101 protein-coding genes and 1 pseudogene (2 of these 102 cut by a window edge) are annotated in these 115,343 nt (G+C 41.1%); 47 read left to right on the top strand and 55 right to left on the bottom strand.

All coding sequences use genetic code 11. The features are described 5' to 3' along the window. From truD to PULV_RS17445, 6 genes are all read right to left on the bottom strand, one after another. A protein-coding gene (truD, locus tag PULV_RS17470) for a tRNA pseudouridine(13) synthase TruD (RefSeq protein ID WP_193332364.1) crosses the window boundary here: on the bottom strand, positions 1–1,015 show its 5' portion. It extends 17 nt beyond the left edge of the window; 1,015 of the gene's 1,032 nt are visible here — the first part of the coding sequence; its start codon is at positions 1,013–1,015; its stop codon lies beyond the left edge, outside the window. After that, positions 1,012–1,491, bottom strand: a complete 480-nt coding sequence (gene ispF, locus PULV_RS17465) for a 2-C-methyl-D-erythritol 2,4-cyclodiphosphate synthase (RefSeq protein WP_086744402.1) — start codon at positions 1,489–1,491, stop codon at positions 1,012–1,014. Before ispF ends, truD begins: the two co-directional genes overlap by 4 nt. Further along, positions 1,488–2,186 carry a 2-C-methyl-D-erythritol 4-phosphate cytidylyltransferase gene (gene ispD, locus PULV_RS17460; RefSeq protein ID WP_193332363.1) on the bottom strand — a complete coding sequence of 233 codons (699 nt, stop codon included), beginning with the start codon at positions 2,184–2,186 and terminating at the stop codon, positions 1,488–1,490. Before ispD ends, ispF begins: the two co-directional genes overlap by 4 nt. Further along, a complete protein-coding gene (ftsB, locus tag PULV_RS17455; protein ID WP_086744400.1) occupies positions 2,183–2,467 on the bottom strand; it encodes a cell division protein FtsB in 285 nt (94 codons plus the stop codon). Before ftsB ends, ispD begins: the two co-directional genes overlap by 4 nt. A 12-nt stretch (positions 2,468–2,479) precedes the next feature. After that, positions 2,480–3,106, bottom strand: coding sequence for a hypothetical protein (locus PULV_RS17450; RefSeq protein ID WP_193332362.1), 627 nt, complete (start codon positions 3,104–3,106; stop codon positions 2,480–2,482). An 85-nt stretch (positions 3,107–3,191) separates the two neighbouring features. Continuing rightward, positions 3,192–3,671 carry a DUF2947 domain-containing protein gene (locus tag PULV_RS17445; RefSeq protein ID WP_086744398.1) on the bottom strand — a complete coding sequence of 160 codons (480 nt, stop codon included), beginning with the start codon at positions 3,669–3,671 and terminating at the stop codon, positions 3,192–3,194. Between the two features lie 126 nt (positions 3,672–3,797). Here PULV_RS17445 and PULV_RS17440 point away from each other — a divergent pair, with 126 nt between their 5' ends. The 5 genes from PULV_RS17440 (at position 3,798) to PULV_RS17420 (ending at position 8,219) form a co-directional block, all read left to right on the top strand. After that, complete coding sequence (locus PULV_RS17440) at positions 3,798–4,025, top strand: DUF1653 domain-containing protein (protein ID WP_193332361.1); 228 nt, start codon at positions 3,798–3,800, stop codon at positions 4,023–4,025. An 88-nt stretch (positions 4,026–4,113) separates the two neighbouring features. Next, on the top strand, positions 4,114–4,575 hold the full coding sequence (locus PULV_RS17435; protein ID WP_193332360.1) for a hypothetical protein: 462 nt from the start codon (positions 4,114–4,116) through the stop codon (positions 4,573–4,575). A gap of 74 nt (positions 4,576–4,649) precedes the next feature. After that, positions 4,650–5,489: an AAA family ATPase gene (locus PULV_RS17430; protein ID WP_086744395.1), complete on the top strand. Its 840-nt coding sequence runs from the start codon at positions 4,650–4,652 to the stop codon at positions 5,487–5,489. An 8-nt stretch (positions 5,490–5,497) separates the two neighbouring features. Further along, positions 5,498–6,682, top strand: a complete 1,185-nt coding sequence (locus tag PULV_RS17425; RefSeq protein ID WP_193332359.1) for a vWA domain-containing protein — start codon at positions 5,498–5,500, stop codon at positions 6,680–6,682. Between the two features lie 97 nt (positions 6,683–6,779). Next, the gene (locus tag PULV_RS17420) at positions 6,780–8,219 is read left to right on the top strand and encodes an FAD-dependent oxidoreductase (RefSeq protein WP_086744393.1); all 1,440 of its coding nucleotides are present in this window, start codon (positions 6,780–6,782) and stop codon (positions 8,217–8,219) included. A gap of 27 nt (positions 8,220–8,246) precedes the next feature. On the opposite strand, the gene PULV_RS17415 is transcribed toward PULV_RS17420, so the two are convergent. The 3 genes from PULV_RS17415 to PULV_RS17405 form a co-directional block, all read right to left on the bottom strand. Then, positions 8,247–8,918: a phosphoglycolate phosphatase gene (locus PULV_RS17415; protein WP_193332358.1), complete on the bottom strand. Its 672-nt coding sequence runs from the start codon at positions 8,916–8,918 to the stop codon at positions 8,247–8,249. 91 nt (positions 8,919–9,009) lie between these two features. Beyond that, a complete protein-coding gene (locus PULV_RS17410) occupies positions 9,010–9,870 on the bottom strand; it encodes a TIGR02285 family protein (protein WP_086744391.1) in 861 nt (286 codons plus the stop codon). A 226-nt stretch (positions 9,871–10,096) separates the two neighbouring features. Further along, a complete protein-coding gene (locus PULV_RS17405; RefSeq protein WP_086744390.1) occupies positions 10,097–10,603 on the bottom strand; it encodes a DUF3087 domain-containing protein in 507 nt (168 codons plus the stop codon). A gap of 113 nt (positions 10,604–10,716) precedes the next feature. Here PULV_RS17405 and PULV_RS17400 point away from each other — a divergent pair, with 113 nt between their 5' ends. Continuing rightward, a complete protein-coding gene (locus PULV_RS17400; RefSeq protein WP_086744389.1) occupies positions 10,717–12,354 on the top strand; it encodes a methyl-accepting chemotaxis protein in 1,638 nt (545 codons plus the stop codon). 562 nt (positions 12,355–12,916) lie between these two features. Here the strand turns inward: PULV_RS17400 and PULV_RS17395 are convergent. After that, on the bottom strand, positions 12,917–13,885 hold the full coding sequence (locus PULV_RS17395; RefSeq protein WP_086744388.1) for a zinc transporter ZntB: 969 nt from the start codon (positions 13,883–13,885) through the stop codon (positions 12,917–12,919). A gap of 116 nt (positions 13,886–14,001) precedes the next feature. Here PULV_RS17395 and PULV_RS17390 point away from each other — a divergent pair, with 116 nt between their 5' ends. Both PULV_RS17390 and rimK read left to right on the top strand, forming a co-directional pair. Then, positions 14,002–14,445 (top strand): ATP-dependent zinc protease family protein, encoded by a 444-nt coding sequence (locus tag PULV_RS17390; protein WP_193332357.1) that lies wholly within the window; start codon positions 14,002–14,004, stop codon positions 14,443–14,445. Beyond that, entirely contained in the window at positions 14,442–15,347 is a 906-nt protein-coding gene (rimK, locus tag PULV_RS17385; RefSeq protein ID WP_193332356.1) for a 30S ribosomal protein S6--L-glutamate ligase, read from the top strand. The genes PULV_RS17390 and rimK overlap by 4 nt, the downstream gene beginning before the upstream one ends. A 44-nt stretch (positions 15,348–15,391) precedes the next feature. On the opposite strand, the gene PULV_RS17380 is transcribed toward rimK, so the two are convergent. Next, complete coding sequence (locus PULV_RS17380) at positions 15,392–17,332, bottom strand: TonB-dependent receptor plug domain-containing protein (RefSeq protein WP_193332355.1); 1,941 nt, start codon at positions 17,330–17,332, stop codon at positions 15,392–15,394. 127 nt (positions 17,333–17,459) lie between these two features. Continuing rightward, on the bottom strand, positions 17,460–18,044 hold the full coding sequence (locus PULV_RS17375; RefSeq protein ID WP_086744384.1) for a mechanosensitive ion channel domain-containing protein: 585 nt from the start codon (positions 18,042–18,044) through the stop codon (positions 17,460–17,462). A gap of 148 nt (positions 18,045–18,192) precedes the next feature. On the opposite strand from PULV_RS17375, the gene PULV_RS17370 reads away from it, so the two are divergent. Then, entirely contained in the window at positions 18,193–19,842 is a 1,650-nt protein-coding gene (locus PULV_RS17370) for an FMN-binding glutamate synthase family protein (RefSeq protein WP_193332354.1), read from the top strand. A 37-nt stretch (positions 19,843–19,879) separates the two neighbouring features. Then, positions 19,880–21,037: a GGDEF domain-containing protein gene (locus PULV_RS17365; protein ID WP_193332353.1), complete on the top strand. Its 1,158-nt coding sequence runs from the start codon at positions 19,880–19,882 to the stop codon at positions 21,035–21,037. 5 nt (positions 21,038–21,042) lie between these two features. On the opposite strand, the gene PULV_RS17360 is transcribed toward PULV_RS17365, so the two are convergent. The 8 genes from PULV_RS17360 to proB form a co-directional block, all read right to left on the bottom strand. Further along, positions 21,043–22,287, bottom strand: coding sequence for a DEAD/DEAH box helicase (locus tag PULV_RS17360; RefSeq protein ID WP_193332352.1), 1,245 nt, complete (start codon positions 22,285–22,287; stop codon positions 21,043–21,045). A gap of 117 nt (positions 22,288–22,404) precedes the next feature. After that, a complete protein-coding gene (locus PULV_RS17355; RefSeq protein WP_193332351.1) occupies positions 22,405–23,103 on the bottom strand; it encodes a DUF3581 family protein in 699 nt (232 codons plus the stop codon). Positions 23,104–23,414: 311 nt separating this feature from the next. Continuing rightward, positions 23,415–24,902 (bottom strand): glutamate--tRNA ligase, encoded by a 1,488-nt coding sequence (gene gltX, locus PULV_RS17350; protein ID WP_193332350.1) that lies wholly within the window; start codon positions 24,900–24,902, stop codon positions 23,415–23,417. A 152-nt stretch (positions 24,903–25,054) separates the two neighbouring features. After that, entirely contained in the window at positions 25,055–27,040 is a 1,986-nt protein-coding gene (locus PULV_RS17345; RefSeq protein ID WP_193332349.1) for a methyl-accepting chemotaxis protein, read from the bottom strand. A 180-nt stretch (positions 27,041–27,220) separates the two neighbouring features. Next, a complete protein-coding gene (locus PULV_RS17340) occupies positions 27,221–27,580 on the bottom strand; it encodes a glutaredoxin family protein (protein WP_193332348.1) in 360 nt (119 codons plus the stop codon). Positions 27,581–27,634: 54 nt separating this feature from the next. Then, a complete protein-coding gene (locus PULV_RS17335; protein ID WP_193332347.1) occupies positions 27,635–28,627 on the bottom strand; it encodes a GGDEF domain-containing protein in 993 nt (330 codons plus the stop codon). Positions 28,628–28,715: 88 nt separating this feature from the next. Continuing rightward, positions 28,716–29,957: a glutamate-5-semialdehyde dehydrogenase gene (locus PULV_RS17330; protein WP_193332346.1), complete on the bottom strand. Its 1,242-nt coding sequence runs from the start codon at positions 29,955–29,957 to the stop codon at positions 28,716–28,718. 18 nt (positions 29,958–29,975) lie between these two features. Continuing rightward, positions 29,976–31,088: a glutamate 5-kinase gene (gene proB / locus PULV_RS17325; RefSeq protein WP_193332345.1), complete on the bottom strand. Its 1,113-nt coding sequence runs from the start codon at positions 31,086–31,088 to the stop codon at positions 29,976–29,978. A 146-nt stretch (positions 31,089–31,234) separates the two neighbouring features. Here proB and PULV_RS17320 point away from each other — a divergent pair, with 146 nt between their 5' ends. Continuing rightward, positions 31,235–32,158 carry a DMT family transporter gene (locus tag PULV_RS17320; RefSeq protein ID WP_086744373.1) on the top strand — a complete coding sequence of 308 codons (924 nt, stop codon included), beginning with the start codon at positions 31,235–31,237 and terminating at the stop codon, positions 32,156–32,158. Here the strand turns inward: PULV_RS17320 and PULV_RS17315 are convergent. The 3 genes from PULV_RS17315 to pdsO form a co-directional block, all read right to left on the bottom strand. Then, complete coding sequence (locus tag PULV_RS17315; protein WP_086744372.1) at positions 32,155–32,706, bottom strand: class GN sortase; 552 nt, start codon at positions 32,704–32,706, stop codon at positions 32,155–32,157. The two genes, PULV_RS17320 and PULV_RS17315, sit on opposite strands and share 4 nt — an antisense overlap. A 14-nt stretch (positions 32,707–32,720) precedes the next feature. Next, positions 32,721–34,754 carry a marine proteobacterial sortase target protein gene (locus PULV_RS17310; RefSeq protein WP_193332344.1) on the bottom strand — a complete coding sequence of 678 codons (2,034 nt, stop codon included), beginning with the start codon at positions 34,752–34,754 and terminating at the stop codon, positions 32,721–32,723. 179 nt (positions 34,755–34,933) lie between these two features. Continuing rightward, entirely contained in the window at positions 34,934–35,701 is a 768-nt protein-coding gene (gene pdsO, locus PULV_RS17305) for a sortase-associated OmpA-like protein PdsO (protein WP_086744370.1), read from the bottom strand. A gap of 210 nt (positions 35,702–35,911) precedes the next feature. Between pdsO and pdsR the strand changes: the two genes are divergently transcribed. Together pdsR and pdsS are read left to right on the top strand one after the other, a co-directional pair. Further along, on the top strand, positions 35,912–36,601 hold the full coding sequence (gene pdsR, locus PULV_RS17300; protein ID WP_086744501.1) for a proteobacterial dedicated sortase system response regulator: 690 nt from the start codon (positions 35,912–35,914) through the stop codon (positions 36,599–36,601). Beyond that, positions 36,601–38,730, top strand: coding sequence for a proteobacterial dedicated sortase system histidine kinase (gene pdsS / locus PULV_RS17295; RefSeq protein WP_193332343.1), 2,130 nt, complete (start codon positions 36,601–36,603; stop codon positions 38,728–38,730). The genes pdsR and pdsS overlap by 1 nt, the downstream gene beginning before the upstream one ends. A gap of 37 nt (positions 38,731–38,767) precedes the next feature. Here pdsS and PULV_RS17290 read toward each other — a convergent pair whose 3' ends face one another. Then, positions 38,768–40,015: a response regulator gene (locus tag PULV_RS17290; protein ID WP_086744368.1), complete on the bottom strand. Its 1,248-nt coding sequence runs from the start codon at positions 40,013–40,015 to the stop codon at positions 38,768–38,770. A gap of 1 nt (position 40,016) precedes the next feature. Further along, on the bottom strand, positions 40,017–42,476 hold the full coding sequence (locus PULV_RS17285; protein WP_193332342.1) for an ATP-binding protein: 2,460 nt from the start codon (positions 42,474–42,476) through the stop codon (positions 40,017–40,019). Between the two features lie 324 nt (positions 42,477–42,800). Between PULV_RS17285 and PULV_RS17280 the strand changes: the two genes are divergently transcribed. Together PULV_RS17280 and ubiM are read left to right on the top strand one after the other, a co-directional pair. Continuing rightward, positions 42,801–44,450, top strand: coding sequence for an amidohydrolase (locus PULV_RS17280; RefSeq protein ID WP_086744366.1), 1,650 nt, complete (start codon positions 42,801–42,803; stop codon positions 44,448–44,450). Positions 44,451–44,536: 86 nt separating this feature from the next. Then, the gene (ubiM, locus tag PULV_RS17275) at positions 44,537–45,706 is read left to right on the top strand and encodes a 5-demethoxyubiquinol-8 5-hydroxylase UbiM (protein ID WP_193332341.1); all 1,170 of its coding nucleotides are present in this window, start codon (positions 44,537–44,539) and stop codon (positions 45,704–45,706) included. Here ubiM and PULV_RS17270 read toward each other — a convergent pair. Next, entirely contained in the window at positions 45,703–45,933 is a 231-nt protein-coding gene (locus PULV_RS17270) for a YgjV family protein (protein WP_086744364.1), read from the bottom strand. The genes ubiM and PULV_RS17270 overlap by 4 nt on opposite strands. A gap of 268 nt (positions 45,934–46,201) precedes the next feature. On the opposite strand from PULV_RS17270, the gene PULV_RS17265 reads away from it, so the two are divergent. Beyond that, positions 46,202–46,858, top strand: coding sequence for a Crp/Fnr family transcriptional regulator (locus PULV_RS17265; RefSeq protein ID WP_086744363.1), 657 nt, complete (start codon positions 46,202–46,204; stop codon positions 46,856–46,858). Between the two features lie 82 nt (positions 46,859–46,940). Here PULV_RS17265 and PULV_RS17260 read toward each other — a convergent pair whose 3' ends face one another. Next, positions 46,941–47,504 carry a phosphoribosyltransferase gene (locus PULV_RS17260; protein ID WP_086744362.1) on the bottom strand — a complete coding sequence of 188 codons (564 nt, stop codon included), beginning with the start codon at positions 47,502–47,504 and terminating at the stop codon, positions 46,941–46,943. Positions 47,505–47,739: 235 nt separating this feature from the next. Further along, a complete protein-coding gene (pepB, locus tag PULV_RS17255) occupies positions 47,740–49,035 on the bottom strand; it encodes an aminopeptidase PepB (RefSeq protein WP_086744361.1) in 1,296 nt (431 codons plus the stop codon). A gap of 91 nt (positions 49,036–49,126) precedes the next feature. On the opposite strand from pepB, the gene sfsA reads away from it, so the two are divergent. From sfsA to PULV_RS17215, 8 genes are all read left to right on the top strand, one after another. After that, positions 49,127–49,837 carry a DNA/RNA nuclease SfsA gene (sfsA, locus tag PULV_RS17250; RefSeq protein ID WP_086744360.1) on the top strand — a complete coding sequence of 237 codons (711 nt, stop codon included), beginning with the start codon at positions 49,127–49,129 and terminating at the stop codon, positions 49,835–49,837. Positions 49,838–49,969: 132 nt separating this feature from the next. After that, positions 49,970–50,413: an RNA polymerase-binding protein DksA gene (gene dksA, locus PULV_RS17245; RefSeq protein ID WP_086744359.1), complete on the top strand. Its 444-nt coding sequence runs from the start codon at positions 49,970–49,972 to the stop codon at positions 50,411–50,413. Positions 50,414–50,424: 11 nt separating this feature from the next. Continuing rightward, positions 50,425–51,327 carry a tRNA glutamyl-Q(34) synthetase GluQRS gene (gene gluQRS / locus PULV_RS17240; protein WP_086744358.1) on the top strand — a complete coding sequence of 301 codons (903 nt, stop codon included), beginning with the start codon at positions 50,425–50,427 and terminating at the stop codon, positions 51,325–51,327. A 195-nt stretch (positions 51,328–51,522) separates the two neighbouring features. Next, positions 51,523–52,896, top strand: a complete 1,374-nt coding sequence (gene pcnB / locus PULV_RS17235; RefSeq protein ID WP_086744357.1) for a polynucleotide adenylyltransferase PcnB — start codon at positions 51,523–51,525, stop codon at positions 52,894–52,896. A 2-nt stretch (positions 52,897–52,898) separates the two neighbouring features. Beyond that, entirely contained in the window at positions 52,899–53,384 is a 486-nt protein-coding gene (gene folK, locus PULV_RS17230; protein ID WP_086744356.1) for a 2-amino-4-hydroxy-6-hydroxymethyldihydropteridine diphosphokinase, read from the top strand. A 37-nt stretch (positions 53,385–53,421) separates the two neighbouring features. Then, positions 53,422–54,216: a 3-methyl-2-oxobutanoate hydroxymethyltransferase gene (gene panB, locus PULV_RS17225; RefSeq protein ID WP_086744355.1), complete on the top strand. Its 795-nt coding sequence runs from the start codon at positions 53,422–53,424 to the stop codon at positions 54,214–54,216. Further along, positions 54,216–55,067, top strand: coding sequence for a pantoate--beta-alanine ligase (gene panC, locus PULV_RS17220; protein ID WP_086744354.1), 852 nt, complete (start codon positions 54,216–54,218; stop codon positions 55,065–55,067). The genes panB and panC overlap by 1 nt, the downstream gene beginning before the upstream one ends. Before the next feature lie 15 nt (positions 55,068–55,082). Then, entirely contained in the window at positions 55,083–55,325 is a 243-nt protein-coding gene (locus PULV_RS17215; RefSeq protein ID WP_086744353.1) for a hypothetical protein, read from the top strand. 141 nt (positions 55,326–55,466) lie between these two features. Here PULV_RS17215 and PULV_RS17210 read toward each other — a convergent pair whose 3' ends face one another. From PULV_RS17210 to PULV_RS17195, 4 genes are all read right to left on the bottom strand, one after another. Continuing rightward, the gene (locus PULV_RS17210; protein WP_086744352.1) at positions 55,467–56,435 is read right to left on the bottom strand and encodes a PstS family phosphate ABC transporter substrate-binding protein; all 969 of its coding nucleotides are present in this window, start codon (positions 56,433–56,435) and stop codon (positions 55,467–55,469) included. 112 nt (positions 56,436–56,547) lie between these two features. Continuing rightward, complete coding sequence (gene phoR / locus PULV_RS17205; RefSeq protein WP_193332340.1) at positions 56,548–57,864, bottom strand: phosphate regulon sensor histidine kinase PhoR; 1,317 nt, start codon at positions 57,862–57,864, stop codon at positions 56,548–56,550. A gap of 94 nt (positions 57,865–57,958) precedes the next feature. Further along, positions 57,959–58,648, bottom strand: a complete 690-nt coding sequence (phoB, locus tag PULV_RS17200) for a phosphate regulon transcriptional regulator PhoB (RefSeq protein WP_086744350.1) — start codon at positions 58,646–58,648, stop codon at positions 57,959–57,961. A gap of 252 nt (positions 58,649–58,900) precedes the next feature. Continuing rightward, the gene (locus PULV_RS17195; RefSeq protein WP_086744349.1) at positions 58,901–59,851 is read right to left on the bottom strand and encodes a porin; all 951 of its coding nucleotides are present in this window, start codon (positions 59,849–59,851) and stop codon (positions 58,901–58,903) included. Positions 59,852–60,075: 224 nt separating this feature from the next. On the opposite strand from PULV_RS17195, the gene PULV_RS17190 reads away from it, so the two are divergent. Continuing rightward, positions 60,076–61,680 carry a response regulator gene (locus PULV_RS17190; RefSeq protein ID WP_193332339.1) on the top strand — a complete coding sequence of 535 codons (1,605 nt, stop codon included), beginning with the start codon at positions 60,076–60,078 and terminating at the stop codon, positions 61,678–61,680. Between the two features lie 338 nt (positions 61,681–62,018). On the opposite strand, the gene PULV_RS17185 is transcribed toward PULV_RS17190, so the two are convergent. The 5 genes from PULV_RS17185 to tkt all read right to left on the bottom strand — a co-directional run bounded on the left by PULV_RS17185 (position 62,019) and on the right by tkt (position 69,727). Continuing rightward, positions 62,019–63,809, bottom strand: coding sequence for a choice-of-anchor I family protein (locus tag PULV_RS17185; protein ID WP_193332338.1), 1,791 nt, complete (start codon positions 63,807–63,809; stop codon positions 62,019–62,021). A gap of 134 nt (positions 63,810–63,943) precedes the next feature. Beyond that, a complete protein-coding gene (fba, locus tag PULV_RS17180; RefSeq protein WP_193332337.1) occupies positions 63,944–65,008 on the bottom strand; it encodes a class II fructose-bisphosphate aldolase in 1,065 nt (354 codons plus the stop codon). Between the two features lie 183 nt (positions 65,009–65,191). Continuing rightward, positions 65,192–66,367, bottom strand: coding sequence for a phosphoglycerate kinase (locus PULV_RS17175; protein ID WP_193332336.1), 1,176 nt, complete (start codon positions 66,365–66,367; stop codon positions 65,192–65,194). A gap of 69 nt (positions 66,368–66,436) precedes the next feature. Next, positions 66,437–67,450 (bottom strand): erythrose-4-phosphate dehydrogenase, encoded by a 1,014-nt coding sequence (gene epd / locus PULV_RS17170; RefSeq protein WP_086744344.1) that lies wholly within the window; start codon positions 67,448–67,450, stop codon positions 66,437–66,439. Positions 67,451–67,735: 285 nt separating this feature from the next. Beyond that, positions 67,736–69,727 (bottom strand): transketolase, encoded by a 1,992-nt coding sequence (gene tkt / locus PULV_RS17165; protein WP_193332335.1) that lies wholly within the window; start codon positions 69,725–69,727, stop codon positions 67,736–67,738. Between the two features lie 281 nt (positions 69,728–70,008). Here tkt and metK point away from each other — a divergent pair, with 281 nt between their 5' ends. Beyond that, positions 70,009–71,160 (top strand): methionine adenosyltransferase, encoded by a 1,152-nt coding sequence (gene metK, locus PULV_RS17160; RefSeq protein ID WP_086744343.1) that lies wholly within the window; start codon positions 70,009–70,011, stop codon positions 71,158–71,160. Positions 71,161–71,211: 51 nt separating this feature from the next. Here metK and PULV_RS17155 read toward each other — a convergent pair whose 3' ends face one another. Both PULV_RS17155 and PULV_RS17150 read right to left on the bottom strand, forming a co-directional pair. Beyond that, complete coding sequence (locus PULV_RS17155) at positions 71,212–71,835, bottom strand: START domain-containing protein (protein WP_086744342.1); 624 nt, start codon at positions 71,833–71,835, stop codon at positions 71,212–71,214. 5 nt (positions 71,836–71,840) lie between these two features. Next, a complete protein-coding gene (locus PULV_RS17150; RefSeq protein ID WP_086744341.1) occupies positions 71,841–73,361 on the bottom strand; it encodes a CYTH and CHAD domain-containing protein in 1,521 nt (506 codons plus the stop codon). A gap of 184 nt (positions 73,362–73,545) precedes the next feature. Between PULV_RS17150 and PULV_RS17145 the strand changes: the two genes are divergently transcribed. After that, the gene (locus PULV_RS17145) at positions 73,546–74,145 is read left to right on the top strand and encodes a TIGR04211 family SH3 domain-containing protein (protein ID WP_086744340.1); all 600 of its coding nucleotides are present in this window, start codon (positions 73,546–73,548) and stop codon (positions 74,143–74,145) included. A gap of 65 nt (positions 74,146–74,210) precedes the next feature. Here PULV_RS17145 and PULV_RS17140 read toward each other — a convergent pair whose 3' ends face one another. Then, positions 74,211–74,687, bottom strand: coding sequence for a winged helix-turn-helix transcriptional regulator (locus PULV_RS17140; protein ID WP_086744339.1), 477 nt, complete (start codon positions 74,685–74,687; stop codon positions 74,211–74,213). Between the two features lie 143 nt (positions 74,688–74,830). On the opposite strand from PULV_RS17140, the gene putA reads away from it, so the two are divergent. From putA to PULV_RS17125, 3 genes are all read left to right on the top strand, one after another. Continuing rightward, positions 74,831–78,637 carry a bifunctional proline dehydrogenase/L-glutamate gamma-semialdehyde dehydrogenase PutA gene (gene putA / locus PULV_RS17135; protein WP_193332334.1) on the top strand — a complete coding sequence of 1,269 codons (3,807 nt, stop codon included), beginning with the start codon at positions 74,831–74,833 and terminating at the stop codon, positions 78,635–78,637. A 144-nt stretch (positions 78,638–78,781) separates the two neighbouring features. Next, positions 78,782–79,987, top strand: a complete 1,206-nt coding sequence (locus tag PULV_RS17130) for an HD-GYP domain-containing protein (RefSeq protein ID WP_193332441.1) — start codon at positions 78,782–78,784, stop codon at positions 79,985–79,987. A gap of 12 nt (positions 79,988–79,999) precedes the next feature. Continuing rightward, positions 80,000–81,169, top strand: a complete 1,170-nt coding sequence (locus tag PULV_RS17125) for an HD-GYP domain-containing protein (protein ID WP_086744337.1) — start codon at positions 80,000–80,002, stop codon at positions 81,167–81,169. A gap of 26 nt (positions 81,170–81,195) precedes the next feature. On the opposite strand, the gene PULV_RS17120 is transcribed toward PULV_RS17125, so the two are convergent. Together PULV_RS17120 and PULV_RS17115 are read right to left on the bottom strand one after the other, a co-directional pair. Then, positions 81,196–81,978 carry a general secretion pathway protein GspB gene (locus tag PULV_RS17120; protein WP_193332333.1) on the bottom strand — a complete coding sequence of 261 codons (783 nt, stop codon included), beginning with the start codon at positions 81,976–81,978 and terminating at the stop codon, positions 81,196–81,198. Positions 81,979–81,990: 12 nt separating this feature from the next. After that, the gene (locus PULV_RS17115) at positions 81,991–82,899 is read right to left on the bottom strand and encodes an ExeA family protein (protein WP_086744335.1); all 909 of its coding nucleotides are present in this window, start codon (positions 82,897–82,899) and stop codon (positions 81,991–81,993) included. Positions 82,900–83,010: 111 nt separating this feature from the next. Between PULV_RS17115 and PULV_RS17110 the strand changes: the two genes are divergently transcribed. From PULV_RS17110 to yacG, 4 genes and pseudogenes are all read left to right on the top strand, one after another. Further along, positions 83,011–84,111: a tRNA nucleotidyltransferase gene (locus tag PULV_RS17110; protein WP_193332332.1), complete on the top strand. Its 1,101-nt coding sequence runs from the start codon at positions 83,011–83,013 to the stop codon at positions 84,109–84,111. A gap of 524 nt (positions 84,112–84,635) precedes the next feature. Beyond that, a pseudogene (locus tag PULV_RS17105) lies at positions 84,636–85,253 on the top strand (IS110 family RNA-guided transposase); the annotation flags it as partial. A gap of 319 nt (positions 85,254–85,572) precedes the next feature. Next, positions 85,573–87,255, top strand: coding sequence for a type IV-A pilus assembly ATPase PilB (pilB, locus tag PULV_RS17100; RefSeq protein WP_193332330.1), 1,683 nt, complete (start codon positions 85,573–85,575; stop codon positions 87,253–87,255). A gap of 88 nt (positions 87,256–87,343) precedes the next feature. After that, positions 87,344–87,574: a DNA gyrase inhibitor YacG gene (gene yacG / locus PULV_RS17095; RefSeq protein ID WP_086744332.1), complete on the top strand. Its 231-nt coding sequence runs from the start codon at positions 87,344–87,346 to the stop codon at positions 87,572–87,574. Positions 87,575–87,650: 76 nt separating this feature from the next. Here the strand turns inward: yacG and PULV_RS17090 are convergent, their stop codons facing one another. Continuing rightward, positions 87,651–88,088, bottom strand: coding sequence for a Spy/CpxP family protein refolding chaperone (locus PULV_RS17090; protein ID WP_086744331.1), 438 nt, complete (start codon positions 88,086–88,088; stop codon positions 87,651–87,653). A 144-nt stretch (positions 88,089–88,232) separates the two neighbouring features. Between PULV_RS17090 and PULV_RS17085 the strand changes: the two genes are divergently transcribed. From PULV_RS17085 to PULV_RS17075, 3 genes are read left to right on the top strand one after another with little or no spacing between them, the layout of a single operon-like run. Further along, positions 88,233–88,916 (top strand): response regulator, encoded by a 684-nt coding sequence (locus tag PULV_RS17085; RefSeq protein WP_086744330.1) that lies wholly within the window; start codon positions 88,233–88,235, stop codon positions 88,914–88,916. Position 88,917: 1 nt separating this feature from the next. Continuing rightward, positions 88,918–90,303 carry an ATP-binding protein gene (locus PULV_RS17080; RefSeq protein WP_086744329.1) on the top strand — a complete coding sequence of 462 codons (1,386 nt, stop codon included), beginning with the start codon at positions 88,918–88,920 and terminating at the stop codon, positions 90,301–90,303. Positions 90,304–90,310: 7 nt separating this feature from the next. Next, complete coding sequence (locus PULV_RS17075; RefSeq protein WP_193332329.1) at positions 90,311–91,270, top strand: alpha/beta fold hydrolase; 960 nt, start codon at positions 90,311–90,313, stop codon at positions 91,268–91,270. Here PULV_RS17075 and PULV_RS17070 read toward each other — a convergent pair. Then, positions 91,228–92,124, bottom strand: coding sequence for a cation diffusion facilitator family transporter (locus PULV_RS17070; RefSeq protein WP_086744327.1), 897 nt, complete (start codon positions 92,122–92,124; stop codon positions 91,228–91,230). The genes PULV_RS17075 and PULV_RS17070 overlap by 43 nt on opposite strands. 105 nt (positions 92,125–92,229) lie before the next feature. Between PULV_RS17070 and trmL the strand changes: the two genes are divergently transcribed. Both trmL and PULV_RS17060 read left to right on the top strand, forming a co-directional pair. Beyond that, positions 92,230–92,694, top strand: coding sequence for a tRNA (uridine(34)/cytosine(34)/5-carboxymethylaminomethyluridine(34)-2'-O)-methyltransferase TrmL (gene trmL, locus PULV_RS17065; RefSeq protein WP_086744326.1), 465 nt, complete (start codon positions 92,230–92,232; stop codon positions 92,692–92,694). 126 nt (positions 92,695–92,820) lie between these two features. Further along, positions 92,821–96,627, top strand: a complete 3,807-nt coding sequence (locus PULV_RS17060; protein WP_193332328.1) for an EAL domain-containing protein — start codon at positions 92,821–92,823, stop codon at positions 96,625–96,627. On the opposite strand, the gene gpsA is transcribed toward PULV_RS17060, so the two are convergent. From gpsA to PULV_RS17040, 4 genes are read right to left on the bottom strand one after another with little or no spacing between them, the layout of a single operon-like run. Then, positions 96,624–97,634 (bottom strand): NAD(P)H-dependent glycerol-3-phosphate dehydrogenase, encoded by a 1,011-nt coding sequence (gene gpsA / locus PULV_RS17055; protein ID WP_086744324.1) that lies wholly within the window; start codon positions 97,632–97,634, stop codon positions 96,624–96,626. The two genes, PULV_RS17060 and gpsA, sit on opposite strands and share 4 nt — an antisense overlap. Positions 97,635–97,639: 5 nt before the next feature. Beyond that, a complete protein-coding gene (gene secB / locus PULV_RS17050; RefSeq protein ID WP_086744323.1) occupies positions 97,640–98,125 on the bottom strand; it encodes a protein-export chaperone SecB in 486 nt (161 codons plus the stop codon). 24 nt (positions 98,126–98,149) lie between these two features. Next, positions 98,150–98,407, bottom strand: a complete 258-nt coding sequence (gene grxC / locus PULV_RS17045; RefSeq protein ID WP_086744322.1) for a glutaredoxin 3 — start codon at positions 98,405–98,407, stop codon at positions 98,150–98,152. 3 nt (positions 98,408–98,410) lie between these two features. Then, positions 98,411–98,842: a rhodanese-like domain-containing protein gene (locus PULV_RS17040; protein WP_193332327.1), complete on the bottom strand. Its 432-nt coding sequence runs from the start codon at positions 98,840–98,842 to the stop codon at positions 98,411–98,413. Between the two features lie 327 nt (positions 98,843–99,169). Here PULV_RS17040 and gpmM point away from each other — a divergent pair, with 327 nt between their 5' ends. From gpmM to PULV_RS17020, 4 genes are all read left to right on the top strand, one after another. Beyond that, entirely contained in the window at positions 99,170–100,714 is a 1,545-nt protein-coding gene (gene gpmM, locus PULV_RS17035; RefSeq protein WP_193332326.1) for a 2,3-bisphosphoglycerate-independent phosphoglycerate mutase, read from the top strand. Positions 100,715–100,719: 5 nt separating this feature from the next. After that, positions 100,720–101,856 carry a murein hydrolase activator EnvC family protein gene (locus PULV_RS17030; RefSeq protein ID WP_193332325.1) on the top strand — a complete coding sequence of 379 codons (1,137 nt, stop codon included), beginning with the start codon at positions 100,720–100,722 and terminating at the stop codon, positions 101,854–101,856. A gap of 43 nt (positions 101,857–101,899) precedes the next feature. After that, the gene (locus PULV_RS17025) at positions 101,900–103,108 is read left to right on the top strand and encodes a S41 family peptidase (protein WP_193332324.1); all 1,209 of its coding nucleotides are present in this window, start codon (positions 101,900–101,902) and stop codon (positions 103,106–103,108) included. Positions 103,109–103,258: 150 nt separating this feature from the next. After that, the gene (locus PULV_RS17020; RefSeq protein ID WP_227009433.1) at positions 103,259–103,990 is read left to right on the top strand and encodes a divergent polysaccharide deacetylase family protein; all 732 of its coding nucleotides are present in this window, start codon (positions 103,259–103,261) and stop codon (positions 103,988–103,990) included. Between the two features lie 89 nt (positions 103,991–104,079). Here the strand turns inward: PULV_RS17020 and rpoH are convergent, their stop codons facing one another. The 4 genes from rpoH to ftsY all read right to left on the bottom strand — a co-directional run bounded on the left by rpoH (position 104,080) and on the right by ftsY (position 109,021). Continuing rightward, positions 104,080–104,946 (bottom strand): RNA polymerase sigma factor RpoH, encoded by an 867-nt coding sequence (gene rpoH, locus PULV_RS17015; protein ID WP_086744316.1) that lies wholly within the window; start codon positions 104,944–104,946, stop codon positions 104,080–104,082. A 433-nt stretch (positions 104,947–105,379) separates the two neighbouring features. Next, complete coding sequence (gene ftsX / locus PULV_RS17010) at positions 105,380–106,366, bottom strand: permease-like cell division protein FtsX (protein WP_193332323.1); 987 nt, start codon at positions 106,364–106,366, stop codon at positions 105,380–105,382. After that, entirely contained in the window at positions 106,363–107,040 is a 678-nt protein-coding gene (gene ftsE, locus PULV_RS17005) for a cell division ATP-binding protein FtsE (protein ID WP_086744314.1), read from the bottom strand. Before ftsE ends, ftsX begins: the two co-directional genes overlap by 4 nt. Before the next feature lie 49 nt (positions 107,041–107,089). Then, positions 107,090–109,021: a signal recognition particle-docking protein FtsY gene (gene ftsY, locus PULV_RS17000; protein ID WP_193332322.1), complete on the bottom strand. Its 1,932-nt coding sequence runs from the start codon at positions 109,019–109,021 to the stop codon at positions 107,090–107,092. Between the two features lie 152 nt (positions 109,022–109,173). Between ftsY and rsmD the strand changes: the two genes are divergently transcribed. Beyond that, positions 109,174–109,773, top strand: coding sequence for a 16S rRNA (guanine(966)-N(2))-methyltransferase RsmD (rsmD, locus tag PULV_RS16995; RefSeq protein ID WP_193332321.1), 600 nt, complete (start codon positions 109,174–109,176; stop codon positions 109,771–109,773). Here the strand turns inward: rsmD and PULV_RS16990 are convergent, their stop codons facing one another. Genes PULV_RS16990 through PULV_RS16980 form a run of 3 tightly spaced genes read right to left on the bottom strand, consistent with a single transcriptional unit; the run spans position 109,774 to position 112,279 of the window. Continuing rightward, positions 109,774–110,367: a YjaG family protein gene (locus PULV_RS16990; RefSeq protein WP_086744312.1), complete on the bottom strand. Its 594-nt coding sequence runs from the start codon at positions 110,365–110,367 to the stop codon at positions 109,774–109,776. It lies immediately after the preceding gene. Beyond that, positions 110,354–110,683 (bottom strand): DUF7577 domain-containing protein, encoded by a 330-nt coding sequence (locus PULV_RS16985; protein ID WP_086744311.1) that lies wholly within the window; start codon positions 110,681–110,683, stop codon positions 110,354–110,356. Before PULV_RS16985 ends, PULV_RS16990 begins: the two co-directional genes overlap by 14 nt. Next, positions 110,684–112,279 carry a coiled-coil domain-containing protein gene (locus PULV_RS16980; protein WP_193332320.1) on the bottom strand — a complete coding sequence of 532 codons (1,596 nt, stop codon included), beginning with the start codon at positions 112,277–112,279 and terminating at the stop codon, positions 110,684–110,686. A 227-nt stretch (positions 112,280–112,506) separates the two neighbouring features. Between PULV_RS16980 and PULV_RS16975 the strand changes: the two genes are divergently transcribed. From PULV_RS16975 to PULV_RS16965, 3 genes are all read left to right on the top strand, one after another. After that, positions 112,507–112,908: a DUF2721 domain-containing protein gene (locus PULV_RS16975; RefSeq protein WP_086744309.1), complete on the top strand. Its 402-nt coding sequence runs from the start codon at positions 112,507–112,509 to the stop codon at positions 112,906–112,908. A 68-nt stretch (positions 112,909–112,976) separates the two neighbouring features. Further along, on the top strand, positions 112,977–114,503 hold the full coding sequence (locus PULV_RS16970; RefSeq protein WP_086744308.1) for a DUF3369 domain-containing protein: 1,527 nt from the start codon (positions 112,977–112,979) through the stop codon (positions 114,501–114,503). A gap of 214 nt (positions 114,504–114,717) precedes the next feature. After that, a protein-coding gene (locus PULV_RS16965; protein WP_193332319.1) for a LysR family transcriptional regulator crosses the window boundary here: on the top strand, positions 114,718–115,343 show its 5' portion. Its footprint extends 289 nt past the window's final position; only the first 626 of its 915 coding nucleotides appear in the window; the start codon lies at positions 114,718–114,720; the stop codon falls past the right edge of the window.

Here is a 115,343-nt window from a genome sequence, read left to right as displayed (position 1 = left end):
GTTCTTTATTCGTGGGTGAAACATCTTGATATAACACCAGTTCTCGCAATAAAGCGGTGGCAAAACACCCTTTAGCTAAGCTAAATTCAATCACTAACGTCTGTTTATCTTCTTCTTTGATTGATAAATTTTGCGGAATTAAGCGAATTAAACGACGTTCTGTTTTTAAACCAAGCGCTACCAGCCCATCTCGCCAACTTTGGTAATCACTAAGCCATAGTAACTCTTGTGTGGTCAATGCAGCGTCACCTTTACCAATCATAGGGGCTGATAGGGCAATATCTCCCGCCGCTAAACGATCAAGGTTCGCACTATTGATAGGCTCTTTAAAAAAAGCATTACTGCCATCGAGTAAAAATACTTCTTCATGCATGGTTTTAGCTAAACCGTGCTCTTTTACTCTTAAGCTGACAAATTGATTAAAAACATACGAACGCGCTGCTGAAATAACTAAACCACGTAACTTTTTATCTCGGATACGCTCACCAGCGAACATACGTTTCGCCATTTCTAGATTATGCCCATCTCGGCCAAACCGTTGCTCACCAAAATAATTCGGCACCCCACTACGAAGCGCATTGATACGGCAAAAAACATCTAAAGGCTGACTTACATTGCGCAGTCTAATCGTAAACTTATTGGCTTTATGGCAGCCAGTTCGTAATTTTCGCCCATGACGAACCTGTTGAACGATAAAGATGGTGTCACTATTAAGTTCACTAAAGTCGATATGTTTTTTTATCGGCACCGGAACACTAAACCACTGCGTGCAAACACCATGGCGATCTTTCAGACCGGCATAACTCACATCTCGGGGGTTAACGCCTGCATGATTCGCGATAAGTTTGGCGATAAATTGCGTATTTTCGCCTTTTTTAACAACTTGTAAGCAAACATGCTCGCCTTCACCTGAGAGCTCAAAACCAAGCACCTCATCAACCATAAAATCTTCTGGTTGCGCTTTAAAATCAGCGGTTGATAAGGGTTTGCCATAAAGGTAATTCAACTCACTCATGTAAGTTTGCTCATTATGACCACAGCATGAGACGAAATACCTTCTTTTCGCCCTTCAAAGCCTAGCTTTTCTGTTGTCGTTGCTTTTACATTAACTTGACTGATATCAGCTTGAAGATCTTGCGCTAAAATGGCGCGCATTTTTTCGATATGAGGTAACATTTTGGGGGCTTGCGCAACAATCGTAATATCTGCATTGCCCAATTGATAACCGCGTTCTGAGGCTAACGACACCACATGGCGTAACAAAATTCGGCTGTCGATATTTTCAAATTCTGCCGCTGTATCAGGAAAATGCTTACCAATATCACCCAAAGCCAACGATCCCAAAATGGCATCACATAATGCGTGGATCGCAACATCCCCATCAGAATGGGCTAAAAAACCTTGTGGATACTCTATCTTTACGCCACCTATCGTCAGTGGGCCCTGCCCACCAAATTTATGTACATCAAAACCATGACCAATGCGGATCATTTTTTCTCCAAATCTTTTGAATTGGTTAAATAAAACTCGGCTAGCGTTAAATCTTCAGGGGTGGTAATTTTTATATTATCTGACCGACCAGCAACAAGCATGACAGCATGACCACTGAACTCCATAGCTGAAGCCTCATCAGTAATCACTGCGCCTTGTTTTGCGCCCAAAAGAAGCGCTTGATAAAGTTCATCAGGTTTAAACATTTGCGGAGTTAATGCTTGCCATAAATCATCACGGGGAACCGTTTCTTTAATGCTCGTGCCACCGCGCTTAATGGTATCTTTTACTTTGCTCGCCAATATACCCCCCTGATTATGAGAGATACATTGAGTGATCAAATGCTCAATATCATCAACTTGAACCAATGGGCGAGCCGCATCATGAACCAAGATCCAATCAAACGCTTGCTCTTTGAGATAAGTTAATGCATTAAAGACTGAGTCAGCGCGCTCTTTGCCGCCAAGCACTTGAGAAAACCGTGTCGGTTCAAGTTGAATATTACTAAACCAGATATCATCAGGACTGATTGCGACACAGATATGGTCAATCCCTTTTACACTCGCTAAGCGTGTTAAGGTGTGTTCTAAAATAGTTTTATGATTAATCGTTAAATACTGCTTTGGAATCGCCGATTGCATACGACTGCCAATTCCCGCCGCAGGCACAATAGCGGCTATTTTTATTGGTTTCATTGTTTTCGTTTACCTGGTAATACACGGTAAAAAGTTTCGCCTGGTTTAATTAATCCAAGCTCATTACGTGCTCGCTCTTCAATGCCATCCAGACCTATTTTTAAATCATCAACATCGGCTTTTAATAACTTATTACGCTTCAATAAATCTTCATTTACTTGTTGATGCTCGTTCACTGCGAGTTTCAAACGGGTATAGTCTTTCACACCATTATGGCCAAACCATAACTTGTATTGAATAAATACCAATAGGCATATTAGAGCCAGTTGAAAAAGACGCATTCTCTCTCCATTTTATCGTCTATTGGTGATAAGAGGCTGGGCAAAGTTTTGCCAGTTTATATTGGCCGCCAATAACATTTCTCGTAACGATAATCGCCTTGGTGAGGTACGTTTACCTTGCAACCAACCATGGCCACAGCATGCTGAAGTCATCATCGCTTTCGTCGGTTTACAAAGCGCTCTTTGTGCCGAATCAAGGCTTGGTCCTGAAAATAAAAACCAGCCATGCTCATTACAATGAACTGTCTTGCCACTTACCTCGTCGATACAGTCAAGTTTGATAATTTCCAGTTCATCTAAATGCAATTTAATTGGCACTATTAAACCCACCTTTGCATGTTGAGTGAAGTAAATATCTGTTTTAGTATCAGCGTTTGGTATCTTGGCCGCTTGTTTTGCAATCCAGCTCCCATTTTGACTATCGAGTTGTAATGGGTTGTTACCAGAAATAATATGCCCGGCAGCACGCTCAATGTAATAAGGTAAACTCGCCAGAATCCGACATAAGCGAGTATTATTTTCTTCTTTGCTTAATCTTAAAATCTCACGCGCATAAAACGCATTACACAATTCAGCATGCAAACGATGTTTTTCTGCATCTTGCCATAAGTCAGGCTGCTGATTGGACTGATTAAACAAAGCATTTCCTCTTAAATTTCATCGCTGTGTTTTTATACCATAGCAGAATTAAGAGGGAAAACTTTTGTCTAATAAATCACCTTGCTTACTGTGGCGGCTTTTGACCTAGCTTAACTTGTCCTGTGGCCATAAATTGAGCAACTTGCTGACGTTTTTTGCCAAGCAAAATCACCCCATCACTCATAAATAAGAAGTTCTGCCAACAACGCTTAAAGACATCCCAACGTGTTTCAATCACATTGCCTCGTGATAGGCAAAAATACACAACAGTATTGTTATCCCAATCTAAGTGTGCGAGCAGCTCAGCCGGTAAATGTATTTCTTCATTTTCCCACGCTTTTTCCCAATCAACACTTTGTGACCAGCTCCCCTTTTGGCCAGGCCAGTCTTTGTCTGTAAAAAAATCAGGATGGTCGTTCTCATTACTGATAAACGTACACCACACATTTGCGGCACGCGCTTCTGTCATAGGTTTGATCAATGCCAAATCTTCAGGCGTAATCGGTAAATCTTTATGTCGAAATACCCAGGCTTGTTTGTATTGCTCTAAAGGGATGTAATTCATATTGTCTCAATGTCGGGCTTTTTTTGCCTAATTAAGCACAGTATAACCTAGCAAGGTCTTGCTTTTATAGCCACAAACGACTAGAAATGCCTGTTTCAAACTCATAATTTTTCTAAGGAGTACTTAATGACAATTACCAAAGGAATTTACCAGCATTATAAGGGCCCTAAATATCAAGTATTGTCGGTTGCTACGCATAGCGAAACTCAAGAAGCTTTGGTGATTTACAAAGCGCTATATGGTGACTTTGGGATCTGGGCACGGCCTCTCGACATGTTCATGGAAACCGTTGACTTTGATGGTCAGCAACGTCAACGCTTCACACTTATTGAACCGCTAGAAGCCGCGATATAACCTACATTTTTTGACAATTTCCTACATAGTTCTGCAAGAAGCTTACAATCGCGAGTTCTATACTGACTAAAACGTCAGGAGAACCATTATGAAACCGATTATTAGCTTACTTGCCATCACATTATTTGCCGGTTGCACTTCATCAGGAATCGACAGAAACGATACTGATACCATCATTAAACAGTACTACGCCAAAGTTGATAATATTGCGCATGTCACTTTAGCATCACAAACACAATCAGCGATGGCTATCGGTGGCGCAGCAGGTGTCATTGAAAATCTCGACGGCAACCATGAAGATATGATAGCGGGCGCTTTTGTAGGAGCGTTATTTTCAGGGCTTGTGATGTCGATTGTTGAAGGCAGCGATCAGGCCTATCAATACCATTTAACTGCCGAAAATGAACACAGTTTTTCGATTGTACGTGACAACAACAGCATCAAACCCGGCCAATGTGTCCTTGTCCGTGAAGCATATAAAGTGACAATCAACGCTGCTGATAATCAACACTGTCAGTTTAAACCTCAGCCAATAGGACATGCGATTTAACGATGACAAATATTGGTATTTGCTTGCGCTTATGGGAAGATAGACTCATCTGACCATTAAATAAGTTGAACGATATGTCTTTTAAAGGGACTGATTCTTATATCGCAAGCGAGCCATTAACGTTAGCGGTCAATGCCGCCATCATGCTAGAAAAACCTCTTTTAATTAAAGGTGAACCCGGTACAGGCAAAACCTTACTTGCAGAAGAGCTAGCTAAAGCACTCGACACAGAACTTATCCAATGGCACATCAAGTCAACAACTAAAGCGCAGCAAGGTTTATATGAATACGATGCTGTCTCTCGCCTCAGAGATAGCCAATTAGGCGACGCTAAAGTTCATGACATTAGCAACTACATTATAAAAGGCAAAATGTGGCAGGCCTTTAGTGCACAAAAACGGCCTGTATTGTTGATTGACGAAATCGATAAAGCTGACATTGAATTCCCAAATGACTTATTGCTAGAGCTCGATAAAATGGAGTTTCATGTCTATGAAACCGGTGAGCGAATAAAAGCAGTTCAGCGTCCTATAGTGATTATCACATCAAATAATGAAAAAGAACTGCCTGATGCCTTTTTAAGACGCTGCTTTTTTCATTACATCAACTTCCCAGACGCACAACAAATGCAGCAAATCATCGATGTGCACCACCCAGATATTAAACAAAGCTTAGTCACAAGCGCCCTTGAAGTCTTTTTTGATCTTCGTGATGTTCCCGGCCTTAAGAAAAAACCTTCAACCAGTGAATTACTCGATTGGCTTAAATTATTGATGGCAGACGATATCGATGCCAAAACTTTGCAAGACAAAAACCATCATGGCGGTTTGATGCCCATGTTCGGTGCGTTACTCAAAAATGAACAAGATATTAGCTTGCTCGAAAAGTTAGCCTTTATGACTAAGAATCGCTGAGGCCATTGATGTTAATTTCATTTTTTCTCAAATTAAAAGATTATCAACTCACCGTAAGCATGCGCGAACTACTCGATTTAATTCATGCTTTAGAAAAGGGCGTTGTATTTGCCAATATTGATGATTTTTATCACCTCTCTCGCACTATTTTGATTAAAGATGAAACTCAATTTGATCGTTTTGACCAGGCATTTGCTGATTACTTTGAAGGAGTCACTGAACTTGACGTCATTGACTTACTCGAACAACAACACGCATTGCCAGCTGACTGGCTAAAAAAAGAGTTTGAAAAACATCTCTCTCAAGAGCAAAAAGAGCAAATAAAAGCACTTGGCGGCCTTGAACAATTAATGGATACACTAAAGCAACGCCTTAAAGAGCAACAAAAAAGGCATGCTGGCGGGAACAAGTGGATTGGAACCGGCGGTACCTCACCTTTTGGTGCTTATGGTTATAACCCTGAAGGGATCCGCATTGGTCAAGCAGGCAACCAGCACCGACAAGCTGTCAAAGTGTGGGATAAACGAGAATTTAAAAACTTTGACAGCCAAGCCGTCATTAGCTCACGCACGATCAAATTAGCACTAAAGAAGTTGAGAAAATTCGCCCGCTCTGGTGCATCACAACAGCTCGATTTAAATAACACCATCAGTGCGACAGCCAAACAAGGCGGAGTGCTGGATGTGAAAATGCAACCGGAACGGCATAATGCAGTTAAAGTACTGATGTTTTTCGACATTGGTGGCTCAATGGATGATTATATTCATACCTGCGAAGAGTTATTCAGTGCCGCTCAAACAGAGTTCAAACATTTAGAGTTTTATTATTTTCATAACTGTTTGTATGAAAATGTGTGGCGAGATAATGTTCGCCGCCGTCAAGAAACACAGAATACCATCGATTTAATCAATCGCTTTGGTAAAGATTACAAAGTTATCTTTGTTGGCGATGCGACGATGGGACCGTATGAAATCAGTTATCCCGGAGGAAGCGTCGAACATTGGAACCAAGAAGCTGGAAGCGTGTGGTTAAAACGCATCACAGATCATTTTGACAACGTAGTATGGCTTAACCCACAACCGCAAGAACATTGGCCTTATTACCATTCCATAGGCATGATCCAACAATTAATGAATCATAAAATGTACCCACTTACGTTAGATGGCATCTCTGCAGCAATCAAAGCGCTTTAAGCTCGCATACCCACACTGATTTTATGGATGAAATGACCCGAAATTTGCACTAGAATGCGCGGGTTTCCTCCCCTTTTTTGGACCATAAGACATTATTATGTACACATCTTCTGCCATCGAAAATACTCATCTTCAGCCTTTAAAAGTGGGAATAATTGGTGGTGGCGTCGCAGGTTCAACCATCGCTTTGCGTTTAGGTGAAATTGGGGTTGATGTAACTGTGTTAGAGCAAGGGCCCAGTTTAGTAAATGGCCCGCCATTTTGTCACTTGCATGCGGGTGGTAATTTATATCGTGAAATTTCTGAACAACAATGCTTAACCTTGCTTCAGCAATCCATCGATACGCTAAAAGTTTACCCACTCAGCGCTAACATTCGTCCAACAGTCATTGCAGTGCCTAAACATGACTCAGGAGATCCCCTTGATTACTTGCCAAGATTAAGCAAACTACAAGCATTTTATCAGCAACTAGTAAAGCAAGATCCTAGCAATCAAGTGCTCGGTAAACCGAGCGATTATTATCGTTTATTTACACGCGAAGAAGCGCAAACGTTGGCTAAAAAACATACTCCAATTTCAATTAACTCATTGGATGATTGGCTGATCCCAGTTGCTAAACACATTAATTTTGAACAATTAAAATGGCCGATTATTTTAGTACAAGAATACGGGTTAAGTGCGTTTCGCCTCGCCGCAATTGCAAGTTTATCTTTTGAGAAAATGCCCCATTGCAACATCCAAACTCATTGCCAAGTGCAACACGTTCAATTTCAGGATCAACAATGGCAAGTGAAAACCAATCAAGGCCATCACCAGTTTGATTATCTAATCAATGCCGCTGGCTTCCAAACTGGTGAAATTGACGATATGGCTGCACTCACTCGAGAGCGTATGGTCGAATTTAAAGCCGCTTATGTCGCTCATTGGCCCGAAGCTGTTGGCCATTGGCCTGAAGTGATTTTTTTAGGGCAACGCGGCACCCCCAATGGCATGGCGCAACTAACCCCGTATCCTGGTGGGTATTTTCAACTTCATGGTATGACCAAGGACATCACATTATTTGAACATGGCTTGGTTAAAAACACCCGCCACAGTGCACAACCAAAATTGCCTGAGCACCTATTAAATCAGGCGCGTCATAAATGGCATGATTTTGAAGTGACGCAACGAAGTAAAAAATCGATTTCACATCTCGCACAATTTTTGCCTCAGTTTGCCAGTGCCTTACCAGCAGGGAAACCGTTATACGGGGCACAACAAATTCCTGGGGATGATCCCACGCTTAGAGCCGCCAATGTCTCGTTTGAAAAGCATAATTACGTACGCGCAGAAATCGTAAAAGCGTCTTCAGCATTACGTGCCAGTGACGAAATAGTCAAAGATTTAGTCGCAAAAGGCTTCGTTGATAAACAAGCTCTTCAACTCGGTCATCTATTTACTCACACTAAAGCGGTCAATAATCAAGCTGTTTGCGAACTTGCGCAACGTTTAGCACAAGAACGCAATTATCCGATTGAGCTTGCCTTAACGAATTAACGACTGTTTCCACAGTTCAGCCACTTATTAAAAACATTGTAATAAGTGGCTAAATTCATCTAATACCACATCAGGGCTTTGCAATGAGATCGCCTCATTGTAATTATATCCGTATGTTAAACCGACACTTTGCATATTCGCCGCTTTAGCAGCCAAGATATCATTTTTAGAATCACCGACCATCACAGCTTGTTCAACAGAAGTACCTAACTGCTCACACGTATGTAAAAGAGGCTCAGGATGTGGCTTTTTGACGGCTAAGCTGTCTCCACCAAGAGTGATTGAAAAGACATCTCTTAGCTTAAAATCGCTTAAAATAGGGTCGATAAATCGCATCGGTTTATTCGTCACTAACGCTAACTGCAATCCGCTTTGTTTCAGCTGCATTAAAGTATCAAACACCCCGTTGTACAAAACACTGTGCGTAGTAAGATGAGCTTGATAATGGGCCAAGAAAATAACCAAAGCATCGTTAAAATGACTCGAATCTTGTGAACTGTCACAACCACAATACTGCAAGGCTCGCGAAACTAAGGTCTGGGCACCATTGCCAACCCAACTGCGTATAACAGGCTCTGGAGCAGCTTCGAAGCCCAAATCAGTTAACATCAAGTTAATTGCTAAAGCCAAGTCGGGAGCACTGTCAAGTAAGGTACCATCCAAATCAAAAATAACGAGGGTTTTGTTATCAAACTGCACAGCCTATCCTTTATTTTATAGGTATTAATAAAGCCTATTATACAGATAAACTCACCCTGCAATATGCGATGCATGCATTTAAGTGATTCACTTAATGATTTAAGAATTGTTGTTGATAAAAGGTGACAAAATTGGGGTCTTGGGCACTTTCTTTCCACCAACGGGTCATGGCGGCTTTGTATTCTTGTGTTGGTTTTAACTGATTTAATACTTGATTGACTCGGGTAATCACTTGCTTACCCCATTCATTTTTCGGGCATGCAACTTGCCCCATCGAATAAGCTGCTTGGCCATAAATCTGAGCCATTGTCAGTGGGCTCTTTCCAACTAACTGATTGCTTTGTAAGTAATATTGCACCTGAAATGGATAAGCAATTGTATAGTCTAAACGCCCCAAGGCAACCATTTCTATTAAACCATTAGGTGATTCGGAAGCTCGGCGATACACATGACTAATAGGCTCAACATCTGCAAGGGCGGCATCTGCAACAGCTCCATATGAGCGCGATTTATCTAAGCCTAAATACAAATCCTTGCGAGCAAGCAAGTGAGCTAAATCTAACTGTTGACCTGCAATTCCTTTACTATTTTTGTTCAAAAAAACGAGCCGATTACTTGGGTGTACAATACTGGCTTGTGAAAACAGCATGAATTTTTCACGTTCTGGTGAAGAAAATAAAGCTGGCAAGCAAACTGTTTTTTGTGAACGAATCTCGAAAGTGGAACCAGCAAGGCTACTGACTTCTATCGAGTGTTGATATTCAGGCATCTTGCGAATGATCTGCTCTAGAATAAGATCAATAAACCCTTGTTGTTTATATTGACCATGAACAATAGTCGAAGGCGGAGCATGATTTAACTGCCAAATAATCCGTTCTTGCCCATTAGCAGAGCAAGCAAATAGAAAAAGGCACAAATAAACACATTGAAAATAGTCACGATGCCAAGACATCAATTCAATCCAGATGAATAAATAAGCTAACTAAATTGATAACATAACAGCGTGAAAAGTGATAATTTTTTATACAAAAAATCAACAATACAGACAAAATGATGAGTTTTTATCCTGACAAGTGCTTTATCGATATAAAGCACTTACATTAGGCAGTCATTATCACGTCAGCGGATCTTTGACCAATTTAGCTAGCACCACACGTGACGTCTACCTTCAATTTTAATTATAAAGACTTCAAAATAAGTGGATCATACAGAGCTAAATCAAGAGTAACATTGTATTTTTGGGCTTGAACATCCAGTTCAGCCTGCCAAATAGCAAGTTCATCCATCGTGATCATATTATCATCAAGCTGCCATAACTGACGGTTTCCAGAATAGTAAAAGTGCAATGCATGCATTGCAGAAACATCGCCCTGCGCAACCGCATCTTTCACTTTTTGTAACTTTCGAGTTATTTGATTCAGAGCTTGTTTCAAGTGCCATACATACACCACCTCAATCATAAACGAATGATCTTTGTATTTACCAATTCCCGCCCCGATCAACAACGAACCGCATATAACCCCGAATAAGTTCCAATGGAAGTGAGTGCCATCCTCTGAAGGGAACAGCGCTATCAAGGTTTGCGATATAGATAAACTCAAGACTGACAACCCTATAATTGCCGCCACAATAATAATATTAAGGTGTTTTCTATATCGTGGCTTATCAACTTCTTGTAATTGCATGTAACTCTCACACTTAAAAAGATGAGGTATTCTACCTCAAAATTTACCTTTAATTAGACAAATACCACACAGTAACCAAAACTAAGTAAAGTTCCCACGTTGAGAGACATTACATGTTTAATCTTCGCCAAAAAATCACCGTTCCTATCATTGTTGGTGTCAGCTTTATTTTGGCTGTTACATTTTTCAGTATTTTCAAACTCGAAGATCAACTCTTTGCATACCGTAATCTAATTAGCCAACAAGTGTCTCAAGCCGAGGCTATTTCAAATTTACATCTTACTTTCAAAAATCAAGTTCAAGCTTGGAAAAACTTATTAATTAGGGGCAATAACCCCAAAGAAGAACAACGATACTGGTTAGAAGTCCAACAACTCAACACCGTGATTCGCCAAAACCTCCAGCAAGCAATCAACCAGAGTACACAAGACGATATATCTAATTTGCTCGCCTCATTTTCAACTGAACATAACACTGTATTCAGCGCTTACCAAAACGCTTACAAAGGTTTTTCGGCTCATAAGAATCCCTATACAGCTGATGCCCTCGTTAGAGGGAAAGATCGCAAAGCCAGCGAACTGTTATTTCAAACAAATGAACGGATTCATCAATACGTAAACACCGAAAAAAACCAACTCAAAGCTCAACAAACGTTTATTTCGGTCATTTTACCCACTATCAGCATCGTATTATCGGTCATTTTTATTGTTTGTATTATTATAATTTTGAGACGCTCAATCATCACTCCATTGAGTCGGTTAATTGAAAATATGAACCAGATTGCAAATGGCCAATACGATATCGTGATTAGCTACGACAAGGATGACGAACTTGGCCAGCTTAAGAATGCTGGTAATGACATTAAAAATCATATTGGCGAATCTGTTTCTAATATTTCTATCGTAAAGCAAGAGGTAGAAGAGGCCTTTGCGGAACTAGCAAAAATGAGTGTGAAAATATCTGACGGTGCCGAGGCGCAAATGATGTGCACTCAAGATATGGAACAAGCAATGACAGGCCTCATGAGCATCGCTAATGAGCTAGAAAAAAGCACCCAAAATTCGATGGCCTCAACACAAAAAGTGACGTCTATGTCGCAAAGCTGTGACCAAATAATTGATCAAACTGTCACTGGTATGGACAATTTAGTCCATGGTATTGAGCAAACCACGCTAATAATTAAAGAATTAGAGTCGCAAACAATCGGTATCAGCAGTGTTCTTGAGGTCATTACATCCATTGCAGAACAAACAAACTTGCTTGCACTTAACGCTGCCATTGAAGCGGCTCGAGCCGGAGAAGCGGGAAGAGGGTTTGCGGTGGTTGCTGACGAAGTTCGTAGCCTTGCAACAAAAACACAAGAATCAACCCTCAGCATTAACACAATTATTCAATCCCTGCAGTCAAGCTCACAAAAAGCGGTCAATGCAATGGAACAAGAAGTCATTATCAGCCAAAAAAATGCAGAGCAAACCGCTCATGCAAAAACAGCGTTAGGCGATATCATTAATGAAATGACTATGATGACACAAGATAATCAAGGGGTGGCTCACCTTGCCAGCCAACAAATGGCCATAAGTGACCAACTCAACCACAACCTTAAGCTATTAAAAGAACTCTCTGATAGCTACACCGCAATAGCCCAGAGCGACACTGTGAGCAATGCCGTCGAAAACGCCACCTCAGACCTACAAAAAATGGTCAATAATTTAACCGGGAATTTATCCCACCAGCAACCTGAGTTATTTTAAAAAATTAAATACTCATAAAAAGCTTGCATTACTTAGGGTCAGAAGGTAAAGTCCACACCTTGGTTTATCACTACTACCTCTCAGTGTTAAAATCTAGTTGTAATGCCCTTCCTTACCCTGATCCAGTAAGCCAGCATTAAAAAAATCGAAAGCTGAATTATTGTACGGCGAAAAATAATAACGCATGTCTCGTTATTAAATTAAATCCATGTTAGAGAACACTTAGGTGTTTGGAAAGATCGTCAAAACTGTATTGAAGCTTATTTTAAAATTTTGTTCAGCTAAATTGCTGAAATCATATTTATTGTGAGTTTTCTATGTCATATACATATAATGGATCGTTGATCCAAATAGCACATCCAGTGCAATCAATTTCTGTAAATAAAAGCAATGTAATCTTTGCTGATAAATCGGGACAAAAAAACACCCGATTTGCTTCTACAAGTGAAGCACGACTGTTTGTTAAATGGCTTAAAAGCAACTAAAAACAATCAGATTTACAGCATAAAAAACGCAAGCTCATGCTTGCGTTTTTTATGTCTAGCAAATTAAGTCCAGCAAACTAAATCCACTTTTTAAAGCGAAAATACCCAGCCAAACCAAAAGTGAGCATTACCAGCAAACAAACAAAAATGGTAAACGCATAGGGGTTATCAACCCCCGGTACACCACCAATGTTGATACCTAACAGCCCAGTTAAAAAACCCAACGGTAAAAAAATAGCCGCCACAATTGACATAATATACATACGCTTATTTACTTGCTCAGAAATCACATTTGCGATTTCTTCATAGACAATTTGTGCTCGTTCGATTGCCATATCGAGCTCTTCAATAAAGCGCGTTAAGTGGTTAATACTTTCGGTGAGTTGCTGTTCTTCATTTACATCAAACCAAGAGTATTTGGCAGATAGAAACTGCTTCAATGCATCCCTTTGCGGTTTAATATAGCGTTTTAAGGTGATTGTTTGCCTGCGAATTTGCGATAGCTCTTGATGGGAGTGATTACTTTGCCCTGTCACCAGCTCTTGCTCAAAGCTATCGAGCTTTTCATCGAGATTATCTATCACATTCTCCATGCGACTAATTAACCCTAACGAAAGCTGACTAATTATTTGCGAGATAGAGAGCGGCCCTTTACCCGCCAATAATGTCTCTTTGAGATGGTTAACTGATAATAAGCGCCGTTTTCGAGTACTGATTAGCCTATGTTCGTCTGCATAAATGCGGATAGACACCATATCTTCAGGGGTTTGCTCTGGGTTTAAATTCACACCTCGTAAAAATAAAAGGCACCCTTGCTCTATGGCAACAGAGCGTGGCCGTGTTTCACCCGCAAGCAGAGAGTCGCATGCCAACGAGGGGAGCTGTAACTTATCTCGGATCCAGCTTACGCTATCGTGTTGTCCATAATCAAAATGCAGCCATAACTTCCCATCTGAAGGTTGCCAGCGCTCGACTTGCTCCGCTGTTAACTCTACAGCGCCACCATCGCCATTTAACAATAACGCATGAACTAAACTCGATGTCATTATTATTCCTATTAATTAAATACATAAACAATTGTCACTAAGTTATACTCTAATAAGTCAAAACGCCTAGTTTTTTCAAATAATTTTTATATTTCATACTTTTAAGAGGGTTCAGCATGAATGATAAATTTATGGTAGGTTGGCGTGAATGGGTCGCATTACCAGATTTAGGCATTACAAAAATTAAAGCCAAAGTTGATACTGGTGCCCGTACCTCTTGCTTACATGCATTTAAAGTTGAGCCTTTTGATAAGGATGGCGCGCAATGGGTACGCTTTTGGTTACATCCCAATCAACAAGATACGACTTTTGAAATAGTATCAGAAGCAAAAGTCATCGATATTCGTGAAGTTACAGACTCCGGTGGACATACTGAGAATCGCTTTGTTATATCGACTGATCTGCATATAAACGGCCAATCTTTTCCTATTGAAGTTACTTTAACCAATAGAGAAAACATGATGTTTAGGATGCTATTAGGTCGCACAGCGATGAATGGTAAAATTACCGTTGATCCTCAGGCTTCCTATCTCACTCAATTTAAGGAACAAACACTATGAAAATAGGTATTTTATCTCGTAATAAAAATCTTTATTCAACACGCCGCTTAATCGAAGCAGCAGAGCAAAAAGGCCACGAGGTGAAAGTGATTGATGCACTTCGTTGTTATATGAACATTAACTCCGACAAGCCTGAAATTCACTTTAAAGGTGAAAACTTGACTGAATTTGGCGCGATAATCCCGCGTATTGGATCATCAATCACGTTTTATGGCTGCGCCGTATTACGCCAGTTTGAAATGATGGGCGTTTACCCTGTTAATGAGTCAGTAGCTATTTCTCGCTCTCGTGACAAATTACGTTCTTTGCAGCTACTTTCTCGTAAGGGTATTGGTATGCCTGTGACCGGTTTTGCGAGCAAAGCCGATGACATCAAAGATTTATTATCTATGGTCGGTGGTGCACCTGTTGTAATTAAATTACTGGAAGGCACTCAAGGTATCGGCGTGGTACTGGCTGATACTCGAAAAGCTGCAGAAAGTGTCTTAGAAGCCTTTATGGGTCTTAAAGCTAACATCATGGTGCAAGAATATATTAAAGAAGCCGGTGGTGCAGACATTCGCTGTTTTGTAATCGGTGATAAAGTGATCGCCGCGATGAAACGCCAAGCACAAGAAGGAGAATTCCGTTCAAACCTTCACCGTGGCGGCAGCGCATCGTTAGTAAAAATCACCCCTGAAGAGCGTAAAACAGCCGTTGATGCTGCTAAGGCTATGGGTCTGAATGTTGCGGGTGTTGATTTACTCCGCTCTAGCAGAGGACCGTTAGTGATGGAAGTAAACTCATCACCAGGCCTTGAAGGTATCGAAACAGCCACTGGTAAAGATATTGCCGGAATGGTGATCGATTTTATCGTTAAAAATGCGTCATCAAAAAAGACCGCAACTCGCGGTAAAGGCTAATAAAAAGCACCGAATAAAAAAGGCCTGATGGCCTTTTTTATTTACTAAAATTTATACTGATACGTTAAACGCAACTGCCGTCCTTGCCCTGGCACTTCACCATTTTCAACTCGCGGATCAAACACGGCATACTCTTTATCAAATAAATTCATCCCTTTGACACTGACTTTATGCTCAGGTGTGAGCTGCCACTGAATACTCCCGCCAAACAGCATATAACTTGACTGGCTAAAACGCTCACTAAGCTCAAGATCAACGTCAACTCTATCACGCCAATTAGCGTTCAAACTGATTAATATATTATCTAATCGATAGGTAACAAAGCTCGATGCGAAACGTTTAAAGCTCGCATTTTCTGGGTCATCAAAAAGGTGTGTACCATTGATCCCCCACTCTAAACCACTTGAAAATTGCCAAGTAACTGTACTTTCAATACCTTGAATTTTTTTATCTATCGCATTGGCAAAAGTAAACTCCGCATCACTATTTGGCGCAGGCACTTTATTAATAAAGTCATTAAGATTATTTTGGAAAATAACGATTTCGGAGCTAAAAGAGGCATCGTTAAATTGCCATACCAATTCTGTTGTTTGAACAAACTCAGAGGTTAAATTAGGATTACCGGTTGTTACATCATCATTGGAATACAGCTCATTGGTCACCGGAGTTCTAAATGACTCGCCATACTGTAACTTTAGGGGATGCTGTTGCAAGCCACTGTAAACAAATGCAAAACGAGGCGAAAGTTTACTTTCAATACCAATTACATCATCAAATCTAGCACCAAAAAAAACTGTTAAGTCACTATTGTAACGCCACTTCACTTGGCCATAGAGGCTATTTTGGTCGATGGCTTGTTTGAGCAATGCATAATCACTGAACTCTTGAACCTTTTGCCCTCCAGGAAGGTAAAACTGATCAGACAAAGCTATTTGGCCATTTTCTAAATCGAAATAGTTGCTATAAACACCCGCTTGAAACTGATCTGCTTTTCGTAGCTCAAATCCTGCTGCTAAATCCAAATTTTCACTTAAACGATGTGTATAATCACTGCTAAATGTCAGTTCTCGGGTACGCCAATAGGGGCCCACTAAAAAATCATTCGCAACGACGCCAGCATCTGACGGTAAGACCATTCCCAAACTCGCGATTTCATGAAGACCATAAAACAACTTAGAGGTTAGGCTTGATCCTTCATTTTTCCACCATTGATAATTGACACTCAAATAAGCATTTTCGCTTTTATGTTTATTCTCTTCAGAGTAACCTCCGAGATTAATAAATTTATCTAAATTTGCCCGATTAAACCGACCATTTATATGCCACTGTCCTACGGTTACTCCTAACTCAGCATACACGGACTCCAATGGATCACGAACCCCTTGATGATGCTCACCTGTTTGATGATCAACCGCCAAATTAACAAATGCCGTGGCACTTTGGCTTAATTGCTGATGCCAATTTGCTGACATTTGCCACAAACCATGCTCCCCAACACCCAAGTTGACATGATTAGCTTGTTTTTGAGTAATAATATTCATCACCCCCAAAAAAGCGTTACTTCCATAGAGCGCAGAACCCGGCCCGCGAATGAACTCAACCTTTTCTATAATGGCTGTCGGTATAAACGGGGTATAGACTGATGCCTTACCAAATGAGACTTCGTTTAAGCGCTCTCCATTAACCATCATTAAGATGTAACCGTTATCTAAATAAACGCCTCGAGCGTGATCTTTGGGAACTGCGCCGACCCAATCCCCTCGAGTAGATTGAAAACCGGGAATAAAGTTAATTAAGTCATAAGCATTATTAACAGCTAAGTTCTCAATTTGTTGTTTAGAGAACACGGTGATAGAAGAAGGTACAGATTGCAGTGTTTCGTTAGTTTTACTGGCCAAATCAATATTAACGTCCAGTAATTGCTCAAAGCTCAGATCAAAAATATCCTCCGTACCAGATGAAGCCTGACACGTAACAGAAAACAATAAAGGGAAAATAATAAGTGCTTTAATAACTGCAGCCTCTTAAACGACACTTAATAAAAAGTATCAAAAATTTAACAATAATCAAACATTAAAAATAAAACGAGATGATTAATCATGGACAAGTAATTTAATTGTTCAACTTATTGATTCTTTTTTTTTCAATTAGTTGATTCAGATAAGGCTTTTTTACCACTTTAGGTGTGCGGTTAAGGATCATTACGGGTCTCACCACAAACAAATTATTCGGATATAAAATACGATGCCCTTCTGCATGTTCCAAAATAACATTCATCAAGCCCATTTCGACCACTTTACCTTCAACAAAATTAGCGCCGTCGATCACTCTGACCCAATAACCGACTCGACAATCATTCTGAATGAACATTAATAAAAAAGACGTTAAATTACTTAAAAGTGACCATGCGGCAAAGAGAGCAACACCTAACATCGCAAATAAAGACGACCCTAAAACTAATAACCCTCGAAGCTCAATCCCCAAAAAGACCAACACTAAACACACCATAACAATGGCTAAAATAATAGTGAGTAATAATTCAGCTCGATATTGGCGATGAGGATCGATCCGACCCTTGACCATGTTAATTAACAGTTTTTTCTGTAACTTAACCAAGAAAGGAAAAAGTAACAGAGCAAACATAGTCACGATTAATTTATATTGCTCTAATACAAGTTCAACAAGTGTTATAAACATTCCAGTGAATACCCAATCATTACAAGAGGAGGATTATAATCTTTAAAATGCTAATTTTGATACAAAATGGCAAATTTAAATAAAATAAGCTTTTGTTTTCAATTATAAATAAATCTACACTGGATAAAAATAACTCAGGTTTAAGTTTATGACATTAATGCAACGTGTTTATTATGTAATACTCAGTTTCGGTAACATAATTTCACTTTCTTGCTTCTGGTATTGGCCGAGTAAAACCACCGCAATCCTATCGCTTTTCACCCTCGCGTACTCACTCGTTGGCTTCTATGATCTGAAGTTCAGTAAACATAGCTTAAACCGCCTCTACCCTGTGGTGGCATATATTCGTTACTTCCTTGAGTCATTTCGTGGCGAAATCCAACAATATTTTATTGCTAATAATACCGAGGAAACGCCCTTTAATCGTGAACAACGCTCACTTGTTTATCAACGCTCAAAAAATGTCAGAGACACCATCGCGTTTGGCACACAACGAGACTTAATGGCCACTAATTACTTGAGCTTGTGGCACTCCCTGAGCCCCACACAAGTAACCGAACCACACCGTAGAGTATTAATAGGAGGTCGAGATTGCTTGCAACCTTATAGTGCAGATTATTTAAACATATCTGCAATGAGCTTTGGCGCATTAAGCGCTAACGCCATAGAAGCTCTTAATTTAGGTGCTAAAATTGGCGGCTTTTACCACAATACAGGCGAAGGCGGAGTCAGCCCCTATCACTTAAAGCATGGGGGGGATTTAGTTTGGCAAATTGGTTCAGGGTTGTTTGGTTGTCGCAATGCACAAGGGCAATTTGATAGCGAAAGTTTTACCCAAATAGCACTCAAGTCACAAGTCAAAATGATTGAAATAAAACTCAGCCAAGGGGCAAAACCAGGTCATGGTGGCGTGCTCCCTAAAGCTAAAATCACGCAAGAAATTGCACAAATACGAGGGGTTGATACCCATCAAGATTGTGTTTCGCCTGCGGTCAACCCAGAGTGCCAAACCCCAAAAGATTTATTGGCATTTGTACAAAAACTGCGAAACCTCAGTCAAGGTAAGCCTGTTGGCTTTAAGTTATGTATCGGCAACCCCGCAGAGTTCCTTGCGATTTGTAAAGCGATGCTCGAAACCAATATATTACCTGACTTTATCACCATTGATGGCGCTGAAGGTGGCACAGGTGCAGCCCCTGTAGAGTTTTCAAACCGACTCGGTTTAACATGCTTGGAGAGTTTATATTTAGTCAATAGCGCACTGATTGGCTGTGGTATTCGCGATAAAATAACGTTGATCGGAGCAGGGAAAACAGCATCAAGCTTTGATTTAGTGTCAAAAATCGCCGTCGGAGCGGATGTAGTCAATGCCGCGCGGACTATGATGATGGCTCTTGGCTGTATTCAATCTTTAAGTTGCAATACCAATATGTGTCCAACGGGCATTGCAACGCAAGATGATGCCCGCGGTAAAGCGATAGATGTACCAATCAAATCTCAACGCGTAGCTAATTTTCAACGCAATACGATTCATAACTTTTTCGAACTGATAGGAAGTATGGGCCTTAATAACCCCAAAAGTCTCACCCCTGAAATGCTCAAAAGACGCACTCAAAATGGCTTACTCCTTTCATACGGAGCGCTCGTTCCGACCTTAAAAGAAAACGCGTTAATTAATAACGACCACCTCGATTACCCATGGTCACAGTGGTGGCCTCGTGCGTCGAGTGAACAATACACAGTGAATCAGTGCGATATGCTAAAACCACCTAAAATAGATATCAGAGAGCATCTATAATCAATAAATCCTTATCCACTAATGCAGGCCAGCAACTATGATTGACGATCAGGCGCTGATACTTATCCAAGCTATCTGTTTAATCAATGGTTTTGCTTGCTTTGCTTGGGGTGTAATGGCTTACCCACTTGCTATCGCCCCTCACGCTAGTCGCATTTACTCCTTAGCAAATGCACATGTCTTTATTGGGGTTTTTCTCACGAGTTTAAGAGCCGATTATAACAACTACTTAACTTGGCAGATTGCTGATTTTTTTACATTATCAGGATTTTATTTACTTAGGTATGCCACTCAGCGCTTATTTAAACAGCCCACAACGGCAAAATATGATGGTGGATTTGTGCTGCTAGCATGTTGTGTTTCATTGCTTTTTTCTCCAGAACCCAGCTCCGACCATGCTTTAGGCCTAATTTTTTCTATTTTTTCAGCCCTAGTATTTTTTTTGTTGTCGCTTGATTTATATCGAAATGCCCAATCAATGACCTCACGTAAGAGCGCTGTATTTTTGGCCAGTCCGATTATTCTTCTCGCTGGTATTTTTGCTTTTAGGGCCTGTTTTTTACTGATTTTTGGTCAGAATGCATCACCCTACACAGCCATAAACACACACGAAGCAATTCCTATGCTGTGGTTTTATTTGCTGCTCGCTCTGCTAATCAATTGCACTATGATAGGTGCAGCTATCATGCGACTAATTTTGAAGGTTCGCCAATACGCAAATAACGATCCCTTAACCCAAACTCTCAACCGACGGGCCGCATTTAGAGAAATAGCCCAATTACAAGCGGCGACACCTCACCAGCCTTTTGCAGTGTTATTAATTGACTTAGACCACTTTAAACACGTTAACGATACATTAGGCCATGATGCAGGAGACAAGGCGCTGATCGTGACTTCTCGACTTTTTGAACAGAACTTAACCAGCAATGATTTATTATGCCGTTATGGTGGAGAAGAGTTCCTAATTTACCTCAATAATGCCAGCCCTGAGCAAGCCCACAGTTTAGCCGAAACACTCTTGCATACTCTTGCAAACACCCCATTTACTTGGCTAGATTCATGCACCACCCTATCAGCGAGCATTGGGCTAGCTCATAGTTCACAAACAGACAGTTTCACTGACTTGATACACAAGGCTGACTTAGCCATGTATCAAGCAAAAGCTGCGGGACGAAACTGTATCCGCAGCATATGATGGTCTTATGGCTTATTGCGACGAGCACGGTTTCCTGTTTTTTGACCGAAACTGCGTTTTTTGGCACGACGCTTTTGCGCTGACTTACTATTTTTTCGATTATCTACAGGCTCTTTAGTCAAATCAGGCTCATAACCCGCCAACCACTGCTGTGGTAAACGCTGATCAAGCACAGATTCAATCTCCTCAAGTAGCCAATTCTCATCAACACTCAATAAAGAAATTGCCGTCCCCTTTTCACCCGCACGCCCTGTTCGGCCAATTCGGTGAATATAATCTTCCGCAATATATGGCAGCTCATAATTAATCACATATTGTAACTGCTGAATATCAATCCCCCGAGCTGCAACATCCGTGGCCACCAACACACGAGTTTTGCCTTCTTTAAACTCAGTCAGTGCTTTATCGCGCGCGCCTTGAGATTTATCCCCGTGGATCGCGAGAGTTTTTAAACCATCTTTGCACATTTCTTTAGCAAGCTCGTCGGCTGTTTGCTTTGTACGGGTAAACACTAAGACTTGTTGCCAATTTTTCGCACCAATCAAATGAGAAATTAGCTCGCGCTTACGATCCGCATCTACGGCATAGACGATTTGTTCAACATCTGCCGCGGCAGTATTTCGCTGATCAACTTCAATGAGAACAGGCTCATTAAGAAGCGTTTTACTCAATTTGAAAATCGCATCATCAAATGTCGCTGAAAACAGAAGTGTTTGTCGGTTTTTAGGCAAACGGCGCAAAATACGATTAATTTCATCAATAAAGCCCATATCAAGCATTCGATCCGCTTCATCGAAAACTAAATATTGAATTTGATTTAAATTAACAGTGCCTTTAACTAAATGATCAAGTAATCGCCCAGGAGTCGCAACAAGCACATCCACTCCGGATTTAAGCGCTTTAATCTGCTCACCAATGCTGACCCCACCATAAGCCAGTGTTGATTTAAGATTGCTATGCTGACTGTATGTGTCAAAACTTGCTTGCACTTGCTGAGCAAGCTCTCGTGTCGGCGTTAAAATCAATGCCCGCAACTGTGGCTTTGGCAACGATTGCTCAGACAACTTTTGCAAAATAGGTAAAGCAAATGCAGCAGTTTTACCTGTGCCAGTTTGAGCACCAGCCATCACATCTTTACCAGCTAAAATTTTCGGGATAGCTTGTGCTTGTACCGGAGTCGGCTCTAGATACCCACATTGAGTAATTGCGGTTAAAAACTCTGAATTTAATCCTAATGCTGCAAATGACATAACTGACTTACTTGAAATTCTAATGAGTGCCATTTTAACAGATAAAACTGAGTTATTAGCGACAAAAAAAGGCGCTTTATGCGCCTTTTTTAAACCTAAAGAGTATTTAAATGTACATTAAGGTTTAAGTGTTTCTTTTCGTTGATTATAAAAAGCAATTAAATCATCCACTGTCTCTTGGCAATACTCACGAATTCCCGAGACAAGCATGCGCTTCTCACCTGTGCCAACCAATTCTCCATTTTCTAACAAATTGAAACGAAGCAAAATTTTTCCTCGTTTACCATTGAGTTCAAACTGAGGGTCAGCAAACTCTAAAGTCGGAGCCTTAATATTCAAGTGATGTAAATCAATCGACATTGATTCATAAATAACCATAGGGCGCGATGGATTAATCATCACATCCTGCTTGCCCATCAATGGAATTATAACGTGTGGGAAAGTCGTACCAGAAAACTCAACATAGTTTTTTATTAGGCTATCGGTGAGTGTGCTACAAGTTGATGTTTCACCTGAACGCTCAACTGATAAATAGACTTTATCACCGTCTGTTAAATCAAATTTATCAGCGCCTTGCGGCATAATCAACTCAACAGTCTCATCGACCATACCACAAAAAGTGAAATGCATTTTTTCACTAATACCAAACTTATTGAGGATCAATGAAAATAATAAATCGCCAGGAACACAAAACTTTTTTGCATCAACATCATGCAGTGGATTAAAGTCATCTGCAACGCGTTTTGCAAAGCTGCTGCCTTGCTCACGACTAATGGTGATGCGATCGCCTGACTGCTGATAATAACTACTTAACATACATTACTACTTTATAAATTATAACCGACGCATTCTAGCAGTCATCAGACTGTAAAGAGGTCGAATCTGTTAATTACAACCTGAATGATTCAGTCTTAGAGCTGTAGATCTTTCGTGATGATTTTTGCATCGAAGGGTTCGGCTAAAAGCGTACTTATCTTTGTTGAGCAGTATTTGCTTAGAATGACTAGGCTACACAGCTCTGGGCGATAAAAACGCTTTCATATCGAACGAAATTCAACCACAAAAGATCAACAGCTCCAAGTTTACCCACAAAAAAAGCGATGAAACCATCGCTTTTTCTTCTGTTATTATTTTGCTGCTAAATAAGCTTGATATGATTTTTCAAGTTTTTTCGCTTGTTTCTTAGAGACCCCTATATGAGCTAAAGCGACACGTAAACGCGCTCGTGACATATCTGAACCTAGAATCTCCATCGCATCGACCACTGAAGTCGACGATGTTTTGCCTGTGATAGCAACGAAGATTGGCTCTAGGAAATCTTTGATTTTTAGTTCATGGTGAGTAGCCACTTGCTTGGCAATCGAGAAAATTTCTGTTTTATCCCACACTCTTACTGCTTCTAGTTCCCAGATAAACAACTGAAGCGCTTCACGAATGACATCTTCCTCTGCCTTACCCGCTGTTAATAATGCCGGATCATAGCTTGGCATCCCCGCTACGAAGTGACCGGCTAGCTCAACCATATCCGATAGCGTATTAATACGCGTTTTTGCCTGAGCGATGACTTTAGTCATCAATTGCGGATTGTATTTCCACTCAAAAAAGCGCTGCATTAACTGCTCATCACTTAAGTTTTCACGAATCCACAAACCATTCAACCAATTGAGTTTATCAATATCAAAAATTGGGCCACCAAGTGACACACGTTTCATATCAAAATGCTCAATCATTTCTGCTAAAGAGAACTTTTCGCGCTCGTCAGGCATAGACCAACCCATACGACCCAAGTAATTGAGCAAGGCTTCAGGTAAAAAGCCCATTTCTTTGTAGTAGTTGATCGATGTCGGATTTTTACGCTTTGATAACTTTGATTTATCTGGGTTACGCAATAAAGGTAAATGACCCAATGTCGGAGGCGTCCAACCAAAGTCATCATATAGTTTTAATAATTTAGGCGCAGAATTTATCCATTCTTCACCACGGAAAATATGGCTAATTTGCATGTGATGATCATCAACCACATTCGCTAAAAAGTATGTTGGGAAACCATCTGCTTTCAGTAGCACTTGCATGTCGACATTTTCCCAAGGAATTTCAATGTCACCACGTAAATAATCTTCAAAAACAAACGTACCTTGTGTCGGGATTTTCATACGAATGACATATGGTTTACCTGCAGCTAAATTGGCTGCGATCTCATCTTCAGAGAGTTTTAAACCACGACCATCATATTGCGGGCGAAGACCTTCAGCCACTTGTGCATCACGCATTGCGTCGAGCTCTTCACTGGTTGCAAAACAATAAAAGGCTTTACCATTTTCAACTAATTGATGAGCATACTTTTTATATAAATCACTACGCTCAGATTGGCGATAAGGACCAAACTCACCGCCCACATCAGGACCATGATCCCAATTCAGACCCAACCATTTAAGACTATCCATAATCGCTTGCTCTGATTCTCGAGTGCTGCGAACTTGATCAGTATCTTCAATACGCAAAACAAACTCGCCGCCTTGCTGTTTAGCAAAGCAGTAGTTGAAAAGTGCAATATAGGCGGTGCCTAAGTGCGGGTCACCGGTTGGAGAGGGCGCAACTCGAGTACGAATAGTCATTAATAAAATCTCTAAAAAATAAGTCTGTAATGGTCGCGAAGGTTAGCATAAAGTCCCGTAAAATCGTAGCGATATTACAATCTGTAATATATTTCTGATGACATAAAAAAGCCGCAATGAAGTCATTGCGGCTGACTGAATAACACGTTCATTTATACTTTAAATTCAGCAATGAGTTCTTCTAACTGCTTCACTTTGCCACCTAAAGCGATGGCAGTTTGTTCTGCACTTGCAGTTTGATTCACTGAATCATTGGCAATATCACTAATGGTGGTAATATCCTGAGTGATTTCCTTCGTCACCGCCGTTTGCTCTTCTGCGGCACTGGCTATCGATTGAATCATGTCATTTACCACAGCAGCCAATTCAACAATACGCCCTAGTGCATCACCCGCTGCTCGGCTATGTTCTACGCCTTCAGAGACCGCCTCAGTACCTCGCTGCATGCGCGAGACGGCCGTTTCGGTTTCTTGTTGAATCGCAGTAATTGAATCTGAGACTTCTTTGGTCGCTTTGGCAGTGCGTTCAGCTAAACCTCGAACTTCATCGGCGACCACAGCAAAGCCTCGGCCCGCCTCACCGGCACGCGCCGCCTCAATGGCTGCATTTAACGCCAATAAGTTAGTTTGCTCTGCAATAGAGGTAATAACACTAATAACCTGACCGATTTCAACACTTCTCTCACCTAAGCTACTCACCGTATTTGCAATCTCTTCCATCAAATCAGCGACTCGTTGTGAGCTTTGCACGGCATTACTCATAATCACTCCACCTTCGGAGGCGGCGCGCCCAGCTTCACTTGCTTGACCTGCAGCTTCTTGTGTTTGAGCTGCAACATCATTTACTGTTGCGGTCATTTCTTCCGAAGCCGCAGCAATTTGATGAGATTTAGAGGCTTGCTCTTGACTACCTGCATTAATTTGCTGACTGGCATTAGTAAGTGATTGACTGGCATCAGAGACACCTTTTGCTACAAAACCAATTTCTTTGATTAAACGTTGTAATGCACTTTGCATATCATTAATCGACGTTGCTAACTCACCCAGCTCATCTTCATGAGTGACTTCAATAGCGCTTAATAACAAGTTTCCTTTTGCGATCTCACCGGCATGATTGGTTAACCGTTTTAATCTAAATGTAATACTGGTCGACAACTTCCAGGCTATTAAACATCCGATTAATATCGCGAGAAAAGTGGTGATAAACAATGTATTTGTTGCTGTATTAAGGGCTTCTTTTAAGGTTGCAACACCTGTTGTAGCTTCATTAATTTCATCATCAGAGGCCGCTTCTAATTCATCTTCAATATCGGATAAATACATTTTCCCTGCTCTAAATAATGCTTGTTGAGCGTTGATTTTTGCCGAAGGAACCAGTGTTGAAAAAATATCCTCTGCATTTTGAACAATCGTCTGTTTTAAGCTCACAATCGACTGAAAAACCTGTGGTGCAATTAGACCTTGAAGTTTATTGAGGTATTGCTGGTACTCTTTGGCATCCTCTTCAAAGTCTCTTTTTGCTTCATCATCACCCGATACATATTTACCTAAGAAAGTTAATAGGTCATCTGTTTCATCTTCAATTTCTAGAATATATCTCAGTAAATCAACATTCTCTTTATTGAACTGTTGATCAACAGCATTCAGAGCGGCATTTTTTTGTGTGGTAAGCAAAGCTTTGAGCTGCCCACCAACTTCAAATCGCGTTTTTTTATACAGCGCTAGTGCATTTACTTCACGCTCGTATGAATACACATCAAAGACATTTTTCTCAATCTCTTGTTTATATTTATTAATATTATTGATTGCTTTGTCGAGTAATTGCCGTTGCTCTGGTGTGCTTGACTCTAAAGGCACCAATTGCTGATGAAACTTTTTGAATTCTTGATAGTTAGATTCGAAGTTAGATTTTGAGTTAGGTCGACCTAATGTATAGGCCATGGCTTCTGCACTCATATCCCCCATTTCATCTAGAAGTTGCAAATAGAGCAACACACCAGGAACATCATCCTCAGCGACTTCTGTTGCAATGTTGACTGAGGTATTTTGTTTTTGCCACACCACTAGGCTGGCAATAAACATTAATACTAATACTGTGCTAAAGGATAAATACAGCACTCTACCAATTGATAACTTCAAATTTCGTTCCTCTTTTTATGCTTTTTCTAAAATGCTTCTACATCAGGCCGCTGCACTTTATATCGACTCCTTTAAGATATAGTTGAGTTAAATCAATAAGAACAATATGCCAATAAAAAAAGCCCTAATTTTTTAAATTAGGGCTTTTTTGCAATTCACTCACTTAAAATAAGTACTCAATCATGGAAAACGTTTTTCTAAATAGCGGATAATATCGTTTGATTCATACAACCAAGTCACCTGATCGTTTTCTTCAATACGAAGACACGGCACCTTAACTTTTCCACCCTGTTCAGCTAATTCTTGGCGATACACGGGATCATCTTTCGCATCACGTAACGCAACAGGTACATTTTGACGCTTTAATACACGACGTACTTTCACACAAAATGGACAGGCATTAAATTGATACAAAGCCAATGCCTGAGCTTGTTGATCAACCATCGCTTGCGATTGCTCATCACGTTGTTGCCGTTTGGGACTAAAAATAAAATCAATTAATAAAATAATGCGGCCTAAAAACCAACGAACAAACTTCATATTTGCGCTCCAAGTCAATTTATTGCGCGCACTTTACCACAAGCTTGTTAAGCGTTAAAACAATTCAGGTTCTTGATGACCATATTGGTGTTTGAGCAGTGTATGAGGGTCGATATCAGTAAAATTAGAGACTCGGTCACGACCATTACTTTTGGAAAAATACAGCGCTTGATCTGCTTTTTGAACCAACGAAGGCACCATTTCAAATTGTAATAACGGCGTAAAGCCGATACTTACTGTCACATGTTGTACTTGAGGAAAATTAAATTGAGCCACTTTTTCACGCAACTTTTCCAACATATCAGCCGCAAATGCAATTTGCTGGCACTGAAATAGAATGGCAAATTCCTCTCCACCATAACGAAATATATAGTCCTCACTGCGAAAATGGTTTTTGATAATACGCGCAATCAGCAGCAACACCTCATCTCCAATCATATGCCCAAAGTTATCATTCACGGATTTAAAAAAATCAATATCAAGCATCGCAAAAAACCACATCCGCTGTTCTTTATAATCTGCGCGGCGCTTTTTGTATCCTTGCTCTGTAATCATCTCGAGCAATTTTAAATCAAAAATTTGCCGATTTAATAACTCAGTCAGAGGGTCAAGCTGACTGCGGTAAAGTAGGTATAAATGATTGGCATAAATATTTAACACATGAATAGCGACTGTGATTTTAGCTAAATCCCCAACAACAGCGCCTTTTGCAATGACAAAGCCAATCACTTTACCAAAATGATACACTGGAATCGCCACATTAGAATTTTCTGGGGTTTCATGCAGATGAAGTTTACTTTTTTTAACTTTATTTAAATACTCAAGGGATTGCTCTTGATTGAGCACAATAGCATCGTGGCCGAAATATATCTGCTGAGGAGCAAGCCCTTCATTAATAAATTTACTAATGTACACGCCTAACTGACAACCAAATAAAATGGTTTGTAACGCAGTAATTAAAATGAGGTCGAGTTGCTTTTCATCTTCTTGTTGAGTGAGAGAAATAATCCACTCATGAGCACACGGGTAAGCTGAGTTTGATGTCACAACGCACTCTCTTCAATGAAGCGAAATTATGAGGCTTTTTTAGTCAAAAAGCATATAGCCTTAAGCATATACGCTTTTACTATTCTCGCTAGTTTCGTATTAGACCGTCGCCTTGGCCAATCCATTTGTAAGTTGTCAAAGCCTCAAGCCCCATCGGCCCTCGAGCATGCAGCTTTTGAGTTGAAACAGCGACCTCTGCACCTAAACCAAATTGAGAACCATCAGTAAAACGTGTACTTGCATTGACATACACAGCTGCGGAATTCACTCGAGCGACAAATTGCTCCGCTGCGTTTAAGCATTGGGTTAAAATTCCATCTGAGTGAGCTGTTGAGTGGAGTCGAATGTGCTCAACCGCATCTTGGAGCTCAGACACAATTTTAATGCCTAACGTTAAGCTTAACCACTCTGTATCAAAGTCATCCGCTCCCGCCAAACTAATCTGTGATGCTATTTCGCTGCTTTGCATGCACCCTTTTAAAGTGACACCTTGCTGGATAAGCTCTGAGGCTAAACGCGGTAAAAACGTTGCCGCGATAGATTGATGAATAAGCACAGTATCTAGGGCGTTGCAGACACTGGGGCGTTGTACTTTAGCATTGCTGATCACCGCGATTGCTTTGTCAAAATCGGCCGATTCATCAACATATAAATGACAAATACCAATCCCTCCAGTGATGACAGGAATAGTGCTATTTTCCACACACACTTGCTGTAACGTTTGCCCACCACGTGGAATAATCATATCGACATACTTGTCGAGTTTGAGTAATTGATAAATATATGCACGATCTGGATCACCAATGAGCTGAACAGCTTCTGGGTTCATCCCGACACTTTGCAAAGCCTCAGCAATAATCGCCACCAGCTTTTTATTTGAATGAATGGTCTCTTTTCCACCACGCAAAATGGCTGCATTTCCTGTTTTTAATGCTAAACAAGCAATATCGATGGTCACATTGGGTCTTGCTTCATATATCACCCCAATCACACCCAAAGGAACGGTTCTTTTTTTCAAAAACAACCCGTTTTCAAGCTGCCTACCTTGATATTCTTCACCGATCGGGTCGCTCATTGCGACCAAGCGCTCAATATCTTGGCAAATACCCGCTAACCTATCTGGAGTTAATAATAAACGATCGATTAGCGCATCACTTAGCCCTTGCTGCCGTCCTTCGGTGATATCACGCTGATTGGTAGCTAAAATATCCGACTCTTGTTCGATAAGTAGGCGTCTAATTGCCTCGAGTGCATTATTTTTTTCGGCTGTTGTTGCAACACTTAATTGGTAGCTCGCGTTTTTTGCTCGTTTAGCTAAATCTTCTAACATACCTCACCCTATTTTTAATTAATCATCGAGTAGTACTAAATCATCTCGGTGAACGATGGCCTTTCCGTAATCAAACCCTAACAGTGCTTTAAATTGCTCTGAATGAAGTCCTTTGATTTGCGATAAATCAGCGCTGCTGTAGCGACATAAACCACGGGCAATAATTTCACCTTGCGCGTTACACAGCTCAACTAGCTCACCACGCTGAAACACACCTTCGACATGTTTGATTCCTTTCGCTAACAGGCTCGAACCTTGTAGCACAACCGCATCAGTGGCACCTGCATCTAAGCATAATTTGCCACTGCTTACGGGGCCAGCTAACAACCAGCGTTTTCGTCCTTCGATTGGACTTCCTAGCGGTTTAATCCGCGTGCCAATCGCTGTTTTATTAACACTTTCAAGTATTACATTTGGGCGATGCCCTGCGGCAATGATGGTTTCGACACCGGCGCGACGAGCAATATCAGCCGCTTGTAATTTAGTTGCCATGCCTCCTGTGCCTAGGTTTGTGCCACTGCCACCCGCTAATGCACGAATGCGATCATCAATTTTATCGACTTCTTCTATTAATGTAGCCTCAGGGTTACTACGCGGATCGGCAGTAAACAATCCTGGCTGATCGGTTAATAATAATAAATGATCGGCTTGCGCTAAAATCGCAGTCAACGCAGATAAGTTATCGTTATCACCTACTTTGATTTCTGCGGTAGCAACGGCATCGTTCTCATTTATGATGGGAACGATATTATGTTTAAGTAAAGCGCCAAGCGTATCGCGTGCATTTAAGTAGCGCTCACGGTCATCTAAGTCGGCTCGGGTTAACAGCATTTGCCCAACATGGATCCCATAAATATTAAATAATGTTTGCCAGGTCAGAATTAACTGACTTTGCCCAACAGCTGCAAGCATTTGTTTATTCGCTAAATTATTTAGATCACAGCTCATATGTAAATGCTCTTTCCCTGCAGCTACGGCACCACTAGAAACTAAGATTACTTTATGGCCTTGTTGGCGTAATTGTGCGCATTGACGAACCAGTTCGACCATGTGCGCTTTATCAAGAGTAAAACTCCCTCCTGTGAGCACACTAGTCCCCAGCTTTACCACTATGGTTTTACTGTTATTCATTGATTTCCCTCATTCTCAGTGAGAGATAGTTATATCAAAACAATGACTTTGCACAAGCTTTAATCAATGTAAAAAGCAAATCTCAGCGCTGCTATTTACAGCGTCAAATGCTACTATTTATGCCCGTTAATTTTGAGTTCGTGTATATGCCTGCTTCCCTTTGTTTGATCATCGCCACCTTTCTCTGGGGCAGCTCTTTTATTGCCTTAAAATATGCGGTGGCCATTTATGATCCTGCCTTAGTGATTTTTTTACGCATGCTTACCACTTTAACGGTATGTATCCTTTTGTGGCGATGGGTCAAACAGTTTGAATACCAAGCTGGAGATTGGAAATATTTACTCAGTATGTCATTGGCAGAGCCTTGCTTGTATTTTTTATTTGAAGGGCATGCACTGGAATATACTTCGGCCTCACAAGCAGGTGTCTTGGTGTCGTGCTTGCCAATTATTGTCGCCTTTTTAGCCTTTTATATGCTCAAAGAGCGTCTAAGTAAGGCAATCTTAGTTGGTTTTTCTTTGTGTATTGGCGGCAGTATTTTATTAACCTTAGTCTCGCCACATTCAGATCAAGCACCAAATCCATTACTGGGCAACTTTTTAGAGTTTCTCGCTATGATTTGCGCAGCTTATTACACCGTCAGCGTGAAACATCTTTGCGCCCGCTACTCTCCGCTTTCATTAATTGCACTGCAAGGGCTAAGCGGTACCCTCTTTTTTGCGCCCTTTTTACTATTCATTGAAATACCCACCCAGCTCAATAATAATGCGTTGCTAAGCATTTTGTATCTGGGCACGTTTGTGACCCTTGGTGGATATGGTATGTATAACTATGCAATCAGCAAGATATCCGTGCTCACAGCGGCTGCATTTTCAAATCTTATCCCTATTTTTTCGTTATTACTTTCAGCGATTATTTTGCATGAAGTGCTCACGGTTACCCAATGGTTAAGTATTGCTGTGGTGTTTTTAGGGGTCATAATCAGTCAGCGCCACAACACTCAGGTGCAAGACGACGATGACCCACTTGGCCAGCTTGAACAGCAAAGCACTTGTGAGCACAAAGCTTAAATCTGTTCAGTAGTCACAACAAAACGCTGCTTGGTACCTGATACCACGCTATTAAATGGGTAACAAGTTGCCAGATAAAGGCGTTTTTTATCCGTTTTTTGCAGCAAAAAGGACGTATCATATTGATCGATTACTTGTACTTGAGTGACAACAAAATCACGCCACTGCGCATCGCTAAGCTGCAACTTAATAACCGTTCCAAGTGATAAATCAGCTAAAAAAGAAAAGTGACTGTCATTATGAGCCGCAATAAGGCTAGCACCTTGTTCAGCCAGTGAGGCGCCGCCTTGGAACACAGCGGGGCCAAACGCTAAACTGGCTAAATCAGCGTTGGCCAACACATATTGCTGCTTTGCATGGGTTGGCACAACAAGCTGCGCAACAGGATAGGTGTCGGCATAGAACCAAGGCTTTACATTTTGCTGTGTCTGTAAGCTTTGTTGCCATGCATTGGCAATTAAATATTGCGCAAGCACGGCTTTTCCTTGCCAATACAAGCCTTTACTCATCAAACCCAACCCGAGTACAGTTAAGGTGATGATGCCCATTTTGCTGTATTTCCCTAGCACAGTTTACGCTCATAACGATGCACAGCGATTGCCAATAACACACAAAACAGACCCGCTATAAGCTGCCAAATGCTCTGTCCATCGGTTTGAGGCAACGGCGCAGTCCAGCCTTTTACAGCCATCGGTGTGATAACAGTTTCATCGGATGAACCAGAGCCCAACGAAGGAGAGTGCTCTATAGCCAATAACGCCGTATAAGGACTGAGAAGTTGATATTTTAAAGCCAACGATAACACTTGTTCTGCGATCGGTTCTTCGTGTTCTATCTGAGCGGCTGCTCCCAATTGGAGTGCTTTGATTTTTTGCCTTGCCCACAATCTGGCAATATTGTCTCCTTCTGTCGCATTAGCCAACTTAAACGAGGCACTAAATGGGCCATTGGCTTGTGATCCCGCAATGCGGATTTCTTGCTGATCTGGTCGTAATTTAACCGCAACCATCATAGCTTGGTCAAAATACAAGTCAGGGATCGGTTTAGGCCAAAAGTCCAATGCATTACCTTGAGCATCTTCAATGTGAAGCTGTTTGAGCGCGGCATTAGCGAGTTGATTAAACAAGTTTTTCATTTGCCATTGCACGTCACTTACATCACCAATATAGGTAAAAGTGCCTCGACCGACTTGAGCTGCACGACTCATAAAATAACTGTTTGGAGCCGAACCAATACCAATAGTAAACAATCGGCTATCTCCCAACTGCTGTTTGATTTGACTAAAAAGCTCAGCTTCGTTGGAAACACTGCCATCGGTTAAAAAAATCACTTGCCGTAAAAAATCATGGTGGGTTTGACCATCAAGGACTGAATTCAGCGCCGATGCGATTTCAGTTCCACCTTGCGCTTCTAAGCCATAAATAAAAGTGCGTGCGCGCCTAAGGTTAAAATCATTTGCAGGTAAAGCATGCTGACTAAATGCATTGACGTTAGAGTTAAAGGCAAGAATATTAAAACTATCTTGAGGATCTAAATTTGCTAAAGCAAAAAATAAAGCACTTTTTGCTTGCTCTAGCGAGCTGCCATGCATAGATCCTGATGTATCAATGACAAACACCACTTCACGCGCCAATCTTTGCTGCTGTTGATATTGTGCACTTGGCGGCATCAGCATAATAAGCGCATAATCTTCACCATTTAAGTGCTCTTTAAAGACTGCAGCAGTTACAGCTTCTTGCTCTGCAGGTCGAAAACGTAATACAAAATCTCGGTTTGCTAATGTCGTCCCTTCGGCAAGCGCAACCTGATAGCGGTTTCCCTGATTTTGTTGGTTAATTGCATGAAAAAGAGCATGAATATCGTTAAGCGCAAAGCCTAAATTCAAATCAATGTTGATCTGCTGAGTGAGAATAGGCTCCACGCCTTGCGTTACATCTTTTAGGTGCATCTCAAGCTCGGTTAGTGGATCAGACGGCTTCACTTTCGGCCAATTCCCTGTTAAGTCCATATCATAAACAAGGTGACTGGGTTGGTAGCGCGGAGCCACCACCATAGGTAAGCGCAGACTAAATTGGCCTTGCTGATAACGCACTAATTCCTGGTATACCAACTCAATACTCACCGTTTGCCCCGGTTCAATATTGGCAATTTGACTGACAAATACATTGGCTCGTTTTTGTGTGACTAAACTGGCCTTTTTCCCTTGGCGCTGAGCGAGTGCGTAATCGGCTTGCGCACGTTTTTTTTCTTCAATTTTGCCGATAATCTCCCGCTCACCAACCCGCATTTTCAACTGGTAAACCGCGCTTTCATCGGGTAATGGAAAAACATAACGACCATTGAGCACTTGATCAGTTTGATTTTTAAATGCTTGCTTAACCGTGACTTTATTAATTAACCCCGTCACCGACATGGTGGTATGCGATTGTACAAAAACCCCTTGCGCTTGCTCGACTCCTCGCTGATCACTTAACACTAGTTTTGGACTCCCAACGTTTGGACTTGCAACTAAGGGCTTGGGCAATAAGGCCAGTAATAATGCAGCAGTACAAAGCAAAGGCATGCTATGGCGATTAATAAAAGACAATCGAGACATCGCTCGTTCCTTGATAATAAAAGGCTTTGTCTCTGCATTAAATGAATAACGGCATTTAATGGGTTCGCACAGAAACAAAGCAAGGAGAATGAAAAAAGTAATTAAACCTCAACTCTGAGTCGCATTCAGTCCACAACTTTACTGTCTATTGGTTATGAACTGACGCTCGGTTAAGAGACTTAAAAAGACTGATGCTGAGCTGTGGCTGTAATATCAGGTTGCTTACGCGCTTTTACCGTGACTTTTCGGTCAAAAAAGTCCCCCTCAAAATCATGTTTTGAGGCATTGGCGTGCAATTCACCAAACGCATCACTGTTTAAGCGCGATGACGGCACACCTTGTTTAATTAAATACGCCTTAACATTAGTGACTCGTGCTTGTGAGAGTTTTAAATTTGCATCTTCATCACCGCGTTGGTCAGCAAAGCCGTGTAAATCAAGCGCTATCTCAGGGCTTTGCTGCAACAATTCAGCAAGTGCATCAAGCTGGCTGGCAAAATGTGCTTCGATAGAACTTGAACCGGTACGAAATTGCACTGTCATCGCCATTAGATTATCGATTTGCTGTTGCTGCAGTCGGCTTTTCTCTGCTTCTATATCAGTGAGCCTATCTTCAAGTTGCTCATTTTGTGCCACCAACTTTTGATAATTGTGCGCTTTATGCTCAAGCGCCACTAACTCACCTTGCTGCTTCGCTACTAACTGATTTTGCGCTTGAATAACTTTTTTATCTGATTCATTTTGCCCGATGAGACCCCCCGTTAATGCACCAATAAAGGCACCAATTGGTCCCCCAACCGCAGCGCCAAGTAAAGCACCAGATCCCATTCCGATTGCTTGCTCTGTATTCATGGTTTTTTTAGCGGTGACTTGCTCTGTTTGCGCGTTAACCATAACGGGTGCACTGAACAAAGTAATAAGAGTGAAAGCGATGATTGATTTTTTCATAATGATATTCCTAAAAAGTAAAACCTTGGTTGAGGTTGTTTGTTTTGATGGAATTCATTAAACACCAGCCCAATGGCAACAAAAGGGAGTAAAAAAGGCAAAGTGACGATCAATTGTGGCAAAAAAATGGCAATTGCTGTTTTACTACTTACAAGTTGATTTTTTTAGGTATAGTTCGCTTATCAACACTCATAAATACCCAGCGCTATGATAAAACACATTGCCATCGTCGAAGACGAAACCGCCATCAGAGAAAATTACAGCGAAATGCTCAGCAAACAAGGTTATCAGGTCTCTGGCTATTGTGATCGCATCAGTGCAGAGCTAGCATTTACAGAGAAACTACCCGATTTAGCAATCGTTGATATTGGCCTTGGAGATGAAATTGATGGTGGCTTTACCTTATGCCAAACACTACGAGGATTATCTAAAACCTTGCCCATCATTTTTTTAACCGCCAGAGATAGCGAGATAGACACGGTTTGTGGATTGCGCATGGGTGCAGATGACTACCTCACTAAAGACATCAGCTTGCCACATTTAGCCGCGCGAATTGCCGCGTTATTTCGCCGCATGGCGGCATTGGAAGTCCCTGTGGTCGCAGAAAACATTATCAATCGCGGCCCACTCAAAATTGATGCTAATCGCATGCAAGTGAGTTGGCATGATCACACGATTGATTTAACCATTACAGAATTTTGGATGGTCCATGCCCTCGCCCAACGACCTGGTCATGTTAAAAGCCGCAATGACTTAATGAGTGATGCAAAGATTTTTGTCGATGACTCCACTATCACCTCTCATGTGAAACGGATCCGAAAAAAATTTATCAAGGTCGATGCTGACTTTAATTGTATTGATACCATTTATGGCATGGGCTATCGCTGGGAGCATAGCTAATGCGCCGTGCTGGTTTTGGTCTACGCAGCCAAGTGATTGTGCTATCGAGTTTTTTATTACTTCTGCCTTGGCTTGGTTATGAATATGTCTGGGAAATGGAAAAATATTTACGTAAGGGCCAAGAAAAAACCTTAGTAGGCACCACCCGAGCCTTGGCAACCGCCCTCCATGAGCGGCCAAAACTGTTCGATAGCCAAGCAAGTTTTTTAGAACAAGTCGTCAAAGGGCGCGATTTGTATGCTTACAACATTAATGGCCCAATCAAACTCGATGGTCAATTTAACGAATGGCAATTATACCGCCCTTTATTCTGGTCTTATGATCAGCATTATTTACACCCTGCCAACTTAGATCATCATGGGAATGATTTATCTTTTTCTCATATGGTGGGCAAATTTGAACGTCACTTATATGCCGTTTTTGAAGTACAAGACGATCACCTTTTTTATCGCCCAGCTAATAGCTTAAGTGTCACCCGCAATGATCATCTTAAGATTGCGTTTCAAAGTGAGGTTGGCGAGCTTAAAACCTATATCATTGCGCCAAAAAATGATGGCTGGATCACCGCTTATGATGAAATGGATTTGCGCCCTACACCTCAGATCCAAGGGCATTTTCAACACACAGCCCAAGGCTACAATATTGAATTGCGCTTACCCCTGACCATGCTGGGGAAAAAGCTTGGCTTTGCGATTGTCGATTGGGATGGCAAAGATCAAACGGTTAAAACCATGTCGACCTCCAACTTAAATGATTTAAATCAACTTGGCAGTGTGCTGGTCCCCTCTCCCGAAATTGAGCGAATCGTGAAAGGTATGGGCCATTCGGGTAGTCGTATTTGGGTGGTTGATAACCATCACCGCGTGCTGGCACAATCTGGCGATATCAAACATGCCGATGGAGTGTGGGCCAATAGTTTAGAGGATGCTAAACAATCAAAATCATGGTGGGAAAGCATTGAGCACACGTATTTGCATCCCTTGTATTATTTAATTTTAACCCGCCCTGCCGATGAATTTATTGATGAAACTTACGATAACGCCGCGCTAGAAGGGCCTCATATCCGGGCCGCTTTAAGTGGCCAAGCGCATTCTCATTGGCGCTTAACGCCAGATAAAAAAGCCGTGATTTTATCCGCGGCCTACCCAATTTGGATTGACGACCAAGTAATGGGCGCAGTGATCGCTGAAGAAACCACCAATGGCGTGCGATCGATTCGCAACAAAGCACTTGAGAAACTGTTCACCGTTATTTTAGCCGTCATGCTGATTGGCACATTAACTTTGTTCTTTTTTGCCACCCGGATCTCATCACGGATCCGACGTTTACGTGATTTAGCAGAGCAAGCCATCGACCCACAAGGTAGAGTATTAGGTGATATTGAGAGCTCTCAAGCGGGGGATGAAATTGGCGATTTATCGAGAAGTTTTGCCAACATTGTCGGTCGATTAGGCGGTTACACGCATTACCTTGAAAATATGTCTTCTCGGCTCTCGCATGAACTGCGCACTCCTGTAGCCGTTGTTCGCTCATCCCTCGAAAGCCTACAGCTTGATGAACTAAATACAGAGCAAAAGAAATATGTAGAACGGGCTAGTGAAGGCGTCAGTCGACTCAATAAAATTATCACCACCATGAGTGAAGCCACACGACTAGAACAAAGTATTGCGCATGCAGATCGCCAGCGCTTTGACCTCACACATGTTATGAGTGGTTGCATGCAAGGTTATCAATTTACTTACCCACAACAAGCTTTCACTCTTGATATATGTAAGCAGTCAATTGAACTCGATGGTGTGCCTGAGTTTATTGCGCAATTACTCGATAAAATCATTAGTAATGCATTAGAGTTTGCGACCCCTGAGACCCCAATTGCAGTGTCCCTTTCTGAAAATGACAAACATGCGCTATTAGTTATTTCAAACTATGGACCAGCTTTACCAGAAAAAATTGGCGAGCATATTTTTGATTCTATGGTTTCAGTACGAACTCAGGCGATGCAAAAGCAACCCCATTTAGGGTTAGGTTTGTATATCGCTCGCCTAATTTGTGATTTCCATCACGGTAAAATCATGGCTCGCAACACGGAACATGGCGTTGAAATGAGTTTAACACTGCCCAAAATATAAAGTGAATCCATGGATAAACAGCTGTAACACTAAGAGTTTATTTTTTTCTATAAAGTGGCAGCTGATATTTTTCAAATAGTTTAATGGCAATATTTTTACACAGCGGTTTAATTATGTAGCCTTTTGCTCCCATAGAAACGGCTTTTTGTACCGTGGCTTTATTTTTATTACCACTGAGCATAATAACCGGGGTGGTTTGGTTCACTCCTGTATTATGACAAACCTGATTAAGTAAATAGATCCCGTTTGTATCAGGTAAGAAAATATCCATCAAAATCAAATCAAACTTTTTCTTCATTAATTCATTTAATGCGCTTCTTCCTGAGGTCGCTGTGGTGACTTCTAATTTATATTGCTGAAAAATCATCAAGGTAATATTTAAGCTAATTGCATCATCTTCCACAATTAAAAGCTTGGGATACACTTTCGTATCCGCCTCTGGAATATTGACGTTTTTCACGCCCGTATTATGCAAGCGATTAAACGACTCGACTTTGCCTGATTTAGTTGCGGTTGCATCAGATTCTAAAGCTGCTGCCACCTCTCGCTCTTCATCGGCCTGCTCTTCTGCTTCTTCTGTGATAATTTGCTGCAGTAAATGTAATGCTTTAGATTGTAACCTTAATAATTCTGGTCGAATTGAATCAGAGCGAATAGCAGACAAGGTTTGTTCTAATTCCTCTAAATTCAGGTGTGCTTTTTTGTTTTCTGCGACTTTTTTAGCCGCATTATCTAACGAAAGTTCAATTTTTAATAAACTGTCATGGAAGGCATCTTTGAGTTTAGTTTTTCGTTCTAGACCGGAACTTATGATCATTTTCGCTGCATCTGAAAATGAATCATTTTTAATTATGAATTCTTCAAAATCTAGCGACTTTAGAGACAGTCCCATTTTTTGCAGAAGATGATGGCATATTACGACAGGCCGATGCAGCTCATACAGCGGGCGAGCAACTAAATAATCGTCAATCACACCTCGTTGAAAGGCTTCAAATGCGTCTTGCTCTTGCTGACGTGCAATCAACGCCACAACGGCATGCTCGCACATGAAATTATTGTCTGCTTTTTCTAAAGCCTGATAATAAATAGAAAGCGTATCAGCGAAAATTTCTGTCGAGATTAAAAATACTTTGGCGGCTTCTTCTTTTAATTGCTCGGTTAAACCTGCCACACTAGAGACCACCAATACACGCTCAAAGCTTTTATTGAGAATACCAATAATTAATTTTATTTCGTCCGGTTCTTTCGTAACAATGACTACATTACACGGAACTTTTTCTTTCATTTTAATAACCTTGAGTCTTTAAATGTCCGACTAAATCATCAATTTCATCAATCATCTGTTGGCAAAGATCATCGATGTCTTCTTCTAAAATATTCCCTGAGTCCATTTTGCCAGCTAAACATTCTAACTCTTGCGCCATTAAATTCAGCCGAGTCGCGCCTATATACAACGCGCTGCTTTTAATGGTATGAGCAATTTTGTGGATCTCTTTAAAGTTGTGATTATGCAAACTGTGTGCTAACTGCGTCCCCCGCTCAGCCAAGTTAATAACATACTGGCGAATAAATACTTGCAACTCAGTAGTTTCAACATCACCGACAAATTGAAAAATTGCATTCAAGTCAAAGTTTTTAGACGTTTTTTCGAATACTGCATGGGAAGGTTCAGGTTCTGCATTTTGCCCCAACTCTTCATGGACTAACTCTGAGAATAAAACGTCTGATTCCCCCTCATCTGAAATGAAACACGCATTCGCGAGGCTTGCTTGTATCTCCTCGAGGAATCCTTTGAGCTCTTCCATCATAAAGGGCTTAATAAAAATATAGTCGATTCCTGCGCGTTCACATGCACTATGAGACAATTCTGTTTTATCCGCGGTTAAAAGTGCGATTGGGGCTGGTTCGCGTAATTGCTGGCGTTCGATTTTTCGTAGCTGCTCAGTTAATTCAGCTCCGTTTAAATTAGGCATTTGGTAATCTGTAATCACGACATCAAAAAACTGATTTTTGAACAATTTGATGGCTTGATTCGGCTCTTCGCAGTAAGTAGCATAAACATTAAGTGATTGTAATTGCTGGCGCATAACAAAAATATTATCAGGATTATCTTCAACGATAAGTACTTCTAAGCTACTTAAATCTAAGCCTTTATGCTTTATCTCTTCCTGCTTGGAGTGTTGTATTATCAAATCATCGTAACGAAGCAACATCTCATTTAACGTAGCTAAGCGTACCGGTGTGAAACTAAACGTAAGATATTGCTTTAATCTGGGTTCTGCTAACCCATTATCAAGTAAGACAATATTTTTTTCCTGCTCATGATCTTGCAAAAATTGATGTCTCGCTTGCGTCGTTAATGCATCAAGGTCGAGAAATATCATATCTGCGTGATGGTCACTTTCTGGAAAAGGGGGATTTAAAAATAACACATCAAAATTAAGATAAGGCTGATACACATTTAGCGCATCAACAAATGCTTGATTATTAGATATAAGTGTTAGTCTTTTATGCGTCACAAGTTGCGGATAAGACTCAGTATGTGCATCCGTAAAGGCAAATCGTGCGTTAAAATAAAAGACTGAACCTTGAGCTAATTCACTGCGCACTTCGAGCTTACTACCCATTAAATGACAAATGCTTTGACTGATATTCAAACCTAGGCCTGTGCCACCAAATTGCTGATGAGTATGGTTTGAGGCTTGAGTGAATTGCTCAAAAATCTTGGCTTGCTCTTGCGGTGAAATGCCAATGCCATTGTCACTCACTTCAACATGCAAACATGCATCTTGCTCACTCACAGGCTCATTAAGTGTAATGGATAACTGAACCCGCCCAGGTTTGCGTGTATTAAATTTCAACGCATTATTTAATAAATTATTCAACACTTGACTCAAACGCAGTTCGTCAAAAATGAGAATGCTCGGAATACGCGGATCTATTAATAACACTAAATGAATGTCTGATTCACGAGCTTTAATCGCCAGCCCCGCAATAATATTCTCACACACAGCCCTTAAATTCGCTGGTGCCAATTCAAGCTGCGCTTTTCCTGCATTAAATTTGGTAAAATCTAAGACGTTATTGAGTAACATCAATAACTGATGTGCACTGCGATGAACTGTTTTAATATTTAAATTTTGGCAAAATGCTTTTTCTTGGACAATTAAGTCAAGCAAACCAATGATGGCATTCAGTGGGGTACGAATTTCATGCCCCATCGCAGCCATAAATTGCGTTTTTGCTTCACTTAATTTCATCGCTTGCTGAAAGGCATCATCCAATTGTTCAATTAATAATTGTTCACGGGTTTCATCAATAATCAAGATCACTCTTTCACCATTTTGAGTCAATCGCTGACGAAACGCTAAGTGATACCCTAAGTCTGTGACTATCAAAAATTCCACAGGCAACTCATTGATGCCACCTGAGTTAAGTTTTTCAAGTAAAGACTCATAATTATGACTTGTGCAATTGTTTAGCAAAATTTTTGATAAGAAATCTTCAAGGTTTTGCGGGTATGTTCTGATCCCATCGTGCCCAGGGAAAAAAATACCAACTTGATTATTGGCATGATAAATCTCGTGATTGTTCTTACATAAAATGAGCCCATCAGAAAAACTATTGGTAATTTCAAAAAAGCTATCGTGCGCGCTAATCAATGTCTGTTCTGATATACATTTTTCCGATGCGGATATTGAGTAACTAACCAGTAAGTCTGCATTGATTAAAGGAATAATATTCATCACCACAGTAAATTCACCGCACTGAATTTGCTGGGTAAATGGCTCCTTTTCTCGTTTTTATAAGGCGAGAGTTAACTGCTGTGAAATCCGCTCTTGACTCATAATGAGCTCACTTTTTGCAGCGAAAGCATCATTATTTGAATGCCAAGAACCTGAGGCACTGAATAAGCTAACCGGGCTATTGAAAAGCGATAAGTTAATGATAGACAAGTAAACTTACTCCTATTTATATAAATAAAATGTAGCAGTAAAAAGCGCCTAATCAATAGTTACTAAATGAAAAAAAATTGTTACTGTTAAGGTTAAATAACAAATGGAATCACTATGACAACACAACGACTCCTCGCTTTGGGCTTGCTTCTGAGCTGCAGCTTTTCTGCTTTGGCAGAGTTTGAACTCATCCATAATGTCAAAGGCTACACCCTCACTCGTCAAGGCGAGTTGAAGACCTTTTCCACCTTAGTGTTTAAAGATGGCAAAGTAGTACGTACTGGTGATGAAGGCTTACTTAAAACCTACAGTAAAGCAAAAAAAACCAACGGCGAGCAAAAAGTACTGCTTCCAGGACTCATTGATGCTCATGGTCATATTATTGGCCTTGGGCAAAATTTAGTGCAACTTGATGTGCGCGGTACAACTTCAAAACAACAAGTTGGTGAGCGACTCGCGGCCTATGCTAAAAATAAAAAAGGCTGGATAATTGGTCGTGGCTGGAATCAAGAGCTCTGGCCTGACGGGCAGTTTCCAACGGCTAGCGATCTCGATAAATATGTGAACGATCGGCCGGTGATGCTTTCTCGCGTTGACGGTCACGCTATTTGGGTCAATAGCAAAGCGATGGAACTAGCAGGGATCACTCAAAAAACACTCGCCCCTGATGGTGGTGAAATCCTTCGCTTAAGCAATCAATCACCTAGTGGCATTTTTATTGATAAAGCAGAAAACTTAATTCGCCTGCATGTGCCCACACCATCTTCTGAAGAGTTAGGTCTTGCACTTGATGCTGCAGGCCAACACTTGTTGAGCCTTGGAATTACTTCTACTCATGATGCTGGTATTGATTTTGCGACTTGGCAATTATACAAACAGCGAGATAGCAGCAATCAATTACCCCTGCGTATTTTTGCTATGTTAAGTGCCACTGATGCAAAACTAGAGACAATGTTAGCAGCGGGTGTGTATAAAAATCAGCGCGATTATTTATCTATTCGTAGCGTTAAAATATACGCCGATGGTGCATTAGGCAGTCGAGGTGCAGCCTTAGTCGATGAATACGCCGACCGTAAAGGCCACAAAGGTCTCATGCTCGAAAGCCAAGCCAAGCTCGAAGCTCTTTTTGCACTCAGCTTTAAACATGGTTTTAGCGCCAATACACATGCAATTGGTGATATGGCTAATCGCACGGTATTAGATGCCTATGAAAATGCCTTTAAACAACATGGCGGAAAATTACTGCGTAACCGCATCGAGCATGCACAAATAGTTCAACCAAATGATATTCCTCGATTTAAACAGTTGTCGATCATTCCCTCAATGCAACCTGTTCACGCCACATCCGATATGCACATGGCTGAGCAACGTTTAAACTCTCTGCAATTACAAGGTGCGTATGCATGGCAAAGCTTTTTAAATCAAGGCTCAAAAGTGGCTGCTGGGTCTGATTTTCCAGTTGAACTCGCCAATATTTTTCATGGCTTATATGCCGCAATTACACGGATGGATCATACACAACAACCTGATAAAGGGTGGCGACCGTCTGAAGCTCTGAGTCGTAAAGATGCATTGAAAGCATTTAGCTTAGATGCGGCCTACGCTGCACATCAAGAATTTAAAATAGGCTCTCTTGAGCAAGGAAAGTGGGCCGACTTTATTTTAATTGATCAAGATATTTTCACTGTGGATGCAGCGAAAATTTATCAAACAAACGTGCTCGAAACATGGATAGCAGGCGAGCAAAAATTTAGTATCAATTAATCGCTAAAGCAAAGTGATGTTGATATAAATCAACACCTCACCTGAACAGATCTTTATGCTAGTTCTAACAGCATAAGGATCTGTTCATGACTCACGACCTCATTATAATTGGCGCAGGCCCATGCGCTCTAGCTCTGGCTAAATCACTTGCTGATAGTCCTTTTCAGATTACCATTATCGAACAAGCTGATGAAAATCACTGCGCTAATCCTGACTATGATGGCCGTGATATCGCGCTGACCCATCATTCAAAAGCACTGCTACAACAATTTAACCTCTGGCATGAGCTTGAACATATTTACCCGATCGAACAAGCAAAAGTATTCAATGGTCAGAGCGTTAAAAGTTTGGACTTTTGGCAACACTCAGGTAGTGCTTTAGGTTATTTAGTCTCAAATCATGATTTACGTGCCACGCTCTATCACAGTGTATGCATGCAAGATAATGTGCAGTTCATGTGGCAAACGCGCATTTCTCAAGTTGAGAAAGTAGCGACTGGTTATCGGGTGTTATTAGCGAATGGTCACTCTCTCACTACGCCATTATTGATTGCTGCTGATTCGCGGTTTTCAAACACACGGCGCCAACTTGGTATTGCAAGTCAGGTGACAGATTTTGCACGAACAGCAATTGTCGCCAGAATGAGCCATGATCTAACCCATCAAAAAATAGCCTACGAATGCTTTTTATACGGCTTTACCCTTGCGGTGTTGCCTTTATCTGAACATGAAAGCTCTGTGGTCATTACTGCTGATAGCGATCAAGCCCAACAATTGATTGCGCTTGATGAACACGCCTATGCGCAATTTGTGATGACAGCATTTGGCCATCAACTAGGGAAAATGGCTTTATGTTCCCAGCGTTTTAGTTACCCATTAGTTGGCGTCCTTGCAAAGCAATTTAGCAAAGAGCATGTAGCACTCATCGGTGATGCTGCTGTTGGGATGCATCCGGTGACAGCTCATGGGTTTAATTTAGGATTGAAGGGCGCGCATAAACTCGCACAATGCTTGTGTAAGGCTGAGCAAAGTGGCCAGCCCTATTGGTCAACAACGGTATTGAATGAGTATGAAAGATACCACCAGCGAGAAGTCAAAATAATGTACTATGGCACCAACGGCCTAGTGCATTTATTTACGAATGATTCGCCCCCCGCCAAGCTAATTAGAAACTGGGTGCTCAATGTATCAAGGCATTGTCCACCCATTCGCAAGGCAATCACGGCTAAGTTGGCGCAAAAAACAAGGGTCTTTTAGCTTTGCTGTTCACTTTCGTAGCGATGCAATTTAAATAAGTGATACAAATTGACTAACGATAATAGGCCGTTAGTAATGGCCACAGGCCACGCAGTAATCGCGATACCATAAACAGTAAACGCAATGCACCCAGCTAAGTTTAACCAGCGCAGCTTAGTGACATTGCTCATCATCAATGAAGCAACAAGTAATACAGAAGCAAAGTAACCTAAATATTCCCAACTCATTCTCGTACCCTTATTGATGAATGTTCTGATTGAACATGAATAAAAAGACCAATCCACTAAATAGCCCACTGAATTCTTTGCCTTTGTATGCGGGGAGTCCAGTCACGGGATAACTCTTCATTAAAACAACCTCTGGTTGTCTTAAATATAGAATAAAGGCTTTTTCTTTGTATTGTGGATTGGTGTAAATTGCCAAAGATGGTAAGGTTTGTCGGTTTTGAATTGAAGGACAATTGTCCTAACCCTGAGTAAGAGAGCTGCTGACGCTATGTTTCAATATCATTTTTCCTCGAATTTGGTCGAGCAACTACTGTCATTTGCTGGTAACAGCTTTAATCAAGAGAAAGAAAAAGCCTTATTACATCAAGGTCAGCCTTTTACCAAATTGCTATTAGTGCGCTCAGGAACGGTGTCATTTAGCTACGATGTGGGCAATGGACGACGACTGCTACTTGGCCAATTAGATTGTAACAACACCTTGATTGGTGAAATCGAGGCTCTGAATAATAAACCCTGCATTTATACAGTGACTTCAAAAAGTGATGTGTGCTACAACTTAATTGAACTCAAACATTGGCGTGAATTGCTTTTAAGCCAACCAGAATTAAGCCTTTACACTGCACAAAGCATTGCAGCAAAATTTGCCGAAAACCAACAGGTCAACTTAGATAAGTTACTGTTACCTTTAAGTTATAACATTGCTAAAGATTGCTTAACTCGCGCGCAACATAGTGGCCCCACCACCCTGCGCCCTTATCAAACCGTCAATGCTGAAGCCGAGCGCTTTGCCACAACAGAACGTGCATATCGCCGCGTAGTCAGTGAGTTAGTCGAAAAAGGGTTGGTCGTTCGAACAGACGATGGCTTAAAACCCGTTAATGAAGAAGCGCTTGAAGATTTTATCGAGCACTTTTTACAACGCTAACGATATATTGCGATTGAAAAATCAATCCGTATAAAAAAGCCTCTAGAGAGGCTTTTTTATACGGATTGATTACTAACAGGTGTTACTTGATCAGTAAGTCCTGAATGTTCACTAAGTCTGTTTTTCCTGCAATGATTTCATCAGGTGTTAAACCCGATAATTCGTGAGGAAACACTAACCATTCATCCGATTCATGGATGAAATAATCTGGCACCATGTCGACCTTTTTATTTTTAGGCTTGTAGTATGGACAAGCAACACGCACATCTGCTGGCATGTTTAAACGCATTAATTCGGTAAGTTTTTCTTTTAATGCAAAAATACTGCGCCCTGAATCAAAGACATCATCCACGATTAATAATGAGTTATTGGCATTGGCATTCTCAATAATGTAATGCAAACCATGTACTTTAATATCTTTCGATTGCTTGTTAATACCGTAGTAAGAAGAGGTGCGCACCGCAATATGATCGGTTTCTACCCCTTTAAAATCATAATACTCTTGGACGGCAATACCGATTGGAGCACCACCACGCCAAATTCCGATGATGAAATCTGGACGAAATCCATCTTCATATACTTGCGCTGCAACGCGAAACGAATCTTCAAGCAGTTGCTGAGCGGTGATATAACGTTTATCTGACATGTGTACTCCCCATTGTTCAGAACAATTATCATACGGGTTTAAAAATTGGTCGCGGATCTTAACGTAAAAGCGTGGACTTTGCTCATCGATTTAGCAAGTTAAGCAGTAATTAGTGTAAAAATACTAACAATCATGTTTTTCAGACTGTTTTGTTATAAAAAGACCCCTAATAGTTTGTCCAACTATTAGGGGTCACTTCAGAACACATCAGTGGGCTTTTTTCTTAAACGCGAACTTATGCTTTTTCAAGCAATGTTCTGGCTACGGTACGCATCCCCATAGTCGTGGCACCTGCAGCCCATTGCGACCCTGCGTTGTTTTGGAAACATGCAGCTAAATCAATGTGTACCCAACCTTGCCCATCGTTTGGTACAAAGCGTGATAAGAAACCAGCCGCATTTGATGCACCACCAAATCCACCGCCTTTTTGTGCTCGGCTATTGGCTGTATCCGCATAAGGCGACGGACACTGTTGTTGATGCCACTTTTCAAGCGGTAAAGGCCACGCAGCTTCAAATTCATCGGCTGCAAACCCTTCGACTTCTTGAGATAAGTCCTTATCTAAAGCAAAAAGTGCATTGTATTGTGTGCCAACAGCCATTAACGCCGCACCGGTTAGCGTCGCAGCATCAATGATTAATGGTGCGCCAGTTTCGCCAGCAGCCATCAAACCATCAGCTAATACTAAACGTCCTTCTGCATCGGTATTGACGATTTCAACGGTCGTGCCATTTTTATACGTTAAAATATCGCCCAACTTGTAAGCACCACCTGAAATCAAGTTCTCAGCACAACATAAAAACAGCTTGATGCGCTTTTCGATACCACGACTAATAGCTAGCGCTAAACCCGCAGTGACAGTGGCTGCACCACCCATATCACATTTCATACCTAGCATGCCTTCAGATGGTTTAATTGAGTAACCACCTGAATCAAATGTAATCCCTTTACCGACAAGTGCTGCAGATACAGGCGCATTCGCATCACCTGTTGGGTTGTAATCAAGCTCGAGTAAAACAGGCTTGCGATCGCTGCCACGACCTACTGCATGGATCCCAACCCATTGATGCTCTAATAAAGCATCACCTTTAATAATTTGATAACTCACGTGCTCAGGAGCAAGTGACTGAATAAACTCAGCGGCTTTTTCTGCTAACGATTCTGGGTAAATATCATCCGCAGTACCGTTAATCATTGAACGCGCCCAGGTCGCAGCTTGTTGCAGACGAGCAAGCTCAGATAAATCAGATTGCGCATTTTCAACAAATGTCACGCCATCAAGCTGTTTTGGGTTCACATAACCTTGATAAAAAGCCCATTGGCTTTCAGTGCACCAAGTGTCACCTGCTAATTGCACCGCTTTAATCCCTTGAGCTGAAATAGCTCGGCCGGCTTTTTGGATATTTTTCAGTGTTTCTTCTTGGCTCAAATGAATAATTGCGCCTTGTTGATCAAATGAAAGTGGCGCACCTTGACCCCAATGGCTTTGTGCTGCGTCTTCACTTAAACGAACGATAAATTGATTCGACATGTGCTTTTCTCTTGCGTTTTTATGTTGCCTTGAGTCTACTATAGCCCCGTCATAGACCCAACTAATTGAGATAAAAAGGCCCAATCCAGCTATGAAATTTAGTGCACCGTTGCAGCAAGCCCGCTTAATCAAACGCTATAAACGCTTCTTAGTGGATATTGAGTTACCCAATCACGAACTGACAACGATTCATTGCGCCAACACAGGAGCCATGACAGGTTGTGCCGATGAAGGGTTTACAGCCTTTTATTCCACCAGCGATAACCCTAAACGTAAATACCCACATAGTTTAGAACTCACGCAAAATTCACTCGGACACTTAATCTGTGTGAATACGGCGCTTGCGAACAAAATCGTCTACGAAGCAATTAATGAACGCAGAGTTTCAGAGCTGAACAATTACCAGACCATTCAAGCTGAAGTAAAATACGGCCATGAGAATAGCCGCATTGATATCTTGCTCAGTAACAGTGATGGCACTTTATGTTATGTCGAAATTAAATCTGTCACGTTATTAGCTGATAATGGCCAAGGGTATTTCCCAGACACTATCTCAGCGCGCGGACTTAAACATATTCGCGAATTGATAGAAATGAAAAAACAGGGGCATCGCGCAGTGTTATTCTTTTTAGTACAACATCAAGGCATCACCCATTTATCACCAGCTGCACATATAGATCACAAATATAATGAAGGAATAAAGCAAGCCCTTGCTGCAGGGGTCGAGGTTTTGTGTTACAACACTCAATTAAGCAGTGATGCAATCATACTAAATAAAGCGCTGCCATTTAATGTCATTTAGTACAACCACAGTAGTGGGTAAGCAAACAACACAAACGAATTAAATTATAAATTGTTTGCCTAGGGTATAAGATTCTGGTATTTATACCCGCCGACTTTGACCGGGATTGAAAGTAAGGATTAGGAGAGAGTTATGCCGGAGCAAAAAAGATTAGGGTTACTGGCAGAGGCGGGTGTTGAGCCGTACCAAGAAAAGCCAAACGAAGAATACATGAATGAAGCGCAACTTGCTCACTTTAAGAAAATCCTAGAAGCATGGCGCAACCAGTTACGTCAAGAAGTTGACCGTACGAAGACACATATGCAAGATGAAGCTGCTAACTTCCCAGATCCAGTCGACCGTGCTGCACAGGAAGAAGAGTTTTCACTTGAACTACGTACACGTGATCGTGAACGTAAGCTGATCAAGAAAATTGAAAAGACCATACAATTAATCAAGAATGATGATTTCGGTTATTGTGAGTCTTGCGGCATTGAAATTGGCATTCGCCGTTTAGAAGCGCGCCCAACAGCCGATCAATGTGTCGATTGTAAAACGCTGTCTGAAATCAAAGAAAAACAAGCAGGCCGCGGTTAATACACTGCATTATGGTTCCAGCTTTTGATTCTGAAGTGGGGGTGTATCGAGGACGATTTGCCCCTTCACCTTCAGGTCCCCTCCATTTTGGTTCGCTGATTGCTGCACTTGGCAGCTACCTAGACGCCAAAGCCCACCAAGGCAAATGGCTATTACGAATCGAAGATATCGATTCACCCCGCGTTGTCCCTGGCGCCTCTGACTCTATATTACGGACTTTAGATGCCTTTGCTTTGCATTGGGATGAAACTGTCGTATATCAAAGCCAGCGCCATGAGCTTTACCAACACACTCTCATACAATTACATCAACAACATGCCATTTATGCCTGCCAATGCACGCGCAAACAAATAAAAGCATCCGGTGGGGTTTATTCAAATCAGTGCCGAGACCTGTCTTTAGATCTCAAAACCAATGCACTTAGACTCAAACAACAGCACCCAGTCACTGACTTTATCGATCGTATTCAAGGCCCGATTCATGTCAGCAGTGATTTTGCCAACGAAGACTTTATTGTCAAACGTCGCGATGGCTTATTTGCCTATCAGCTCGTCGTGGTCTTAGACGACATTGACCAAGGCATCACAGATATTGTTCGGGGCGCGGATTTACTCGAGCCGACCGTCAGGCAAATTAGTCTGTATCAATTGTTAAATCAGCCCGTTCCTCAGTTTGCACACTTACCTTTAGCTGTTACTGAGCCTGGATTTAAACTTTCAAAACAAAACCATGCCCCTGCCGTTGATAATCAAAATCCAAGCCCTGCTCTGGTCGCTGCTTTAGCATTTTTAGGCTTACAACTACCCAAGGAACTGCATTCGAGCTCCCCTGAAACCATCCTCTCATGGGCTATCGCACACTGGCACATTGATGATATTCCCAAGCAAACCGAAATTCTTTTGGCTTGCCAATAAAACCCTATAAATTGTTAAAACAGCCTTAATCAGATACTAACTATGAATATCCACTGAAAATGTGCAGTTAGCGAAGCAGAACTCTTAAGTTTTTGCCGCTGCTGGTATATCATAGCCGCCTAAATTGGAATACGTACCAAGATACAGCTTAGGAGACACGTTATTATTTCCAAACTAATTAACTTTTGTCGAAAAATGACCGGTAAAAAAAGCGTGAACACAGTGAAAAAAAATAACAACAACAGCTTACCGCTCATTATTGGTCGCTCTGAACATAACGTATCACGTAAAAACTTTAGCCCAAATGCGATTAAGGTTCTGTATCGCCTTAAAGATGGTGGCTATGACGCATACTTGGTCGGAGGGTGTATCCGCGATGTATTGCTCGGAGTTGAACCCAAAGACTTTGATGTCGTGACCAACGCCACTCCTGAGCAAGTAAAACGCTTATTTAGAAATTGCCGCCTAATTGGTCGCCGCTTTCGTTTAGCACACATTGTTTTTGGCCGAGAAATTATCGAAGTGGCCACGATGCGTGGTCATCATGAAGGAAACGAAAGTAAAAACCCGATCAGCCAATCAAGCACTGAAGGGCAATTACTGCGTGATAACGTATATGGCACCATAGATGAAGATGCTGAACGTCGCGATTTTTCTATTAACGCACTTTATTACTCAATCAATGATTTTAGTATCCATGATTATGCCAATGGCATGGATGCAATCAAAAACCGCCGTATCGAGTTAATTGGTCACCCAGAAACCCGTTACCGAGAAGATCCGGTTCGGATGTTACGTGCGATTCGTTTTGCGACCAAGCTCGATATGCAAATTGCACCAGAAACAGAAGCTCCAATTTATGAACTTGCGGATTTGTTAGCGAACATTCCTGCGGCTCGACTCTTTGAAGAAGTATTGAAACTGTTTTTAAATGGCAAAGCTGAAGCGAACTTTTTGGCATTGCGACAGTATGGCTTGTTTAAAGAGCTTTTCCCTGCGCTAGATTTAATTTTTGAGCAATCCACCACAGGTGAAGAACTCAAATTTATCAGACAAATGTTCATCAACACTGATTTACGTATTAATGCCGATAAAAAAGTCACTCCTGCATTTGTATTTGCGGCGTTGCTTTGGTACCCGCTGGTACAACGAGCTGAGCAATTAATGCAAGAAAACCGCTTAGATGAATACGAAGCATATACACAAGCAGGCAATGAAGTTGTGGCCATCAACTCACAACAAATCGCAGTCCCTAAACGCTTTACGCTAGGTGCCCGTGAAATTTGGCAAATTCAGTTACGATTACCAAAACGAGGCGGTCAGCGTGCATATCGACTTGCTCAGCAACCTCGTTTTAGAGCTGCCTATGATTTCTTGCTACTGCGTGCACAAGTGACACCTGAACCATTACAAGAATTAGCAACTTGGTGGACAGAATACCAAAAGAAAGAAAATGTCGGGCAAAAACAGATGGTCAAAGAGCTCCCCAACGACAAGCCTGCAACTCGTCGTCGTAAGCCTCGCCGTCGTTATCCAAATAAAAAACCATCACAATCATCGGATAGCTAACCATGGCGATTGTTTATTTAGGTTTAGGAGCGAACTTGAACCAACCAGTGCAGCAACTCAATAATGCAGTTGCTGCACTGACTCAATTAGTCTCGAGTGAACACATTGCCGTGTCTTCGTTCTACAGCAGTAAACCGATGGGCCCACAAGATCAACCTGATTATGTGAATGCCGTGGCAAAAATTAACACTGATTTATCCCCTTTAGCCTTGCTCGATAAAACTCAAGCAATTGAACTGGCCTGTGGCAGAGTACGCAAAGACGAGCGCTGGGGACCGCGAACATTAGATATTGATATTTTATTGTATGATTCCCTTGAACTTGAAAGTGAACGATTAACAGTTCCCCATTATGGCCTACACTTACGTGAATTTGTGCTTTACCCTTTGTATGAGATCGCACCAGATTTGCAATTACCCAATGGTCAATCAATCAATACATTACTCGCAAACGTGCCGCTCAATGGCTTAACCGCAATCCAACGATAAAACAATCCGATGTGCCAGCACATCATCTGAGGACCTTATGGCAAAGATTACAGTTTCTACCTTAAAAAAAATGAAAGATGAAGGCCAAAAAATTGCCGCGCTTACGGCCTATGACGCCAGCTTTTCGCAGTTATTTCAAGATAATGGTGTTCATGTATTATTAGTTGGCGACTCACTCGGTATGGTATTGCAAGGTGGATCGGATACTTTGGCCGTCACCAATCAAGACATCGCGTATCATACTCGTTGTGTTCGAGCTGGCGCGCCGGATACGTTTGTTATTGCTGATATGCCCTTTATGACCTATTCCAATGTCGCTGATACCTGTAAACATGCTGCAGAGTTAATGCGAGCCGGTGCCAATATGGTCAAACTAGAAGGCGGTGAATGGCTCTATAACAGCATTCATGCTTTGACCCAACAAGGGATCCCTGTTTGTGGGCATCTAGGTTTAACACCGCAGTCGGTTCATGTATTTGGAGGATTTAAAATCCAAGGCCGTGAAAACGAGCAAGCAGAAAAAATGATCAAAGATGCACAAGCCTTAGAACGTGCTGGCGCACAATTACTGGTTCTCGAATGCATTCCTTCTGCATTAGCAGCACGCATCACACAGAGTGTGTCGATTCCCACAATTGGCATTGGCGCAGGAAAGCTCACTGATGGCCAAATTTTAGTCATGCATGACTTAGTCGGAATATCCGCAGGTTATATCCCTAAATTTTCCAAGAATTTTTTACTCGAAGCAGGCAACATGCCTGGCGCAGTGAAAAAATACATAGATGACGTTGCTTCGGGAGATTTCCCAAGCACAGAGCACGAGTTTAATTAATGCAAACAGTTTCACAAATTCAATCATTACGTAGTCGAGTCAAAGCCTGGAAACAAGCCGGTTTAAGTGTCGCGTTTGTGCCTACGATGGGCAACCTGCACCAGGGGCATTTTAGTCTGGTTGAAAAAGCCAAAACCGTAGCCGATAAAGTGGTTGTGAGCATTTTTGTTAATCCAATGCAATTTGGCCCAAAAGAAGATCTGGATAAGTATCCGCGCACTTTAGAGCAAGATCAACAAGGCCTTGAAGCGCTTGATATTGATATTTTATTTACACCCACTCCTGATATTATCTACCCAAAAGGGTTAGATGAACAAAGCTATATTGAAGTATTAGGTGTCTCTGAAGGTCATTGTGGTGGCAGTCGTCCGGGCCACTTTCGAGGAGTCGCCACCGTCGTCGCAAAACTGTTTAATTTGGTGCAACCGGATTATGCCTGCTTCGGTGAAAAAGACTTTCAGCAGCTGCAAGTGATCCGCACTATGGTTGAAGACTTGTCTATGCCCATAGAAATCATTGCGGTGCCAACAAAACGAGAGCCCTCAGGTTTGGCGATGAGTTCGCGTAATGGTTACTTGTCTGATGAGCAAAAAGAGACAGCAAAAGTCTTGTTCCAAGTGTTAAATGACACGGCGCAATCGCTCATAAATGGCGATACCGATATTGCAGCATTAACGAATACAGCTAAATCACAATTAACCGCAGCTGGATTAGTTCCTGATTACTATAATATTGTTGCCCAAAAAACTCTTAAGCCCGCGGTTGATACCGACAAACAATTAATTATCCTTGCTGCTGCGTTTCTTGGTACAGTCAGGTTAATCGATAACTTACAAATTAATTTGGATTAAACAACAGGGACCACTATGAAAAAAATAACTCTAGGCTTCATCGTTGCGTTAAGCTCGTTGGTACTATCTGGCTGTCAAAGCAGCAACCAAGAAGTGAATCGTTGTGGTCAGGAACTTTTTCAATGCCAGCAAAATTGTGACATGAAAAGCGCAGGTGAAGGGTTAGTACAATCAGTATGTGAAATAAAATGCACTGAGCGTCACAATCAATGTAAAAAACAAGCTGAAACACTAATCCAAGCAGAGCAAGCACAATAAAACGTGTCTCTTGCAGCCAATAACTCAGCTCGCTATTTAGCGGGCTTTTTTATGTCTCAAAACCAAGTCATATCAAAGCCAAAAAATAGACACAAAAAAGCCAATCTCGTCAGATTGGCTTTTTAATGAAAAATGGCGAACTTATTTTAAGCCAAGTTTCATCAATTCTTTTTCAACCATTTTTGCAGATAACGGTACATAACCGTCTTTCTCTACAATTTCTTGGCCCATTTTTGATAAAACCATTTTCAAAAATTCAGCTTCGATAGGTGATAAATCTTTATTCGGGTGTTTATTTACATACACGTATAAGAAACGTGATAGTGGGTATTTGCCACTTGCTACATTATCTAAGGTTGCATCGACAAAGTTGTCTCCTTTCTTAGATAAAGGCACAGTGCGCACACCAGAAGTTTTATAACCAATACCAGAGTAACCGATAGCATTTACTGACGCAGAAATAGACTGTACCACTGATGCAGAACCTGGTTGCTCATTTACATTGTTACGGAAGTCACCTTTACACAATGCTTTTTTCTTAAAGTAACCATAAGTACCTGATACAGAGTTACGACCATAAAGCTGAATATCTTTAGAGCCCCAATCACCTGTTAATCCAATATCACTCCAACGAGTAACGTCTTTTTCTGCACCACATTTACGTGTTGAAGAGAAAATCGCATCTACTTCGTCGATACGTAAACCTTCGATTGGGTTATCTTTATGAACAAAAACTGCTAACGCATCAATCGCAACACGCACTTCTGTTGGTTTATAACCAAAGCGTTTTTCAAATGCTTCAACTTCTTTTGATTTCATTTTTCGGCTCATAGGGCCAAAGTTAGCCGTACCTTCAGTCAATGCTGGTGGCGCAGTTGATGAACCGGCTGCTTGAATTTGAATGTTCACATTTGGGTATTGGCGTTTATATTCCTCAGCCCAAAAGGTCATCATATTTGCAAGCGTATCAGAACCTACTGATGAGAAGTTACCTGAAATACCACTAATTTTTTGATATTCTGGCATCGCCTGTTCTACAGCAGCCGCTTGGCCTGAGATAAAAGTTGTTACAGCAAAACCAGTTGCAACGGCTAAGTTTTTAAATTTCATTCGGATAACTCCAGGGTGAATGTATCTTCTTTAATTAGGATCATTTTCAGATCTTTACGTGACAATAACATGACCTAAATATGACAGTTTAATGACTGCGTTAATCTATTTGTCATAAAGAGACCGATTCGCGTTGTTTAATACGATTGGCATTAAATGAAAATGAAAAACACGATCCTTCCCCAACTGTAGAGCGGATCATCAATTCACTTTCATGACGGGATAAAACATGCTTGGTAATAGCAAGTCCTAATCCCGATCCTCCGGTTTTTCGTGAGCGTGCTTTATCTACGCGATAAAAACGCTCAGTTAAACGATGCAGATGCTCAGGAGCAATCCCATCACCATTGTCTGTGACACTAAATAGCGCTTTATCACCCTGTAATTGCCAGCAGATATTTATTTCACCTTGGTCAGGTGTGTAATGAACGGCATTGAAGACTAGATTAGAAAATGCGCTTCTTAATTCATCTTCGCCACCTAAGATTTGGAGGTTTTCGTCAGCACTTAGAGTGATGACATGCTGTTTTTCTCTATTAAGTGCCTGTGCTTCAGTTAAAATTAACTTCAGAAGTTTAGCGATATCAACAGGTTTGTCTTGTTCTGGTCGGCGTAAACCTTCAATACGTGATAAAGCTAACAGCTGATTGACTAAACTATCCATGCGCTTACATTGATCGAGCATAGTACCGTGTGCTTTTTCCCACACCCGCGCTGGCGGCAAATCATCAGAATCCATCATTTCCAGATAACCTGCGACAACCGTAAGTGGCGTTCTTAATTCATGGGACACATTCGCGACAAAGTCTTTTCGCATTTGCTCAAGTTGCTTAAGACGAGTCACGTCTCGAACAACCATCATCAACTGCGCATCCGCATAAGGCATGACTCGAAACTCTAAAATTTGCTCAATCCCCATTGGTGAGTGAAGCTCCAATGGCTCAGCAAAACTTTTTGCTGTCATATATTGTGAAAATTGTGGATGGCGAATTAAGTTATCAAGACGTTGACCATGATCTGCAGGCCACTTTAACCCTAAAACACGCAGCGCTAATTGGTTACACCAGACAATACTCATATCACGTTGTAACACAATGACCGCGTCTGGCACCGCTTCAGCTCCTTCACGAAAACGTCGAATAAGCTCTGCTAATTCGTTGCGTTTATTTCGGTTACGGTGCTGTAGACGGTAGATCCCTTCAAAAATTTGCTCCCAAGTGCCCTCTCCTTCAGGCGGATTGAAGCTACGCTGATTAATTAACCAATCACTCAAGCGATATAACTGGCGATAATGCCAGAACATCAAAGAGCTTGCGCCAAGAAATAAGAGCAAAAAAGGAGCCCCTATTAGGACTCCTATTAATAGAAGAGGTAAAAAATAAACGAATAAACGCTTTGTTAAAGTGCGCTTATTAATAACTCGATACATAAATCGGCTCTTTTTATGCTGTATCGTCAAGACCTTAAAGATACACTATCTAATCTAAGTTCTGCACCTGAAGTGACGATTTTTTACAGCTTTATTACACTTTACTCGAGAATCGATAGCCTGAACCACGAACAGTTTGGACTAATTTATCGTGACCCATTGGCGCTATTGCCTTACGAAGACGACGGATATGCACATCCACTGTCCGGTCTTCAACATAGACATTAGTGCCCCAAACATGATCGAGTAATTGCTCACGGCTGTAAACTCGCTCTGGGTGTGTCATGAAGAAATGTAACAAACGAAACTCTGTTGGCCCCATATCAAGTTCGCTGCCAGCAGATGTAACACGATGAGAAATTGGGTCTAGGCGTAAACCATGAACTTCAATGGCTTCTTCTAGTGAGGTTGGAGAAACTCGGCGAATTACAGCCTTGATTCGAGCCATCAGCTCTTTTGGTGAGAATGGCTTAGTGACATAATCATCAGCACCCACTTCTAACCCTTTGACTTTATCTTCTTCTTCACCGCGAGCGGTTAACATTATGATTGGAATATGACGGGTATATTCGCTTTGTTTAATTTTTTTAGCGATTTGCACACCGCTGCCACCAGGTAGCATCCAATCGAGTAAAATCATGTCTGGATAAGGTTCCATCAATGATGCGATAGCTGAGTCATAATCTTCAGCTTCGATAGCTTGAAATCCATTTTGCTCTAAAACAAACACCAGCATTTCGCGGATTGGTGCTTCGTCATCAACGACAAGTATTCTACGTGACATCCTTTAACTCTCTTCAGTGTTTTAAACTGCAAGTATTATTATGACTAATTATGACAGTTTTATGAAAAAACGCGTCTTTTGGGGGTAAATGTGAAACACAATCTAAATAAATAGGTCACATTTAATTTAACCTAATGATTTAAATACTTTAAATAATAATTAAATATAACTTAAAACATCATAAATATTTAAATTTAGAGACAAAAAAAACAGCAAGTTGTCTTGCTGTTTTTTTTAAGAGGCCACTTTTCACTAAAAATCGTAACGAAGTGTCATCGCTAAATGATCTTGATCTTCTGTATTATCCAAGTCAAACATGCTGTACAAAAGGTACATTCTTGCTTGTTTACTTAGTTTTCTTTCAACACCAAGCGACATCGCATCACCGGTATCTTTGAGTTTACCAAAATCCATATCACTGGATTGAAATTGCGCTAACAATTTATATTCACTAATTTTGTACGCAGCGCTGATTAAATAACCATCACCGTCTTTACCATCAGACTCTCGTTCACTATCTTGATACATGCCACCAAGCATTAAATCACCGATTTGCCACTGCCCCGTTACTCGGGTGATGTTAAACCCAGCGACTTCTTCATCTCGAGCGAGTGCTAAATACACATTGGTTCGTTTAAGCTTTATATCGCCATAGGTAATTGCAGCAGATAAGCCATCCTCATCATCTTGCTTGCTGTTTTCTTTAGCTATATAAGTAAACATCACTTTAAATTCACCCATTAAAGGCGATTCGTAACGCAGCGAATCCCCTAAGCGGTTCTCACCGTTAAATAGGTATTTAATGTCTGATGAAAAGTCATTCATTACATCGACTTTGTTTTCAGACTTTTTCATGGTGGTATCCATGCGGCCAATCATCACTTCGCCCCAACTGCCTCTTAGCCCCATATATTGATCACGAGAGGTTAAGTTGGCCTTGTTAGAGCCATCATTGTCTTGCTCTGTAACATTGACATCCCATTCAAATCGAAAAACAGCCTCAAGCTCATCGCTAATTTCATGATTAGCCAACACACCAAATCGTGAGGCATAAGATTCAATATCCGTTTTACGACCATCACCATAATCAGAACTTTGAATGCCAAGATGAGCCCGACCGTACACTTTAAGATCTTGCGCAGCAGTCGCTAAACTAAGAAATGCTGAGCCCAGTAACACTGCACTTTTTACCATTTTTTTCATAGTATGACCTTCAATCGCTAGCAACTTCCAAAAACATCTGGTCAAGATATGGAAGTCTTGTTTTTGTCTTATTTAAAAATCGACCATAAAACAAACAAGATCAAGCTAAAGGCAGAATTTCATGTAATAAATTAAGCAACTTCACACGTATAGAGCGATGACAACTACTTTCATCCGATAAAATAAATAGGTAAACTCAAAGAAAATAAAAATAAAAACCAATCATGCACTCGGCATTAAAACTCAACGTATTGTTGTTTGAATCACAGTTAAACGTCCGCACTCATTTAGTCACACTCCTAAAAAAACTCGGCTGTACCAAAGTGAAAACAGCAAAAACGGTCAAAGAAGTCATCAGCCAATTGAAAACAGGATCGGTTGACCTGTTATTGATGGATTTTGATACTGACCACTACAGTAATGGTAATGACTTTATTCGTTATTTGATCACACTCAAAGGGATCCCAGATCATTGCAGAGTGCTGTTTTTATCTGATCAACCTGAGCGAGCGTTATCGGATCTCGCTTTTCGATATACCTGCACTGACGTACTTGAAAAACCAGTTAGCCAACCAAAATTAAAGGCGTTATTAACCCAATACAACGAGTCTTCTCAGCGGCTCAAAATCATGTTTACTCAGCTGCGACATGCCTCGCCTGATCAACAACTTGCGATTTTATCTCATGCGACATTTATCGGATTAAGCTCAGCTCAAAACAACGAGTTACAATTAATAAAAGCGGCTTACTTCCTTAAACTCAACCATGTTAGTGATGCCTTAGATTGTGTAAAATCAATCACGCAAGCCAGCCAACAAGCCAGCGCGCAACTAGCGATTTACAGCCTGATCGGCGATGAAAAAAAGCTGAAGTTGACATTACTTAAAATGCAATCGTTGAATCTGCTGACCAAAAAACAGACCTTATTTTCTGTGAAGCATTTTTTACACTATAACGAGTTTTATCAAAGCTTAGTGACGCTCAATCAATTGCCTGAATTTAGTTTAAGTGCCCATGAAGCAGAGCTTAAAGCAGTCTGTATTTATGAAACACAGGGGATTGAAAATGCCCTTGAATATTTAGAAAAAAAGCTAAAAACAACACTAGTAAATCAGCATTATCTAGGGCTTATCTTAATGAGTATGATCCGACTGATCATGCTCGAACAATGCCTGTTCACCAAACAATCTCGCCTCAAGACAGACAAAACAGCTTATCAAATTAAAGTACTAATTAAGAATCTTTTTACTTTAAATAACAATGAAATAAACCAAAGTTGCCTGCCCTTTTTACGGTTGTATTTGCAAATACTCGAAAATGATCCAAGTCAATCAACTGATCTGTCAGAAAAACATGCTTTACAGCTTAAAGCGCTGTGTAAACGGATCAGTCATGCTTCTGAACAGCTGATATGTTTAGCATGTGCGGTTGAGTTAAAGCGAACCGATATAGCCGTTGAATTAGTGAGAGATAAAATACAGTTACATGGCATGATGGATAGCAGTGCACAAAGTTTAGCGTTTGATTATTTTATTCTAAAGCTGTTTGACAGCGCCTGCATCGATGAAAACCACAAAGCGAGTTATTTCAATACTTGGGCCATTGAGCGACAAGACAAATCACAGCGTTATCTAGCATTGGCGTTTTTCGCCAAAGCTCACTTTTTAGCGCCCTCGAATCCAGTTTATTTACTGAACTTACTAAACACCATGCAAAGTTTGAAATTAAGTAAATACTGGCGCTATCAACAGTCGCAACTTTTACTTGATGCAAAATCACTGACGATGACTCAAGCGCAGCAACAACGTCTCGCACAGCTAGCATCATGATCAATACGATGAGATCACTCTTTTACCAAGTAACGATCAACAGCCTATATCTGGGATCACTATTTTACTAATTAGAGCGCCTTTTTCTCCTTTATGATGATTTTTTATACATCTATTTTTCAAAAAGAGAAAAAAGCAACTCATTACGCTGCTTTTTTCAACCCTTTTTACTGATCACACTTAGTATAAATACGATCTTTACTGGCCACATTCCGATCTTAGTTAGTTAAGATCTGATCCCGGTTGATAAAATATTGATCCTCGATCTGAACGCTTGATAAAAATATGATCCAAAAAAAAAGCGAAAACTAAGTTTTCGCTTTTAATCACGTGCATCGTTACTTTTGCGCTATTTGCCAAACAGCCACTGAACCCGATAATTCGTTACCGATAACCAATAAAGCCTCACCTGTAGCACTGTGCTCAGCACGAATAAACTTCATGCCTTCAGGCGCCAAATCTCCAGAAATATCAGCACCTTCAACTAAACCTCGATTAATAAAATAATCAACAAACTGCGTGTTATATGGATTAGTCACATCGTAAACGAGCACGCCACCCATTCGTTCAAGGCCAATAAATGCAAGCGTCCGCTCGCCTACTTTACCCACAGCCAATGCTTCAGGCTCCGCCCCTTTTGCATCTGAGCGGGTATCACCTTCATTGGTATCTTCATCATTATTAAATGCCGCACCATGTATTGATGCGGTAATCCGATCAACTTGATCCCCCGAGTCAAATACGACCAAACCGTTGCTATCCCAAATAGTAAATGATCGCGCCCCATAGGTATAAAGTGCTTCGTAGCGACCATCTTGATCCGCATCACCTTTTACTGTGGTGACTTTCAAGCGACCAATATCGTCATTATCATTATTTAGATAAGAAAAGTTATCAGCTAGGTTCAAATCTTTGACACGAGATTCATCAACATACGATAAACAACCATCATCCGAATCAAAATCTAGCCCACCTGCGGCCAAACAACTTACTTCATCTGCCGCATCAAAAAAGTATTCTCGCCCGTCCCCCTCATTGGCGGTCACCAAAAACTCAGCACCTTGCCAAGTAAAATTAGTAATCGTATCGGGCTGATACATGCCAAATAAACCTGGATATTGCTTGAAATTCACGCCACCATCTTTATCGGAGGCATCAAAACTTAAATTAGACCAGTCTTTAAAACCTAATCCTTGTAATTTAACGCTGTTATCTTGCAAATCAATAATGAGCAATGCGTTATTTTCTTGTACTGTGACATAAGCAGTCTTGCTATCAGAACTGATCGTGATGTACTCAGGCTCAAGATCCATCGCCACTGTCGTATTAATCAATTGGCCTTTTATAGTCCGACCAGTCGGATTTGCAAACATGACGCCTTGTTGCTCTAAGGCCGCTTGTTGTGTATTAAATTGCGTTAAGCCAATATCTGTGGCTATTTGCTCTGGTCCCGTTGTTGTCATCGTAATAATGGATACTGATCCTTCAGGATCCACTGAATAATCACCAGCAGGTTCACCTTCATTTGCAACAACGACTTTACTGCCATCTGGTGTAAACGTCACCATGTCTGGTAAATAACCAACCACAACATTTTGAACAAACACAGGTGCCTCACCACTTATATCATAAAAAGCAATGCTGCCTTTTTCACCTGTTTCACGGGCCATGGCGACCGCAAGCCATTTGTCATCATTTGAAATAGCAATACTATTGGCATCACCCGGTGTGTGAGCAGTTAAATCAATACTGATTGCGGGCAATAAATTCGTATCCGTCACCACTCCTTCATTATTTTTGACTAAGGCAGCAGTATCAAACGACGTAGCAGGAATTATTTCAACACTTGGTTTATCACCCGAGCTATTAATGGCATAAATCCACTGCTTAGATGCTTGATACGCCACAACTTCAGCAGCCCCTTCAGGAGACTCAGTGTTTAAAACCGCTCGGCCAATTAACTGGATGTCAAATAAACCTGAAGTATTCTGACCATTTTGGCCATTAGCTCCAGCTTGCCCAGTTTCACCGACTGCGCCTGCTGGACCTGCTTTGCCATCTTCGCCATCGAGCGAACACCCACTTAAAGCAACGACTAACCCCAGTGCAATAACCGATTTTTTATACATCTTTAACATCCTGATAGTGAAATTTTAAAAGCCACTAGCAGACCACGATTCAATGACACTTTCATGCCAGTGATATGACAAATTTTTTGCATAAAAAAACCCGCGTTGCGGGCTTTTTTTATCAAACGTAACCGTTATTTAATTTTCGCAGCCAGTTCACCTGACAGGTATTTTAAATGCATTTCATCAAGAGAAATTGGTTTGATCTTACCAGCTTGACCCGCGGTACCAAACGATTCATAACGAGCAATACAAATTTCAGTCATCGCTTTGGTCGCTTCAGCTAAAAACTTACGAGGATCAAAATTAGATGGATTAAGCGCTAAATGACGACGAATCGCTCCTGTTGATGCTAAACGTAAATCGGTATCAATATTGACTTTACGCACACCGTGCTTGATCCCTTCGACGATTTGTTCAACTGGTACACCGTAAGTTTCTGGGATCTCTCCACCGTATTCATTAATCACTGCTAACCACTCTTGCGGCACTGAAGACGAACCGTGCATGACTAAGTGTGTATTTGGAATACGTGCATGAATTTCTTTGATACGGTCGATTGCTAAGATGTCATCTGTTGGTGGACGAGTAAACTTATATGCGCCATGTGATGTACCACAGGCAATTGCTAAAGCATCAACACCCGTTTTCTTAACAAAATCAGCGGCCTCTTCTGGGTCAGTAAGAAGTTGTTCCAAATCTAACTTGCCCACAGCTCCAATACCATCTTCTTCGCCTGCTTCACCGGTTTCTAATGAGCCAAGTACCCCTAACTCACCCTCAACTGACACACCACATGCATGTGCAAGTTCAACAGTACGGCGTGTTACATCAACGTTGTATTCATAAGTTGAAGGCGTTTTACCATCAGACATTAAAGAACCATCCATCATCACTGATGAAAAGCCTAATTGAATTGAACGCTGGCACACGTCAGGTGAAGTTCCGTGATCTTGATGCATCACAACCGGAATATGTGGCCATTCTTCTACTGCAGCTAAAATCATATGACGAATGAATGGGGCACCGGCATAAGCACGGGCTCCAGCAGAACCTTGTACAATTACAGGGCTATTGGTTCTGTCAGCCGCTTCCATAATCGCGCGCATTTGCTCTTGGTTATTGACGTTAAAGGCAGGAACGCCGTAACCATTTTCTGCTGCGTGATCTAAAAGTTGACGCATACTGATTAAAGCCATATTGGTTTTCTCCAATTGCGATAGCAATGTAATTGCCATCTAGTTTTGAACGGTTAGATTAATTTATTTTGAAACAGTCAGATCCTTAACTGAATCAAGGGCTTTACACTAGTTAAAACCCTAAATTAAACACTGCACGAAAGTGAGAGAGAGTGCAGTGTTCAATGAGTATAGGACGAGTCCTTATTTTGCGCGTGATTCTAACATCGCAACAGCCGGAAGTTGTTTCCCTTCTAAAAACTCTAAGAAAGCACCGCCACCTGTTGAAATATAAGAAATTTTATCAGCAACACCATATTTATCGATAGCAGCAAGTGTGTCACCACCACCCGCAATAGAAAACGCGTTTGATTCAGCAATCGCGTTTGCAATCGCCTGCGTGCCATTACCAAACTGATCGAATTCAAATACACCCACAGGGCCATTCCAGACAACAGTGCCCGCATTTTTAATAATGGTCGCTAATTGTTTTGCCGAGTCTGGGCCGATGTCAAAAATCATGTCATCTGCTGTGACTTCGCTCACATCTTTGAGTGTAGCCACGGCAGACTCAGAAAACTCTGATCCGACGACGACATCCGTAGGCACTGGAATATCGCCATTATTAGCTTTTGCATCAGCGGTCAGTTTATTGGCTTCATCAATTAAATCAGCCTCATATAAAGACTTTCCAACTGGGTGACCCGCAGCTGCGATAAAAGTATTGGCAATACCGCCACCTGTCACTAATTGATCGACAATTTTAGAAAGTGAATCAAGTACCGTTAATTTAGTCGACACTTTTGAGCCACCAACAATCGCCACAAGTGGACGAGCGGGGTTATCAAGGGCTTTGCCAAGTGCTTCTAGTTCAGCTGCGAGTAATGGACCTGCACATGCGATAGGCGCATAAAGTCCGACACCATGAGTTGACGCTTGTGCGCGGTGCGCTGTACCAAACGCATCCATCACATAGACATCACATAATGCGGCTAATTGTTTAGCTAAGACTTCATCGTCTTTTTTCTCGCCAATATTAAAACGCACATTTTCAAATACCACGACTTCATTTGTTTCAACTGCGACGCCGTCTAAATAATCTTTTTCTAAACGTACTGGGCAATCAAGTACGTCATTTAAATAGTTAACAACTGGAGCAAGCGAGAATTCTTCGTCATATTCACCTTCAACAGGGCGACCTAAATGTGACATCACCATTACTTTCGCGCCCTTTTCTAACGCTAATTTAATCGTGGGTAACGAGGCACGGATACGCGCATCTGACGTTACTTTGCCATCTTTAACGGGTACGTTTAAATCTTCACGGATCAGAACGCGTTTGCCTGCTAAATCTAAATCGGCCATTTTAATGACTGACATCTTGTGCTCCTTTTTAAACTAAAATTCGCTTATCAACGATAAACGAGCTAAATCAAACAGTTGTTATGGCTACTTAGCCTGCATCATGGCGTAAGAGGTATCGAGCATTCGGTGGGCAAAGCCCCACTCGTTATCACACCAGACTAATAATTTTACTAAACGTTTATGACTAACACGTGTCTGTGTTCCGTCAATGATACAAGAATGCGGGTCATGATTGAAATCCACTGAGACCAAAGGCTCCTCGGTATAATCTAAAATACCGGTTAACCGCCCGCTTGCTGCGGCTTTAATCACACGATTGATATCTGCCAACGACACATCGCTGTTTAACGTGACGCTCAAATCCATCGCTGTAACATTAATAGTTGGCACACGCACTGCTATCGCTTCAAAGCGGCCATGAAATTTAGGCAAAATACGCTCGATACCGCGTGCTAATTTGGTATCAACAGGAATAATCGATTGACTCGCCGCACGGGTACGACGTAAATCAGGATGATAAGCATCTATCACTTGCTGATCATGCATTGACGCATGAATAGTGGTAATCGCACCAGATTCTATCCCAAAGGCATCATCAATCACTTTAATAACCGGAACAATACAGTTGGTTGTGCACGAGCCATTAGAGACGATTGAATGTGACGAAGTCAGCTCATCATCGTTAATACCATAAACAATCGTAGCATCCATATCCGCATCGGCAGGTTGTGAAAACAACACTTTCTTTGCACCTGCATTTAAATGAACTTGCGCATGCTCGCGCGAATGAAATACACCGGTACACTCTAAGACGACATCGACATCAAGCGATTGCCAAGGGAGTTTTTCTGGAGATGTTTCGGCAAAAAGTTGAATTTCATCGTTTGCCACTCGCAACGTCGAACCATCCAAATTAACAGGAAATTTAAATCGACCGTGGGAAGTGTCGTATTTTAGCAGATGAGCGATGCCTTCAGGCTCGGCGAGTTCATTAATCGCTACCACTTTGAAGCGATCATGTTGGTTTGACTCATAAAGCGCACGTACGATATTACGACCAATACGACCAAAACCATTTATTGCCAATCTAATTGTCATCGAAATAAGGGTTCCGAATGATTTTACTTATCTTGAGCTGGATTATCAGAACTTTAAACGAATCTTAAAGTGTATGAACAACAACGTCAGATTTACATTTAATGAATGGCGCTATTGTAATCGACCTTGACCAAGTTCCATAGCGAAAATAACTAATAATAAGATTAGAAAATTTAGGGCAATGCAAATCAACGAAACTGTAGCGCCTATTTTTTCTTTACAACACATAAAAAAGCCAGTCATGGATGTCCATGACTGGCTTTTTTAACTTGATAAATAAAGTACTTAGAACAGCTCAAGCGATTTGGCGACAATATTGTCAACGGTAAAACCAAAGTGCTTAAATAACTCACCAGCAGGTGCTGATTCACCAAACGTCGTCATACCAATGACAGCACCGTTTAAACCAACATATTTATACCAATAATCAGCAATACCAGCTTCAATCGCAACACGGCGGCTAATCGCTGCAGGTAAAACCGACTCTTTGTATGCTGCATCTTGCGCTTCAAAAACATCCGTTGAAGGCATTGAAACAACGCGAACTTGTTTACCTTGTGCGCGCAGCTCTGCAGCAGAATCTTGTGCTAACTGCACTTCAGAACCCGTTGCAATCAAAATAATCTCAGGATTGCCATCACACGATAAAACATAACCACCTTTTGCGACATTAGCTAACTGCTCTGCCGAACGTGTTTGTTGTGCTAAGTTCTGACGAGAGAAAATCAACGACGTAGGACCATCTTTACGCTCAATGGCAGCTTTCCACGCCACTGCAGATTCAACCTGATCACATGGGCGCCAGTTATCTAAGTTAGGTGTTAAGCGCATACTCGCAATTTGTTCCACTGGCTGATGGGTTGGACCATCTTCACCTAAGCCGATTGAATCATGGGTGTAAACAAAAATAGAAGGTTGCTTCATTAATGCCGCCATGCGCACTGCATTACGAGCATATTCCATAAACATGAGGAAAGTCGCACCGTAAGGTACAAAGCCTTTGTGCAGCGCAATACCATTCATAATCGCTGACATACCAAACTCACGCACACCATAAAACACATAATTTCCAGATGCATCTTGCGCTGTTAAGCTCTTAGAGCCAGACCAAAGTGTTAAGTTAGAACCAGCTAAATCCGCTGAACCGCCCATAAACTCAGGAAGTAGTGGGCCAAATGCTTCTAGTGCATTTTGTGATGCTTTACGAGAGGCGATATCGGCTGGTGTTGCTTGTAATTGTTCAATATAAGCTTGTGATTTCTCAGCCCATTCAGCTGGAAGTTCGTTATTATTACGACGAACAAATTCAGCTGCCAGCTCTGGGTATGCTGCTTTATACGCTGCAAATTTAGTATTCCAGCTCGCTTCTAAATCAGAACCTTTTGCTTTGTTATCCCATGCTTCATAAACATCAGCTGGAATATCAAATGCCCCATGCTCCCACCCTAAAAATTCACGAGCTGCAGTAATTTCTGCATCACCTAACGGTGCACCATGGCAATCATGGCTGCCTGATTTGTTTGGTGAACCAAAACCGATAATGGTTTTACAACAAATAAGTGTTGGCTTGTCTGATTGTGCACGTGCTTCATCTATTGCTGCACGTACCGCTTCACTATCGTGACCATCGACATTACGTACCACGTGCCAACCATAGGCTTCGAAACGCGCTGGGGTATCATCGGTAAACCAACCTTCGACTTCACCATCAATTGAAATGCCATTGTCATCCCAAAAAGCAACCAATTTGCCAAGCCCTAACGTACCGGCAAGTGAACATGCTTCATGAGAAATACCTTCCATTAAACAACCATCGCCCAAAAAGGCGTAGGTGAAATGGTCGACAATGTCATGACCGTCGCGATTAAACTGAGCTGCTAACGCTTTTTCGGCAATCGCCATACCCACTGCATTGGTGATCCCTTGGCCAAGTGGTCCCGTAGTGGTCTCAATACCCGGTGCATATCCATACTCTGGATGACCTGGTGTTTTTGAATGCATTTGACGGAAATTTTTCAAGTCATCAATAGAAAGGTCATAACCACTTAAATGTAAAAGAGAATAAATTAGCATTGAACCGTGACCATTTGAGAGTATAAATCGATCTCGGTCTGCCCACTCTGGATTTGTTGGGTTGTGATTTAAATAATCACGCCATAAAACTTCGGCGATATCTGCCATGCCCATCGGGGCTCCAGGGTGACCAGAATTGGCCTTTTGTACTGCGTCCATTGATAAGACACGAATTGCATTAGCAAGTTCTTTGCGAGACGGCATGAATTCTCCTACCTTTAAGTGTGTTTGCGCTGGTTGTAAGTCCCAATTAGTTTGGGGATGCATCTATTCTTACTTATTAAACCAGTCGGAGCAATGAAAAAACCCGCAATAATAGTGCTTGTTTGTTACTTATTAATAACAATGCGTTATTAAAAATTTAATTTAGCCATCTAGGCGTAAAAACACTATGAAAAAATCTCACTTTCATATAAAATACGCGCCTAAATTTTTTCCTGCGCAAATCCACCTACGTGGGCGCGATTTTTGAGAGTATAAATAAAATGGCAAGACATTTATTTACTTCTGAATCTGTATCTGAAGGTCATCCGGATAAAATTGCCGATCAGATTTCTGATGCGGTTCTAGATGCAATTTTAGAGCAAGACCCTAAAGCACGCGTAGCCTGCGAAACATATGTTAAAACTGGTATGGTCATGGTAGGTGGTGAAGTCACTACAAGCGCATGGGTAGATATCGAAGAATTAACTCGTAAAACTGTACGCGAAATCGGTTACACCCACTCAGATATGGGTTTTGACGCTGACTCATGTGCAATTTTAAATACCATTGGTAAGCAATCACCAGACATCAATCAAGGTGTTGATCGCTCTCGTCCAGAAGAGCAAGGTGCAGGTGACCAAGGTTTAATGTTTGGTTATGCATGTAACGAAACTGATGTACTTATGCCAGCACCAATTACTTACTCACATCGTTTAGTTCAGCGCCAAGCTGAAGTAAGAAAAAGCGGTGAGTTGAACTGGTTACGCCCAGATGCAAAATCACAAGTAACGTTTGCTTACGAAAACGGCATTGCTGTTGGCATCGATGCAGTTGTATTATCAACTCAGCACTGTGATTCAATTGCACAAAATGACTTAGTTGAAGCGGTCATGGAAACGATCATCAAGCCAGTTCTTCCTGCTGAACTAATTACTAGTGCGACGAAGTTTTTCATCAACCCTACAGGTCGTTTCGTAATCGGTGGCCCAATGGGTGACTGTGGTCTTACAGGTCGTAAAATCATCGTTGATACATACGGTGGTATGGCACGTCACGGTGGCGGTGCTTTCTCTGGTAAAGATCCTTCAAAAGTTGACCGTTCAGCAGCGTATGCAGCACGTTATGTTGCTAAAAACATTGTCGCTGCTGGTCTTGCTGACAAATGTGAACTACAAGTTTCTTACGCAATTGGTGTAGCTGAGCCTACTTCAATCAGTGTTGAAACTTTTGGCACAGGTAAATTAGATGAAGCACGCTTAATCGAAATTATCCGTGAGCACTTCGACTTACGCCCATACGGTATTTTAACGATGCTTGATCTTGAGCGTCCAATTTACCAACCAACTGCGGCATACGGCCACTTTGGTCGTGAAGAATTCCCATGGGAAAAAACAGACAAAGCGGACGCACTACGCGCAGCTGCAGGTCTGTAATTAACTAACTTAGGTTAGTTAAATGTAAAAAAGGCGCCTAGAGCGCCTTTTTTATTGCTTTGAGTTTTCCAATGTCTTTTTCAATTGACTTAATGTAGTCAAGGCACTCTTTAATACTAATTTATTTGTGAGCCAATCAGGTAATAAACCATTGGGATCCGCTGACGCTTGATATTCGATATTAACCTTTTCACCATCTAGCGGCGTCACAAGCCAAGATGCTGCCATATCTTTTAAGCGAACTAAATGCTCTACATCATTTAATTGCTCAAACTCAGCCAATGATGGATGACGATCGGTAATCTGTAAATCTAGCCGCCCGTTTGCAGTAAATTGATAACGCGAATAAGTGACCATATATCGGTTTTTGAACGGCCATGGCGCAAAAAATTCAGTATATACAATATATTCCAGCTCAGAAGGATGCGATAACACTGTCACTATTTTTGCTCTATCGAGCCAATTAGGTGCCTGCGTCGTATCTTGCATCACCTTCATAAAGTTCGAAACGCTGGCTGTGGCTTCAAATTCAGCTTTGATCCGCACCTGCCCTGAGGGCATTGCTTGCTGATACAAAGCAATGCCATTTTTGACAGTCACTGGCCGCCACGCTAACGGCTCTGCATAAACATTACTCCAAACTAACAGTATGAGCAGAGCAAAATAACGAGGCATTTTATCTAACGCCAATAAGGGACTTGTTTTTGTGTCACCAACCGACTTTGCTCCATTGCTGCAAGTAGATTATCTGTTTTTTGCCCGAGCCACGTTTGAATATGCAGTAAGTCGTCACTTTCTTGCTGCTCACACAGCTCACGTAAATAATCTAAAGTACTGAGCTCATCAATCCCTTCGATAATATCAAACCAAGGGCTGCGAAATTCATCTCGACTTTGTTTCGAAAATAATGCACCTAAACATGCACCACTTAACAGGTTACGTTGTAACTGCTGCTTTTGCGCTAAGTAATCTTGGGTTGAAAATGCATGCTTAACAGGGAAAATAGCATTTATTTCTTGCCAGTCTTTTTCAAATAGCTTGGCGGCAATATCAACAACTTTTTCTTGTGCTGCTTGTTCTTGCTCTGCAGACCAGGTTTGTCGCCACTTTCTATCGACTAAAAAAGTAGTCAAATCAAGAACCAAGTTGTTATAACGTGGTGATTGAAAAATAGCTTTGATGGCTGCTATTCGAGGTCGTCGCTGTCTTAAGCCAGTGATCATACTGTCAAGCGTCGGCGCTTTACTGATTTTCTTGTAGAACACATGCTTTTTAGAGGTAAATGTCTTAATTTGAATCGCCGTTTCAACCCAAGCAAAACTTTGCATCACCCACTTTAATTCTTGACGTAAATGTTCAGTGCTTTGTTTATCGACCACAGCTTCGAATAACCACAATGCATGACGAATTAATGTAATTCCGTCAATCATGCGTTTTAAAGTTTTAAACTTGGCATCTTCGAAATAACACTGCTCATGTTTTTGTACAAAGGCTATCGCATAATTCAAACAAGCACTAAATGCTTGCTCTTGATTCATATCAGATTTTAGCGGCACAAAATTGATGTACTTATCGGCTTTAAGAGGCTTTTTATCTGCCAGCATATAACCACGAGCCGCTTTACTATACAAACCTAAACGCACTTCTTGGCAATTAATCAGCTGCTTTGCTAAAGCAAATACATCACTACGTTGGCCTTTTTTCAATTCCATCTCAACTTCGCAAATCACCTCGACTTGCCCGCTGGCGTTTATCTCACCTTTATCTAATACGACTTCGATTTCAGAACCATTGTCAGTTTCAATCAACCAAGTACGGCGAATAAAGTTCGTGCTAAAAATAGGATACAAACTATGATTAATCGCCGCAACTTGCATGCCATGAGGCCAAATCCCTTCCGGAAAAGCCTGTAAATCAGGACGCTTACTTTCTAGTGGTAAGTTATACTCTGGCCGTTGATGCAAGCCACCCACGACTTGCCCTGCTAATTTGATAGTTTGTTCGCATTCATTATCACAACATCGAGTTCGCAAACCAATATCCAATGCCCGAAGCTCTCTGCTTGGAGTATCAAAATAGGCATTAAGTAAGTTACGTGCGGGATAATTCGTTACTTTTTTGGCAAACTGAGTAATTAACGCGGGTAATTGAGTGATGACTTTTTCTGAAACGAGAAATTTCAGTTCTATCTCTGTATCCATAGAGGTTAGATAGCTTTATATTAATTCATAGAAGTCACCAAAATAACTATCCCGCTGACAGATTGCAAATTTTTTACTTAAATTACCTTCAAACGATACTGATTTCTCCGATAACTTGCTATTACAGTGGGAAATTCATACTATTTGTTTGCTAACAATCATAATTAATTATCAAAGGTTTGGGATGTTTAAACATTTATTATTTATTGCCGCATTAACCATTGCACCATGGGCCACGCAAGCAGAAACAGACACTGAAAACACCCCCTCAGATCAAAGCGTTTATATCATTGATGATTTATATGTATATATGCATGCAGGTGCAGGAAAAAACTTTCGAATTTTAGGGTCTGTCACCGCTGGTACACAGCTTATTCAGCTAGCCGTTGAAGAAGGCTACGCACAAGTTAAAGATGACAAAGGACGCACAGGATGGGTCGACCAACGTTTTATCACAAAACAGCCCGGTATGAGTGTTGAAATTGTGACGTTAAAAGACAAGTTGATGGCCAATGAACAATTACTGGCTAGCAATGCTAACATCGTCCCACAATTACAAGATGCGAATTCACAACTTGAACAACTCAACGCACAACTCAAACAAAAGCTAGCTGATGCATTGAATAACAATCAGCAGCATACTCAGCAACAAAGACAAAACAGCGAAAAAGAAAAACGTGAACTATTAATGTATGGTGCTGCAATCGCCTTCACAGGGCTGTTGTTTGGCATCATTATTACTCTGATTTTATCTCGCCGTAGACGCCATGATGGCTGGGCATAAACAACCTTTCTAAAAAATCATTCAAGATATAAAAAAGCACCTCAGGTGCTTTTTTTTATATCGTGTTATAACAGCAGTCCGGCATCTTTTTTGACTTTTTCAATAATCATGTAGGTATAGTTTGTCGCCACTCCAGGAATATCGACTAATTTACCGAGCACCTCTCGATATTGCGCCATATCTGCGACACGTATTTTTAATAGGTAATCAAACCCACCCGCGACCATGTCACATTCAGCGACCTCAGGGATCGCGAGTACATGTTTTTTAAAGTCTTTAAATACATCTGTGGTCGATTTAGCCAAAGTTATTTGCACATGCGCCATCAAACCTTGATTGAGTTTTTCTGCATTTAGCACCGCACGATAGCTTTCTATAAATCCGTCTTTTTCGAGGCGTTTAACTCTATCTAAACATGGGCTCGGACTCAGGTTGACTTCTTTTGCCAAGTTCACATTGGATAATTTTCCGTTTTTTTGCAACACGTCTAAAATGGCAAGGTCGATGCGATCCAATGCGCGGCTGACTTTAGGTTGGCTCATGGCAGTATTTTATGCTGTGAAAAACTAAATATGCGCTGTAATTTACGGTATTTTGGCAAAATTAACCAGCATGTTCTGATGTATATTATATAGAATGCGGCTTTAATTTGTTTGGCTCCATTTTTGATTTTTGAGGGTTTGCAATGCTTTATAACGGTGATTTAACTACACAGTGTCCGATCAGACAAAAGATCCGCGACTTCTATCGCATCGATGAAAATGAAGTAATTGATTATATTTTACCACTTGCAGAAGTGGGTGTGACGGCTCGAAGCCGTGCTTGGGAGCGTGCCCGACAGCTTGTTGTCAATATTCGTGAAGATCAAGAAGGCCAAGGGGGTGTTGACGCACTGCTAAATGAGTTCTCTTTGTCTTCAGAAGAAGGCGTTGTCTTGATGTGTTTAGCCGAAGCCTTACTTCGTGTGCCAGACAAACAAACCCAAGAAAGCCTGATCCGTGACAAGTTAGCAAATGGCGACTGGAGTTCACACTTAGGGAATAGCGAATCATTATTTGTAAATGCATCAAGCTGGGGATTGCTATTCACTGGTAAAATGGTGAATTACTCAGATAAAAGCAAAGATGACCAATTCGGTGTCCTGAAAAAAACACTAGGCCGTTTAGGCGAACCGGTTATTCGTAAATCAGTTCAATACGCCATGAAAATCATGGGTAAGCAGTTCGTGATGGGCCGCACCATTGATGAAGCGATTGAACGCGCAATTGAAAAAGAACAAAAAGGCTATGTCTATTCATACGACATGCTAGGCGAAGGGGCACGTACCCAAGCGGATGCCGACCGTTATTATCAAAGTTATGTCAATGCGATTCATGCAATTGGTAAAGCGGCAAATAAACGTGGCCCAATTAAAAGCCCGGGTATTTCAGTCAAATTATCTGCGATTCACCCGCGTTACGAGTTCACTCATAAAAAACGTGTAATGGCCGAGCTAGTACCAAAATTAAAAGCATTAGCCTTAATCGCTAAAGATTATGACATCGGTTTTACCGTCGATGCGGAAGAAGCTGAGCGCTTGGATATTTCATTAGACATTATCGAAGCGGTCTTCTCAGATCCTGATTTAGGCACTTGGAATGGCTTTGGTTTAGCTGTTCAAGCTTATCAAAAGCGTGCCACGTTTGTGATTGAATGGTTAGTTGATTTAGCCCAACGTGTTGGCCGAAAACTGATGGTTCGTCTTGTAAAAGGCGCATACTGGGATAGCGAAATAAAAAATAGCCAAAAAGATGGTCTCGATCATTTCCCAGTGTTTACTCGTAAAGCCACTACTGACGTTTCTTACAAAGCCTGTGCCATGAAACTAATGGCTGCTCGCGATGTTATTTTCCCACAGTTTGCGACACACAATGCATACACTGCGGCAACGATTTTAGAAGTCGCAAAAGGCGATTGTGAAGGATTTGAGTTCCAACGTTTACACGGAATGGGTGAGTCGTTATTCGACCAAATCGTGACTCAAGATAAAGTACAATGTCGTGTGTATGCACCTGTTGGTCAACATGAAGACTTACTTGCTTACTTAGTACGCCGCTTACTTGAAAATGGCGCCAATTCATCGTTTGTAAACGCCATCGTTGATGAGAGCAAGCCTGTTGAGTCTTTACTCCCTGATCCTGTAGAAACATTGCAAGGCTTAAGTAATAAATACAACAACCAAATCGCTTTACCTATTAATATTTTTGGCGAAGAAAGAGCAAACTCTAAAGGCATTGACCTGACAGATATCAACCACATCACGCCATTTAAAGCGAATTTAGAACAGTGGTTAAACGACAATCTGATCAGCGAACAAAATATTCCTGCAGGTAGCCAGCCAGTTAAAAATCCGGCAAACCACAACGAAATCATCGGCCATATTGAATTGCAAGATGAAGCGCAAATGCGCCAACTCATCGAAAAAGCGGAAGCGCAGCTTAGCGATTGGTCAAATACGCCAGTACAAGAACGTGCAGACATTTTACGTCGCACAGCCGATATCCTTGAACGTCATCGTGATGAATTAATCGCCATTTGTATTAAAGAAGCGGGTAAAATCCCTCAAGATGGTGTCGATGAAGTTCGTGAAGCAGTCGATTTTTGTCGTTATTATGCAGCTCGCGCTGAAGAATTAGCAAAAGATGAGCGTTTTGAAGCGCGCGGTGTCATTTTATGTATCAGCCCATGGAATTTCCCTCTGGCTATATTCTTAGGCCAAGTTGCCGCAGCAATTGTGACGGGTAATGTGGTTATTGCCAAACCAGCTGAACAAACAAGTTTAATTGCATTACGTGCCATTGAATTAATGCAAACGGTCGGACTACCTAAAGATGTTGTCCAAGCCGTTATTGCACGTGGTTCTGAAGTAGGCAAAGTGATTGTTCCTGATCCACGTATTCAAGCTGTAATGTTTACGGGTTCAACCGAAACAGGCACGCGCATTTCACAAACGCTTGCTGAGCGTGACGACATTCAAGTACCACTTATCGCCGAAACCGGTGGTCAAAACTGTATGATCGTTGACTCAACAGCTTTACCTGAGCAAGTCGTTGATGATGTGATTGCTTCTGGTTTCCAAAGTGCTGGTCAGCGCTGCTCAGCACTGCGCGTTTTATTCATTCAAGAAGAAATCGCTGATAACGTTATTCGTATGATCAAAGGTGCAATGAGTGAGCTACACGTCGGTGATCCTGCCATGCTATCGACCGATGTTGGCCCAGTGATCGACCAAAAGGCACTTAATGCCTTAAATGAACATGTTGAGTACCTAAAAGGCCGTGCGACACTTCATTATCAATGTGAATTACCGAATATGGGCGAAACAGGCCACTACTTCTTCGCGCCACGTTTATATGAAATCAGCGACTTATCCGTTTTGAAAAAAGAAGTGTTTGGTCCGTGTGTTCATGTGATTCGCTTTAAAGGTGAACAATTAGATAACGTTATCGATCAAGTGAACGCCACAGGTTTTGGTTTAACAATGGGTATTCATACGCGTATCGAAGCCCGCGCTGAATATTTAGCCAAAATGTCTCGTGCCGGTAATATCTACGTTAACCGTAATATGATTGGTGCGGTTGTGGGTGTGCAGCCGTTTGGTGGACGTGGTTTATCTGGTACAGGTCCAAAAGCAGGTGGCCCGAACTATTTAACTCGTCTTGTAAAAGAAAAAGCATCACCAGTAAACGTGCAAATGACTGATTTAACAGCCGATGAGTTAGAAACCCATCACTTCCCTGGCGCTGTTGAACAAGTTAATCAAATCATGCAAAAATCATTACGTGATGAGAAAATTTGGCGCGCAACACCATTAAATGACCGTATCTCTGTTGTCCGTCAATTGCTGGCAAAAGTCGCAACGGTTGATATCGTTAATGAACTGGCTGATGATTTAGCCGCAACCTTAGCTGATGCACGTAGCCAATTAAATCGTGTTGAAAAGCGCATGAAAAAGGCAAAAATATTGCCTGGGCCAACAGGTGAATCAAACATTCTGTATTTAGAGCCTCGTGGTTGTGTGGTGTGTTACGCAGATAAGAGCACCTCGTTTAATTTCTGGGTGCTATCAATCATCACTGCACTTGCTGCAGGTAATACCGTTATCACAGTAGCATCTGAGCTGTTCTATGATGAAGCAACCGCCTTCAAAGATAAGTTTATCTCTACAGGCGTTGCCGAAGGTGTATTCCAAGTTGCTAAACCAAATCAGTTACAAGCAATTTTGGCACATACTCACTTAGCGGGAGCCGTTGTAGCCGCTCGTTCATCGCGTTTAGGTTATTTTAGTAAGCAATTAGCTGCTAGAACAGGCGCTATTCTACCGGTGATCAGTAGTGAATATTACGACACATTAATTTCTCGTTTAATTACCGAAAAGACAATCAGCATTGATACAACAGCCTCAGGCGGGAATACCTCGCTAATGACGCTAGCTGTGGATGATGATGAATAATTAACTTATTGAGTTATTAAACAAAAGGGTGCATTTGCACCCTTTTTTATTGTTACTAAACTACTTTTATTTAGCCTTGCGCTAGGTTTATCTGAGGTTTGTTGCTAATTTTAAAAGACTATCTGTTTTAAGTTTGTAGCGATGATAAAAAAAATTGCCATAAAAAATCTTGCACCTGGTATGTTTGTTCACAGCGTCACCAAACAGCGTGGGCAATTCAAAATTAAAAACCAAGGCTGGGTAAGAACCTCTGACTCTATTTCTCAATTGATCAACGCGGGTATATTAGAAGTTGAAATAGACACAGACAAAACATTACCTGATGACAACCAAGATTCGACCTCATCTACAACTAATGAACACTCTCAAGCCCAAAAGCAACGCTATGACCCTACTCAACATAGTGTCAGTGTCTCCAGTGAAATAGGTAAAGCTGAAAAGCTCTATACCGAAGCGAAATCATTACAAGAAAAAGCCATCGAATCTATCCGTGCGGGTAAAAAAATTGCTATTGGTCCATTTGAAGAGGTCGCAGATGGATTTATTGATTCAATTTTTAGAAATCAAGATGCATTGGCTTGCATGACGCGTATTAGAGAAAAAGACGCCTACCTGCTTGAGCACTCTATTAACGTCTCTGTTTTAATGACTATTTTTGCCAAGCACCTGCATATCGAGCGTGACATCATGCATCAAATGGCGACTGGCGCACTCCTGCACGATATTGGCAAGATAAAAATCCAAGACGAAATCCTCAACAAACCGGGCAAGTTTACTGATGATGAGTTCATACAAATGAAAGATCATGCGCGTTTTAGCAAAGAGATCTTAGAAGAGTCTGGCTTATCTGGGGTTGCAGTCGACATTGCAGCCTACCATCATGAGCGATTAGATGGGCGAGGTTACCCATTTGGACTCAAAGGTGATGATATTCCTCAGCATGTCCGTATGATTGCTATTGTCGACGTATACGATGCCCTCACAGCAAAGCGCGTTTACAAAGATGGGATGAACCCAATTAATGCATTTAAGATCATCAAAGATGACACCCCTAACTGTTTTGATACAGAGCTCGTTAATCAATTCATTAAATGTATTGGTATTCACCCTGTCGGCACCTTAGTCAAATTAAAAAGCCAAAAGCTTGGTATTGTTTCACAAAGCAACTTCGACAATCCACTTAAACCATGGGTGAAAACTTTTTATAGCGCAAAACACCATCACCACACTGAAGTAAAAGACATAAATTTAGCTGATAAACACAACCAAGATGAGTTAGAATCGGCCATCAAACCTGAAGATTTCGCCATTGATTTAATGCGATTTTTTAGGAATTCCGTCTTAAGTTAACAGTGTAAACCCATGAACTCATTTGAACGCGTATCCATCACTAAATTAACCGTTGGTAGTTATGTTGAAAAAGTCACCAAACAACTTGGTGATGTCAGAGTGGTACAAACAGGTTGGGTTCGAAATAAAAAAGCCATAAAAGATTTACAGCAAAAAGGCGTTATAGAAGTACTTGTTGATCCATATCGCACGTTAAAAGAACAACAAAGTAAACAAGCACCGATTATTGAAAAAACACCGAAAACAAAACATCACCACTTTAGTGATGAATTCCCTCATGCACAGGCTCTGTACGAACAGTTAGAGCAAGCGATGCTCAATCTTGAAGAGCGGGTGTTATCTTTTCAACCCATTAATATTGGCCAATTAGCACAGCTTGGTGAACACGTAAATGAATCCATCACTCGCCAGCCTAGCACTTTACTGTGCATCGCAAACATCTGTTCAGTCCCTAATTCGATAATTGGGCACAGCATCCGCGTCGCTATTTTAGCGATGATTTGCGCGAAACAGTTAAAACGCCCTAGTGACGAAGTACAAGCATTATTTATGACTGGCCTGCTTCATGACTTAGGAAAATACAAACTTGCTGAACAATTACAGCGTCAAGATCACTTGCTCAACCCATATTTAAAAGTACAACGTCATAAATATTGCCAATATACTCAGCACATTCTCAACTCGAGCGGTGGTGCCTGTGAGCTGACACTTTCACTTTGCCAGCAACAACTCGAACGAGAAGATGGCTCAGGGTATCCAGAGCAGCTTAACAGTGCTCAACTTAGCGCAGCACAAAAAATACTGACCATTTGCGATACATTTGACTCATTACATTTTGGCTTTGAGGGAGAAAAGCCTTTTTCTTCCCCTGCCGTGTTTAAATACTTACTCAAACATGCGCCAAGTTTGTTTTCAGACGTATTAATCAAAAAAATAATTCACAGTATTAGCGTTTACCCGCCTGGCTCTTTGGTTCAATTAAAATCAGGCAAAGTTGGTTATGTAAAATGCTTTAAAGAAAACAATCTCTCGCTGCCCGTTGTGCATTGTTTTTATAACAGCAAAAGTAAACATTATACCCAGACACACGATATCATCGTGGCCAAAGAGTTCAGTGATGACTTAATCGAAAGCAATATTTTTGCTCATGACTTTAATATCAATCTCACACAACATTTATAACACTCACTCGCGTATTCTTTGGCCCATCAGCGAAAATCTTGCATAGCCGCCAAGCTGAACTGATAACCATCCATATTCATCACAGTTTGCTCTGGGGCTATTTCAATTATTTTTAAATTATCGAGCATATCGCCTTCATAAAGATCGCGATTATTTATGCGGATCCAACGTTTATCTGCCTGAGTGGCATAAATATGAGCTTGATAACGAAGCGATGGTACGCGTGCAAGGATGACATCAGGGAGCAGCTCTAGAGGCTGTACTCTTGATGAAGTCGAGCTTCCTTGAGTCACTTCATATTCTTGCTGATTTTCAGTTTGTGCAACAGCCTGAGCAAAAGCCGCTTTAAGCGTATCAGGAACCGCGGCTAATTCCGCTGCAGGCACAGCTGATGGCTGTTCAAGTGGTTTGCCGACCACTTTATATTGACTGTAATTTTCAACTAATTGCTCTTTTACTGGCTTCGTCACGACTTCGGGCTGAGTCACAGGTTCAAGCGATTTTGAAGATGTTTGAGGAACGTCAGCTGGCACTTTAATATTTTCATTCGCGGAAGGTGCAATCTCGGTTCGTACCGGTACCACAAGTGTATTAGCCGTCATTAACTGCTTGTTCATCGACCATTCTTGGTACCATTTCCCAGCTAAAAAACCCACAATTAAGGTTAGAACTAAGCCTAACGTAACAACTAAACGACGGTAAAACTGTAGATCTTTTTGTTGAGAGTATTGCGCCTGAGCAGCCAATCCCACTTGTGCGGCGCCCTGATCTTGGCTCGACTGTTTGAGCGCATCTAATAAATAAGACATATAAACCTTTCGTTAAATAACATAAGACAAAGCAAACCCACTGGCAGCAAAAGCACCAAACCACAGCGCCCAAACTAACGTTTTGCTACTTGCTTGTTTAGGTGCTTCAAGTTGCTCCGGAAGGACTTCTTTGGCTGATAGCAACACTATTTTTTTACTGACACACGGAAGCTGGGCAGAATATGCCCCCATCAGAGCACGATCGCATAATAAATTAATCAGCCGCGGGATCCCAGCAGTTAACTGATGAATTAATTTAATCGAATTCATTTCAAATAAAGACGCTTGGCACCCTGCTTTTTGCAAACGATGTTGAATATAAGCAAAAACTTGCGCTTCATTGAGCGGCAACAAATGATAACGCGCAGTAATTCGCTGCGCCAACTGCCTTAAATCGTTTCGTTTCAAGAGTTGCTGTAATTCAGGTTGGCCGACCAAAATGATTTGCAGCAGCTTTTTAGTATTTGTTTCAAGATTAGTTAACAAGCGCAATTGCTCTAACACAGCTGCAGATAGATGTTGCGCTTCATCAATAATCAACATGGTATGACGACCTGCTTGATGATTTTTAACCAGTCTATTTTTAATTTTATCGGTCAAATCTTTCAAACTCGTATCTGATTTTTTATAACGAATTTTCAGCTCATCACAAATACTCGCAAGCAACTCGAGTTCATTTAATGTCGGGTTGAGGATAAAAGCCACTTGGGTGGTATCGGTCAACTGAGACAACATGCAACGAGTCACCGTTGTTTTACCTGTTCCAACTTCGCCCGTTAATAATACAAAGCCCCCCGCGTCTCCCAGTCCAAAGGTTAAATGGGCCAGCGCTTCTTTATGGCGATCGCTTAAAAACAAATAGTCTGGATTTGGCGCGATTGAAAATGGCTTTTCGGTTAACCCAAAATAGCTTAAATACACCTCTATTGTCCCCTAAAATAAAAACGCCCTTATGATGGCAAAAAAATCACCAAGTTAAAACCAATAACACTATGTTAAAATACAGTCATGATTGAAAGTAATAAGTACACTATGCAAATTTACCTAGTAGGTGGTGCTGTCCGCGATAGCTTACTAAAGCGCCGAGTAACAGAACGAGATTATGTCGTCGTTGGTGCAACAGCTGATGAGATGATTAAAAAAGGGTTTACCCAAGTGGGTCGTGACTTTCCGGTATTCCTTCATCCCAAAACCAAAGAAGAATATGCCCTAGCACGGACAGAACGCAAAAAAGGCCAAGGCTATACCGGGTTTATTTGTGACTTTACTGCGGATATCACACTAGAAGAAGATTTAATCCGTCGCGACTTAACCGTCAATGCTATCGCACAAGCACCTGACGGCCAACTGATTGATCCATACGGTGGCCAAGCAGATTTAAATAATCGTATTTTACGTCATGTTAGCGACGCATTTAGTGAAGATCCGCTGCGTATCTTACGAGTTGCCCGCTTTGCCGCCCGTTATCATTATTTAGGTTTTACCGTCGCGCCTGAAACCATCACTTTAATGAAAAATATGGTCAACCTAGGCGAAATTGCCACACTGACACCTGAACGAGTATGGATTGAATGGGAAAAATCCCTCAAAGAAGGTGCCTTTCCTATTTTTTTATCGGCTTTAAAACAAACAGGAGCACTGGCTGCAATCTCCCCTGCTTTGGACAGTTTTTGGAATACCGATGAAGAGCAATACTTCATGGCAAAAATACAGGCGAGTCAACACGCTATCACTCCTGAACAATTATTTTCAGCGATTACGTGTACCCTGAGTACAGATGAATTCACTCATTTAAAGCAAGCACTTAAACTTCCGAATTGCTTTAGTGAACTAACAGTACTTGCTCATCAATTTCAGTCAATTTTTACAGCTCAGTTGATAAAACCAGAACATGTACTGTCATTTTTTAATGGGATTGATTTATGGCGTAAACCAGAACGGTTAGATCAGTTAACATCGGTTTTTCAGCTAAAAACAGTGACGACCAGTTCTCATCTCGAACCATTGCACGCAGCCGCAAAATCAGCAGGTTCAGTCAATGCGCAAACGTTTATTCAACAAGGAATAACAGGTGCCGCCATAAAACCGGCCATGGAAACAGCCAGATCTAATGCCATCAAGTGTTATTTTTAACCTTTAATACGCCCAGCAAAAATCGTGCTTGTGCAGGGCTCGCCTGTTAATGTTACTCGCTTTCAATTAATGTAAATTTAACCGTGTTATTTCAATATTTTTGCGAGTCTAGGGGCTGTTGTTCTTTCGTGGTTAAATTTTGTTCGATATAAAAGCGTTTTTATCACGGCGAGCAGTGTGTAGCCTAGTCATTCTAAGCAAATACTGCTCAACAAAGAGAAATACGCTTTTAGCCGAACCCTTCGGGCAGCGTTTGTTGGGTCTTTCTACTGCGTTATCGCTTTTTCGTGTAGCTCGCTACACCACAAAAGCACTACCTTGTATAAATACCCAACAATTCGCTGCAAAAATCATCAAGAAAGATCAACAGATGTATGGACTCCCACCTCCCTCGGGAGTAGCGTAATAAGTGTTGCGGCTCGCCAGTCTCATATAAAAGAAAGTCGTTTACTTTCAGTGCAAGAGCAGTGTCTACAAGGAATAGAATGCATGCGGGATTTATTAGTTAAGCAAAAAGTCAGCTCCGCGCTTTATTACTTGAATTGGGGCATGCTATTGCTCAAGGTGATGCTCAGTTAATACAAGCCATTCCTGAGATACTTGAAGATGCAGAAAATGATTTAACACATCGCTTTCGCTTTTCAATACAACTGACTTTTAGGCGTTTTATTGGAACAATAGAAGAAGTTAAACTGATTGAAGAAAAGTTACGAGAAATCGTTAAACAAGACCCAATCTGCACTCGTTTACAAGCATTAGAAGGTGTGGGTCCCGTCTGTGCTATTTTAATGAAAATAGCTTTAGGTAACACCACACATTTCAAAAATGGTCGGGAAGCTGCTGCCTGTTTAGGCTTAACGCCAGTACAACATAGTAGTGGTGGTAAGGAGAAAATAGGCTCAATATCGAAAGTGATAGGAAACAAGAAGCTGCGCAGCGCTTTGTATAAAGGTGCATTAGCTGTTGTTTGCCAACTAGAAAAAAGAGAAAGCCGTAGCCAAAAAGATATCTGGTTAAGAGAATTAACCGTTCGTCGAGGTAAAAAAATAGCCGCGATAGCGTTGGCGAATAAAACAGTAAGAACTGCTTTTGCGTTGCTAAAGCATGATGCAGAGTATCAGCCACAATTACTTGTGGCTTAGATTTGTCAAAAAGAGCGTATTAAAATAGGTAAGACCGACCTTCAAGAGACTGTTAGGGGCTGAAGTTTATAAAACTGCTCAACAGAAAAGTCATGAAGGTGCGAAAACATCAGAGGCCAGAGGTAGCACCTCAATTTGAGCCTGTATATAAGCGAGCATCTAACTTATTTTAAACTTTTTCTTTTTGACATTAACGGGGAGTCCATATAAGCCCCTAACTTTAGCCAACCCCTCCACCTAACTTTTAAACAATTCACTACACTTGCATTCTTGGCGTTCTCGGTAACACTTAACTAATCAATAGTTTGGGTCCCGCGATATGAATGTAAACTCTCCGCTTATTCGTAAATGTATTAGCCTTGGTTACCTCACCCCAGAGGATATCACTGCCCGAGGTGCAAGCAGTACCTCTGTCATTGATCTTATTACCAGCAGCACTGATTTCACATCCAAGTCCTTTGCCGCCAAGTGCAGTGAGCTATTCAACGTGCCCTTTTTTGATTTAGCCTGCTTTGATGTCAGTAATATTCCAAGTGAGTTAATCAATGAGTCGCTTATTCGAAAGCACCATATTATTCCGCTGGGTCAAAAAAAACGCACACTTTATTTAGCCACCTCTGATCCGACTGACTTTGATGCCTTTGAGAATTTTGAATTTAATACCGGCCTACAAACCGAAGCGATAGTGGTCGACTTTGCCGAACTTGAAAAAAAAATCGAACAACTGTTCGACTCCTCCACAGGGCTTGATTTAAGCGACGATGAATTTAAAGAGTTGAGCGATCTCGAAGTTGATACCAGCAGCGAAAACAAAGAAGATGACAACATTGACGATAAAGAAGATGCCCCAATTATCGTCTATATCAATAAAATATTAATGGATGCGATACGTAAAGGCGCATCCGATTTACACTTTGAACCTTACGAGTTTACTTATCGAATACGCTTTCGCATCGATGGAATTTTGCATGAAGTCGCGACTCCTCCTCAAGCGCTGGCCAACCGAATTTCAGCCCGTGTGAAAGTCATGTCTCGCCTCGATATTGCCGAAAAACGCAAACCGCAAGATGGGCGGATCAAACTGAAAATTACCAAGAAAAAAAGCATCGATTTTCGGGTCTCGACCCTTCCTACCCTTTGGGGCGAAAAAATCGTAATGCGGATTTTAGACTCCTCGAGTGCCATGCTTGGGATTGATGTACTCGGTTACGAAGCAGAACAAAAAGAGCTCTACCTCAATGCACTCGCACAGCCACAAGGCATGATTTTAGTTACCGGCCCAACTGGTTCAGGTAAGACTGTCTCACTGTATACGGGGTTAAATATTCTTAATAAACCCGAGCGCAATATTTCGACCGCCGAAGATCCGGTCGAAATCAACTTAGCGGGCATTAACCAAGTACAAATAAATGCTCGTGCTGATATGACTTTTGCCAATGCCCTGCGCGCATTTTTACGCCAAGATCCCGATGTGGTGATGGTTGGGGAAATACGAGACCTAGAAACCGCCGAAATTTCCATAAAAGCGGCACAAACCGGTCACTTAGTGTTATCGACTTTGCATACCAACTCAGCCCCAGAAACACTAACTCGTCTACTCAACATGGGCGTTCCCGCTTACAATGTCGCCAGCTCAGTGACATTAATTATTGCCCAGCGTCTTGCGCGACGCTTATGTAGTAACTGCAAACAACCTGAAGAACTCCCTTACGAAGAACTCATCCGCCAAGGTTTTGATGAAAAACAAAGTAAAGAACTGACCTTATTCAAAGCAGTCGGTTGTGAGCTATGTACAGAAGGCTACAAAGGGCGTGTAGGTATTTATGAAGTGATGCAAATTACCCCCGAAATTGCACAAATTATTATGCGCGGTGGAAACTCGCTCGAAATAGCTGAAAAATCAAAAGAGCTTGGCTTTAACAACTTACGTTTATCTGGGTTAAGAAAAGCAGCAAAAGGTGTCACAAGCCTTGCCGAGATCAATCGTGTGACCAGCTTTTAAACTCAGCACTCGATAAAAACCGTAAAGACCTTTGCATCAAACCAAGCAAAGGGTAGACTTTGCCATTATTTTGTTTCGAGAGTCGATTATGAGCACTATCGTCAACTGCCCTAACTGCAATAAAGATGTCGTTTGGGGTGAGCAATCCCCATATCGCCCTTTTTGCTGCAAGCAATGCCAACTAATAGACTTAGGTGAATGGTCAATGGAAAATCATAAAATTAGTAGCCAAAGTGGAAACGATCAAAAAGTCACACCTGATATGATTGAAGACATTGAAGAAATGCTCGCCAAAGCTGAGCAAGATTTTTTTAAATAAACACTGTCACACCCAAGCTACACATATAAAAAAAGCACTGCTAGGTAACTAACAGTGCTTTTTTAATTAGCGGGAATTAATCTTGCTGTTTTTTCATTTTTTTATGTTTACGTTTGGCCATTTTACTGAGCTTTTCTTGCTGCTCGGTTGTTAACACATTCCATAGCTGATTATTGTAACGCGCCTTAATCACTGCAATCTCTAGCATTTCAGACTGATTACCTTGCATCGCGCTTCGAAATGCTCCTTCATCAAATTGTTCGGCTTGAACAATGGACTTAATTGCAGTTCGATTGCCTTTCATCGCCTCTTTAAGTGGATCCAACTCAGCTTTACTCAGTGTACGGATTGCAGCAATCTGCTCTTGTTGGCTGCTGGTCAATTCAAGCTTGGCCGCCGCTCGCTCAGATTGTAAGAATCGATATAAGTTATGATCTGGTTTTGCAAAACTAGCTGAAGAAAACAAAGCTGCAGTACCTAAGCCTGCAATAAGCACTAATTGTGATAATTTCATACTAACACTCTCCTTTTATTGGTTGAGTTAACTTTAACAACTGCAATGAAAAGCAACGCAAAGGAACGTAAAGGTTATGTAAAGAGTGCCAAATCAATAGATAAATAGTTAAAATGAATTTACGAATGCTAAGATGAGTGCGCTATGAAACTGCTGTTAATTGACGATGATATCGCTTTATGTGAACTACTTAATGAGTATTTAGGCGCTCAAGGGTTTGAACTCGTCATCAAAAATGATGGTGAAGCAGGCCTTAACGAAGCACTCGCCCATGACTACCCACTCATACTTCTTGATGTGATGTTACCAAAAATAGAGGGGTTTGAAGTACTCAAAACCTTACGTCAACACAAACTCACTCCTGTGATTATGCTCACGGCTCGCGGTGAAGACTTTGATCGCATCTTTGGTTTAGAGCTTGGCGCAGACGATTACTTAGCTAAGCCTTTTAACCATCGTGAACTTCTTGCTCGCGTCAAAGCAATCACGCGTCGTATCGAACATATTCTAGCCAGCAACAAAAGCCAGCCGCTCAATTGGCACGATATCGAAGTTAAACCCCATAGCCGTGAAGTACTCGCAGCTGGGCACACTTTATTGCTTACTGGCACTGAGTATGAAATTTTAAATTTACTACTTAAACATGCCGGCGATATTGTCAGCAAAGAGCAAATAAGCGAGCAAGTTCTTGGACGACGTTTAGCGGCTTTTGATCGCTCAATTGATATGCATGTCAGTAATATTCGCAAAAAAATAGCTGAACATATTGAGCCTGAGCGAATTAAAACCATCCGAGGCTCTGGCTATATTTTGGTATCGGGAGCTTAGTATGAACCTTGCGCAATTAGATCCGCGTCGCTATTTATTCTTCAAAATTTTTAGTTGGTTTTGGTTCACTATATTAGCCACGATCGGCCTCGCGATTTTTTTGAGTAATGTCACCACAGACAATGTAATCAACGAACCGCTAAAAGGCCCCATGGAAAAAAATCTCGCCATGCTAGGAAAAAGCATTGAACGAGCGAGCAAGAAATCACAACGGGATGTCAAAGAGATTGTTAACCATCCTCGTATGACTAAACATCGTTTAGTTTATGTTGTCGATGAACAAAAAAATGAGAGTTACTTTAATCAGGCGCTTGATAACGAAATCGATATTAGCCTAATTAGTTACACCAAAGACTTAGCACCACAAATCATTTTTACTCCAACTTATCATGCATTTGGGCCTATTCAAATCAACATTGAGCAGCAAAGCTATTTACTCTATGAAATTCAGCCTGATACTAACCCTCACCTCATTTTTAAATTAAAGTTGATGCCCGCTTGGCTAAAATGGCTGATAGCATTAGGCGCTAGTTTAAGTTTGAGCTTACTCTTTAGTAAGGCGCTGATGAGTCCTATTAACGCCTTAAAAAAAGCCTCGAGTGAACTAGCTAACGGGCAACTCAAAACACGTGTCAATAATGGCACAGCTTCACGAGATGAACTTGGCCAGCTGACTAATGAATTCAATCAAATGGCAGAAAAAATTGAATTATTAGTCACTAGCCAAAAGCGCTTACTCGCTGACATTTCTCATGAGCTGCGCTCGCCTTTAACACGCTTGCAAATGGCGGCGGGGCTTGCCCAAATGCAGCACGATAATCAGCACAACCCCTATATTAGGCGCATTGAACAAGAAGCCGAAAACCTCGATAAAATGATTGCTGATGTGTTAACTGTGTCACGCCTAGAGGCGCAAAGTCAGGTACTTATAAAAGAAACACAAGGCTTTAATCAGGTAATTGACAAAGTGGTTTCTGATGCGCAATTTGAGGCAAAACAACATAACAAAACACTCACGCTTCACGGCCAACAAAATGCGCAATTTAGTTTCGATGCCAAAGCCCTCGCCAGTGCGTTTGAAAATATCCTGCGTAATGCCATCAAATATGCACAGCACCATGTTTCGGTTGAGCTCAAGCACAGTGAGCAAGAACTAATGATCACTGTATGTGATGATGGCCCCGGTGTGCCCGAAGAATATTTAACCCAAATTTTTGAGCCTTTTTTTCGAGTGTCACAAGCCAGAGATCGCAACTCTGGTGGTACAGGGCTAGGTTTAGCGATTAGCAAACACGCGATTGAGGCGCATCAAGGTCAAATATCTTTATTTAATCAACAAGGTGGTGGATTATGTGTCACAGTGACCTTACCACTTACACTCAATTAGAATGACTATGTTTTACTCTGACGAATCTCAATTAGGTGACAATCAAGCCATTATTGAGGCTTTTTGGCAACAAAAGGTCACTGCAGACTCCCTTTCATTTTCTGAGATAGAGCTTGCGTATGCCTATGTGCTTGCGCCTAATGCGACACAAGCCGTGGTTATTTCCAGCGGCCGTATTGAGAGTTTTCTTAAATATAAAGAGTTAATTTGGGAGTTATACAATAATAACTACGCTGTTTTTATTGTTGATCACCCAGGGCAAGGCTTATCAAGTCGCCAGTTAAACAACTCGCACAAAGGGTTTATTGAAGACTTTGCAGTGTATGTCGATGCCTTTGCGTACTTTATCGAGAAGGTGGTTAATCCTCATTGGTCAGGCCCAAAAGTAATGCTTGCCCACTCAATGGGCTGTGCGATTGCGGCCCTTTATTTAAAAACGAACGCGCAAGCATTCCAAAGAGCTGTATTTTGCGCGCCGATGTTCGGTATTCACTTAGGTACCCCCCCTCAATGGCTAGCTGAGGGATTAGTAAACGCCTTGTTCGCGCTAGGCTTAAAAACAGCCTATTTACCAGGGCAAAGTAATTACAATCCTAAACCGTTTGATCAAAACCAACTGACGGGCAGTGAAGTGCGTTACCAACATTTTCGAGCCCTGTATCACACCGTACCAGAATTACAGCTCGGTGGTGTCACCATTGCTTGGTTAAAGGCCGCCTTTGTTGCCACCCAAAAAATAGCCAACACGACACTAGATCTTCAGGTACTCCTTCTTCAAGCAGCTGATGATGAAATTGTTGATAATCAAGCTCAAAATTTGTGGGTCGCTCGACAAACACACACTACTTTAGTGTGCTTTGAAGCCGCAAAGCATGAACTGCTGTGTGAGCAAGATAAAGTTCGTCGCCCTGTTATGTCACATATTTATGACTTTTTAGCAGCTCGAACCACTGACAGTGGATCTTGATGTATTAAAATATCAACATGCCCATCCATGTTGTCTTTAATAATGGCGACCACTTCATCTGAAACTTGATGAGCACGCATCAGCGTAAGGTGATCATCTAACTCTATATGTAATTGGATAAATTTTGTCTGCCCTGCTTGGCGAGTACGAATATCATGAGCGCCATGCACTGATTCATGACTATTCACCCAATGTAGGATTTGCTCTTTTTCCTCATCTGGTAGCTCTTTATCCATTAAATGGTCGGCACTTTCTAACGCCACTTGCCAAGCATTAAACAATAAATAGCCCGCAACAAGAATCGCAAAAACACCATCAGCTTGCACCCAGCCATAACTAGACAAAGCCATAGCTAGAATGACACTAGCATTGAGGATTAAATCCCCTTTGTAATGGATTGAGTCTGCTTTTATGGCGATTGATTCGGTGCGCTTAATTACCTGATGTTGCACTGAGACAATAATCAATGTGCAAATAATGGCAAAAATACTCACCCCTATCCCTAAACTGGTATGCGAAACCGTTGTCGGGTTATAAATACGTTCAATGCCATGAAATGCCAATAAACAGCCAGAACCAGCAATAAATGCCGCCTGCCCCAGCCCAGCTAACGATTCAGCTTTACCATGACCAAAGCGATGGTCGTCATCTGCTGGCCTAAGCGCATAACGCAAAACAAAAAAGCTCATCATTGTGGCGGTAATATCCATCAAGGAATCAGTTAATGAGCCAAGCATGGCTGCAGAGCCTGTCGTCAACCATGCCCACATTTTTGTTAAGATCATCATGCTGACCATCGCCATAGTGACCCAACTGGCTAACTTGACCCAAAAACCATAATCTCTTTCTTTCATCGACTGTGCCTAGTTATTTGATTAACCATTGAGATATTATCATTTTTAATACGCGTCCCGGCTACTTTTTGTTAGTATAAGCCAGCAATTTTTCTAGAGGTGTTTATGCTCGATATCGTACTTTATCAACCTGAAATTCCCCCGAATACTGGCAATATCATTCGGTTATGTGCCAATACTGGTTATTCGCTGCATTTAATTGAACCATTAGGGTTTGAATGGGATGACAAACGGGTGCGCCGTGCAGGGCTTGACTACCATGAATTTAGTCATGTAAAACGCCATCCAAACTTAGAGAGCTACCTCGCCACCGAACAGCCAAGCACCGTTTATGCTTGTACGACTAAAGGCTCTGGGCCATTTCATAAAGCGCAATTTAAAGCAGGTGATTGTTTATTATTTGGCCCAGAAACTCGCGGCCTTCCCATGGACATTATTGAGTCACTCCCCAATGAGCAACGCCTTCGTATTCCGATGCAGCCAAATAGCCGCAGCATGAATTTATCAAACGCCGTAGCTGTCTTTATTTATGAATCTTGGCGCCAGCTTGATTTTGCCGGTTCGGTTTAATTCCTCTCACTCGCTGTAGAGCCTTGGCTCTACAGCTCTGTACCTTTCATAAATATTCGCTCTTTCTCGTTCATTGCTCATAAAGTCAACTAAACTAAAATACAAATGGATTTTAGGCGAGTGACGATGAAACGGATTACTTTTTTTATTGCCATATTTTGCTCTGCACTGATTTGCAGCTTTCAACTTTTCGCTTCTTTGCAAGTACTCACCATAGATAATCAAGCCATACATGGACGTCATATTTTGGCGATCAATCAAGACCCTAGAGGTGATTTTTGGTTAGCCACTGATAGCGGCTTGTTCCGGTTTGATGGTATCAATACTCGTCCTATTACCTCGCTTGAAGTGCCAGGCTTGATAGGCCAGTCTTTTCGCGAAATATCCTCTACTCAAAAGCATATTTGGTTAAGCAGTGATAAAGGGTTAGAACAAATCAATATTGACAACCAAACTAGCCAAGTACTCTTTTTGGGCCCTGTGAGCCATGTTTTTGTTCAAGACCCTCATTCTATTTGGTTTTTAAGTCAAGGTCGTTTGCATCGCTATCATGAGGGGCAGCTTTACTTTCCTCTTACTAATTTAAACTTAGGGGCTATTAGCCAATTTGCTCTATTACCGAATGGCCATCTTTGGGTTTACAATACAGATAACCAACTGATAAAAGTCAGACTTGCTTCAGAAAAAGTCATCACTATCCTCACCCACTTACCCGGTATTAAAGAAATATCCGCTGATAAACAGGGCCGAGTGTGGGTAATAGACTCATCACACACATTATTTCAGCTTCAAGCTACTCAATTAGAAAAATACCAGCCTTTATCATCATTGGTGCTTACCAGTATCAAACATCGAGATAATGGCTATTTCTATGCGGTAGGTAAGCATCAAGCGTATTTACACGATAGCGTCACGGATCAGACTAAAACAATCCCCCTTGACCAAATAAACTCGATTACCAATAGCTACATAGATACAAATAAACAGTTATGGTTGCAAGATACATCAGGTGTTTGGCAAACACAGTTTTTACCTCTGATTATCGATAAAGAAGTGGCAACGATCTCACCGATATACCCACTGACTCAACTGCAGCAAAAAGATATTCTCAACGGGGAGAGTTTTGCATTAAAAGATATTATTCAATATCAAGAAAATAGCTGGATTTATAGTAATAAAGACGGCGTATATAAATACCAAACGACACATGAAGCTCCAACAAAACTCTCTATCGCACGTGACATCCATAAACTGGCCGTTAATGGTGAGTCGCTTATTTTGGCAAACCACCACTCAATATACTCTTTAGATCTGGAAACATTACAAAAAAGCACACACCTTGAATTTAGTCATATCAATGCAGTGTCAAATTATGTCGATCAACAGTTTATTTTTACCACCAATAAACACCTCTATGCACTCAATGATAACCAAGCTCGGCTGCTCGCTTTATTGCCCAATCAAATAACTGAGATTTATGACCTCGCTTACAATACTACCAAAAACAAAATTTACATCGCCTCGAAAGAAGGGTTTTGGCAAGTAAGTCATGAACTGAACAACCGCTTCACATTCGAATTACTGCTTGCTGGCGATACGCGAAAAATAACCACACTCAATGACACACATTATTGGCTGCATCACAATGATGTAGCCAAATTTTACAATTTAAGCACTCACGAAGTAGAGTTTGTAAATAACACCGTGCTTTCTGATTCACCTCTGGATCTGTTAAAAGTAGGCAATGGCGTGTTGGCTCAAAAAAATAACCAGTTTATTACCTTAACACCCACCACTCACTACCAAGATGTGAGTCAGCTTCGTATTTCTGAAGTGGTGTTTACACATAAAATTCAGCAATCTTTGCTTTTTCCTAGCGACACTATTCATCTTCCAAGCCCAGTTAGCAACGTGCAACTCAATTTAGCTTCCTTCAATCCTTCAGGACTTGATTACTTTCAATTTAAATATCGCATGCTTCCCAATCAAGAATGGCAGACCATGAGCCCAAACCAAGCGAGTTTAAATATTATGTCGTTGCCTTCTGGGACGCATGTGTTGGAAATAGAAAATAACGGAGAGCCCAAATTACAAAGAACTCAACTCACCTTAGTGAGTCACGGGAGTAATTTATTCGCTTTAATTGATTTATTAGCTATTGTTATTGCCGTTATTGGACTCACTTTTGTCTTCCTCAAGGCTAAACGCTCTGGCCTTCATGGCAATAGTTTGACCGCTTCTTTATTAAGACAAACAAAAGAGTCGGTATGGATTGCAAATCAAGATTTCGAGATTATTGAAGTCAACAAAGTATTTACTCAAACTACTGGTTATCAAAAGCATGACATCCTAGGTAAAAAAACCAAAATCTACACCAGTAACGGTCGCAATATACAACTTGAGCAACTGATATATAAAGAACTAAAAGAGAATAGTTTTTGGTCTGGGCAAATTTGGAGTTCCCGTAAAAATGCCGAAGAATATTATTTGGACTTAACCATTACAGAGATTAAACAAAAATCGATCTTTGAACTGAAAAACAAAACCTTGTATATCGGAATGTTCAACGATATCACCACACGTAAACGCCATGAAAAAGAATTACAGCTATTAGCTACCCGCGACCCCATAACCGGACTTGCTAATCGGACATTATTTATAGAGCACCTTAACAAAGCTATTGTTGATAGCCGCGAAGCGTTTCCATCTTTTGCTTTATTATTTTTAGATCTCGATAATTTTCACAAAATTAATGAATCTCTCGGGCACAGCCAAGGTGATGTGCTGCTCAATTTAGTCAGTAAGCGTATCAATAAGTTACTCGATAAAGGCTGTATTTTATCAAGGCTTGGTGGTGATGAGTTCGCTATTCTGATCCCCCCATATTTATATAACAACATGAGTATTTTTTACCTAAAGCGACAAGCACAAAAAATTCTTAGTAAAATAAACAATTTTAATTTAAACGAAATCGAAGTGACTGTCTCTGCAAGTATTGGCATTGCCTTATTTCCAGAAAATGGCGTCAATTGCGAAAGCTTAATGCGCAGCGCTGACAGCGCATTAAATTACGCTAAGCACCACGGTAAAAATAACTTCCAGTTTTACGATAAAAAACTGCAAAGCTCGAGCCCACACAGCCTTTCCAAAGAAAGCGCTTTATTCCATGCTATCGAAAATGAAGAGTTTATTTTTTATTACCAACCCAAATTTAACACCATCAAAAATAAAATTGTTGGCTTTGAAGCCCTTGCTCGCTGGCCTCAGCCCGATGGAACAGTTGTCGGACCCAATGACTTTATCCCGATCGCTGAAAAAAATGGCACCATTATCGCGCTGACCAAAAGCCTGTTAAAACAAGCGTGTATGCAAGTTAAAACATGGTATGAACAAGGAGAGTTAGTCGGTAGGGTCGCTGTAAATATTTCAGCCGGTCATTTCCAACAAGCCAGTTTAATCGAAGATTTAACCCACTTATTGACGATTTACAACATCAGTGGCCGACACTTGGAACTTGAAATTACCGAAAGCGCCATGATGCAAGATCCTGATTTTGCGATAAAACAAATGGAAAAACTTAAATCGCTTGGTTTTTCTATCGCACTTGATGATTTTGGGACTGGCCATTCTTCGTTGAGCTACTTAAAGCAATTTCCAATTGATACGTTAAAGATTGACCGTTCCTTTATTGTCGATATGGTTGAAAATGAACGAGATAGAAACATCACTGCAACTATTATCCGATTAGCCAAGTATCTCGATATTAAAGTGGTTGCAGAGGGTGTCGAAACGTATGATCAATCTTATTTACTGCATGTGATGGGGTGTAATGTTGTACAAGGCTATTATTTCAGCCCACCAGTCTCGGTTGCCAATTTAGCGGATTTAAAAATAGACAAGCCATTAAAAAATAATAAAAAAAAGGCTGGTTAACTTTCAGCCTTTTTCTCTCTACCTAGCAGTGACATCGCAGCTTCTTTAACATTTTTACCTTCATACAAAACTTGGTAAATTTGTTCTGTGATGGGCATTTCAACACCAACACGTTTTGCTAACAAATACACTTCCTTGGTATTACGATAACCTTCTACAACTTGACCAATCGATGTTTGAGCTGACTCTACATCAGATCCTTGGCCCAGTGCTAAGCCAAAACGACGATTGCGAGACTGATTATCAGTGCAGGTTAAAATCAAATCACCCAAACCGGCCATGCCCATAAATGTATCGGGTTTGGCGCCCATCGCGCACCCAAGTCGGCACATTTCAGCCAAGCCTCGGGTAATCAATGCCGTTCGAGCATTTGCTCCAAATCCAAAACCATCAGAAATACCAGCACCAATAGCAATCACATTTTTCACGGCGCCACCTAATTGCACACCAATGAAATCATCATTGCTGTACACTCTAAATGAGCGGCCACAATGGAGGTAATCAGAAAGTTGTTTCACTAATTGCCCATCAGCAGATGAGACTGAAATCGCTGTCGGCAAACCCATTGCCATTTCTTTAGCAAACGTAGGACCTGACACCACAGCTAACGAAATATCCTCACCCAAAATATCACGAGCAACATCTTGCAGTAAGCGACCCGTATTCGGCTCAAGACCCTTAGTTGCCCAAGCGACTTTCGCGCCGGGTTGTAGATAAGGTTTAATATTCGTTAAGGTTTGCGCAAATGCATGGCTTGGCACAACCACCAATACAGTTTGTGTGTGCGACACGACTTTGGCAAGATCGGCTTCTAAGTGTAAAGTATCTGGAAAAGCAGCACCTGGTAAATAACGCTCATTGCTACGTTCTTTTGCAAGTGTTTCGATGTGAGCTGAGTCTCGTCCCCATAACGCTATGTTATGGCTATTTCGTGCTAGACAAATAGCAAGGGCGGTCCCGTATGAGCCCGCCCCTAAGACTGAAACAGCAAAATTAGCTGTTGTCATAATATTTATGCGTCTGCTTGCGCCTGCTCTGCTTGAGCTGCACGTTGCTGAACGTACTGGCCAAATAAAGCATCAAAGTTTACAGGTGCTAAGTTTAATTGTGGGAAAGTACCACGATTCACTAAGTTTGAAACTGTTTCACGTGCATATGGGAATAGCGTATTTGGGCAGAATGCACCAAGCATATGCGCCAATTGACCTTCTTCTACATCACTAATTGTGAAAATACCTGCTTGCTGTACTTCACATAAAAATGCCGTTTCTTCACCAATCGTTGCAGTCACAGTCAGTGCTAGTACAACTTCAAATACACCTTCATCTAACTTAGCTGAACGCGTATCTAAGTCTAATTTTACTTCTGGCGTCCATTCTTTTTGAAAAATCGCAGGTGAATTAGGCGTTTCAAACGAAATATCTTTTGTATAAATACGTTGAATTGCAAATTGAGGACCAGCCTGTTCTTGAGCTGCGTTTTGATCATGTTCTGCCATGTTACTTCCTATTGAATTTATTAATTATTGAAGCAAAGTATCCAATTTACCTTGCGCTTCGAGTGCCATCATATCATCACATCCGCCAATATGCTGAGCACCGATAAAAATTTGCGGCACAGTATAACTACCGTTCGCTTTTTCGATCATTTCATCGCGAAGTTCAGGCTGCTTGCCAATATCATACTCTACGAATTCGACGCCTTTACTGGTTAACAATGCTTTTGCACGAACACAATAAGGGCAATAATCTTTTGTATAAACAACTACTTTGTTACTCATAGTCTAACGTCCCGATGTCATTGGTAAACCAGCATTTTGCCATGCTCCAATACCGCCAGATAAAATATAAACTTGCTCATAGCCAGCTTTATTTAAGTTATCGGCTACACTAGATGCGGTCATACCTGTGTTACATACAACTATAATGGGCGCACTTTTTAGCTTTTCAACCGCAGAAAACTCTTTTTCTTTTGCTTTTTCCGCTGATAAGTGCACTGAGCCTGCAATATGACCAGTATTGAACTCTTTTAAAGCACGGATATCTACCACAGCACCATTTTCGCGATTCACAAGTAATGTCAGTTGTTGCGGATTGATGTGCTTAATCGCAGAAAACTTAGCTTTAAACCAGCCTAAAATAATCGCCATCACTAAACCAAGCCAAATTAAGCTTAAAATCGGATGATTTCCGATAAACTCTATATATTGCTCCATTCACATTCCAATTTTTACAGTTAATTAAACAAACGGCGTAAGTATACACGCTTAAAAGTAAGATACTAGGCTAATTATCTCATTCACAGCCCGCCTTAACTTAACACAAACATGCACGTAAAAATGCGTGTTGACCCTGTAAGCCCCGCTTAATTTTTAGATAGCTTTTTATCTTACCTCTCGCTAACCCACGATTTATCAACAGCCAAGTTAATTTAAGGTGAATTATATTAATATGCTGGTTTCTTTGCTGATAATAAAAACAAAAAGCGGTATGCTTGCGCTACTGCGTATTTTTAACAATATTTCACGATCTCAGGAGCTCAAATGACACTGAAAAAGAAACCTCTGGTACTAATTATCCTTGATGGCTGGGGCTACCGCGAAGACCCGCAAAGTAATGCTATTTTAGCTGCCAATACACCTGTCATGGATCAATTATGGCAACAGTGCCCGAGCACTCTTATTTCAGGTTCAGGTCTTGATGTCGGCTTACCCAATGGTCAAATGGGCAACTCAGAGGTCGGTCATGTTAACTTAGGCGCTGGTCGGATTGTTTACCAAGATTTTACTCGCATCACTAAATCAATCGAAGACGGTGACTTTTTTAACAATGCCACTATTGTGAATGCCATTGATCAAGCTGTTGCCAATAACAAAGCGGTTCATTTAATGGGATTGTTAAGCCCAGGTGGTGTACACAGCCATATTGACCATATCATTGCCAGCATCGAACTGGCCGCGCAACGAGGTGCAAAAGAAGTATATTTACACGCCTTCTTAGATGGCCGAGATACACCGCCTCGCAGTGCACAAGCCTCAATTGACTTGGTTGATGCCAAGTTTAACGAACTAAACTGCGGTAGAATTGCGTCGTTGATTGGTCGTTATTATGCGATGGATCGTGATAACCGTTGGGATCGAGTTGAAAAAGCTTACAACCTAATGACTCAAGCAAAAGCTGAATTCAATTATGCCAATGCAACCGACGCTTTAAACGCAGCCTATCAACGTGATGAAAATGATGAGTTTGTCGCCGCCACGTCAATTCTAGGTAACAACCAAGAAAGTGCGACGATTAATGATGGTGACAGTATCGTGTTCTTAAACTTTAGAGCGGATCGCGCGCGTCAAATGAGTCGAGTGTTTGTTGAATCAGATTTTTCGGGGTTCACTAAACAAGTAACTCCGCAATTGGCTGCGTTTGTGACTATGACTGAATACGCTAAAGATATTCCAGCCCCCTCGGCATTTCCGTCAGTTGCATTAACCAATGTCTTAGGTGAGTGGTTAGCGAAACACAATAAAACGCAACTACGCATTTCAGAAACTGAAAAATATGCCCACGTAACTTTCTTTTTTAGTGGTGGCCGTGAAGAATTATTTGAAGGCGAAGATCGCGTGCTCATCCCATCACCTCAAGTAGCCACTTATGATTTACAGCCCGAAATGAACTCTGAAATGCTCACAGATAAACTAGTCGAGGCAATACATAACGGCGCACATGATGTCATTATATGCAACTACCCCAATGGTGATATGGTTGGCCATTCAGGCGTGTTCAGCGCAGCAGTGAAAGCCTGTGAAGCAGTTGATCACTGCATTGGTCGTGTGATTGAAGCTCTAAAAGAAACTGGGGGTGAAGCGCTAATTACTGCCGATCATGGTAATGCGGAGCAAATGGAAAATCTACAAACAGGCCAAGCACATACCGCTCATACTAGCGAACCGGTGCCATTTATCTATTTTGGCCGAGAAGCCAAAGCACTTGACGCTAAAAAACTGAGTGACGTTGCCCCGACCATGCTTCATTTATTAGGGATGGAACAACCAGAGGAAATGACTGGCAGTACCATAATGCAAGTGAACTAACCAAGGTGGGTCATCTAATAAAAACAATAACGCTACCCCTTTTATGCCTTTCTTTATCGTTACCATTGGCTTATGCCAATGGTAACGAAGATCGCACAAAACAAGACTTAAACCAAATTCAAAAAGAACTTAAAAGCAGTGCTGAACGTCTCAAAAAGCAGCGCTCTGAGATAACCTCCCAAGAGAAAAACTTAAAGCAAGCAGAACTCGAAATCGCTCATAATGCCAAATCACTCAAAGAGTTAAATTTTGCAACAGAGCTAAATCGTAACGAACAACTCGCCCTTGAAGAAAACATTAAAGAACTCAATACCATTAAGCTGATGCAACAAAACGCCCTCGCTGCCCAGCTACGAAGTGCTTATATGTCCGGCAGTCATGATTACAGTAAGCTTTTACTGAATCAGCAAGAGGTCACTAGCTTTGAGCGCACTTTAAGCTATTACAGCTACTTAAATAATGCACGAATTAAACAAATTGACTCACTCAAAACCACTTTAATTGAACTGGCGGCCAATCAAGATAAGTTAGCAGCCACTCAATCACAACTAGTTGTACTTTTAGCTGAGCAAAAACAAAAACAAAATGCACTCGTGTTAGCCCAAAATGAGCGAAAAACTAGCTTACAGCAACTTAAAAATCAGCTTTCGTCGACTCAATCAGCAATTGATTACCTCAAACAAAATGAACAAATGTTGCGTGACACTTTGCAAGAATTACAGCAACAAGTACAAGAAGTTATCCGATTCGATGGCTTACTTGCAGATAAAGGTAAACTTAACTGGCCAAGTCGAGGGCGTTTAACCCATAAATTCGGTCAACGTAAACATGGTAGTTTCCGCTGGAAAGGGGTCGTGATCAAGGCTAATGAAGGCGCGCCAGTCACGACGATCCATCATGGACAAGTCGTTTTTTCTGATTGGTTAAAAGGCTTTGGCTGGGTCGTTGTGATAGATCATGGCGAAGGTTTTATGAGTCTTTATGGCCATAACCAAGCCATTTTAAAAGAAGTAGGCGATCAAGTTACACAAGGTGAAGTCATCGCATTAGTCGGTCAAAGCGGTGGACAAAGCGATCCTGGTCTATACTTCGAAATACGGCATAAGGGAAGCGCGGTAAACCCTAATAAATGGTGTAGATAACTAACATGAACTAGTTGGCTACACTCGACCCAGGAGTGAGCCAATGAATAATTTATCCCCATTAGTTAATCGTTTTAACAGCATTATTTTGTCGCTTTTTTTCTGCTTTTTAAGTGTACCAACACTCCACGCAGATGAAGCCAATGCAGATCTGTCTGCTATTTTAGAGCATATCCAAGCATTTTATGTTGATAAAATAGATGATCGCAAGCTCAATCAAACAGCCATCGACTCAATCATCAAGCAGCTAGACCCACATTCTGCCTACCTAGATCCTGAGGCACTAGAAGATTTATTTAATGTTGCCAATGGTCAATATACTGGGCTTGGAATTGAAGTAGAGCAACGTGATGATCATATTATGATTGTTGCTGCACTGCCTAATTCCCCCGCTTCACAGGCCGGAATTAAAAAAGGCGATATTCTACTGCAAATTAATGAACAAACGGTCATTAACAAACCGATAAAACAAGTCGCTTCACTCATTAGTAAAGCTAAATCTCCAACGATTAAGCTAGCAATTGCTCGAAATGGTCATACTGAAGCACTCACTTTTAACGTTCAACGAGACAAAATTTCAATCGAAAGTGTTACCGGTTCATTAAGCGAACTCGGGTATGCCACCATTCGGATCAGCAACTTTAACAATCACACCCTACATGATGTCGCCCGATTAATTGCTCGCTTAATCAACGAAAATGGCCAAGATTTATCTGGTTTACTGATTGATCTTCGGGATAACCCAGGTGGTGTATTGAGCAGCGCAGTGGCTATTTCTGATTTATTTTTACAACAAGGCACCATTGTTACAACAAAAGGGCGCTTTTATGATGCTAACCACGCTTATTATGCAAAACAAGGCGATGTCCTAAATGGCGCACCTATTGTGGTATTAATAAATAAAGGCTCGGCGTCTGCAGCTGAAATTTTAGCTGGTGCATTAAAAGATAATCATAGAGCAACCGTTGTTGGTACTCGCTCTTATGGAAAAGGTTCAGTGCAATCTTTAATTCCTCTTGGCGATGGGCAAACCGCGTTAAAACTAACCACTGCGAAGTACTATACGCCTTCAGGTAAATCTATTGATGGGATCGGTATTGCGCCTGATATCGCGATAGAACAAGCTAAAATTCCAACTGAAGACGAGCAAATTTTGAGGAAAATGAGTGAAGGAATTAGTAATCAACCCTTGCTTACCGCATTTCGCGATGTACAATTAGAACAAGCTCAAAAAATACTAAGAAAATACTAGGTACAAGACTAAAAATGTAAATTTTTAGTTGCATAAACACCATAATAAATAACAAATTGCGCCTAAACATCAATTGTTTGTTTAAGGCGCAACAATAACCATAATAAGAATCTATTTGTGCGCTTAAAATTCAGGATGATTAGTTTTTGCATGCTACTTTGTTCGACAAGTAGTTATGCTGGCCAAGTGGCCATCGTCATTGACGATATTGGATACCATGCTCGCGACCTACAAGCCATAACCTTACCTGGCGAAGTTTCCTATTCCATTTTACCTCACACTCCGTTTGCAAAAAGGTTTGCCACACAGGCTGAACTCGCCAATAAAGAGCTTCTTTTACATGTGCCTATGCAAGCAATTAGTGGTAAAGAGCTAGGCCCTGGCGCAATTACACAAGACATGAACAAAGCCGAGCTGCAATACACCTTAGAAAAGGCTCTAGATGATTTACCACAAGTCAAAGGCATCAATAACCACATGGGCTCCTACCTCACACAAAAAATCAAACCTATGTCATGGACTATGGAGATTTTAAAAGAGCGGAATTTATATTTTTTAGACAGCAAGACGACACAAAAAAGCCAAGCGCAAAATATGGCAAACTTATTTGGAGTCAATAATATTAGTCGTCACGTATTTCTTGATAATATCCCTAGCGAAAAACAAATGACATTTCGCCTCAATCAATTGATACGGCTGGCTAAAAAGAATGATTATGCAATAGCGATAGCCCACCCCTACCCTGAAACTTTAGCGTTTTTAGATAAGCATATTCCTACGTTAAAAGATCAGGGAATTGAGCTTGTACCTTTATCTCGCTTAGTAAACAAAAAATATATTCGTTTAGCTGCATTGTCTGAACAAACAACATCAAGCGAATAACCTTCTCTAAACAGACCTAGTTAACTTTCAGAAGCAATAGATATAAAAAAAGCCTCAAATTGAGGCTTTTTTTATATCTATAAGGCGTTTTAGGCGGTCATTAGATTTTGTAGCTTTTTCATTGCTGATTTTTCAAGCTGTCTAACACGCTCAGCGGATACATCATATTTTGTCGCTAAATCTTGTAAAGTTGCTTTATCATCACTTAACCAACGAGTGCTAACAATATCTTGCGAACGCTCATCAAGAGTTTTAAGTGCTGAGAATAAACGATTATGAGTGGCGTTTTCCCACTGCTCTTGCTCAATACTTTCAGCAAGATCCACGCTATTGTCTGTTAAATACTGGGCTGGAGAGTATTGAGTTGAACTTGATGAATCATCTTCATCATTACCTAAATCAAAGCCCATATCTTGACTACTCATTCGCGATTCCATTTCGCGAACATCTTTTTCTGTCACACCTAGTTCATTTGCTACAGTGGCAATTTCATCTTGGTTAAACCAACCAAGGCGCTTTTTATTCTTTCTTAAATTAAAGAATAATTTGCGTTGCGCTTTAGTGGTCGCCACTTTAACAATGCGCCAATTTTTTAATACATACTCATGGATTTCTGCTTTTATCCAATGAACTGCAAACGAAACTAAACGCACCCCTACTGATGGGTCAAAACGTTTTACGGCCTTCATCAAGCCAATATTACCTTCTTGGATTAAATCCGCTTGCGGTAATCCGTATCCTGAATACCCTTTGGCAATGTGCGCCACAAAACGAAGGTGTGACATAATGAGCTGTCTTGCAGCATCAAGGTCACCGTCTTGCTGGAGTTTTACTGCCAGTGCTTGTTCTTGTTCAGCACTTAACATCGCGATACTGCTAACAGCCTGAAGATACCCCTCCATACTGCCACTTTGCTGTGGCACAGTTAACATCATTGCTTGTAAATCTTTGCTCATATTTCACCTCTAGGATCCATGCTTTTCGCAATATTAGCACTCTTTTAAATAGAGTGCTAATTTCATATCGTTTTTTAAGACTCGATGATTTTTGAAAAGTTCAAAATATCGAGTACTACTTTAAATAAGAAGAAAAGAAGAACGATAGCTTGGATTTGTTACGTAAAAATGTCTAATTTAAAATTCAATATTTGCGCACTCTTGACTGCGCTAGATGCTTAACTTAGCAAAATCTCTCCTAAGTGCAAGAGGAAGAATGTAAATATATCTTACATATTTCGCATCCCATCGCTTTTCAAGGTGTTAGTGAAATATAAAAATTAAGCACTTAAATATTGATTCACTGTTGTCGTCGATAATTATTAAGAATAAATCAAAACAGCGCTGAACAATGATATCTGTATAGTTCAGCACTCCTTAAGTCTTTCATTGCCTAGATTTTATCGGGTTCTATCGCATCGATATATCGTTTAACAGATAAAAATGACCCACTAAGACCAAGGGTCACTCCAACGCATAACAAAGCAATAAACTCTGAAAACGTTAGCCCTTGTAATAAAAAATCAGTTTGATAAACACCAGCAACATGGCTGACAGCGGATTCTAGCCACCAAGTCATTATAACTATTGAAATAAATGAGAATAACCCACCAATTAAGCCATACCAAATACCCGTCCATAAAAATGGCGCTTGTATAAAGTTATTTGTGGCACCGACTAGCTTCATCACTTGAATCTCTTCTTTTTTATCCATAATGGATAACCTTATCGTATTACCAATAATCAAAATAACCGATGTCAGTAATAAAAAAGCAATGGTAATAACACTTTCTCTTAATAAGCTTAACAAAGCATTCAATCGCTCTAGCCATTCAATATCAAGCTTACCGAAATCTATATTTCGTTCTTTTTCTAATTTATTAAGGAGCGCTCTGGCAGCTTGGGCGGAGGTATGACGCTTAGTTGGTGTCACTAAAATAACACTCGGTAATGGATTTTCATCTAAATAATTTAGCGCCTGACCAAATCCTGACGCAAGCTTAAATTCGTCAAGTGCAGCTTGCTTTGAAATAAACCTTACTTGATCTATTTCTGGGTATAAACGCAGTTTATTAACTAATGAGTTTGTTTCTTGTTCTGAGCTAGTTGTTTTAACAAACAAAGATATTTCAGCAGCATTTTCAAATCCACTGCTAACTTGCTGAACATTTTTCACCACTAAATACAAAGTTGCGGGAAGAGTTAAACTTAACCCTAAAACGGCGATTGTCATTAATGATGCTGCAGGCGTTCTCCACATTTCACCTAAACTGTGCACTCCTTGGCGAAGTGTATTTTGGGCAATAAAATAAAGATTAAGCCACCATGATTTTTGATATGTTTCTGCTTGGCTATGGCGCCCTTTGAATAAAATACTCACACGCCCTCCTGCGACAATAAATCATCAATCAATCGTCCTTTTTTCAGGGTTAAGCTGCGATACTTCATTCGAGCAATCAAACCTAAATCATGAGTTGCAATAAGAACGGTTGTGCCTTGTTGATTAAAATCTTTGAATAAATTCAGGATCTCAACTGATAACTCGGGGTCTAAATTACCGGTCGGTTCATCTGCTAACAAAATTGGGGGGGAATTAACAATCGCGCGAGCAATCCCCACTCGCTGCTGCTCACCACCCGATAAGGTATCTGGGTAACATTTGACTTTACTGAGTAATCCAACACGGTCGAGTGCGGCATGAACGCGTTTTTCAATATCTTTGCGGTGCATGCCTTCTATTACTAATGGGAAAGCAACATTATCGAAAATATTATACCTGTTCAGTAAGCGATGATTTTGAAAAATCATTCCAATATCACGGCGTACAAAAGGTACTTGTTTTGTTGAGAGTTGGTTAAGTTTCACTCCATTGATGAAGACTTCACCTGCGGAAGGACGCTCCATTAAACTGATCAGTTTTAAGAGTGTACTTTTTCCTGCACCGCTATGCCCGGTTAAAAAAGCTAATTCTCCAGGCTCTAAATGAAAGCTGACTTTTTCAAGAGCGAGGTGCCCACCTGGGTATGTTTTACTTACTTGCTGAAATTTTATCATTATTATTTTATCTTACAGCGAAGGGGCGCCTAAGCGCCCAATTTTAACACTAAGATTGTTCGTCCTGGCTAAAGAGTGCATCGATGAAATCATCACTCTTAAATGGGCGAAGATCATCAATCCCTTCACCAACCCCGATGTAACGAATTGGTATATTAAATTTATCAGCTACGGCAAAAATAACGCCACCTTTCGCTGTTCCATCAAGTTTGGTCAAAGCAATACCTGATAAGCCAACTGCCTTGTTAAATAAATCCACCTGACTAATCGCATTTTGACCTGTCCCCGCATCAATCGTTAACATCACTTCATGCGGAGCGCTCTCATCAATCTTTTTCATAACGCGGGCTATTTTTTCAAGCTCTTGCATTAAGTTATCTTTATTTTGCAAACGCCCTGCTGTATCTGCTATTAAAATATCTACCTTACGAGCTTTAGCTGCTTGATAGGCATCAAAAATAACCGAAGCACTATCAGCTCCGGTGTGCTGAGCTACCACAGGAATATCGTTGCGCTCACCCCATACTTGCAACTGCTCCACCGCAGCCGCTCTAAATGTATCGCCAGCAGCTAACATCACAGATTTACCTTGTGATTGAAATTGCTTAGCTAACTTACCAATCGTTGTTGTTTTACCAACGCCATTGACTCCAACCATCAAGATCACAAACGGACCATCTGATTGTTCAACATCTAAGGTTTGCTCAGCTGAATGAAGCATGTCGGCCATTTCTTGCTTTAATAACTCGTAGAGCGCTTCACCATCTTTTAACTGTTTGCGATCGGCGGCATCGGTTAAGCGGTCGATTAACTTTAATGTTGTATCAACACCTAAATCAGCCGTTAACAACTGAGTTTCTAGCTCTTCAAATAACTCGTCATCTATCTTTTTTCCTGAGAAGATATTGATAAACCCAGAGCCAATATTCTGTTTAGTTTTTATTAGGCTTTTCTTTAAGCGACTAAAAAAACCTTCTTTTTTTGGTGCATGCGATGCTGGTTCTGTTGTTTGTTCTGTAGATTTGACTTCTTGAGCTGCCATCTCAGCTAAGCGAGCTTCTTCGGCAGCTTTGGCTTGTTGCGCTGCTACTTCAGCTAAGCGAGCTTCTTCAGCGGCTTTTGCTTCTTGCGCAGCTATTTCAGCTAAGCGAGCCTCTTCTGCAGCTTTGGCTTGTTGCGCAGCTATTTCAGCCAAGCGAGCCTCTTCTGCAGCTTTAGCTTCTTGTGCTGCGGCTTCAGCTAAACGAGTCTCTTCTGCAGCTTTAGCTTTCTGCGCAGCTATTTCAGCTAAGCGAGCCTCTTCTGCAGCTTTGGCTTCTTGCGCAGCCACTTCAGCTAAACGAGCCTCTTCTGCAGCTTTTGCTTCTTGAACTGCCATCTCAGCTAAACGAGCTTCTTCAGCAGCTTTAGCTTTCTGCGCAGCTATTTCAGCCAAGCGAGCCTCTTCTGCAGCTTTAGCTTCTTGCGCTGCTACTTCAGCTAAACGAGCTTCTTCAGCGGCTTTGGCTTCTTGCGCGGCCACTTCAGCTAAGCGAGTTTCTTCAGCAGCTTTGGCTTCTTGAGCTGCTACTTCAGCTAAACGGGCCTCTTCTGCAGCTTTTGCTTCTTGCGCGGCCACTTCAGCTAAGCGAGTTTCTTCAGCAGCTTTGGCTTCTTGAGCTGCTACTTCAGCTAAACGGGCCTCTTCTGCAGCTTTTGCTTCTTGAACTGCCATCTCAGCTAAACGAGCTTCTTCAGCAGCTTTAGCTTTCTGCGCAGCTATTTCAGCCAAGCGAGCTTCTTCAGCGGCTTTGGCTTCTTGCGCTGCTACTTCAGCTAAACGGGCCTCTTCTGCAGCTTTTGCTTCTTGCGCTGCGGCTTCAGCTAGGCGAGCTTGTTCAATCGAGTTATCTTCATTGGAAGGAGTGTTTTGTTCTGGTGTTTGTTCGGTGTCTTTTTTACCTAACCCTAACCAAGATAAAAATCTGTTTTTTTTTGCCATACTAGCTAATAACCACTTATATAAATCTGATAAACTGTGAAGTGAAACTATGGTAACACTTTCATTAAAAGAATGAAAAAGTGACCACCACCAAAGAATTAAGCTCAATAGTATATGAGAGCGAATTCAGACACCATTTTTTAGTGACGTTCATGAAAAAAAACACAGGAAAAACGGCCAAAGCAGCCAATGGGCACATCCGAATAATCAGCGGGCAATTTAAAGGTCGAAAATTACCAGTAAAAGATGTGATTGGTTTAAGGCCGACCGCTGATCGGGTAAAAGAAACTGTTTTTAACTGGCTTATGAATGATATTAGAGATGCTGATGTACTAGACTGTTTTGCAGGCTCTGGAGGCTTAGGGTTTGAAGCCTTATCACGCTATGCAAATTCAGTGACTTTTATAGAAAAAGATAAAGCGGCTGCACAGCAACTCAATGATAACTTAGCATTACTCAAGCAACTCAACGGTAAGGTTATTCATGCTGATGCTCTTGGCACAATCGAAAGGCTGGGTAAACAGTATGACTTAGTCTTCATCGACCCTCCATTTCGGTTGGGACTTGCGCAATTATGCTGTCAGCAACTCATTCAATCTGATGCGCTCAAGCCATTAAGCCTAATTTATGTCGAAGTCGAATCTGAACTCAATGATTTTCAAGCACCTAATGATTGGCAATTACTAAAAGAAAAAACGGCAGGCCAAGTGACCTACCGTTTATTTCAAAACTTACATAATGAGGTATTGTAATTATTCAATCTCAATACCTATGTTGGTTTGACCATCTTCAAGCGCTTTTTTCTTAAGCGCTTTGACACTTTCAGAAGTGATACGCCCCATATTTTCAACATGTTCAATTAACTCTGATAGCATTTCCATTTCATATTGCATCAATGGGTGCTCTCTAATTGCTTGATTATCAGCGACAATGTCTTCACTTGTCAGTTGATATTCAATTAGTTTTGCAACTGTGGCTTGTGATATTTTACTAATATCAACAAATTCAGATTCATCTTCCATTAGCAGCCCATTAAGCATTCCGAGTAATGCTGTTGCTGTATCGATCGCAGGGTAAACTCCAAACATATCAAAATCAGCAACTTCAGGAACATTTGGTTCTACTTTATCAACCAAAAGTTCTAAATTAATTTTGCTTTTTGGTAGGACGAGCTTTTCCCAAATTAAATTAAGCGCATTACGTAACACACTTGATTCACCAAACTCTGTTGCTTGGCAAAAAAGCGTATAATTAGGCAGCATTCGCTCTAGTAATGCTGCGGCTAATACTGCTTTTTGCAGGTAGTTAAGTTCTCGAATACGTTGGAAGTTATTAGGCTTTTTCATCTTTATCCATTTGGCAGGACCAGCAAAATTCAAACCCTGCACCATTTTTTTCACCACAATGGCTACAAAACCAGTCGTGAATTGATTGCTTAGATTGATATTCTAACAATATTTTTTCGGCTTGGCGCTGTTTAATCTGCATGACAAGAATTGAAACATAGGTTTGTTCGTGGGGTATATCACCTAAAGCGCCCGCAAGCGCTTCACCATGAAATCGAACATCGATACGGCTGAGGGCTAATAACCCCTTGATCAGGTTAGCCTCTATCGCATTTTCTGCTTTATAAACACTAATCCAATCGAAGAGGTCTGTCATTTAGCTAGTCAGTTGTTGTTGGGCATATTCAAATTTAAGTCTAAATTCGGTTACCTTGCCTTCTAACTCTTCAATTTTTTCTGTTAATTCATTGTTTTGTGTTCGAATACTCTCATAAGCACTGCGAGCTTGCTGTGATTCAGCTTCTAAACGAGACACTAAGCTTGAATTGCGGCCTTGCGCCATATTTAATGCCGAGTCTTGATTAGCTAGCAGATTTTCTTTTTCAGAAATCGCATCCTGATAGCCTTTTTCTTTCACTCTGAGCTCACTTAGCTGTTCACTCAGTTGCTCGCGCTCTTGCTCTAAAGTAACAATATTTGTCAGTGCTTGTTCTAGCTCAGCTTTCAATAATTTGCTTTCTGCAAACAAATCTTTTTTAAGATCGTTAAATCGACCGTCATGTTTCTTCGCTTGCTCTTCTGCTTTTTCTTTAAACTCATTATTAATTTGCACTAAGTTTTCATACTCTTGCGTCAGTGCAGAATGCGCTTCTTCAAGAGCTGTGACGCTACTTTGAAGCGTACTTAATTCGTGCTCTTTAGTACTAAGAGAGGCTTGCAAAGTTTCATTATTATTTTCTATTTGTTTAAAGCGAGTATTGGCTTGTTCAAATTGAGTATTTAACGAACTCAAGCATTGTTGTTCACTTTCAAGCTGTTTAGCTAAAGATTCTTTTTCTTTTGCTAATGCATCCAACTGCTGTTGAGATGCTTCACTTGAATTTTCAATGTGAGACAGCAACTCAGTTTTATCTTGTAACTGCTCTTGATAATCCTGGATTTTCTTAACATGATTCGCTGATATTTTTTGTTGTTCAGCTACGGCCTGTTGGCTGTGTGCAAGTTCTGCTTCTACATCGACTAATGCTGTTTTAACATCCGCGAGCTCTTTTTGATAATGACGCTCTTGCTGTTTTAAGCGGTCATCTAAAGAAGCATTTTCTTGACTGCGCTCTTCAATCAACTGTTTTACTTTATTTGACTGTAATGCATTGAGCTCTTTTTGCTTGGCCAAAGCAGACTCTGATTGCTGTAGTTGCTCTGCTAACTTTTGCTGCTGAGTTGTTTTTTCTGATAATTGAGCCTGTAACTCTTGCTGAACGTTAACCTGCTCTTGAGCAGCTGATTGCAACGCTTCAAACTGTGTTTTGACCGCTTCAAGTTCTAGTAATTGCTCTTTTAAGCTGGTTAGTTCATCTAGGGCTTGTTGAGTGTTTGCTTGCTCAGTTCGAGCTTGCGTTTCGAGGGCCGAGTTGGTTTTTTGCAGCGACTTTATCTGCTCATCAAGTGCTTTAATCGCTTCATCTTCATCTGCTTGGTGCTGCACGATTGCAGCTTGGTGACCTTTTTCTAAAGCTTGCTGGCACGCAACCAGCATCAAGCCTTTTAATTGAGGTGTCATTATCTCAATTAATTGCTGCGACACTTGATCAATATAAGGATGACCAATAGAAATCGTGTCAGTCAAATTGGCATGCAATACTACAGGCTCAATTGAAAGTTCTTGCGCTACTTTATGAAGAGTATCTTTTGCAGAAACAGATTCTAAGCTTTGTAAAAGCTTATGTAACTGGGTGCCTTGAAATTCGCCCATACTAATTTATCCCCTGACGCACTGCTATACCTACTTTAGTTCAAGTTCTGCTATTTTTATGGTGAACTTATTTATTGCCAGATAACTTAAAACTAAATCTTTAAAATTAACAGGTTAAAAAACAGTTATTGTTATAATCCTGCTATCTTAACACTGCTAATACGTGAATATAAACAGAATAAAACATATAATTAACAATCAAAATAAATATAGAAGTTTTCACTGCCATGACACTCACCACTCCAGCACTACTTTTTCCTGCTATTTCTTTGCTCTTACTCGCTTACACCAATCGTTTTTTAGTCCTTGCACAATTAATTAGGCAATTAAATTCTCGAGAAGGCGATACTATCCGCCCCGTCGTAAAAGCACAGATTAGCAATTTAAGAAAACGTATAAAGCTGATTCGAACCATGCAATTTTATGGTGTTATTTCATTTTTATTATGTACAGCGGCAATGTTTGCGGTCTTTTTGGAGCAAGCTTTAATCGGTGCCATCTTTTTTGGTTGCAGTTTATTATGCCTACTCGCATCACTTCTTTTTTCACTCTTTGAGATTTACATTTCTTGTGATGCGATCGAACTCGAATTAACAAACATTGAAGAAAAGCCACTCAATAATCGCTGAGGGAGTTTTATACTTTTTACGTTTACCTTCTATACTCAATTCATCTGATATTGGTTAAGTGGTAATTTGTGTCTGATTTTTTATTCTCTGACGAAAACCCTCAAATTAATGAGCAACCTGAAGACTTCAATAGCGGCTGGGATATTCTGGTCGTTGATGATGAAGAAGATATTCACCAAGTCACTAAGTTGGTATTAACAGGTTTCCAGTTTGAAGGTAAACCACTGCGCTTTCATCATGCCTATTCGGCTGAACAAGCAAAAGACATGATGAAAGACATGAGCGAAATTGCAGTAGGCTTAGTTGATGTTGTGATGGAAACAAATCATGCAGGGCTCGATTTAATTAAATATATTCGAGAAGATGCTCATAATCACGATGTACGATTGATTTTAAGAACAGGCCAACCTGGTGAAGCGCCTGAAGAATCAGTCATACGTGACTTTGATATTAATGATTATAAAAATAAAACTGAGTTAACAGCCATCAAGCTTAAAACACTTTTATATTCAGCTCTTCGTGCTTACCGCGATATTCGAATTATTGAAAAGCATAAATTAGGACTCGAAAATATCATTAATGCGTCAGCCAATTTCTTAGAATGCGATACGGTTGACCAATTTGCATCGACTATTTTAGGTCATGTCTCTACTGTTATGGGTCTGGAAGATAATGAAATTTACTGTGCAGCAGCGGTAAACTCCCAAGCAAAACCCGGTACTGACTTTATGCTACTCGCTTCATCTGTCGGGGAAACAAATTCGGAGCATGCTCAACTACCTGATGAAATCAGTGATTTATTTATTAATGTTCATAATAAAAAGCAATCATTTAAAGATGAAAATCAATTTGTTGGTTACTTCCCGACAAAAGGTGGTTTAGAAACAATGCTCTATGTGAGCAAATCATCAAAATTACAACCTTCAGATCATCAACTATTAGAGTTTTTTTCTAACAATATTGCACTTGCTTACGATAACTTGCGGCTTCGAGAAGTGGTTCGCGAATCACAAAAAGAATTATCTTACATATTGGGTGAAGCAGTAGAAAAGCGCAGTAAAGAGACTGGTAGCCATGTTAAACGCGTCGCTAATTACAGTTATATGCTGGCGTTAAAATACGGACTGACCCCTTACCAAGCTGAAATTATCAAGCTTGCATCTCCTCTTCACGATATAGGAAAAATTGGCATTCCTGACCTTATTCTTAATAAGCCCGGTAAACATACAGCCCAAGAGTGGGAAATAATGCAATCACATGCGCAAATGGGCTATGAAATTCTTCAAAATTCGACCAATGAGATATTAATGCAAGGTGCGGTTATTGCTCATCAGCACCACGAAAAGTGGGATGGTTCGGGTTACCCTCAAGGCTTAAAGGCCCAACAAATTGATATTTCAGGCAGAATTACCGCTCTTGCTGATGTGTTTGATGCACTTGGCAGCGATCGCTGCTACAAAAAAGCTTGGCCGCTTGATGATATTTTAACGCTATTAAAAGAGCAAAGTGGCAAGCAGTTCGATCCTGATTTGGTTAGGCTTTTCATTGATGATTTAGATGCCTTTTTAGGCATCCGAGATGCCTATCCAGATTGAAGTATTTAATCTATTGAGAAATTGCATAATACTATTTTACTAGGCTAAATATGGATTAAAGCTTGCTTTTGTACCTTATTCTTTAATATTATTGCCCAGTTGTTACTTTTTAAGCAAAAAGCGTAGAAAAAACAAAGTAATTACTCAAAACCAAAATGATTTTGGTACAACTGTCAGTTTTAGCTCAGTTCACTTGATAGAGAAGGATCATAAAGTGAGATTGGAACAATTCGAGCAATTTTTGGCGTTAGGAAAACTTCGCCACTTTCGTCAAGCCGCAGAACAATGCAACTTAAGCACATCAGCCCTTACTCGCAGCATTCAAACGTTAGAGCAAGAACTCGACTGTGAATTAGTCACCCGCTCAACTCGCTCAGTGCATTTAACTGAAGCCGGTGAGATTTTTTTAACTTACTGTCATGAAACATTGACTAACCTAAGTGAGTTGAAAACAAAGCTAACTAAACATAAGTCGAGTGAGTATGAGAAGATAGTTATTGGTTACACTATGGATGCAACGACTATCGTCCCTCTTGCATGCGGGAAGTTTATGCAGCACCACCCTGAAACATCTATTGAAATGCATTTATATTCTCAGTCTCAACTTGATGAGAAACTAAAGCTCAATGAAATTGATCTCGCTATTGGCAACAGCCAAAGTAATGTGCCAGAAAATGCACTCGTGCGCTTACCTGATCAACTAGTGCTGTTTGTGCACAACACACATCCTCTTGTCACCACTGAAGAGATCGATCGTAAAGCGCTAGCGCCATTCCCTATGCTGTCATGTTTATCATCAAGTACTTCGGTGCAAAAAATGCTACAAGATGCAGCAACAGC

Origin of the sequence: Pseudoalteromonas ulvae UL12 (genome assembly GCF_014925405.1) — a bacterium.
GTDB lineage: Bacteria > Pseudomonadota > Gammaproteobacteria > Enterobacterales > Alteromonadaceae > Pseudoalteromonas > Pseudoalteromonas ulvae.
Note: the sequence above shows the minus strand (reverse complement) of the source record. Positions and strands in the feature narration are given on the sequence as shown.

What these genes read in the sequence shown, in the direction of transcription:
- sfsA (WP_086744360.1), top strand. Translation starts at nt 49,127, where the DNA reads ATGAAATTTAGTGCACCGTTGCAGCAAGCCCGCTTAATCAAACGCTAT.
- phoR (WP_193332340.1), bottom strand. Translation starts at nt 57,864, where the DNA reads ATGTATCGAGTTATTAATAAGCGCACTTTAACAAAGCGTTTATTCGTT.
- PULV_RS17190 (WP_193332339.1), top strand. Translation starts at nt 60,076, where the DNA reads ATGCACTCGGCATTAAAACTCAACGTATTGTTGTTTGAATCACAGTTA.
- panB (WP_086744355.1), top strand. Translation starts at nt 53,422, where the DNA reads ATGGCAAAGATTACAGTTTCTACCTTAAAAAAAATGAAAGATGAAGGC.
- PULV_RS17125 (WP_086744337.1), top strand. Translation starts at nt 80,000, where the DNA reads ATGAACTCATTTGAACGCGTATCCATCACTAAATTAACCGTTGGTAGT.
- pilB (WP_193332330.1), top strand. Translation starts at nt 85,573, where the DNA reads ATGAATGTAAACTCTCCGCTTATTCGTAAATGTATTAGCCTTGGTTAC.
- trmL (WP_086744326.1), top strand. Translation starts at nt 92,230, where the DNA reads ATGCTCGATATCGTACTTTATCAACCTGAAATTCCCCCGAATACTGGC.
- PULV_RS17420 (WP_086744393.1), top strand. Translation starts at nt 6,780, where the DNA reads ATGTACACATCTTCTGCCATCGAAAATACTCATCTTCAGCCTTTAAAA.
- PULV_RS17020 (WP_227009433.1), top strand. Translation starts at nt 103,259, where the DNA reads ATGCTACTTTGTTCGACAAGTAGTTATGCTGGCCAAGTGGCCATCGTC.
- metK (WP_086744343.1), top strand. Translation starts at nt 70,009, where the DNA reads ATGGCAAGACATTTATTTACTTCTGAATCTGTATCTGAAGGTCATCCG.
- PULV_RS17330 (WP_193332346.1), bottom strand. Translation starts at nt 29,957, where the DNA reads ATGTTAGAAGATTTAGCTAAACGAGCAAAAAACGCGAGCTACCAATTA.
- dksA (WP_086744359.1), top strand. Translation starts at nt 49,970, where the DNA reads ATGCCGGAGCAAAAAAGATTAGGGTTACTGGCAGAGGCGGGTGTTGAG.
- gpsA (WP_086744324.1), bottom strand. Translation starts at nt 97,634, where the DNA reads ATGACAACAGCTAATTTTGCTGTTTCAGTCTTAGGGGCGGGCTCATAC.
- putA (WP_193332334.1), top strand. Translation starts at nt 74,831, where the DNA reads ATGCTTTATAACGGTGATTTAACTACACAGTGTCCGATCAGACAAAAG.
- secB (WP_086744323.1), bottom strand. Translation starts at nt 98,125, where the DNA reads ATGGCAGAACATGATCAAAACGCAGCTCAAGAACAGGCTGGTCCTCAA.
- PULV_RS17145 (WP_086744340.1), top strand. Translation starts at nt 73,546, where the DNA reads ATGTTTAAACATTTATTATTTATTGCCGCATTAACCATTGCACCATGG.
- PULV_RS16985 (WP_086744311.1), bottom strand. Translation starts at nt 110,683, where the DNA reads ATGACAGACCTCTTCGATTGGATTAGTGTTTATAAAGCAGAAAATGCG.
- pdsO (WP_086744370.1), bottom strand. Translation starts at nt 35,701, where the DNA reads ATGAAAAAATCAATCATCGCTTTCACTCTTATTACTTTGTTCAGTGCA.
- pdsS (WP_193332343.1), top strand. Translation starts at nt 36,601, where the DNA reads ATGCGCCGTGCTGGTTTTGGTCTACGCAGCCAAGTGATTGTGCTATCG.
- rsmD (WP_193332321.1), top strand. Translation starts at nt 109,174, where the DNA reads ATGAAAAAAAACACAGGAAAAACGGCCAAAGCAGCCAATGGGCACATC.
- gluQRS (WP_086744358.1), top strand. Translation starts at nt 50,425, where the DNA reads ATGGTTCCAGCTTTTGATTCTGAAGTGGGGGTGTATCGAGGACGATTT.
- ftsE (WP_086744314.1), bottom strand. Translation starts at nt 107,040, where the DNA reads ATGATAAAATTTCAGCAAGTAAGTAAAACATACCCAGGTGGGCACCTC.
- ubiM (WP_193332341.1), top strand. Translation starts at nt 44,537, where the DNA reads ATGACTCACGACCTCATTATAATTGGCGCAGGCCCATGCGCTCTAGCT.
- PULV_RS17140 (WP_086744339.1), bottom strand. Translation starts at nt 74,687, where the DNA reads ATGAGCCAACCTAAAGTCAGCCGCGCATTGGATCGCATCGACCTTGCC.
- PULV_RS17400 (WP_086744389.1), top strand. Translation starts at nt 10,717, where the DNA reads ATGTTTAATCTTCGCCAAAAAATCACCGTTCCTATCATTGTTGGTGTC.
- PULV_RS17320 (WP_086744373.1), top strand. Translation starts at nt 31,235, where the DNA reads ATGCCTGCTTCCCTTTGTTTGATCATCGCCACCTTTCTCTGGGGCAGC.
- PULV_RS17185 (WP_193332338.1), bottom strand. Translation starts at nt 63,809, where the DNA reads ATGTATAAAAAATCGGTTATTGCACTGGGGTTAGTCGTTGCTTTAAGT.
- PULV_RS17395 (WP_086744388.1), bottom strand. Translation starts at nt 13,885, where the DNA reads ATGACATCGAGTTTAGTTCATGCGTTATTGTTAAATGGCGATGGTGGC.
- PULV_RS17110 (WP_193332332.1), top strand. Translation starts at nt 83,011, where the DNA reads ATGCAAATTTACCTAGTAGGTGGTGCTGTCCGCGATAGCTTACTAAAG.
- PULV_RS16990 (WP_086744312.1), bottom strand. Translation starts at nt 110,367, where the DNA reads ATGAAAAAGCCTAATAACTTCCAACGTATTCGAGAACTTAACTACCTG.
- PULV_RS17025 (WP_193332324.1), top strand. Translation starts at nt 101,900, where the DNA reads ATGAATAATTTATCCCCATTAGTTAATCGTTTTAACAGCATTATTTTG.
- PULV_RS17370 (WP_193332354.1), top strand. Translation starts at nt 18,193, where the DNA reads ATGACATTAATGCAACGTGTTTATTATGTAATACTCAGTTTCGGTAAC.
- rpoH (WP_086744316.1), bottom strand. Translation starts at nt 104,946, where the DNA reads ATGAGCAAAGATTTACAAGCAATGATGTTAACTGTGCCACAGCAAAGT.
- yacG (WP_086744332.1), top strand. Translation starts at nt 87,344, where the DNA reads ATGAGCACTATCGTCAACTGCCCTAACTGCAATAAAGATGTCGTTTGG.
- pcnB (WP_086744357.1), top strand. Translation starts at nt 51,523, where the DNA reads ATGACCGGTAAAAAAAGCGTGAACACAGTGAAAAAAAATAACAACAAC.
- PULV_RS17265 (WP_086744363.1), top strand. Translation starts at nt 46,202, where the DNA reads ATGTTTCAATATCATTTTTCCTCGAATTTGGTCGAGCAACTACTGTCA.
- PULV_RS16975 (WP_086744309.1), top strand. Translation starts at nt 112,507, where the DNA reads ATGACACTCACCACTCCAGCACTACTTTTTCCTGCTATTTCTTTGCTC.
- PULV_RS17070 (WP_086744327.1), bottom strand. Translation starts at nt 92,124, where the DNA reads ATGAAAGAAAGAGATTATGGTTTTTGGGTCAAGTTAGCCAGTTGGGTC.
- PULV_RS17435 (WP_193332360.1), top strand. Translation starts at nt 4,114, where the DNA reads ATGAAACCGATTATTAGCTTACTTGCCATCACATTATTTGCCGGTTGC.
- PULV_RS17075 (WP_193332329.1), top strand. Translation starts at nt 90,311, where the DNA reads ATGTTTTACTCTGACGAATCTCAATTAGGTGACAATCAAGCCATTATT.
- folK (WP_086744356.1), top strand. Translation starts at nt 52,899, where the DNA reads ATGGCGATTGTTTATTTAGGTTTAGGAGCGAACTTGAACCAACCAGTG.
- PULV_RS17150 (WP_086744341.1), bottom strand. Translation starts at nt 73,361, where the DNA reads ATGGATACAGAGATAGAACTGAAATTTCTCGTTTCAGAAAAAGTCATC.
- PULV_RS17060 (WP_193332328.1), top strand. Translation starts at nt 92,821, where the DNA reads ATGAAACGGATTACTTTTTTTATTGCCATATTTTGCTCTGCACTGATT.
- PULV_RS17440 (WP_193332361.1), top strand. Translation starts at nt 3,798, where the DNA reads ATGACAATTACCAAAGGAATTTACCAGCATTATAAGGGCCCTAAATAT.
- ispD (WP_193332363.1), bottom strand. Translation starts at nt 2,186, where the DNA reads ATGAAACCAATAAAAATAGCCGCTATTGTGCCTGCGGCGGGAATTGGC.
- epd (WP_086744344.1), bottom strand. Translation starts at nt 67,450, where the DNA reads ATGACAATTAGATTGGCAATAAATGGTTTTGGTCGTATTGGTCGTAAT.
- PULV_RS17120 (WP_193332333.1), bottom strand. Translation starts at nt 81,978, where the DNA reads ATGTCTTATTTATTAGATGCGCTCAAACAGTCGAGCCAAGATCAGGGC.
- PULV_RS17390 (WP_193332357.1), top strand. Translation starts at nt 14,002, where the DNA reads ATGAATGATAAATTTATGGTAGGTTGGCGTGAATGGGTCGCATTACCA.
- phoB (WP_086744350.1), bottom strand. Translation starts at nt 58,648, where the DNA reads ATGTCACGTAGAATACTTGTCGTTGATGACGAAGCACCAATCCGCGAA.
- PULV_RS17365 (WP_193332353.1), top strand. Translation starts at nt 19,880, where the DNA reads ATGATTGACGATCAGGCGCTGATACTTATCCAAGCTATCTGTTTAATC.
- PULV_RS17215 (WP_086744353.1), top strand. Translation starts at nt 55,083, where the DNA reads ATGAAAAAAATAACTCTAGGCTTCATCGTTGCGTTAAGCTCGTTGGTA.
- ftsY (WP_193332322.1), bottom strand. Translation starts at nt 109,021, where the DNA reads ATGGCAAAAAAAAACAGATTTTTATCTTGGTTAGGGTTAGGTAAAAAA.
- grxC (WP_086744322.1), bottom strand. Translation starts at nt 98,407, where the DNA reads ATGAGTAACAAAGTAGTTGTTTATACAAAAGATTATTGCCCTTATTGT.
- PULV_RS17085 (WP_086744330.1), top strand. Translation starts at nt 88,233, where the DNA reads ATGAAACTGCTGTTAATTGACGATGATATCGCTTTATGTGAACTACTT.
- PULV_RS17080 (WP_086744329.1), top strand. Translation starts at nt 88,918, where the DNA reads ATGAACCTTGCGCAATTAGATCCGCGTCGCTATTTATTCTTCAAAATT.
- ftsB (WP_086744400.1), bottom strand. Translation starts at nt 2,467, where the DNA reads ATGCGTCTTTTTCAACTGGCTCTAATATGCCTATTGGTATTTATTCAA.
- PULV_RS17280 (WP_086744366.1), top strand. Translation starts at nt 42,801, where the DNA reads ATGACAACACAACGACTCCTCGCTTTGGGCTTGCTTCTGAGCTGCAGC.
- PULV_RS17405 (WP_086744390.1), bottom strand. Translation starts at nt 10,603, where the DNA reads ATGCAATTACAAGAAGTTGATAAGCCACGATATAGAAAACACCTTAAT.
- PULV_RS17310 (WP_193332344.1), bottom strand. Translation starts at nt 34,754, where the DNA reads ATGTCTCGATTGTCTTTTATTAATCGCCATAGCATGCCTTTGCTTTGT.
- PULV_RS16980 (WP_193332320.1), bottom strand. Translation starts at nt 112,279, where the DNA reads ATGGGCGAATTTCAAGGCACCCAGTTACATAAGCTTTTACAAAGCTTA.
- PULV_RS17175 (WP_193332336.1), bottom strand. Translation starts at nt 66,367, where the DNA reads ATGTCAGTCATTAAAATGGCCGATTTAGATTTAGCAGGCAAACGCGTT.
- PULV_RS17195 (WP_086744349.1), bottom strand. Translation starts at nt 59,851, where the DNA reads ATGAAAAAAATGGTAAAAAGTGCAGTGTTACTGGGCTCAGCATTTCTT.
- PULV_RS17270 (WP_086744364.1), bottom strand. Translation starts at nt 45,933, where the DNA reads ATGAGTTGGGAATATTTAGGTTACTTTGCTTCTGTATTACTTGTTGCT.
- PULV_RS17375 (WP_086744384.1), bottom strand. Translation starts at nt 18,044, where the DNA reads ATGTTTATAACACTTGTTGAACTTGTATTAGAGCAATATAAATTAATC.
- pepB (WP_086744361.1), bottom strand. Translation starts at nt 49,035, where the DNA reads ATGTCGAATCAATTTATCGTTCGTTTAAGTGAAGACGCAGCACAAAGC.
- PULV_RS17285 (WP_193332342.1), bottom strand. Translation starts at nt 42,476, where the DNA reads ATGAATATTATTCCTTTAATCAATGCAGACTTACTGGTTAGTTACTCA.
- PULV_RS17040 (WP_193332327.1), bottom strand. Translation starts at nt 98,842, where the DNA reads ATGGAGCAATATATAGAGTTTATCGGAAATCATCCGATTTTAAGCTTA.
- PULV_RS17090 (WP_086744331.1), bottom strand. Translation starts at nt 88,088, where the DNA reads ATGAAATTATCACAATTAGTGCTTATTGCAGGCTTAGGTACTGCAGCT.
- fba (WP_193332337.1), bottom strand. Translation starts at nt 65,008, where the DNA reads ATGGCTTTAATCAGTATGCGTCAACTTTTAGATCACGCAGCAGAAAAT.
- proB (WP_193332345.1), bottom strand. Translation starts at nt 31,088, where the DNA reads ATGAATAACAGTAAAACCATAGTGGTAAAGCTGGGGACTAGTGTGCTC.
- PULV_RS17290 (WP_086744368.1), bottom strand. Translation starts at nt 40,015, where the DNA reads ATGAAAGAAAAAGTTCCGTGTAATGTAGTCATTGTTACGAAAGAACCG.
- PULV_RS17355 (WP_193332351.1), bottom strand. Translation starts at nt 23,103, where the DNA reads ATGTTAAGTAGTTATTATCAGCAGTCAGGCGATCGCATCACCATTAGT.
- PULV_RS17210 (WP_086744352.1), bottom strand. Translation starts at nt 56,435, where the DNA reads ATGAAATTTAAAAACTTAGCCGTTGCAACTGGTTTTGCTGTAACAACT.
- rimK (WP_193332356.1), top strand. Translation starts at nt 14,442, where the DNA reads ATGAAAATAGGTATTTTATCTCGTAATAAAAATCTTTATTCAACACGC.
- gpmM (WP_193332326.1), top strand. Translation starts at nt 99,170, where the DNA reads ATGACACTGAAAAAGAAACCTCTGGTACTAATTATCCTTGATGGCTGG.
- PULV_RS17260 (WP_086744362.1), bottom strand. Translation starts at nt 47,504, where the DNA reads ATGTCAGATAAACGTTATATCACCGCTCAGCAACTGCTTGAAGATTCG.
- gltX (WP_193332350.1), bottom strand. Translation starts at nt 24,902, where the DNA reads ATGACTATTCGTACTCGAGTTGCGCCCTCTCCAACCGGTGACCCGCAC.
- PULV_RS17410 (WP_086744391.1), bottom strand. Translation starts at nt 9,870, where the DNA reads ATGTCTTGGCATCGTGACTATTTTCAATGTGTTTATTTGTGCCTTTTT.
- PULV_RS17340 (WP_193332348.1), bottom strand. Translation starts at nt 27,580, where the DNA reads ATGAAGTTTGTTCGTTGGTTTTTAGGCCGCATTATTTTATTAATTGAT.
- PULV_RS17315 (WP_086744372.1), bottom strand. Translation starts at nt 32,706, where the DNA reads ATGGGCATCATCACCTTAACTGTACTCGGGTTGGGTTTGATGAGTAAA.
- PULV_RS17155 (WP_086744342.1), bottom strand. Translation starts at nt 71,835, where the DNA reads ATGCCTCGTTATTTTGCTCTGCTCATACTGTTAGTTTGGAGTAATGTT.
- panC (WP_086744354.1), top strand. Translation starts at nt 54,216, where the DNA reads ATGCAAACAGTTTCACAAATTCAATCATTACGTAGTCGAGTCAAAGCC.
- PULV_RS17360 (WP_193332352.1), bottom strand. Translation starts at nt 22,287, where the DNA reads ATGTCATTTGCAGCATTAGGATTAAATTCAGAGTTTTTAACCGCAATT.
- ispF (WP_086744402.1), bottom strand. Translation starts at nt 1,491, where the DNA reads ATGATCCGCATTGGTCATGGTTTTGATGTACATAAATTTGGTGGGCAG.
- tkt (WP_193332335.1), bottom strand. Translation starts at nt 69,727, where the DNA reads ATGCCGTCTCGCAAAGAACTTGCTAATGCAATTCGTGTCTTATCAATG.
- PULV_RS17430 (WP_086744395.1), top strand. Translation starts at nt 4,650, where the DNA reads ATGTCTTTTAAAGGGACTGATTCTTATATCGCAAGCGAGCCATTAACG.
- PULV_RS17445 (WP_086744398.1), bottom strand. Translation starts at nt 3,671, where the DNA reads ATGAATTACATCCCTTTAGAGCAATACAAACAAGCCTGGGTATTTCGA.
- PULV_RS17425 (WP_193332359.1), top strand. Translation starts at nt 5,498, where the DNA reads ATGTTAATTTCATTTTTTCTCAAATTAAAAGATTATCAACTCACCGTA.